We start from the raw sequence: 115,343 nt of genomic DNA, 5'->3' as shown, positions 1-115,343 counted from the left end.
ACGAGAAAATTATTGTTGTAATGACTGATAAATTCAGTCAGCGGGGCGAATTAACCATCACTAGCTTTGCTAAACGCAAAGCAATAGCAAAAAAATATGGAGTAAATAAAGTTTTGAAGTTAAACTTTAAACAAAGTGTTCAAGCCGCCCATATCTTTGCTCAAAACGCAATTAAGAAATTATATAAAGCGGGAGTTGATAAAATTGTTTTTGGTTCTGAATCCAATAATATTGAGCAAATGATTTTTATTGCCAAAACTCTTAAACAAAACCAACAAAATTTTGACCAAATCATTCGTAAATATATTCGTAAAGAGAAATTAGCATATCCTAAAGCTTTTAGCTGTGCATTGCAAGAATTAACAGGAAAAAACTTTACTATGCCTAATGATATTTTGGGTTTTGAGTATATAAAAACAATAATTTTTAATGACTACAATATCACTCCTTACTCAATAGAGAGAAATGTTGCTTTTCACAGTGAAACAACAACCGAAAATTATGCCTCAGCATCATTATTACGCAATAAATTACGCAATAATGAATCAATATCGCAATTTTCGCCAATGAAAATAAAGCGCCCACGCTTTATTGACAAATACTATAAAAAATTTATTAAGATTTTGACCAATACAAACATAAATAAATTGAAAAAGGTAAAACTGGTTTCTGAAGGCATTGAAAATTTATTACTAAAAAATGCTAATCAGCCTGATTATAATTCTTTTGTTAATGCTTGTGTATCAAAACGCTATACAGCAAGCAGAATTAAAAGAATAATTGCCTGAATTTTATGTAAAAAATGATAAAGGAGAAATATGATTGAAATAATTTTAGGAAACTACCAAAACATCAAACAAGCAATTTGTAATTTTGAACTTGAATTAGATGATGCCTGAGAAAAGGGTGCTAATGAAGTTGAAGTAAAATTTATCGACAATGAAGATAATGAATTATATCACCAAGTTATAAAATATTTAGATGAACATAGCGATGAATTTGGATACAAAATAATCAAAAAAGCAGAAAAAATAATAGTAAGTTTCGTTATTTAATTTTACTAATTCAATTGTTTTTTTATTGGTATACGCAAAATAATTAATTTTATAAAATATTTAATAAAAGTGTTAAAATATAAAAGCAATATTTAATTGCAGAAAGTAGATAACATCTCACCTGATGGCCATAGCCTTGGGTTTCTAGCTACAATTAAAATCTCTTTTGATCGTAGTTTAGAAGTGGGATACCACTTTTATTTTTACATTTATCTATTATTTAAGGAGTTAATTATTCAACCAACAAATACTAAAAATAAAAAGCCAGCAGCTGAACACATGATTAACGGCAATATCCCTTTTTCAAAAGTCTTTTTAATTGGACCTGAAGGGGACAAAATTGGCGTTACACCAACTCGCGAAGCAATCGAGATTGCTAGAGAGTACAGAATGGACTTGGTTTTGATTAGTGTAGAACCAAAACCAATTGCCAGAATTCTAGATTATGGCAAATTCAAGTATGAAAGAAAGAAAAAACAAAAAGCCGCTAAAGAAAAGCAAACCGTAATTCAAAACCGTCAAATTCGTTTGACAGTTATGATTGGCGAACATGATTTAAAAACTAAAGCAAGAAAAGCTAGAGAATTTTTACTTGACGGAGATAGACTAAAAGTTAGTTTAAAATTCCGTGGTAGAGAAGCTGCTAGACCAGAATTAGGTCATGACACATTAAATAGATTCTATGCTTTACTTGAGGATATAGCGGAAATCACTAAAGAAGCAACATTAATTAACGGTAAATTCCTTGACTTTTATTTACAACCAAATAAAATTAAAGTTGCTAAATACAAAAAGGAAAACAACATAGTAGATAAAAACACAGAACAAAATAATTCTGAGTCAGATTCTGATGAAAACGACAAAGAATAAAGGAGTCAATATGCCTAAAATGAAGACAAAAAGCGCTCTAAAAAAACGTATCAAAATTACTGGTACAGGTAAGGTTTTAAGAGAGCAAGCATACCGTTCACATCTAGCCCAAAATAAAACCACAAAACAAAAACGTCAAGCACGTAAATCTGTTCAAATGCACGCATCTGACATCAAAAGATTTAAAGGTCTATTTTAATAGATTTTATTCACAATTCACAATAAAGGAAGAAGGAAATTATGAGAGTTAAAGGCGGAACAGTTACAAGAGCTAGAAGAAAAAAATGACTAAAATTAGCTAAAGGATATTTTGGACACAAATCAATAGGTTACAAAGTTGCTAAACAAGCAGTTGTTAAATCTTGAACATATGCATTTAGAGACCGTAAACAAGTAAAACGTAACTTTAGAAAACTATGAATCGCTCGTATTAATGCTGCTACTAGAGCAGAAGGCGTTTCATATTCACAATTTATTAACGGACTTAAAAAAGCAAACATTACAATCAACAGAAAAATGCTTTCAGAGTTAGCAATCAACGAACCTAAAGTATTTTCAAACCTTGTTGAAATTTCAAAAAACGGTAAATAATCAATCAAACTCAGTGCTCTGAGTTTTTTTATTTTCCGTTTTATTAAACCTATATTCAACTATTATTTCATAATATTTCCATTATTTTTATTCAATTAATCTGTCTGAAAACGTGTAAAAAATAAGTTAAATGATTTTTTAATATAATTAAAGAAAGAATTTTTTAAATTTCAAATTCCTAGGAGATTAATGAACAAATTTAAATTAATGCTGGCAATTAGTCCCATTGCTATTATTTCAACAAGCATTGTTTCAATATCATGTAAAAAAGTTGAACAAACAAAAAATCCCGAAAAACAAGTAACAATCCCAGAAAATAATCCTCAAAATAATACAGGCTCAACAGGAACTACAAACACTGCACAAGTTACTAAAAAGACAAAGCAACCTTCAAAAACTCAAACTATTCAAAGTGAACCAAATTTAAGAAGCAAAGACCCTAAATTTGCTGAAATTGCTGAAAAACAGAATCAAGGATTAATTCTTGTTGAAGGTTTTAAAGGAAATGTTCTTGAAATTTTAAAAACAAATAAATTATTTTTTGCTTTCTCTAAAAAAGGTATTATTTATGCTCCAGAAAAGCCAAAAGGCAAAGACGGGTGAGCTGCTGCTAAGCTTATTTTTAGACTTAGAGATCAAGGTGAATTCAATTATGCTAACCAGTCAATGAAACAAGGCGATAAAAAGACAAATGATTTAATTGATTTTAAAATTAATGAAAATGAACTAACCATTTATTACAAAGTTACTAAATACAATGGCAAAAATAAACCGCCTTACGTTAGTGAAAATGTTTATACTTCAGTATTTAAACTTGAAAAAAATCCAAATGGAATTGAAACTCATCAAGACGATTTTCCAGTAGACCAAGATCCAAATAATGACCAAGGCAGCACTTCAATAAGCAATGTTGAAATTAATCCAAAACATGAAAAAAGCTCTAAAATTGTTGCAAAATCAATCAATGAAGCAAAACAAGTTGAATATACAAATAGCAACTTTTATGCATCATTAGAAGGCAAAAGTGGTCAAGCATTAATTGACGAACTTTTCAAAATTCAAAAAGCGCATAGAGACAAAACAGGGGGCTATGATCAATTACACACTACATATCGTGATTCATTTGTAGATAAATACTATGAAAATGATGGTAGCGTTCTTGACATATACACTGAAATTCCGAATGGAAACGACAAATATAACTTTGAATTTGGTAAATATTCAGATACAGGAAATAGAGAAGGTTCGGGAATGAACAGAGAGCACTTAGTTGCTCAGTCATGATTCAATAGAGCGGCACCAATGAAAAATGACGCACACCACGTTTGACCTTCTGATAAACAAGTAAACGCACTTCATAGCAACTTTCCATTCGGCGAAGTTAAAAATGGCAGAACAATTTCAAGCAATGGTACAAAACTTGGTGCGGGAGTCGAAGATGGCGGGCAAGTTGTTGAGCCAAATGATGAATTCAAAGGCGATATTGCAAGAGCGTTTTTATACTTTGCCCTAACTTATAAAGACAAAAACATCAGACACAATCAGCCAGCGCAAAGATTTTTTGACCAAGGCAACAAAATCAATAAAAATTTCTTAAAAACAATGCTTAAATGACACTATCTAGATCCAATTTCACAATTTGATTTAGACAGAAATAACGGAATTTACAAACACCAAAAAAATCGAAACCCATTTATAGACTACCCAGAATTAGTTGATGTAGTGTTTAACGGAAACACGTCATATGTATTTACTAATAAAGGATTAGCTAAAACTTTAATTTTCTAATCCAAAGCCTTGTAAAATCAAGGCTTTTTTCATATTTTTTTCCTTTTTTGAGCAAAATTTATCATGTTGCATAATTTTTAGCGATGAAGAAAAAAGTGTGAGTATTAGGCGGATTATTGGCGGTTGGGTTATTTAGCATATCGCTTTCTTTAACCTTGGACCAAAGAGGGACATATTTAAAATCTGCAAACAAGTCAAAAACCTTGAAAATAAAAATTTATGGCGCAGTTAATAATCCAGGTGAATTAGAGGTTAATTTTGGTGAAAAATTGTATTCAATTTTAAAAAGAGCAGGCCCTAAACATAATGCAAATTTAAGCAAACTAGATTTTGATTCAAAAATGCTAAAAATACTGAAATCTATATCCCTTATGACTTGAATAAAGGGGCATTTTTAAATTGAAAAGAATTAAATAATATAAATCAATTAACTTTATACGGGATAACTAAATCAACTGCACAAAAAGTATTAAAACTAAGAAAAGACAATGAATCAATAACGTGACAGCACTTAGAATCATTAAAAGGCGTTGGCCAAGCAACTCTAAAAAAATTACAAAATATATTAATAATATAACTAACATATTAGTCATTTTAAGCCCGCTAATATTACATTTAGCATTGACCAAAAACCTTGAAACTCAATACTTTTGGATATTTTTATACATATTAAAATGTCTATTTATTTTTGCTTTTTTTCCTAAAAAAATAATTTTAATTTTAATTATTGCTAGCTTTTATTTTATTAAAAAATTTATTGATAAACCTCAACAAATCGAGTTAGGTCATTATGAAATGAAAGCATATGTGGTTAAAGCAGGAGAAAAATATGCCATAGTAAATGTAAAAAACAATAATTTTTTAATTTATTTGAACAAATATGTTACTGCAAATCCACTTCAGGTTGGTCAAAGTGTCGAAATTAAAGGGAATATAGACGCATTAGAAAATATAAATAATTTTCATATTGCAAATAATGTAACAAATATAATAAATAAAGCAGTAGTAACCCGCATTTATTCAGCTAATTATTCATTCTATAATTTAATTGAAAATTTAGCTTCTAGAGGTAGTGAATTATTCCAAAAATATTGAAAAATGATTGTTTTTGGTCAAAACACTCATTCAAGAGACATACTTAAAAAATCCGCCCAAATCAACATAGTTCACCTGCTTGTTATTTCGGGATTTCACATTGATATATTATTCAATTTATTATTTGGACTTATCAAAAAAATAAAAAACAAATTTGCATATAAACTATTGAATATACTTACTAATTTAATTATTTTTTACTATGTTTGTGCACTTTCAAGTTACATTCCAGTTCTTAGAGCCTATTTATTTTATATTTTTAGAAAAAAATTTAATTTAGATAGCTTTAAATCACTTGCACTATGTGCCCTGGTTACTTTTACAATTAATTTCAATAATATAATTAGTGAAAGCTTCATTTTGTCATATACCGCAACACTTGTTACTATATTAATTAATAAAATTTTCAATAATTACAAATTAAAAAATACATTCTTAAAATTTCTTATAATAAGCATTACTATGTATATTTTTATGATTATGTGGTCAATAAAATTCAATAAACAAATTAATTTAATAGGAATTATTTATTCATTTTTCTTTGCTTTAATCTTTGAATTTATCTATCTTTTTTCAATTTTATTTTGATGAAGCCCGCATTTTTTACATTGAATATATTTTGCTCTTGACTGATTAATTAATATTGCCAACTTTTTATCAATAAATATTGTTACAGATTGGCAAATTTCTAATAAAACTATACTAATATGAATTATTTTTTATAACCTACTTTTACTAATAACACTTATTTTAAGCAAAAAACGAAAAATAAAAAATTAGCAGTTTAATTGTTTGAGTGCTAAATTATGGTAAAATTAACTTATATATCGAAACATTCGAAAGGAATTATTATGGCAAAAGAAATTATTATTGGTATAGACTTAGGTACAACAAACTCAGTTGTTTCTATTGTTGATAATGGAACTCCTGTTGTACTTGAAAACTTAAATGGTAAAAGAACTACTCCATCTGTTGTTTCTTTCAAAGATGGCGAAACAATCGTTGGTGAAAATGCAAAAAACCAAATTGAAACAAACCCAGACACTATTGCTTCAATTAAAAGACTAATGGGTACAAATAAAACAGTAAAAGCTAATGGAAAAGAATATAAACCAGAAGAAATTTCTGCGATGATATTAGCTAACCTAAAAAAATATGCAGAAGAAAAAATTGGTCACAAGGTTGATAAAGCAGTAATTACTGTTCCCGCTTATTTCAATAACGCACAACGCGAATCAACCAAATTAGCAGGTAAAATTGCTGGTCTTGAAGTATTAAGAATAATAAATGAACCTACCGCCGCAGCACTTAGTTTTGGTCTAGATAAAACTGATTCAGAGAAAAAAGTTTTAGTTTTCGACCTTGGTGGTGGAACATTTGACGTTTCAATCTTAGAATTAGCTGATGGAACATTCGAAGTTCTGTCAACCGCCGGTGATAATGAGTTAGGTGGCGATGACTGAGATAACGCAATAGTTAATTGACTAGTTGAAAAAATTCAAAAAGACCACAATTACAACGTTAGAGAAAATAAAATGGCGATGGCTCGTCTAAAACAAGCAGCTGAAAAAGCAAAAATTGACCTTTCTTCATCAATGATGGCAAATATTTCACTTCCTTTCTTAATTTTTATTGAAGGGCAAGCACCAATTAACGTTGAAGCTTCTTTAAAAAGAAGTGAATTTGAGCAAATGACATCTCATTTATTAGAAAGAACAAAATCACCAATCGATAGAGCTCTTTCTGATGCTAAATTATCGATTGCTGATATTAGTGACGTTTTACTTGTTGGTGGTTCAACAAGAATGCCAGCTGTTCAATCATTAGTTGAAACAAAATTAGGCAAAAAACCAAACAAATCAGTTAACCCTGATGAAGTTGTGGCAATGGGAGCTGCTATTCAAGGTGCTGTTTTAGCGGGTGATATTAATGATATTTTACTTGTTGATGTTACTCCTTTAACATTGGGTATTGAAACAGAACACGGAATTGTTGCACCATTAATTGAAAGAAATACACGTATTCCTATCACAAGAACCAAAACTTTTACAACTGCAGCAGATAATCAAACATCTGTAACAATTCACATTCTTCAAGGTGAAAGAAAATTAGCAAAAGACAATAAAGCACTAGGTACATTTGACTTAAACGGAATTGAGCCAGCCCCAAGAGGAGTGCCACAAATTGAAGTTTCATTCACAATTGATGCTAATGGTATTACAACAGTTTCTGCAAAAGATGTTAAATCTGGTAAACAAGAAAGCAAAATTATTGAAAATTCATCAAAAATTAGTGATGCTGAAATAGATAGAATGGTTAAAGATGCCGAAGCAAACAGAGAAGCAGACGAAAAACGTGCCGAAGAAATTCAAACAATTGTTCGTGCTGAAACTCTAATTGCAAAAATGAAACAATCACTTGAAGAAAATAAAGACAAAATAAATGAAGAACAAACAAAACAAACTGAAGAAAAAATCGCTGAGCTTCAAAAACTTCTAGATGATAAAAATTACACAGAACTTAAAACAAAACTTGATGAAATCGATAAAGCATTTGAATTAATTGCTCAACAAATGCAACAACAACAGCAACAAAACGACCAAGGCTTTACCGAAGAAGATGTTAAAAAATAATTAAAGAAATGCAAGTGTTAACACATTTGCTTTTTTTAATTATTTTATTGAAAATTAACTCTTACTAATTCAATTACAAATGGTTTTTTTAGGAATTATTAAAATTTATAATTTTTATACAAAAAAAATTCTTTATTTATTAAAATATTAATATGAAAAATTTAGCTAATGAATTAAGGCCAAAAACTCTTAGTCAAATTATAGGGCAAGAAAATAATGTTAAATTATTAAGCAAAATTGTAGAAAATAAAATTTCCACAAGCTTTATATTTTATGGCGAATCAGGAACTGGTAAAACATCAGCGGCTTGTGCGCTTGCCAATGATATGAATTTAAAATATGCCTTATTCAATGCAAGTATTGAAAATAAAAATAGATTATTAGAGTTACTTCAGGACAATCAAATAATAATAATCGACGAAATACACAGATTAACTAAAAATGTTCAAGATGTTTTATTATCATATTTAGAATTTGACAAAATAATTATTTATGCAACAACAACCGAAAATCCTTATTTTCGAGTTAACCCCGCTCTAAGAAGCAGAATGCAAATACTGCGATTTGACAAATTAGACGAAAAACAAGTGTATTTAGGCATAAAAGATGTAATTAAAAACTACTTTCCAGAGTTAAAAATAAATAACGAAAACATTGAAAAACTTGTTAAATATTCATCAGGTGATTATCGATTCTGCTTAAATAATTTACAAATGTTAGCCCTTTTAGGAAAAGACAAAGAAATAAATGAACAACTTTTAAAAACAATAATACCAAACATCAACTTTTATTCAGACATGAATGGTGATGCACATTATGATAATCTTTCAGCATTTCATAAATCGTTAAGAGGTTCTGATGTTGATGCATCGCTTTATTATGGAGCTTTAATTTTAAAAACAGGCGATTATCAAGGGCTTTTTAGGCGCATAACTTGTGTTGCTTATGAAGATATAGCGCTCGCTGACCCAAATATAGCACTTCGTGTTGAAGCGGCGCTAAACGCAGTTGAGCGCTTGGGATTTCCTGAGGCAAATTTACCAATATTTTATTTAATTTGCTATATGGCATTGAGTCCAAAAAGTGCAAGTACATATAAAGCAATGAAAAATGTTCAATCATACATTGAACAAGGAAATGTTTATGATGTGCCAAAAATATTAAAAGAAGCACACTATTCCTCAGCAAGCAAACTTGGTAATGGAGTTGGTTATAAGTGACCACACGATTATGAAGGCAACTGAATTAATCAAAATTATTTGCCAAAACAAGTAAATGAAAAATTTTTCAAGCCTGATTGAAATGATATAGATAAAATTGTTAATTATTACAAAAGCATTGAAACAAGGAAAGGTAAAAAATAATGAAAATAATTTGAGAAGAAATCAAGAGTTTTGAAGACTTAAAAATTGCCAAAAGTAAAGTATTTTCAAAAGAGGGCGACATTTTTGAACTGCAACAAAAACTTAAAACTGCCTCAATTGAAGAAAAAAAACAACTAGGTCAAAAAATCAACCAACTCAAAAATGAATATGAGGCAAAATTTAAAGAAATTGAACTAAAACTAGAAAACCAAAAAATTGAAAAATTAGTAAATGAATCATTTATTGATGTAACTAAACCTGTTAATGCAACTGGTTCACTACATCCAATAACTATTATTGAAAATCGACTAAGAGATTGATTTATTCAAAATGGTTATTTTGAATCAAAAGAAGGCGAAATTGTTTCAGATTATTACAACTTTGAGAAACTAAACATGCCATCAGACCACCCGGCAAGAGCAATGCACGATTCATTATACTTAAATCCAACAACATTATTACGAACTCACAATACTGGAATTAGTGCACTTGAACTTGAAAAAAACGCGAATAAGCCATTAAATAATTTTGCTATTGGAAAAGTTTATCGAAATGATGAGGATGATGCGACACACTCACACCAATTTACGCAACTAGATTTTGTAAGTGTTGGTAATGTTTCATTCCCTAATTTAATTTGGACTCTTAAATCACTTTTGAGTTATGTTTTTGAAGAAGAATTAGAATTAAGATTGCGCCCAAGTTTCTTCCCTTTTACTGAGCCAAGTGTTGAAGTAGATATTTTTTATAAAAACCGTTGAATCGAAGTGCTAGGAGCTGGAATGCTGCACCCAAATGTCATGAAATTAGCTGGCTATGACAATAAAAAATACAATGGATTCGCTGCTGGAATGGGTATTGAAAGGCTAGCGATGATTAAATACAACATTAAAGATATTCGGGAATTTTACAATAATGATTTGCGAACACTTAAACAGTTTTACAAAGAAAAATAAATTTTATGATTTTCTTGAATATGAGTCAAAGCAAGATTATTTCAAATTAATTTTAGAAAAAGTTGATAAGTCAACTAAAAATAATGTTATTTGACCAAAAAAATCAGATTGATTTAGAGCTCTAACATTTTTTGAACCAAATGAAACTAAATTAATAATTATTGGTCAAGACCCATATCACAATCCAAATCAAGCTGATGGCTTAGCGTTCAGCACAAGATTGCAAAAATGCCCAAAAAGTTTAGCTAACATAATTAAAGAAGTTAAAAAAGATTATCCAAACAGTATTTTTGAAACTTATTCATTGGATTTTTGAGCTAAACAAGGAGTTTTATTAATCAATACTGTTTTAACAGTCGAAGAATTTAAGGCCAACTCGCACAAGGATATAGGTTGACAGCAATTTGTTTTTAAATTAATTGAATTTATTGCTAATATAAATCCGAATGTAATTTTTGGATTATGAGGCAAGCAGTCTTATCAATTTATAAAACCTTTGATTGAAAGCAGCAAAGTTAGTGAAAATCAAATAATTTATACCTCACATCCTTCACCACTATCATATGCACGCACTAATCAATCTTTTAAAGACTCAAATTTTTTTAGAAAAGTAAATAATAAATTAACCAAATCAATTGATTTTTCAATTAGAAAGGAAAAATAATATGATTATTACCCTTAAAGAATTAAATAAATTTATGCCCAATATCAAGCTTGATTTATCAATCGAAAAAGTAATTAACAATCTTGGCTATGAAGTTGAAAGCATAACACCTTTAAGCGATGTTAAAGGTGTAAAATTTGCAAAAGTTATTGATGTATACCCTAACCCAAATTCAAAAAATCTAACGGTTGTTGAACTTGAATTAGCAAACAATGAAAAAATAACAATTCAAACTAATGCTAAAAATGCAAAAGTTGGCGCTTACACAACTGCATTTGTTGTTGGTTCACAAAAAGGTGAAATAGTTTTTGGTGCTAAAAAAATGGCTGGCATTGAATCACAAGGAATGCTATGTAATTTTTCAGAATTAGGTTATGATATTTCAAAATTACCTTTCAATCAAGAAGATTTAATGATGCTAAATCAAAAATTGCCTCTTGACAAAGACCCAGTTGAATATTTTGACCTTGATGACTATATTATAGATATAACAACTCCAGCAAATAGACCTGATGCTAATTCATATTATGTTCTTGCTCAAGAAATTGCCGCATATTTAAATACAAAATTTGACTGATTCAATTGAAAAAACAAATCAATTAAGCCAAAATTCAAATCAACAATTAGTGTTTCAAGGAAAAATTGCAATTCATTATCATTTTTAGATGTACATGCAAAAAACAAAAAAAGTTCACTTAAAGATATGTTATTTTTAGCAAAACATGGTGTTGAAGCTAAAAATATTTGACCAATTGATATTACAAATCTAGCTCTTATTTACACTGGAGCCCCCACTCATGCTTATGATAAAGATAAAATTGGTTCAAAACTAGGTTGTGAAATATTTACTGGCGAAGTTTGTCTATTAGGCGATAAAAAACAACATGTAAACAATGTTTTAGCAATAACAAATAAAAAAGGACCTATTTCATTAGCTTCTGTTATGGGTCTTGAAAATACAAAAGTTGATGAAAAAACTGAAAATATTACCTTTGAAATTGGTTCTTTTGACTCGAAAATAGTTAGACATGGAGCAAAGGAAATTAAATTTGATACCGCTTCATCAATTCAAGCCGGACGTGGTGTTAACAGTCAGATGGTTCGTTTTGGAATGCAATATTTACAGTATAAAGCTCACCTTGATAAAGTTAAATTCAGCAATATTGTTGGAATGCCTTCTGAAAAAATCGGTAATTCAGTGTTGCAAAATAGACACAAATTAGCACTTTATGCCAACTGCGATATAAGAGAATTATCTCGTTTTGATGAGGTTGAACAAAAATTAAAAACTATTGGTTTTCGAATGGATAAAAACAGATTAATTGCTCCAAATTATCGAAAAGATATCAATAATTATGAGGATATCATTGAAGAATACTTTAGATTTTATGGATACACTAATTTTGAACCAATTGCACCAACATTACTTCCATTCAAAGTAGACCGAAGAGATATTAGTAAAAATCTGCTTCAATCAATGGGCTACAATGAGATAAGAACCTTCACATTAGAAAGTGAACAAACCAACTTTTTAAACCCATTTAATTTCCCAAATACAATTAAATTACAAACGTTTGTGTCAAAAGAACGCGAACAAATTAGAAACTCAATAATATCATCAATGATTCAAGCTGCCGACTATAATTTAAAAAGAAAAATTGATAAGTTTTCATTTTTTGAATTTGGAATGATAAATAATAATAAATATACAATTGGCCTTATTTCAAATATTAAAGATTTCTATGAAATCAAACAAGACATCATAAATTATTTGAAAAATAACGAAATTGAATTTATTCCTTTCAAAGATAATGAATATATTCATCCAAATACATCAGCAAAAATTATGCTTGATGGCCAGATGATTGGTTGAATTGGTCAGATTCATCCAAAATACTCACAACACAATTTATGAGTAGCGGAATTTATGGATATCAAAAATAAAATTGACATTACTTTTGAATCATATAATCAGTCGCCTCTTAAAACCATTGATATAACATTTGAACTAGATATTAAGGCAAACATATCATCAAAAATCGATGAAATCAAAAATAATTTTAATATCTTCTCAATTTACCAAATCGATTCATATTCAATTGAAAACGTCAAAAAAATAACAATTAGAATTTGTGCAGATTCAACAACAATTGAAAAAATAAATGAACAATATAACTAGGAGTCAACATGTACAAAAATATTAAAATTAAAGATAAAGAAATTCAAAATGCAATCAATGCTGAAAAAAGAAGACAACAAGACCACATCGAACTAATTGCGTCAGAAAACTATGTTTCTAATGATGTTCTAGCCGCAGTGGGCAGTGTTTTAACCAACAAATATGGTGAAGGATATCCAGATAGAAGATATTATGGGGGTTGCGAACATGTTGATAAAGTTGAAAAAATTGCAATTGATAGACTAAAAAAATTATTCAATGTTAAATTTGCCAATGTTCAACCTTATTCAGGTTCAGTAGCAAATGCGGCGGCACTAGCTACGGTTGCTAAAACAGGTGATAAAATAATGGGTCTATCATTAAATTCTGGAGGACATTTAACTCACGGTTATAAAATTAGCTTTAGTGGGATTTTTTACAATTCAGTTTCCTATGATGTTGATGATAATGGGGTATTGGATTATGAAGCAATTAAGCAATTAGCTATTAAAGAAAAACCTGCTGTTATTATTTGTGGGTATTCTGCATATCCAAGAATTATTGATTTTGCGAAATTTAGAGAAATTGCCGATGCTTGTGGAGCAAAATTAATGGCTGATATCGCGCATATTTCGGGATTAATTATTGCTGGCGTACACCCAAGTCCCGTAGGTTATGCAGACATAATCACTTCAACAACACACAAAACACTTCGTGGTGCTCGTGGCGCAATAATAATGACAAACGACGAAGAAATTGCTAAAAAAGTCGATAGATGAGTGTTCCCTGGTTATCAAGGCGGTCCGCTTTTCCACGCAATTGCTGGAAAAGCAGTGGCTTTTGGCGAAGCACTAAAGCCAGAATTTAAACAATATGGTAAAAATATTGTTGAAAACGCCAAACAATTTAGTGAATGATTTTTGGCAAACAACATTGAAATAGTATCAGGCAAAACTGAAAACCATTTATTCACAATCAATGTTCATAAAAGTTATGGAATAACTGGTAAAGAAGCTGAAAATTTACTAGGAAAATTCAACATAACAGTTAATAAAAATACAATTCCAAATGATACATTAAGCCCAATGATTTCTTCGGGAATACGTATTGGCGTTGCCGCAATGACTTCGAGAAACTTTACAAAATGAAATGAGTTAGCCCAAATTATTCACGTGATTCTTTCAAATGGCAATTCGATATTGAAGAATTCAGAACTTAAAAAACAAATTAAACAACAAGTTAAATTACTAACAAAAGAATTCCCGCTTGTTGGTGAATATTAAAAACTTGATTTTTAAACTTAAAAATAGTCAAAAAAGCGTTTTTTGTTAATTTCGCTTTTTTTATTTGATTAATTAGTTATATAATAAATTAAAAATTAGAAAAGAGGTTATTATGAATAAATATGACATTGTAATAATAGGTTCGGGCCCTGGGGGTTATCCGTTAGCAACTTTATTGGCTAAAAAAGGCAAAAAAGTTGCGCTAATTGAAAAAGACCAGCTAGGTGGAACTTGTATTAATGTTGGTTGCATACCAAAAAAATCATTGGTAAAAACTGCCTATGTTTTAGACACTATTTCACATTCGCAAAAATTTGGGGTTGAAACAAATTTAGTAAATATTGATATAAAAGCGATTCAAAACAGACGTCAATTGATAAAACAAAAAATGAATAACAACGTTAAAAATCAATTGAATTTAGCAAATGTTGACATTTATAATGGCACTGCCAAATTAATTGACCAAAACACTCTAATAGTCAATGAACAACAAATCCAATTTGATAAAGCAATTTTAGCAACTGGCGCAAAAAGTCGTGAAATTGATTTGCCGGGAGCTAATAAAGCAAGAGAAAAAAACTTTTTAATAAATTCAAATCAAGCATTAATTATTGATGAAAAAGTCGAATCTTTAACAATTATTGGTTCAGGACCAGTTGCTCTAGAATTTGCTTATATTTATTCAACATTAGGAACTAAGGTAACAATCCTTGATGTTAATGAATTTATGGGTAAACATGATATAGAATTATTAAGCGCCATTAAACAATATTTAACTAATAGAAATATAGAAATTATTGACAATGCAAAATTAATCAAATTTGACGAAAATGAATTATTTTACAATTCAAATGGTCAAGAAAAATCTATAAAATCTAGCAAAATTCTAAGTGCAATTGGTAGAGTTGCAAACTTAGAAGCAATCGGAAATGTTGGCATTGAATTAAATGAAAAAGGATTCATAAAAGTCAATGATTCTATGCAAACTAATATAAAAAATATTTATGCACTTGGAGATGCTACTGGATTAATGATGCTTTCATCTGTCGCTTATAAAACAAGTGATATTATTGCAAAACATATTTTAGGCCATGAATTTGAAACCTTGAATACTAATTTTGTTCCTTGGTCAATTTATTTAAATCCTGAAATTAGTGGAGTTGGTCAAAGCGAAAAAGAATTAACTGCTAAGAATGTTGAATTTGAAGCAATTGTTTTCAATGCTAGTTCATTACCAGGAAACCTTGCAAACGGTTCAATAAATGAGTTTGATTTTATTAAGTTTTTAATTGACAAAAAAACAGGATTGATTCTCGGAGCTCAAATGTTTTTAGAAGGTTCTAGTCTAATTATCAACCAAATTGCACAAGCAATGCAAATGGGTATCAAGTTTGCTGATTTGCAAAAATTCACATTTACTCATCCGACTGTTACTGAAGCAATATACTATTTATCTAAAGCACATTATTTTGCAAAATAAACAAAAAAATCCAAGCCCTTAGGTTTGGATTTTTGATTATAACTAGTATCCCTCTGTTGATTCTTTGTCTTCGATAATTGCGATTGAACGACTTGTACCAAATCTGTTTGCGCCTGCTTCAACCATAGCAATCATGTCTGCTTTGTTGCTAATTCCACCAGCAGCTTTGATTAAAAGTTTGTCTCCACAAATTGATTTCATGATTTTAACATCTTCTAAGTTTGCGCCACGAGTTGAAAAGCCAGTTGATGTTTTAATGAATTCAGCACCTGATTTCATAACAATTTCTGTTACTTTTTCAATTTCTTCTTTTGTTAAAAGAGCTGTTTCAACAATAACTTTTAATGTGTTTGCGCCACAAGCTTTTTTGATTTCTTTAATGTCTTCAAGAACATAGTCATAGTCGCCTTGTTTCATTCTACCAATGTTGATAACCATGTCAATTTCATCGGCTCCAGCTTTGATTGCTTCTGCAGCTTCAAATGCTTTAACATTGGTTAGACAAGCTCCTAAAGGAAAACCAATTACTGAGGTAATTCCAACGCCACTACCTTGAAGTTTTTCTTTTGCATATGAAACTCATGATGAGTTAACGCAAATTGTTTTAAATTTGTATTGAATTGCTTCTGCAATTAATTTGTCGATTTCAGCAACAGTTGCATCAGCTTTTAAAAATGTATGATCAATTAATTGATTGTAATTCATTGTGTGCTCCTTAATTATGATAATTTATCAATTATTATTTTATTTTCTACAGTGTTTTTATTAAATTTGTATGCTGGCAATAGTTCGTCAGCTAATTTTGGATCAATTGGATTTGATGAATATAGAGTAAATAAAACATCGCCTTTTTTTACCAATTCATTCGTTTTTCTATTCAATGTGATTCCTGCATCAAAGTCAATATCATCTTCTTTTTTAGCACGACCAGCGCCTAATTTCATTGCAACAACACCAAAAGTTAATGAGTCAAAAATTTCTAAATAACCGTCTTTATCTGATATAACTTCATATTTGTGTTTAGGTTTTCAAAAGTTGGCTTGGTCTTTCAATGCTTCAACATCTCCGCCTTGAATTCTAATCATTTCATAGAATTTTTCCAATGCTTTTCCGTTTGCAATAACTTCATCTACACGTTTTTGAGCTTCATTGTAGTCTGAACAAATTTTAGATTGTAAAAGAATTGTTGAACAAGATGACTTAACAAGTTCATTAAAATCAGCGGGTCCATTACCTTGAAGTGTTCAAATTGCTTCTAATACTTCGTTTTTATTACCAATTTCACGACCAATTGGACGATTCATGTTTGTTATTTCTGCTCTAACATCAACATTTAATGATTTACCGATTTCAATCATTGTTTTTGCAAGCTCAATGGCGTCTTTTTCATTTTTCATAAATGCGCCATTGCCACATTTAACATCTAAAAGAATTGCATCAGAACCAGTTGCAAGTTTTTTAGACATTATTGAAGATGCAATAAGAGGAATTGATTGAACACAGTTTACAACATCTCTTAGTGCATAAAGTTTTTTGTCAGCAGGAACTAATTTACCAGTTTGACCAATAACAGCAATTTTATGTTCACTAACTTGTTTGATGAATTCTTCTTCACTTAATGCGATTCTGAATCCAGGAATTGATTCAAGTTTGTCTAAAGTTCCGCCAGTGTGGCCTAATCCTCTACCTGACATTTTAGCAACAGGTGCTCCGCAAGCTGCAACAATTGGTGCAACTGCTAATGTTGTTTTGTCACCAACACCACCTGTTGAGTGTTTGTCAACTTTTATACCCGGAATTGAACTTAAATCAATAACATCGCCTGAATGCATCATTGTTTTTGTGAATTGTGCAATTTCTTGTTTAGTCATCCCGTTAAACATAACTGCCATTATAAATGCAGCCATTTGGTAATCGGGGGTTTCGCCACTAACATATGTGTTGATTAAAAACTTAATTTCTTCATTGGTTAGCTCTTTATTTAGCCGTTTTTTCTCAATTAAATCTACTACACGCATAATACTATAAAATTCCTAAAGCAACTTTCATCATGTTTGTAAATGCTGTTTGTCTTTCTTCTGGGGTTGTTTCTTCGTGTGTTGCTAAGTTATCTGAAACTGTTAACAAGCATGAAGCATTTTTACCTAATTTTTCAGCATTTGTAAATAGTGCCAATGATTCCATTTCAACGCAAGTTGATTGTGTTTCTTGAACTCTTTCTTCAAGTGAAAGAACTGAATAAAATACGTCTGATGAGTGAACTCTTCCTTCTTTTAGTTCAATGCCAAGTTCTTTAGCTGAATCTTTTAGTTTTTGGTTTAGTTTTGCAGAAGGCAGTGCAATATTTGACGCAAATTCTTTACCTAAAACCATTCTTCTAAAGTGGTCACTATCAGCATAAGCTTCAGTAGCTAAAACTGTGTCATATAGAGCTAATTCTTTAACATAAGCTCCTGTTGAACCAATTCTAATGATGTTTTCTACATTGTAAAAAGCAAATAATTCGTAACTGTAAATTCCAATTGAAGGACATCCCATACCTGAACCAGCAATTGAAACTTCTTTACCTTTGTATGTTCCTGTGTAAATAAACATGTTTCTAACTGTGTTTACTAATTTGTATCCTGGATCTAAGAATATTTCGGCTATAAATTTAGCTCTTAAAGGGTCTCCAGGCATTAAAACTGTTTTCGCAATTTCGCCTTGTTTGGCATGAATGTGTGGTGTCATAATCTCTCCTTTTTTAGTGAATATTTGATATTTGAGTGAAATCTGATCAAGTGAGATTTATATATACTTATAATCAAATAATATTTAATATAAATATAAGTTAAACTTATGAACATATTTTAGCACAATTACACAAATTTATAAGTGTATAAAACGTACAAAAAAATAAAACAATGCGACTTGGCAATGTTTTATTTTTTTACGAATTTTAGTATAAAAATATTGAAATTGGTAAAAATTAAAGTATGTTGTCTAAATAATATTTACTTTTTTAGCTTCATCTCTTAGCATGTCAATGTTTAATTTTTCTGATGCTATTCCAACAACAACATTATCAAAATCTATTATTAATGATAAATAAACTAATAATTTTTGCTTACTTGAATAAAGATTTTCAAAATCATTTTTATAGAAGGTTCAAAATCTTTCACGTGCAGGCAAGGTAAAATATGGGTATCTATGACTAGTTGGATATATTTGTCTTTCTTTTGTATTGACATTAATTTTTCTTTCAATTAGAGATTCATCAGGTAATTTGTAATTAAAGATTAATCATTTTTTCATTCTAATATATCTTTTAACGCCGACAATTAGACAAATAATAAAGTAAACACTAATTGCAACCAAAAAGGCAAACATAAGCGTTGAAAACGCAAAAGTGGTGCCATCAGAGTTTTCAAAATTGCTATATATTATTATATTTACAATAGAAATAGCAAGCCCAATCAATGAAAGTATCATTGCACTTAAATGCGCATAAAGATAAATTTTTGTAAATTTAAATAATTCGGCCGCAACATAATATTGACATTTTAATTCTTTTTTAGTCAAGTAATTAACAGAAAATTTAGTTGAGTAAATATAACAACGGACATTTGGGGTACATCATGAAATAAAACTAACAAGAAAACAGCATATTATCACAGATAACAATATAATTGAAAATATAAGCATTTTAAACCTCCTAATCATGCTAATTAATTTTAACTAATTTTTAAAATAATGTATTATTTATAAGATTTAGAATTATTCATAAATTAAAAGGAGAAATATGAAGAAAAAACCAATAGTTTTTAGTGACGTTGATGGCACAATCTACACCAGCAACGGATATGTTTCAAACTACAATCTAAATATCATTAAACAAAATGAATTAAGCTTCAATATTGCCACTGGTAATCCTATTTGTCCTAAAATGTTTAAATTAGCAAAACTTGTTAATGCTGATTACATTATTGGATCAAGTGGTGTACAAATTTATGACTTTAAACGTTATAAATTTGTACGTGAAGAATTTATTCCACACCAAGAAGCAAAAAAAATATTTGAATTATTCAGAAGTCGTAAAGTTTCTGCAGCTGCTTGAAGCTCAGATGCGTTTTATATTTTTAATGAAGATGATAAAGAATTCTTGAATAGAATTTACTTTAAATACGAAACATTTGACCAATTTGAATTATATGAAGGTCAAGAAATAAAAAACGTTTCAAAAATCGAAGTTTACTTCGAAATGACTGAAAACATTGATGAATTAATTGAAGAATTAAGCAATATTAATGTTAAAATGATCAAAACACACATGAATCTAGAAATCCTACCAAAAGGGGCTTCAAAAGGTAAAGCAATCATGTGAATGCTACAAAATATATTTAAAAACTACACCGCAAATGACATAATGGTTATTGGTGATAGTGAAAATGATTTTTCAATGTTTAAGAGATTTAATTATTCATATGCAATGGATAATTCAAAGGATTTTGTCAAGGAAAAAGCAAAATATGTAACACGTTCTGTTCAAGAACATGGCTTAGGAATTGCAATCAAAGATTACATAGCCAAGTTCAATGAACAAGAAAATAATTAAAAGATAAGGAGGGTAAAATGGCAAGATTTATTGATGAAATTAAAATTCAGCTTGTGGCCGGAAAAGGCGGTGATGGCATGATTTCATTCCGTAGAGAAGCGCATGTTGATAAAGGTGGGCCAGATGGCGGAGATGGTGGCCGTGGTGGCAATATTTATTTTGTTGGCGATCTTGGCAAAAATACTCTTTTATCTCTTTACGGTAACAAAAAAATTACCGCCGAAGATGGCGTCAATGGCGGACCTAAAAACCTTTATGGGGCCGCTGGTAAAGATAAATATGTTCCAGTGCCTATTGGCACAATTGTTTATAACAATGGCAAAGTTGTTGCCGACATTATTGAGCCTAAAGAATACTTAGTTGCAAAAGGCGGCCAAGGTGGGCGTGGTAATATGAAATTCAAATCGCCGCGCAACACTGCTCCAAGAATTAGCGAAAATGGCTCAAAAGGTGAAAAATTCGACGCACATATCGTGCTAAAAATTATGTCTGATGTTGGTGTTGTTGGTAAGCCGTCTGCTGGAAAAAGTACACTTTTGAGTGCAATTTCCAATGCAAAAGCAAAAATTGCTGAATATGAATTTACAACATTAGTGCCTCAATTAGGAATGGTTAAATATTATGATGAATCATTTGTAATTGCCGATCTTCCTGGATTAATTGAGGGCGCGCATCAAGGTCGTGGTTTAGGTATCCAATTCCTAAAACACATTGAAAGATGTCGTGTAATTGCTCACATTATTGATTTTGGCTCTGAATTCAAAGATCCATTACAAGACTATGAAATTATTAACAATGAGCTTAAAAGTTATAGTTTGAATTTAGAAAATAAGGACCAATTAGTTATTGCAAATAAATCAGATTTGCCTCATTTTCAAGAAAATTTGGCAAAATTCAAGCAAAAATATCCACAAGTAAAAGTGGTTGAAATATCAGCAATATCGGCACAAAACTTAGATGAAGTCAAAAAAGAACTTATTGAGTTAATTAAAGCAAACAAATTAAAACCAGTTGAGGAAATTGAAGAAAACACAGTTGTTGAAATAAAACTTGAGCAAGACTATAAAATAGTTTCTCCATACTTAGGTTATTTTGAAATAAGTGGTCCAAAAGTTCAACAACTTTATGATAAAATCCCATTAGTTAGCTATGACAATTTACTAAGATTCAATAACAAACTAAAAAATCTTGGTGTATGAGATGATTTAATTAAAAAAGGCATCCAACCAGGTGATACAGTACGGATTTTTGAATATGAATTCGAATGGGATGGTGAATATTAAAAATTTCTTATAACTAAAAACAAAAAAAGTTAACACCTATTTTGAGTGTTAACTTTTTTAAATTTTACTTAACTATCTAATTAAATGCTTGATTTGTTTTTATAAGATTTTTTAAAAATTATTAAAGCGATTATCACTCATAGTATGATGTTAATTGATAATAAAAGAACTATAAAAATAAATATTTTATTCTTGTCTTTTTTACTATTAGCTAATAGTTTATTGTGTTTTTTTGTTAATTCATCAAATTGATTTTGAAGATTTTCTTTATCATTTTTTGATTGATTATTTTCAGTTTTTAAAGCATCGTTTTCTGCTTTTAGTTTCGCAGACTCATCTTTAATATTTTGATTTTCAGTTTTTAAAGCATCGTTTTCTGCTTTTAATTTTGTAGCTTCACCTTTAAGATTTTGATTTTCAGCTTTTAAAGTGGTATTTTGTGCAACAACTTGGTCGTGTGCGGTCTTAACATCTAATAGTGGTTTAATTAGTGTTACGACAAAAGAGTTTCAGCCATCTAGAGCTTTTTGCAAATCAACATCTGAAATACTATCGTCTTTTAAATTTAATTTTTCAATATAAGCATCTGCTTTTAACATAAGTTCATTATTATTTAGATTTATAATTTCTTCAATTTGGGGTAAGAAAATATTCTTATAAAAAGTAAAAGTATTTATTAATGAAAAAATATCATATTTGTCAATTTCTTTCGGATTATTGAAAATTTTTCCAATTTTACCTCTAATATGATTAGCTAATAATATTATAAAGTATTTTATATTTACAGAAGATTCAGTGTAATTTTTCTCTAATTTACTTAAAGTATCATTATGCAAAATTCCAAATTTTAATAAATAATCATTAGCTATATTCCATGCTCTTATGTCTTTTAAAAAATCATATTGATCTTTATTTGAATTTTCTTTATCATCTTTTAATTGATTGTTTTCATCTTTTAAAGCAGCATTTTCCGCTTCTAGTTTTGCAGCTCCATCTTTAAGACTTTGATTTTCGCCTTTTAAAGCAGTATTTTCAGCGACAACTTGATCATGTGCAGCTTTAGCTTCTAATAGTGGTTTAATTGATTTAGAGAATAAAGAGTTTCAACCATCTCACATTAAAACATCTAAATAATCACCATCTAACTCATCCCTATTAGCAAGATCTTTTTCCGCAAAATAAGTATCTACTTTTGATACAATTTTGTTGTTATCAATACTGATAATTTCTTTAAGTTGGTCTAAAAAAAATAAATAATGATGATAGTTTTTTAAAAACTTCTTAATTTCAGTTCATGAAACAGCATTACTACGAATATGTTGAGCTGTATTTGTAATATACTTTTCAGATAATTCTATTGCCTTTTTTATATTTCTAGAAGATTGACTGTACTTTTCTTCTAATTCACTAGTAATAGAACTAGAATGAATATTATTACCAAATTGGTAAATGATTTCCAATAATAATCATCTATCTAGTTCTGTTTTTAATCCATCTTCATCTGAATTATCTGTGGCAATAATGTGGGGGGGGGGTTACCATTATGTTGGCACTTCTTCCTTGAACGTTTCTAATTGCATTTGGTAAACTTCCAAATGAATTGTCATTTACTTCCTTTTTAACATTTGAAGCTTTAGCAGATACTAATGTTAAAGCTGGAAGAATAGTTGTTGTGGAGGTTAATAGTAATTTTGTTAATTTCATATAATATATTTGTTCCTTCTTTTAATTTTAATTTTTTGTTAAAATACATATTTTTGATTAAAAACTCTTATATTATTATACTACTTTTAATAAAAAACGAAGCCTATGTATCTTCGTGTTTTAAACTAATTATTAATTTACAATTGTCCCGATTTTTGAGATATATTCATCAAGGGTTTTTTTTGCCACATCTTTATTGTTGCCGTATGCAAAAATATAAAATTTAATTTTTGGTTCAGTGCCAGACGGGCGCAAAGCAATTCAATCTGCTTTATTTTCAAATGAGATTTTAATCATGTTTGATTTCATAAAATCAGTTTCTAAATTATAGTCATGGACGATTTTATTTTCAAAACCCAATTGTTTAAATTTTTCCTGAATCAATTTTAAATCAGTATTTTGGTCAATATCTATGTTTATACTCTTACTTGCTATATAGCCATATTCACGATATATTTCATCAAGAGCATCAATAAGAGTTTTGCCTTGGTTTTTATAATATTGAGTCATTTTTACAATGGCAACAATTGATTGAATTGCATCTTTATCACGAGCAATTGAAGAATCAATTAATGAACCATAACTCTCTTCAAATCCAAAAAACATTTCTTGTTGCTGTTCAACAATTGTTTTACCAATTCATTTAAAACCAGTTGGAACAATAAAAGTTTTTAATCCGCTTTTCTTTGCAATTAACTCAGGTAAATTAGATGAAACATAAGAATAAACCATATATTTGTTATTAGCTTTTTCTTTGCTAACTTCAAGCAAATATTTCATTAGTAAAGTTGCTGTTTCATTGCCAGTTAGCAATGTAAATTTATTATTATCTCTAACTTTAACACCAACTCTATCGGCGTCAGGGTCAGTAACCAATACAATATCGCAATTATTTTTGATTGCTAATTTTTCACCTAATTCATAAACATCGTCTCTTTCAGGATTTGGATAAGAACAAGTTTTAAAATTACGGTCTTGTATAAATTGCTCTTTAACATAAAAAACATCTTTGTCTAGTTCTAAATTTAAACCCTTAAATATTTCATTTGCTACTGTTGAACCAGTTCCGTGCAATGGAGAATACACAAGCTTAATTTTATCCATTTCTTTTGAAAATTCAGTATTTAGGACAACATTTAATACTTTATTTATATAAGTATCTCACTCTTTTTTTGTTGTGTTTCGGATATTACCAGCAACAGGTCAAACACCATCACAGCGATATTCATCAGAGTATGTATAATAATCTTTGAATTCTTTTTTAATTAATTCAATCTCGTCAGGCAAACACTGCGAACCATGTTCATTATACAATTTAATTCCATTATATTCCTTGGGATTGTGGCTAGCAGTAATATTGAATCCACCTTGAGCTTTATTTGAAATAATCAAATATGAAACAAATGGCGTTGGAGTGATCTTACGCGATAAAATCACTTGAATTTTATTGTAACTTGCTGCTATTTTAGCAATCAATTTAGCATATTTATTTGAAAATCTTCTATTATCTCTACCAATAACAATTGTAATTTTGTCAAGTTTTTCATATTTTTTTAATAGATAATTAACAAACCCATGAGCAACTCGTTGAACGTGTGCAGCAGATAAATGATCAATGCCTTTACCAACTATTCCGCGAATACCAGCAGTACCAAAATCAATTGCTTTTAAATTATTTGTATTTTTCATAAATTAATTATAAATTAAAAGCTTAAAAAATTGATTTGGTATTACAATTACAATGTATAAAATCAAGGAGGTTATATGAATAATACTTCTATAAATACAAAGAAAAATGATTTTAAAAAAATATTTAAATTAACTCCTTTTGAGTTAGTTTTAGCTTCCGCGTTGCTAGCAATGCACCTTGTAATTATGATGATTGCAAAATTCACTATATTAAGAGCCATTCCTGTACCATTGGAATATATTTTGTATATTTTTTATGGACTTATTTTAGGGGGGTTCAAAGGTGCAGTTTTAGCAGTTATTGCTGATACTTTTGTAATGTTAATGACTGGAAGTATTGGTAGTTGATATTGACTTTATGCAATTACGCCGCCGCTTATTGCTTTAACATCATGATTGCACTATTTAATGTTTAAGTACTCAAAATATACTCGTTTTATCATTTCGTATTTATCAATAATTGCAGCTTTTGCATTGTGTTTATGAGTTTACATTGTACGAAGTGATGAAAACGGTGCACTTGCTATCAATAAAACAATAAGCGCTTCAAAACCAATTGTGTTAATAACATTAACTGCTTTTGGATTGCTTACTCTTGGTTTTACGTTCGCTTTTACAATTTTGTATGCCAAAACAAAAAATGAAAAATGAAACAATTACCTGATGGTAACTTCAATAATTATTGTTGTTGCTGTATTGTTCAGATGAATTTTAGGAACAATTTCATGAATTGAATACTATAACTACATAAATAAAGCTCAAAATGGCAAATTTAAAAGTTATGGAGTTGACTTCATTATTACATTCTTAAGAATAGTTGTTAAAGATATATTTATATTACCAATTTACATTGTAATTCTTGCACCAATTTACTCAGCTATTGCAATTCTTAAACAAAAATACCTTATCGACCACCAGAAAGTAAGATTTTCTCTATAATATTATTATGAAATCTCGAAGAAAAAATAGAATCGAAATAGTTAACGTTTTATATTCTTGTGAATTATTGAATCAATATAATCTAAAAAGTATATTTGAATTAAATGATGAACTAACTAGCGAGCAATTTTTACAAATTGAAAAAATTGCTTTAAATAAAGAATATTTAATACGAATAATTTCTAGATTTTTAGACAAAAAAACTTGAGAGCAAGAAAGCCCATTAATCAGAGCAATTTTATTAAATGCAACATTTGAATTACTAATGATTGACCCTAAAATTGCAATTAATGAGGCAATTGAAGTCACAAAAGATTTCTTTGGTGAAGAAAACAATTTACACAAGCATGTCAATAAGGTTATTGACAATGTATATAAGTTTTTTGTTATTAACGAAGCAATAATAAGAAAATACATAAAATAAGCCCAGACGGCTTTTTTTATTGCAAATCAATAGTAAATTCAATTGAAAAGGAAAAATACACATTATTAATTTAGCATAATTAATGTAAAATATTTATATGAAAAAACTATTTGCATACGACTTAGATGGGACACTTTTTACACACGCAAACAACATGCATGAATCAACTTATCCTGCTTTATTGGAAGTTCAAAAAAACGGGCATTATAATGCAGTTTGCACTGGAAGAGCATTAAACAACATAATAAATGCGCTTGGTGAAAAAATAAATGCATTTAGCCACATAATTGGTTCAAATGGCACAGTAATATACAATGTAGCAAACAAAAATGTAACACTTTTAGGTAAAGTAGACCCCAAAGTATTTGAATATTTATTTACAATTGCTAAAGAACATGATTTTAGCATACGAATTGACACGGTTTTTGAAAGCAAAACATATTTAAATAGCACACAAAAACCAAAATGACTAGAAGTTCAAAATGTTATGGATATAACTAGTTGAAATATTGTATCAGAAGATGAATTAAAGAAATTTGTTGAAACTAATAAAGACAAGATAGTACAAATCGCCCTAAGAGGTTTTAAAGAGGAGATTTTTGACGCATTCAATAGAGTTAATACTGAAATTGGTGAAAATTATTGTGTTAAATACACAAATGAAGTATACCTAGATATAAACGCATTAAATATCAATAAATTTACTGGTTTAAGTTATGTGGCAAATGAATTAGGGATTAAAAGTGCAAATGTTTATTCTTTTGGTGATTCAGGCAATGATATTGACATGTTAATTGGCGCAGGAGTTGGTGTTGCGATGGGAAATGCAACACAAGAAGCTAAAAATGCTGCTGATATAATAATTAAAAGCAATCAAGAAAACTCAATTAGTGAATTTTTACTTAAAAATATTGAATAATTTTACAAATTTAAACTCGCAAACACACGTTGCTTGTTTATTTTTATTAAATTTTATATAAAGAATGTAAAATTTGAATTATTGATTATAAGGGGTTATTATGAAAACAAAATTTATTTTTACTACTGGTGGTGTTTTAAGTGGTTTAGGCAAGGGTGTTACTGCTGCTAGTGTTGGTAATTTACTAAAAGCACAGGGTTTTAGCATCTTTGTGTTGAAGCTTGATCCATATTTAAATATTGACCCAGGTGTTATGAATCCAATTGAACATGGGGAAGTTTATGTGACAAGTGATGGTGGTGAAACTGACTTAGATTTAGGTCACTATGAACGTTTTATTGATGTTAAGTTGGCAAAAGACTCAAATTTTACAACGGGTAGAATATTTACAAGAATTTTTCAAAAGGAAAGACAAGGACTTTACAATGGAAAAACAGTGCAAATAGTGCCACACGTTGTTGATGAAATTAATAATATTATTTTAAACTTAGCAAAAGAAAAAGACCCAGATTTTATGCTTATTGAAATAGGCGGTACAGTTGGCGACCTTGAATCAAGCCCATATATTTATGCAATTAGTAAATTTGCATCTTTATACCCCGAAAATGTAATGTTTTCTCACCTAGCATTTGTTCCTTATTTGAGTGCTTCTAAGGAGTATAAGTCGAAACCTAGCCAAGTTTCAATTGCTTCATTACGTTCATTTGGTATTAATCCAAATTTACTTCTTTTACGTTCACAAGAAGGAATTGATGAATCAATAATTCGAAAAGTAAGTGAAAATGCATTTTTAAAGCCATCAAATGTTATAAATATTCCTGACAAAGCAAACATATATGAAATTCCGCTATTTTTAGAAAAAAGCGGAATTGTAAAAATAATTTATGAACACTTTAAAATTGATAAACCAATAATTGAAAACGCTAATATTTTGTGAAATGAATTTACAAATAAATATTTAGCCAAAAGAACTAAAAAAGTTAATTTACTACTTGTTGCCAAGTACACAGGACTTGAAGACGCTTATTTATCAATAATTTCTTCTCTTAAAATAGCAGCAGCACACCAAAATATTGATTTAAATTACACAATAATTGATTCAAGTGAAATAAATAATGAAAATATTGAGTCAAAATTAGCTAATTTTGACGGTGTTATGATTTTACCTGGTTTCGGTGTTAGAGGTTTTTATTCTAAAGTTTTAGTTGCCGAATACACAAGAGATAATAAAATACCAACTCTTGGAATTTGTTTAGGATTCCAAGCAATGGCAATCGCACAAGCTAGAAAACAAGGAATAGCCAACGCAACAAGTAAAGAATTCGCAACTAATGGTCAAGAACAAGAATTTATCCTAACTCCATTTTATGAAAATGGCGATACTATGAATTTAGGTGGAACACTTAGACTTGGTGAAGACAAAATAGTAGCACTAAACAACACGCTTGCTCAAAAAATTTATGGTAAAGATGTCTTTTATGAAAGACATCGTCACCGTTATGAAATTGCTGATAAATACCGTAATAGCCTTGAAGATAACGAATTCATCTTTTCAGGAATTCATCCAGAGTTAAAAGTAGCTGAAATTTGCGAAATTAAAAACCATCCATTTTACTTAGGCGTGCAATATCACCCTGAATTTACGACTAGAGTAATTAAATCAAATCCTTTATTCGATGAATTCTTAAAAGCTGTATACGAAAACAAAAAATAGCAAAAAACGGCTCAAAAAAGCCGTTTTTTGAATAAAAAATATACAGACAAGCTGTATATGCATCTATAAGCCACGTTCTGTACCCTTGCGGGTGCCAACAATTTATCTAGTCAATGACTCATCTTTTGGATTCAATTCTCTTTAAGATGTTCCCCTACCAAAATTTGGGTTTCTAACTCATGGAGTTTACCGCGTTTCACATTTCTCGTCTCTGTGGCACTAGTCGTCTAGGCCTAAGCTTATTGGGCTTAGCATGAACACTACTTTCATCGCAGAAAGTGTTAGCGTGGACTTTCCTCTACTTTGCAGCAGCTGTTGGCCAATGCTTTTTCATTATAATACATATTTATTTTTTTAGAAATTTTCAATTAATTTCTAATCTTTAAAATGATTTATAAGAAATTGTTCAAAACCATATTCAGCATTGATTTTCGCATGTTTGATTTCGTAATCTAGAATATTTAAATCAATAATCATTGAATGGATTTTTTTAATACCTAATATATTTAACAAACCATAAACCTTTTTAACACGATATTGATTGATTTTTAACTCGTTAGCTAAATTTGTAAGTGTTTTATTGCATTTTAAAAATAAGTAAATTTGATCAGCTAAGACCAATAATTGACTTAGTTGCGAAATTAAATAAGTTACATCAGTTGCTTCATTTATTTTTTCCTTATATTTTCGTCAAATTGATGAAAAATTGTTTGTTTCAATACTATTTGAAAAACCAAATGTATCCTCTACATATACAGCACTGATGTTTTCGTTTATAACATCGGAAGTGATGTTTATTGTTTGCATAGATAGTTTTTTAATTTCATGATGAATAATTGACAAATTATTAGGTAATTTTTGGGTTAATAAATTTATTGCAAGTGTGTCAATAGTAACTCCAATTTCGTCGCAAATATTTTTGATATGTTTGAATAATTCGTTATTTTGCACCGCTTGTGCAAAATAAGTATTGCCATTGTGCAATTGAAAAAATTCAACAAATTTATTATTGTAAAATGAGTCTTTTTTATCAATATTATTATTAACAAAAATTACCAAATCATTCATATTTGAATTGATTGCGTCAATTAATGATAAAGAAATTGCAGTATCGTTTTTATTTAGTTTAGACCAAAAATAATTGCAATCATGAATGAAAATTAGTCTTTTGTCGTCAAAAAGAGTTGAACTTGAAACTAGACTAATTAATTCATTAGCTTTGGCATCATTGAAATAAAAATTTATTACTTGAGCATCTTTGTTTTCTTCAATTAATTGATTAATTTTTTTGTTGATTAAATAGTTTTCCTGGCCATAAATTAAGTACATATTTAAATATTATAATCAATCTAAGTTTGTTGAAATAAAATTATTTATGTTTAGAAACTAATTTATCAAGCATTTGCAGTCAAAGATAAACACCACTTTTAGATATTTTAATGCCGTATTTTTCCTGTAAATTAGAAGCAAGTCACATCATACTTTCTTCTGGATTTTTGCTTAATAAATCAAATAATTTTATTTGTTCATCTTTGAATTGATTTGTTAGTCCTTTTTCAATAATATATTCATAATTTTTAATATGTTTTTGATTGCTCGAAACTATTTTTTTAATATTTGCAACATCAACATTATTAATTCTATTAATTGAATTATCAAAGTCCCGTTGAATTCTTGCGTCTTCGAATTTAAACATTGATTCAAAAGCGCAAATCGCTTTTAAAAAATCAGAAATTTTTTCGTGTTTTTTAATGTAAATTACAAACTTTTTATTGTGTTGGATTTTTCTAAATCCAAATTCATAAATATTTAATTTATTAATAAAAATATCTACACATCGTTCGTAATTAGCACTAATTTGCAAGTGGTATGAAGAGTGGTTTAAGTCTGAAATAGAGCCCGAAGCACAAAACACACCTGCATAAAACATTGTAGGAATTTTAATTTCGTTTGATAAATCAATTTTGTCTTTTTCAATAAATATTTGTGTTTTATTACATTTAACTGGAATACTCAATGCACTAAACATATCTAATAATTTATTCAATGTATCTTTTGACGTTATATTTAACGTAATGAATTCATTTTCAATGTAATTAGCAAAAACAAAACCACGAATAAACTCCATGATTTCGCTTTTATTTTTCTTCTTATTAAATAGTTCTTGTTTAATTATCTGAGTAAAATTATCTTTATTCATGTTAATTACGTGGGTAAATTTCGCTAAAGTTTGCGTCTTCTGATCATATTCCTAACTTGTTATTTTTTGCATATTCCTCTGAACTTGTAAGTTGGTAGTAATATGTATCATTGCTTGTGTAATATCTGCTACTACTTGATAGAGATATATAACCTTTTCGAGCATAGCCAAGTCTTACTAGTTCGCTATTTAAATTAATGTATTTATCATTGTACTTAATGTAGCAAATTCCAACAATACGTCCATAATGGTCAGTAATGTGATTTTGACCACCCTTTGTTCTTTGTGGAATTACAAAATATTTAAATTGCGGAATATTTGACAAAAAATCAGTAAATCTTGAGGCTCTTTTAGCATATTCGTATTGTTGCCCAGTGGTTTCAACCCAGTTTCCTCTACCATCCTTTGTTCTTTTTTCAGGGGTATCTACACCAGCAAATCTTAATGCGTGTGAACCACCGAAATTTTCTATAACAAAATCAAATGTATCTCCATCTCTTACGTTAACTATTTTAACTTCAATAGCTTTATTGTGTTCAAATTTTTGAGATATTTCATAGGGTAATTTATTTTCATATTTAATTTTTAATTCAGCAAGTTTTTTATCTAAATCTGCGGAATTTCTTGGCGGGATTAAATTTTTGTCATCATTTTGTTTTTGTTTTTCAGTTGATTGACTTTGTACACAAGATTGAGCAAATAACGAAGAACCAATAGTTAGACTAAATAGAATTAATTTTTTTGTTTTTTTCATTTTATTTTGACCTATTTAGTGAATTTTTTGAATGTTATTTTGTCTTCAACAACTAATAAGTATGAATCATCAACATCATGTTCAAGCATTGGTTCAATATCTAAAACTTTATTGTTATCATGAATTATATTTTGATAAATTTTTGCAGTGTCATTAATGATTTTAACACCTGAGTTTAAACCAAAAGTTGTCGCTGCTCTTTCATTAGAAATAACACCAATAAAAGTTGTATTCAATCTAAAATTAGATAATTTACGTAAAATTGACTCATCTTTTGAAACAACAATTGTGTATTTGTATTCGCCATTCATTGCTGATTTAACTATTTTTGACACTCTAATATCTTGTTCGTTGTCAAGGTCTAGTTTTGCAAGTAATTTTTCAACATATTTTGTGTATTTGCGACTATTGTAAAAATCGTTTTCAGCTTTTTTATTAATAGTTTTCATTACTTCGACTGCTCTTACTGGATATTTACCAGCTGCAGTTTCATTTGAAAGCATTGTTGAATCAGCACCATAATTAGTTGCTCAATAAACATCACTGACCTCAGCTCTAGTTGGTTGAGGGTTATTTTCTAGTGAATCAAGCATTTGTGTTGCAACAACACAAACTTTGTTTGCGGCACGACATTTATCAATGATTTGAGTTTGTCAATATGGTACTTCATAATAAGGAATTTCTAAACCTAAATCACCTCTAGCAACCATAATACCTTCACCAGCTTCAATTATTTCGTCAATGTTATTAATACCAATTTGGCTCTCGATTTTTGAAATAATTTGAATTTCATGACCGCCATGTTTGTTTAGTAAATCTCTTAAATCTTTGACGTTTTTAGCATTATTTACGAAAGAAGCAGCAACATAATCAACACCATATTCAGCACCAAAAATTACATCATTAATGTCTTTTTCGCTTAGGAATGGTAATGAAAAGTCTACATTTGGAAGATTGATTCTCTTGTTTGTTTTTAATGTGTGTGAATTGATTAATTCAACTGTTACAATACCAGGTTTAACTGATATTACTTTTGATGTTAATTTACCATCATCAAAAAGTACTGTATCTCCAACTTTTAAGTCTTGACTCATGTCATAACTAACAGTAACACGTTCTTCATCACCAATAACATTTAAATATTCACCGGTTGTTGTTAAAATTTTTAATTCTTGGCCTGATTTTAGTGCAACTGCACCATCACGCATTTTACCAACTCTAATTTCTGGTCCTTTTGTGTCTAACATTAGAGAAATATTCACACCCAATTCATTAGCAGCTTGTTTTGCAGTGTCGAATTTAAGTTTTTGTTCCTCAATTGAGCCGTGACTAAAATTAGCTCTTATAACTGTTGCGCCAGCGGCAATGATTTGTTTCATTGTTTCTAAATCACAGCTCGCAGGACCTGATGTTATTGTTAATTTTTGTTTATGATTATCTAACTTCATATTGTAAAATCCTCCAGATATTTAAATTAAATTATTAAATATTATTTATACATATAAAATAGTATATTTTTTTTTGAAAATTCATAATTAATACTAAAAATAATGCCTTTAAAGCATTACCTAAATAGTAAGTTCAAGTGCAACACATGCACTTGGCTTTTTTATTTTAACATTTTAATGATATTTTTTTCTTTTTTTGCAAATAGTAGTTAGCATAAAAGCCCCTTATGTAAGGGGTTTGGGGTTAGAAAGAAAGAAAAGCCCCTTTTCAAGGGGTTTGGGGTTGTAAAAAATAATACAGCTTATGTTGAAAAGCCCCTTATGTAAGGGGTTTGGGGTTAGAAAGAGACAGTCGGCTCGCATAAGCGTATGGATCATGTGCAAGATAACAATCAACTATCATACTATGCCGTAAAAGTTGGCCTCAATAAATAAATCATTGGCAGATTTTCAACCCAAAATTTCTCTAGGCATATCATTTATTCTTTTGGTAATTTGGTCCAATATTTCTTGCGAAATTTGATTAAAATCAAATCCTTTTTTATATTCGCGTCTTATAAGTCCATTCCAGTGTTCGTTTGACCCTCTTTGAAAAGAGGCGTATGGTTCAGCTCTATATATTTTTATATCGAGTCATTTTGCCAAAATACCTATTTTTTCGAATTCTATGCCATTATCAATAGTGATAGTTTTTACTAATAATTGTCTTTCTAAAACGAGTTTTCTTAATGCCGCATTCACCTTCATTGGGTTTTTACTTGGTATCAAAATCGCAAAACCGACTCTGGTTTTTCTCTCTGTTAAAGTAAGAATGTTGTTATATCCAGTAGCTCTTTTCCCAACTATCATATCAGCTTCTCAATGACCATATTCTTCACGTTTATCTATCGATTTAGGTCTTGTTCATATCGGAAATACATAATCGGCTGATGTTACAAGGCGACTAATTACGCTTGCATGTCTTTTTCCACCCTTTTTATATGACGAACGCAATAAATTAGATCTTTTGATTATTCATTTATTTGATTTGATTCAATTAAATACTGTTTTTAAGCAAGGAATTTTAATTTTAAAATTCTCTTTTATATATTTATGAGTAAGTTTTACCCCATAATATTTTTTGTCAAATTTTTTTAGAAATAATTCGCTAAATTCACTATATTTACTATTCAAAAATTTAAAATAATATTTATGATAATGGCGTTTTTGGGCTTTGATATCAGCATAAAATGGGGAATATTTCCCAAATTTATCTAAATTTCTTTTTATTTCTCTGCTTACTGTAGATGGGTTTTCCCGAGTTTCCCAGTTTCAAATAATAAAAATAACGAATAAGCCCTATTTATAGCGCTTTTCGTTATTTTTGTGCTATTTTTTAATTACAATTTTTTTAATAAGATCATATTCACTTCAAATGTCTTTTATTGTTTTTGAATCTTCTCTTTGTCTTTTAATAATTTCTTTTGTTTTTGAGTTGATATCAACTCTTTCTCTTAGTTTGGATAATATATTAATAAGTTTTTGCTCAGATAAATGGTCAATTACACCATAATCCTCATAAAACTTGTTTATCTTATAAGTAATAAGCTTTAATACAACTAGTGATATAAAACATAATATTGAGTGTGCAATTATGTGTTCGTCTAGTCTTACATAAACCGGCCTTATTTGTAGAAAACTTTTTAATGCTCTAAAGTTTGTTTCAATTTTTCATTGGTTCGCATACTTTTCAATAATTTTTTCAGCAGAAATATTTGAAATATTTGTTTCATAAACATAAATACCATCAAATTCAGAATCTTTAGCTACTTTTTCATAGTCTAATTCAAATTTAAACTTAGATATTTGTTTAAAGAATTTGCACTTTTTTGTACCCAACATTTTTGTAGAATCAACATAACCACTTTTGTCTTGTTTTTTGCGGAAATTCTCAATCAAAATTCCGCGATCTTCTCTATCTTTTTTTGCTCTTGTTTTTGAAAAAGTTACTATTCTTCTTCTTAATTTACCATTAAATCTTTTGTTTTTTCAATTAGATTCATATTCGGTTTCTTTGTATCTAAATTCGGAATCTCCAATGTATCGTTCGCGATCTAAAATCCAATTTTTAAAATGCTGGCTACCAGATTTTGCTCTATACGAGATTATAAAATTGTGTCCTCTTTGTTCAAAAAAACGAATATTTGCATTTGTGCTCATCCCTCTATCAGCAATAATTGTTATATTTTTTATGCCAAATTTAGTTTCAAGTTCCAGTATAAACGGAATCATTGTTCTTGAATCACCTGTGTTTCCCTTGAAAACTTTCATGTAAATAGGAATACCATTTTTGTCGCACGCAAGACCAATCACAATCTGATCTTCTTTGAATTTGGCATCTTTAGAATACCCAGGAACCCTAAGTCCTTCGCGGCTAAAACTTTCAAAATACACTGTAGATGAATCAAAATAGATTTCATCTAATTTACTTTTTGTTTCCGATTCAACTAATTTATTTATTGAAAAAAGCAATTGGTCTTTGTTTTCGTGAACAATGTCTAAAAGTCTATAAAAGCTATTCTTAGAAGAAAAGATATTTGTTGAATATTCATCTGAATCATTAAATGAGTTGTATATACTTGTGGGATTAATAATTCTTTTCGCCACTAAGAAATTAAATATTTCATTCATATTTTTATGTCTTGTGGGTTTTAATTGTTTAAATATGTTGTGTTTTTCAATAAATTCACTTATTAATTCATTGCCAACGCAAATACTTGTATGTTGGATTTTTTCTTTTTCAATCGAGTGTAGAAGCGCATGTTTAACTTTATCTGGATTATCCTGTCTAGTGAAGTTTTTAAGTTTGTTTTTTATTATCTCGATTGCGTTTTCGTTAATTTCAAGTAGTTTTTCTACATTTCCTAAACTAAACCATCTTGTTGGATTTTTATTGAATCCGTTTGACCAGCCAACATATTTATATAAAACGCCCTTTTTATTTCCATGAACATTAAATAGCATCAAATCTTGTTTTTCCATATTCTTATTATATCATAAATGTAATTAAATGCAATTATAAAATTAAAAAATATGAAAAATTCCATACTATATATAGTATGGAGTGAAAAAAATAGTTAAATTAGATTAATTTATCGCTTAAAACTGGGAAACGCAGGTGCTTACTGTAGATGGGTTTTTATGTAATATATTTGCAATTTTTCTTATTGACAAATTTATTTCTAAATAACTTTTAATTGCTTCTCTGTCACTTTTTGTTATATGGGTATATTTTTTAATGCTATAATTCATACGAAGTTCCTGTCCAATTTGGAGCTTTTTTTCTTTTTTTATTTTAAAAATAATTGAAACAAAAAAGTTCAAGCCCCACAATTAAATTTTACATTAATTTGTGTTGCACTTGAACTTACAATCAAGCTAATGCCTTTAAAGCATTATTGTTCAGTATTTGTTTTAAAACCTTCTAATGTCAATGTTCCATAATAAGTACTTATTCCTAATTCACTAGAGCTAGGTTCTAATTTTAAGCTATAAGCAAATGTTATTTTATCCCCATTTTGTTTTCCTACGTATGGATCATTTGATGTATTAAATTCATTATTTGGTTTATATGTTTTATCAGTTACAAAAGCCAATTTATAGTTGTTGATATTTAATTCGTGGTGAGTAAATTTTTTGGCATTATCAATTGATGATAATTTTACCGATTCATTCATTTTTAATTCAAGTTGGTCAAAATATCCATTTGATGAATTTGGAATATTATAGCTTGAATTTTTTGTAAATGTTAATGAATTATCGCCAGATTGCGAATATTGTTTTAAGTCAATGTTTGGTTTGCCAATAATCTGCACCATTTTTTCAGCAACTTGTTTTAAATTAAAGTAGTTAAAATAAACATATTGACTTTGTGGTTGAGCAACATCAATTTTTTCGTATCTTCAAGGAACTTTTATATCACCTGCTGAAACTAACCTTTTAAGATAGTAATTCAATTGTAATTTATTTTCGTTGTCGGTTTTACTTAATCATACAGGTCTTGTTCAATCAATTTCAAAGTATTTATTTGATTGATTGTTAGTTGAAACTATTAAATAGTTTTTTAATTGTTGATTTTGTTTATCAATTTCTTCATTTTTGGCTTCTTGTGAAGGCAAAATGTTGTTTGTTAATAAATCATTTGCATTGTTAATGTGTACTTCTTTGTCACTAACTTTAGCTTTTTGCTCTTGAAAAATTTTTCTTAATGAATTGCTTTCTGAAACATAAAAAGTTGACAATAAAGATTGATTTTGGTCAACGAATGACTTAGTTAAGTCAGAATTAGATTGTACATTAGCTCTTTTAAAACCAGAGATTATAAATTTTTTGGATGCTCAACTATCTATTCTTTTTGCATCAGAAGTTGATTTTTCCAATATTTTTTTATCACCTTTTTTGTCTTCGATTAACACATTAAGAATCAATTCACCAGTTAGATCATTTGCGTAAGAATGATAGTAAATATTAGCATCTTTTTTTAGTAGGTCAATTGGTGCTTTTGTAAATTTGTCTCTTAAGATAAATTTAGGTTTTTCTTGACGTTGTTTGTATTCTTCAACATCGCTTTTTTCATTATTGTAAGATATTTCAAGTTGGTATGCTCAAAATTGATTATCACGAGATGATGAATTTCTTAAATCAGGTTGGAATCTTAAATTCGATGAATATGTTGGTCTACTATCATAATAAGAAGCAAATGAAAATTCAGAAGCAAAGTGTTCTGAAGGGTTCAAACCTTCGCCAGCCTTAAATTCATATGTTGCTATTTGGTCATTTACATGAACTTGTTTTTTAGTGTTGCGTGAAATTAAAGTTACTCCAACAACAAAACCGGTCGCAATTGTCAATGAACCAATGCAACCTAACAATATTTTCTTATTCATTTATAACCTCCATTTGATCAGGATATAAGATTGCTTGCATGTATGTAGCTAATTCATCAATATTGATATTTTTTTCAGATGAAACAATAAATGTTTCAGTATCCTCGTCAATTAAACCTTCATTTAATAATTGATTATGTTTTTTAATTAATTGTGATTTTTCTTTTTGATTTAACTTGTCAATTTTGGTGTATACAATTGAAAAATGAATGTTTATGTATTTTATGTACGCAAGCACTTCTAAATCAATTTTAGTAAATGAAGTCCTAGAATCAATCAATAAAAACAAATGCTTAGGATTGATGTTGAACTCTAAAAATTTTTTGATTGATTTAAGCATATTTTCTTGTTGATTTTTAGGCATTTTTGCATAACCATAACCAGGTAAATCAACAATGTATTTATCATTATTATCTTTAAAAAAATTAATAAGTTGTGTTCGGCCGGGAGTTTTAGAGACAAAAGCTATTTTTTGGTTTGTTAATGAGTTAAGAAGCGATGATTTACCGACATTTGAACGCCCCCAAAAAACAAGTTGAATTGAGCCTTTTGTATCGTGTCATGTTTTTTCGGAAAGTGAGCTAGTTACAAATTTTCACATTATTTTTCTAAAGCCTTTTTGTGTCTAATTAGAGTTGAACTTATTCCTATCATTTCATAATCAGGAATAATTAAAATAGTTTCAAGTCCAGGGTAAACTTGATTATTTCCGGCAGCAATATCTAATTCAACTTTGTAGTCTAAATCATTTCTTGCTGAACGAATTAACAACTTTACATTCATTTTTTTAGCAATGTTACCGATCAATTCATCTTTATTACAAATTACAATTATTTTTGAATTGTTTTGGTAAATTTTTTTGACGTGTTCAAAGCGTTCTTCAATGTTTTTTAAATTATTTTTATCTGGGTTCTGCGAAACAACAATTATTAATTCATCAACAATTTTTAATGCTTTTTCAATAACATTTTTATGACCATTGTGAAGGGGGTCAAATGAACCTGCATATATAGCTTTACGCATTATTTTGAAAATAATTTAACTGCATTTTGAGCAATTAATAATTCTTCGTTTGTTCGAACAACATAAACCTTAAGTTTGCTATTTGGTGTCGAAATTAAAGCATAGTCATCAATTTTAGAAGTATTGATTTTAGCGTCAATTTCAATATTTGCAAAACTAATTCTGTCGCAAACATCTTGACGAAGTTCTGGTGAGTTTTCGCCAATTCCTGCTGTGAAAACTAAAGCATCTAGTTCACCAACTTTATTTGCATAAGAAGCAATAAAGTCCACAATTCTTTGAACAAATAAGTTTCAAGCGAAAATAGCTTTAATTTCACCTTTTTCAATAGCAGTTTCAATATCTCTCATGTCAGATGAAATACCTGAAACTCCTAGTAAACCAGATTTTTTATTAAGTGCTGATGTGACTTCAGCCGCACTCATTCCTGAGTGTGAAGAAACAAATTCAATTATAGCAGGGTCAATATCACCAGATCTAGTTCCCATCATAATTCCAGCAAGTGGAGTAAAGCCCATAGTTGTGTCTAGCGATTGAGAATTTTTTATAGCGCAAATACTTGCTCCATTACCAATATGTGCGTTAACTATATTCACTTGTTTTTTGCCAAGGATTTGTTGCATAGTTTGGGTAATGTATTGGTGAGAAATTCCGTGAAAACCAAAACGACGAATTCCGTATTTTTCACTTCATTCAGCAGGGATTGGGTATATAGCGTTAATGTCTGGAATGGTTGTATGGAATGATGTGTCAAATTCAGCGGCTAGTTTTGCGTGTGGAAGCACTGATTTAAAAGCATTTATAGCCTGTAATGCGCCTGGGTTGTGTAAAGGCGCATAGTCGCTACATTTTTCAATTATTGCAATTGCTTCATCATTAATTTCAGTAGTTTTTGTAAAGAATGTTCCACCGTGAACAACTCTAAAACCAATAATTTCAATTTCTTTTAAGTCTTGAATGATTTTTAATTCTGACATCAATGAAAGAATATTTTCAGCAGCTACTGTGTGATTTGGCATTGAAACTTCTTTAACTGTTTTTTGACCATTTGCTTTGATTGTTATTGAACCTTCAGCAAGTGTAATTCTTTCAGCAATACCTGATGCTACAACCTCAAAATTGTCTTTTGTTAAAAGTTGTAATTTTATTGAACTTGAACCTGCATTGATAACTAATACTTTATTCATTATTTAGCTCCTTCACTTTGTATCATTGTAATTAAAACTGTGTTGACAACGTCATTAACTTTTGCGCCTCTTGATAAGTCATTAACAGGTTTTTGTGTACCAACAATAATTGGACCAATAGCGCCATAACCCGCTAATCTTTGTACTAATTTATAACCAATATTACCCGCTTCTAAATTTGGGAAAATTAAAGTGTTTGCGGGTTCATTAAATGATTCGATTGGATATTTAGCTTTTCTAACTTCTAAATCAAGTGCTGCATCCAATTGAATTTCACCAATTGCTTTAGTACCCTCATATTTTTGATTGAAATCGATTGTTGCATTGTGAACCATTTCAGTTTCAGGTGTTTTTGCACTAAAATTGGTTGAAAAGCTTAAAAATGCCACTTTTGGGTCAATGCCAAAACTTTTTGTAAAATTAGCTGCATTAATTCCAATATCAGTAAGTGCTGTTTGGTCTGGTTTTGGATTTACTGAAATATCACTGAAAAATAATGTTTCATTTTCTTTGTGCATAATCATAACTGAGCTAATTGTTTTAATTCCTTTAGCAGATCCAATAACTTTAAAAGCAGCTCTTAGCATATCCGCTGTTGAATAAATTAAACCACCAACTACACCATCTACTTCACCAGTTTTTAGCATCATCATTGCATAAAAAGGTCTTTGTTGCATTTGTTTTTGGCAAATTTCAAGTGTATCTTTGTTTTCTTTTCCTTTTGCTTTAGCAGCATTTTCTCTTTCGATGAATAATTTGTTTGCAAAATCATTGATTTTGTTTGCATCTTCATTCATGTTAACAACTGTTGCACTAACTTTTTGTTCAAGAGGTTTTTCAGTAAGCAAAATAACCTCTAAATTTTGATAAATTGACAATATTTGAGCTGCTTCATGAGCTCTTTTATCATCGCCATCAACAATAACAATTCGTTTTTTGTCTTTGATTTGTTGAATATTTTTTTGAATTAAATCCGTAAATTTCATCTCAACTCCTTGATTTATAATATTTATTTTACCAATAAATGCAGATTTGGATATTAATATTAAAATTAAATTTAAAAAAGCGCAAATGCGCTTAATGTATTGAAAAATTATAGAGATTTTGCCACAGAAATAGCTTTATCATAGTCTGGATGAGTTTTATTTTCTTTTACATACTCAATGTGTGCAATCTTGTTTTCTTTATCAATTACAACAATTCCTCTATTTAGCAATCTTAATTCTTCGATTGCAAAGCCGTAAGCATAACCAAATGATAAATCTTTGTGGTCTGATAGAACTTGTAAATCCTTGATTTCTTTTGCTGCACAAAATTTATTTTGTGCAAAAGGTAAATCACAACTTATTGTCAAAACCACTGTATTTTCCAATGAAGAAGCCTCTTTATTGAATCTAATTGTTTGTAGTTCGCAAACTCCAGTATCAATTGATGGTACAACTGAAATGATTTTGTTTTTACCTTTAAAATCTGAAAGAGATACAGGGTGCAATTCACCATTTAGACATGTGAATTCAGGCGCTTTATCGCCCACAGAAAGTTTATTGCCCAATAATGTAACTGGGTTTGATAAAAATGTAGTTTCTTGTCTTTTATTCATTTTTCTCCTTTTTTAAAGTCATAAATCATTGTTATATTTGACTGCTTCAAGTAAATTTTTAAATAAGCAAACAACTGTTAATGGGCCAACCCCTCCAGGTGTTGGTGCGATTGCCTCAATATGGGTTTCCAAACCAGACATATCAACATCTCCGACCAACACTTTTTTATTATCCTTTTGAATTCAAGTTGTTCCAACATCAAAAACAATTGCGCCCTCTTTAATATTTTCTTTTTTAATTAAATTGGCAACACCAGTTGCAACAACTAAAATATCTGCGTTTTCAACCCCTTTTATTCCTGATTCACGGTTGTGTGTTGAAACAATTGCTTTACGAGACTTAAATAATGTAGCAGTTGGCTTACCGACTAGTGTACTTCTACCAATGACTGCAACTTTTTTATTTTCGACTTCAATGTTGTAATAGTCAACTAAATTCATAATTGCTTGTGCTGTAGCTGGAGTAAAGTTAAATTCATCTGTTTTATTGTAAAAATTAAATGCATTTCTTGTACTTAATCCATCAACATCTTTTTCCCAACGCACTGCATCTAGAATTGGTTGCGTGTAAACATTAATTGATTCTGGTAGTGGAAGTTGAACAATTATTCCATCCGCTTCAACATTGATATCATCCAATCTTTTTAGCAAGGCTTTATAACTTATTTTGCTTGGGTAATGATAAACTTTTGCAATTACACCCAGTTCGTTTGCTTTTTCAATTTTTCTTTCAATGTATTTTGTTGATGCTTCATTATCACCAACGCGAACAATAGCTAATATTGGTTTACGCCCTAACTGTTCAGTTGCTTTAGCAAACTGAATTTTAAGCTCTTGTGTTAATTTTTGAGCTACAACATCGCCTCTTAATATTTTCATTCTAGCTCCTTTTTATATTGTTCTAATTCAGAGTTGAATTTTTCTAGTTTTTGCTTTTCTAATTTAATTTTTTCAATTGGCGCTTTATTAATAAAGTTTGGATTATTCAACATAGATTGAGCACGAGCAATTTCACTTTCAAGAAATACAATTTTCTTTTTAAGTTCTTGCGCGTATTGTTGTTTAAATTCTTCGCTTTCATTGATATAAATAGTCAAATCGCCATCAACAAACATTGAATCTTTGTTTTCGAAATATTGAGCATTGGCTAATTTGGTTATCGAATCCAAAACAAATTCATTTGCTTGGATATTTAAACAATATTTTAGAACTTCTTTTTTACTAATTTGTTTGTCTTCTCTATATTTACGTAAAATTTTTACAGCTTTAATAATATTTTCAGTGTCAATGATTTTTGAATCATTAATAGTTTTTAACATAAGCGGTTTTGATTCTAAAATTTCTTCATTAAACAATAATTTATACAGATGGTCTGTAATAAATGGCAATAAAGGGTGTAAAATGATCAGTAATTTTTTAAAGTTTGCTAACGCAGCTTTTTTGTTAGGTTGAATTTTTAACAATTCAACGTATCATGATGAAAAATCATTGTAAATAAATTTGTTTAGTTCATAACCAACAATTGTAAGTTCATAATTTTTGAATGCTTTATCAACAGACTTGTTTAATTGAACTAAACGATTGTTCATTCATTTATCAGCAGCGGACAATTTTTTGTTAGATTCTGGTAAATTTTGAATATATTTAGCAATATTTCAAAGTTTATTACACAAACTTCAGGCTGATTTTACTTTTTCTGTTGAATATCGTAAATCAAAACCAGGAGTTGTGTTGGTTGTTAAAAATCATCTTAGTGCATCAGTGCCATATTCCTCAATAACTTGCATTGGGTCAATACCATTGCCAAGGGATTTTGACATTTTACGACCTTGTTCATCACGAACAAGCCCGGTTAATAATAATTGTTCAAAAGGTTTTTTATTTTGTAATTCAAGTGATAAAAAGTACATTCTAGCAACTCAAAAAAAGATAATATCATAACCAGTAACTAGTAATGAAGTTGGAAAATATCTATCTAGAAGTTTTTCGGGGTCTTTATTTGGTCAACCTAAAAATGAAAAAGGAGCTAAACCAGATGAAAATCAAGTATCTAACACATCATTATCTTGTTGTCAGCCTTCTCCGGGTGATTTAATTTGCACTTTAATTTGGTCATCTTTATATCAAGCAGGTATTCTATGACCTCATCATAATTGGCGAGATATTGTTCAATCATATGCATTTTGCATTCAAGTTCTTAAAGTAGATTTAAATCTTTTAGGGAAAAATTTAACTGAATCTTTTGATTTTAGATGCTCAAGAATTATGTTGTTAAATTTTTCCATTTTAACGAATCACTGAGGCATAACTAATATTTCGATTGGTTCGCCACTTCGTTCTGAATAACCAACATTTGAAGTAGTTTTCTCATTTTTTTCAATAAAACCATTATCCGATAAATATTCTTGGATTTTTTTTCGAGCTAAAAATCTTTCTAATTTATCAAATTGTGAATTAGGGCAATTAATATAACCATTTTTATCAATTGTTTCAATGACCTGTAAATTATGTTTTTTAATTAAGTCAATATCAACCTCTGCATGTGCCGATAGTTTCATAAGACCGGTTCCAAATTCAATTTCAGCATGTGGATCTGGAATTATTGGTATTTTTTTGCCTGTTAGTGGGTGAATAACATTTTTGCCTTCTAGATGTATATATCTTTTGTCTTTGGGGTTAAAAATAACTGCGACGTCTGAAAGCATTGTTTCTGGCCGCACTGTTGCAACAGTAAGATAATTTTGCTCATTTTCAATAAAATATTTAATGTACAAAAGATTTTGTTCAGTAGGACGCGGAATAACTTCAATATTCGAAAGAGCTGTTTTTAATTTTGGATCTCAACTTACTGCCTTAATACCTCGATAAATTAATCCCTCATTATAAAACCTGATAAATGCGTTATTAACAGCTTTATTTGATTTTTTATCTAGTGTAAAACGTTCGCGTTGATAATCTAAACCCAATCCCATTGCTTCTCATTGAGTTCTTATTGTTTTTGAATATTCTCGTTTTCAATCTCAAATTATTTTTAAAAATTCATCTCTACCAAAATCGTGTCTTGTTTTTCCACTGCTTTTGTATATATTGCTTTCAACTTTGCTTTGAGTAGCAATTCCAGCATGGTCCATTCCAGCAACATAAAAAACATCAAATCCCTTCAATTTTTTATATCTAATTATGGCGTCCTGGATTGAAACATTTAAAGCATGGCCAATGTGTAATTTACCAGTAACATTGGGCGGAGGTAAAATAATAGTAAAAGGTTTTTTAGTAACGTCATGGCTACTAAAAAATTTTTTTGATTTCCATTTTTTTGCTATTTTAGACTCAAATTTTTTTGGTTCGTATGCATTATTTATTGACATTTTAAATACTCCAAGACCATTGTTAATATTTATTTATTTATACATTATACCAAATTATATATTTTTTGATTCTCATTGTTTGTAGTATTGTTTTATAAATTGCACTTTTGTGCCAATTAAAATTGATATAAATTTTACGCATATCAATGTATTTTGAATAAATTAGTAAAAAAAGCAAGTCATACTTGCTAGAATGCGTCAACATTGTCAATAAAAACTGTATCAGATTGATTTTTTTCATTATTTTCATTGTACAAAATGAATTCGCGAGTTATATTTTGGGTATTTTCTAAGTTCGCTGAATAAGTGTTATATTGGTCAAGATCAACAATTAATGTGTCTTTATAGTTAAAACTTGATTCCAAGTCAATTATTGTTGTTTTTTCAATTGTGTCATTCAGCCCATTACCACCTGTTCCCTCAGAGCTAAGTTTTTTAAACATGTTATAACTTGCTATAAATGAGTGTCCCGGAGACACCTCGTATATTTCAGGAAATTCATACTCTTTTATGTTGTCTTGCTTAAATTTATCAATATTTTGAGTATTCATATAGGATTTAAAAATAGGATGAAGTGGGTTTGATAAAACTTTTTTAATTCGACCAAATTCAATTAGTTTATTATTGAAAAATACAAAAATACTATCAAAATTATTTTGTTTTATTAACTCAAGATTTGAGGTGATAAAGCAATAAGTAATTTTATTTTGTTTACACAAGTCGCCAGTAATTCTTAAAAATTCATTTTTCAATTTGTGATCAATAATTTGTTTATCGTCGTTAATAAACAATATTTTTGAGTCATTAAATAAGCGTGATAAAAGCCCCATTTTATATTTTGAAATATTCGAAATATTATTTAATGGTTTAATTAATGCTTTACTACTGAACGACATTGTCTCAATAATTTCAGAAAGCCTTAAAAACACATCAATATAAGTGATTTTTTTGTTTTTAAGATCATACTTATTAAATACCAATTCCCTTATAAAACCAATATATTCGAAAACAAATGAAATTGATTTATATACTCAATATATATTTTTAATTGGCTCTAAAATATTGCCAAGTGGTTTTGTGTTTTTTGATTGGTTTTGGTCAATAATGCTCTTAATTTTTTTGCTTATATTTTTAGTTAAATTAGTTAATGATAAGTTAACATTTTGAATATTTTTGGCATTAGTATTTATTATTTGTGATTGCAAAATTTTATTTTTTAGTTCTTGACTTTGCAACATTAAGTTTCAATCAATTCTTGCAGATTCTAATTCAGTTTGGTTTTGCAACTTATTAATTTCCGCATCATAAGATTCAATACCAAAAACATTTAGAGATTTAGATTTTTCTTTTTTAACTTTATTTTTTAACTTTCGGATTTCATCACATATTATTTCCTCGTTTGACCTACTCAGTTCAATATATTGACTTAAATCTAAATAAAATTCTTTGTTTATGATTGAATCAATGGCCATTTTTTTCATTTTTTTATCTCGCAAGCTTGAATCAGCAAGGTTATTGTAAATAAATAATGATATTTTTGAGTTTATATAAGTGTTTAAATCAGCAATATTTTCCAAAGATAAATGTCTTAATTTTGGCTCACTATATTTCATTTCTTTTTTAACAGCTTTTAACACAGAAATTGATTTATATATTTGTCAATATTGATAAGAGGTTGTTGAAAAAATGTTTAGTTTTTGTTTATCTAATTTACTTGATTTTGTATATTTGAAAATTAAATTGCGTATGTGTTTTTTAGTGGTTTTTTCACTGTTTGAGCGATATTTTTCAAGAAATTCAATGTCTTTATTCATATCGCGAATGAAACATTTACGCTTTAATGATTCCTTAGAAGTTTTAGACATTTGTTTAAGCATTTTTAGTCTAGAATAGTTGGTTTTAAGTTTGATTTTGGCTTTTAATTCATCACTGTTAAAGTAGTTATGCGATAGTTTTTTTACTAGTGAATTTATTTCATTGATAATAGAAACAAATTTGGAAACTAAATTTTCAAAAAATCATTCAAAATAATCGACGTGTTTATTAACAAGGGATTCTAATTCATCAAATGAATCTTGGTTAATTAATTTAAGTAGTTTATTTTGAAATTGTTTGTGTTCGCGTTTATAGTCAACTAATTCGCCATATATTTCGTTTGTATTTTCTTTAAGTAATTTTAGTAGTAAGCTTTGGATTTTGTATTGATTTTCTTGAAAAAGGCTTGTCAAAAAATCAATCTTCTTTTTAGAAGCAAAATAATTGTCAACAATCCGGTTATACTCGCTAGCAAGAGGGATTGTGTCAAATTTTAAGTTGACACTATTTAGATTGAAAAATGATATTAAATCAAGTATTTCTTTGTGGTTAACACTTTGTATTAATTCACTATTTTCATTGAAATAATTCAATGTTTTTATCGCGTCATTTGACTCGATAATTTTTTTTATTTCTCCATTTGCAAATTCGCTTTCTTCATCTAAAACTAAAAATGCATTAGCTGAATTTCTATGTAATGTTAAATTAGTTATTTCAGAATAAGAAGTGTTATTATTTTTGAAATATTGTTCTAATGAAAATATATTTTTGTTTTTAGCCATATTTTAATAGTATATATTAAATTATGATTATATTGTAAAGAAAAAATCAGCTCGCAAGCTGATTTAAGATTGGTAATTAAAGTGAAAACAATTAGTTAAACTAATTCAATAATAGCCATAGGCGCAGAGTCACCTTGACGAGAAACTATTTTGTAAATACGTGTGTATCCACCGTTTCTTTGGGCATATTTAGGCGCAATTGTGTCAAATAAATGTTTTAGAACTGTATCTTTTTCATTAACAAGAGTTGGACGCAATACTGAAGCTACTGCACGACGATTTGCTAGAGTTGGGTTTTTTGCTTTTGTAATTAGTTTTTCTGCGTGACGACGTAATTCTTTTGCACGAGTTAAAGTTGTTGTGATACGGCCATTTTTGAATAATTCACTAACTAATGTACGAATAACACCAGTTCTTCATTTAGTATCACGACTGTAAATTTGTTTTGGATTAGCCATTATTCTTCTCCTTTAGTTAATTCGAAACCGAATTCTCTTAATTTTGCAACAATTTCATCAAGAGATTTTCTACCTAAGTTTTTAGTATTTTCTAATTCTTCATATGTCATAGCAGCAATTTGAGATAGTGTTGAACGACCAATTTTTCTTAAAGCATTCAATGAACGAACAGAAAGATTTAATTGAGAAATATCATAATCATTTTCTTCTTTTTCTTCGTCACCAACAATTTCATCTTGTTTGAAAATTGATTCAACAACCATATCTTCAACTTTACCAATAACAGTAAAGTGAGCAGCTAAAATTTCACAAGCTTGTTTTAAAGCGTCTTTTGCAGCAACAGTTCCATCGGTGGTAATGTTAAATTCTAGTTTTTCTTCAATATCAGTTGAAGCAGAGTTTAATTCGCTAACTGAATAATTTACGTTTTCAATTGGACTAAAGTTTGAATCAGTCGCAATTAAAATACCTTTTTTGATTCCTGATTGAATTTGATTTAAGAAGTTTACTGAAGCAATAAGTTTTTTGTTTTTTTCACTTGGTACATAGCCACGGCCTGCTCTTAGATACATTTCTAAGTGCAATGAACCTTTTGCACTAACTGTTGCTAAGTGAACAGATTTACTTGTTATTTCAACATTTGAATTAATAACTTGAAGACTTCTTGATGTAACCTCGCCTGGTTGATCTGCATAAAGCACAACCTTAATTATTTCATCATCATTAACCAATTCAGGTTTGTATTGAAATTTAACTTTACGCAAGTTCATAATTAATGCTGTAACATCTTCTACAACACCATTTATAACTTGGAATTCATGCTCAACACCTTCAATTTTAACTCCACACATTGCTAATGAAGTAATGTTTGAAAGAAGCACTCTTCTCAATGCAACAGCAACTGTTTGCCCAAATCCTCTTTCTAGAGGTTGGATTGCAAAAGTAGTTGTATTAACATCTTTTGTATTTGAGTTAATAGTGTCAACTTGTGTATATTCAAGTTTTGCCATTTTTTCCATATTTTCCTCCTTAGGTTATTTATCTCTATCTCATTTTTTCGCGTTTTAGAATACGTTTTGGAGGTCTTGTACCATTGTGAGGTACAGGTGTAACATCCTTAATTTCAGTAACTGTAATTCCAGAAACTTCAATTTGTTTACGAGCAGCATCTTTACCAGCACCTAAACCTTTTAATTCGACTCTAACAGTTTTCATACCACGTTCTTTAGCTAATTCTGTAGCAGCTTGAGCAGCTAAACCTGCAGCATAAGGGGTTTTTTTCTTAGAACCTTTGTAACCAATAGCTCCTGATGATGATCAAGCAACAACGTTTCCTTGTTCGTCAGCAAAAGTAACAATTGTGTTTTGGTTTGTTGAGTGAATGTGTGCAACACCACTAACAACAGGTCTTTTCTTAGATTTTTTTACTTTAGTATTTTTAGTTGTAGCCATAATTAACTCCTAATTATTTTTTCTTACCTGCAACGGTTTTTCTTGGTCCTTTACGTGTACGAGCATTACTTTTTGTTGATTGACCTCTTACTGGTAGACCTTTACGATGTCTCATGCCACGGTAGCATTTAATTTCCATTAAACGTTTGATGTTTAGTGATACTTCACGGTGTAAATCACCTTCAGTTTGGTATTCTCTAGCAGCTTCACGAATTGCTGAAAGTTGTTCTTCTGTTAAGTCTTTTACTCTAATGTTTTCGTCGATTTTAGCTTTAGCAAGTATTTCTTTTGCTCTTGTTGGCCCAATTCCAAAAATGTAAGTTAATGAAACAACTACACGTTTGTTATTAGGTATCTCAATATTTAAAATTCTAGCCATTTATATTCCTATCCTTGTCTTTGTTTGTGTTTTGGTTGAGCGCAGATGATTCTAATAATTCCTCTACGTTTGATAACACGACAATCTTTGCACATTCTTTTTACACTAGCTCTAACTTTCATGTTTTCTCCTTATTTATGACGATAGATAATACGTCCAAGTTGTAAGTTGTATGGACTAATTTCTACATCTACTGAATCACCAGGCAAAATTCTTATGTGATTTACACGCATTTTTCCTGATATGTGAGCTTTAATTACCATGCCGTTTTCTAATTCAACTTCATATTCATCAGTTGAAAAAGCTTGTTTAACAACGGCTTTAAATTTAATAGCATCTTTTGCCATTTATATTCCTTTCGTTAATACAACGCCCTTTCCGTTTTTAATGAGTACAGTGTGTTCATAATGCGAATTTGTTAAACCACTAGCGCTAACAATAGTTCAACCATCGCTTTTCATTTTTATTTTAGCGTTTTTTTGCATAACCATTGGTTCAATGCAAATGACCATTCCATCTCTTAGAAGTGGTCCACTACCTCTGTAGCCATCATTATAAACATCTGGATCTTCATGAACATTGTAACCAATGCCATGACCGCAATATTCCGATGGTGTATAAAAATTATTTTTTTTGATAACCTGGCCAATAGCATAGCTTATATCGCCTACTCTTGCCCCAGGTTTAATAGCAGCTAATCCAGCTTCAAAAGCTTGTTTTGCTACATTAATTAATTTTTTATTAATTGGCGAAATAGTTCCAACACCTTTTGTAAAGGCACTGTCACTATTCATACCTTTATATGTACAACCCAAGTCACAGGAAACAATATCCCCTTCTTTTAGTACATAATCACTAGGTATGCCATGGATCAATTCTTCATTGACAGAGATGCACATTGTGGCGGGAAAGCCGTATAAACCTAAAAATGCTGGTTTAGCACCTCTTTTTACTATTTCATTAAAAGCGATTGAATCCAGTTCTTTTAATGAAATTCCGGGTCTTATGTTATCATAAACAATTTGTTTGACTTCTGCCAGGATTTGACAAGATTTAGTTATATTTTCTATTTCAATTGGATTTTTGTAATATATCATCTTGTTTCCCTAATGTTATATAAATATAACATTTTAATATTATCAAAAAAACATAAAAACACAAATTTATTTTTAGGATTTTTTAGTTTATTAAAATTTTGCTTTATTTTTTTATATATTTAATTTAGTGGAATTTTGAATGTAATAGTGGCAAAATTCTAATTTGCCACAATGTCTATACGCATTTTATATAATTAAGTTGAAAATAAAATTAAATTTTGAATTACAAGGATAGTATTAGATGATAAATTTTTGCAATAAATTTATCATAGTCATTTATGATAACGTTATCACCAAAATCTGAATCTACGTCGTCATATTTAACGTTAAAATCTTCTTGATGTGTTAAAAAATAATCCTGATATTCAGAAAAATTTTTAGGATTAAAATCAGCACGCGTTTGTAAATCAATAACTACTAAGAGAGTCTTATTTGGTGTATGAAAATAATAGTCTGTGTTATCACGGCTCATTTTGACATATTTTTTTAAATTTTCAGCAGAAGGATAATCTCATCTAGATATATTTTTGCGCAGATCATAATAAGGCATCTTTTTAGAAATTATAAAGATTTGAAAATACGGGATATTATTTGTGCGTATATTTGCCGTTTCTCCGAGCATATTTTCAAAATAATTATTAGAATTCTGTTTATAGTTTGACATTACGAATTTAACTGCGATTCCTGCAATCGCTTTTTTATTTTTAGTAATTGTGACATCAACTCTTTTATCAATATATCGTCCGTTAATTTTACCCTCTTTACCTCTATTAAAGCCTAAACTTTGCACTTCGTACTCGTCGCCTAATTTTTTACTTAAATCTTTAGCAATAGCACCATGCAAAATTTTTAATTTAGCATTGCTTCGAGGCCCCGAAGTAAGCGAGGTTAAAAAGGCTTCTTTTAGAATTTCCAAAAAATTCATAGTTATAGCTCCCATATGTTTTTGCTGAGTTTTTTTGATTTTTGCAGTTTATAACAAATATATTTTTTTATGTCACTTGACGAGTAAGTAAAATAACCACCATTCTTATACTTTCCCAGCATTGAGACATAACTTATAAAATCTTGATCTCTAAGTATATCCTTAATTATGTTCAGATTTATATTTGTAAGAATATATAAACCTGAAAAAACACCCTCCCCTGGTTTTAAGGCCACTAACTTTATATCTTTATGTTCTTTTATTAAATTATTTATCGCTATTTTTTGCTTTCAAAAGTCTTTTACTCCTTGGCTTCTGCCAAATTCATATCAAACATTTTCATTGCTTATACTTCTATTTTTCAATGTTTCTTGATTTTTTAATAAATAATCTTGCAAATCTTTTTCAAATATTGAAAAATCAATTATTTGACCATTTTCATCGTATGGAAAAAATACCTTTCTTCATTTTTTAGTGGATGCTTTTACTATTGGATGAATAAATTTTGAATCGAAAGAAAAGTCTTCTTTTATAAATATTTTGTCCGATAATGTTGCAAAGCCATTTTTTACATCAAGAATCGTGCTTTTGGCGCTAAAATTTACTATCTCGCTTAATTTATTTAATTCTTCTTTTTTTGCGAAATATCATCTTTTATTGATGCAAAAATCTTCATAATTTAATATATCTATGAGATTTTTTTTCTTGTTATCTTTATCGAAAATAAAATAATTTGCTTTTGTATCATTATTATTTTTATCTAGTTTTAATATGGCTGTGAAAGTTGTGAATTTATCAAATACTTGATAGTGCTTAAAATCAATGACAGATGTCAATAATTTGTTTGAAATTACATACTCTCTAAATTGTTGCCCTGCCACACTATTGAATATAGAAGATGGGGTTATATAAGCCAATTTGCCAGTTTCGCACAACATATTAATACCAATTTCGTAAAACGAAATAAATAAATCAGTCATGCCGCATTTAGTAAATTTATTTTGTTTCAAGGTTTCAAGGTTGTTTTTTAAATTATGGACTCTAACATATGGTGGATTTCCAAAAACATAATCCATTTTATTGTTGAAATCATCTATTTTGAGTGCATCGCCTTGCTTAATATCTCAATTAATATCTTTTACGCCAAATGATAAAGCAATTGCGTCAAGATTTTGCTTGCATTTTTCAACAGCATCTTCATCAATTTCAATTCCGTGAATATACTTTTGAAGCTCAGCTCTCAATTTATCATTTTTGTCTTTATTCTCTGGTGCATTAAAAAACGAATTGATGTATCTATGAGCAATTTCTTTTAAAAATGCACCAGCTCCACAACTATTGTCAATAACGTGTTTTTGCAGAATCTCTTCACCATCATAACCGGATTCATCTAAAATCATTCTCACAACATAATCAGGAGTATAAACAACGCCATTTTCTTTTATTTTATCTTTCATAATTTATACTCCTATCAATTCTAAATCTTATAGTTTGCTCTTTTTTTATTAAAAAGTGATATTGAAATAATCTTATATAAAATTTATAAAACATTGAAAATAATAGATTTTATTGCACAAAAATTATCATTTATCTATCTAAATTGTATTATGAAAAAATCTTTTTTAAGAATCAAAATAAACTATTTTAAAAATTCTAGTATTACAACCATGAAGGTGGCGTGATTGTGTTCTAAAATATATCATCTTGTTTCCCTAATGTTATATAAATATAACATACATATGTTACGAATGTTACCAAATATCATAATAAATTTAATATTTATTTTTATTTAAGTTTGGTTGTAAATCATTAATTTTTAATGGGTGTATTTGAATAATTTTTTGAGTATTTTTTTTAATAAATTTATTTATTAATTTGCAAAATTTTAATTAAAAATTAACAAAATAAGTTTTTCCTAAATATTAGTATTCTTGAAATTTTTATTGTAAAAATTATTCAAATTTATTAGTTATTTTTTCTTTAATTTTAGTATTTTGCGGCTAAAATTGGGTTATTTTAAGCAAAAAATGCAATTTATTATTACTCTTTAATTGATAAGTTGCGTCAAAAAATGATAATAAAAAGCCGAATAAGCGGCCTTAAACTACTTAACTTTGTTAATAACATCAACAGCAATATCATTTGCGTTGCCATTGGCATCAATAGAAATTATTCTGTTTTGACTTGCATAAAAATCTAATAATGGTTGAGTTGATTCATGGTATATATTTTGTCTTACCTTGATAGATTCAATAGTATCATCGCTTCTTGTAATTAGTTCAAAGTTGTCTTTTTCGCACTTATCAATTAGCTTAGAAGGCATGTATTCTATATGGTAACCCGCATTGCATTTTGGGCAAAATCTTCGACCCGAAAGTCTTTTTAAAACAAGATCTTCATTCGCAAATAAAGAAATAACTTTGTAATTAAAACCAGTTATTGAATCAAGAAATTGAGCTTGATTAATTGTTCTTGGATAGCCATCTAAAATTACAACTTTATTTTCGCTCATTAATTCGATTAATTTATTTTTTACTATTTCATTAGTAACATCATCTGGAACATATTGTCCTGATTTAACTATTTCACTAACTTTTAACCCTAAATCGCTTTTTTTAGCAATTTCTTCACGAAAAATACTTCCTGTTGAAAGGTGAATATAATCGTGGTTGTTTGCAATTATTGCAGCCACTGTGCCTTTTCCAACACCAGGAGGGCCCATAAAAACCATATTTGGTTTGCTGTTTTTTGTTGTTATCATAATAATCCATCCCTGTTTGGTTTTTTAATAGTTTCTTTTTTCTCTGGACCATGTTCTTCATATGTTTTTTCATATGCTATTTGGTCACTAATTTGACGAGATAATTGTTTTTGTTTTGATAAATTAGATGATTTTAATCTAGCTTTAAATTGATCAATTGTTTCAATAGCTACAGAAACTAAAATCATTATGCTTGTTCCGCCAAACGAAATTACAGGTGGTCAATGTATCAAAATGATTTGTAAATATTGAAATGATGCAAGTATAACTAAATAAAATGCGCTAAAGGTAGATAATCTCAATACAATGGCGAACAAATAATCCTCAGTTTGTTCGCCAGGTTGAATTCCGGGAATATATGTTGAGTTTTTCGCAAAATCTTCACTTATTTTGTCAATTCTTGATTGTTGAATACCCATTAGATAGCTAAAGAAGAATGTGATCACAACTAGCAATGACAATCCAAGAGGAGAAGTAAATTGTAAATATTGTTCAATTCAAGCTTTTGCAGCATTGCCACTTGGCAATAATCTAGCAATCATTATTGGGAATGAAACAACCATTGTTGAGAAAATAATTGGCATAACGCCGCCAGGGTTCAACTTGATTGGCAGTTTTCCCATATCTTTAAGATTTTTTGAACGGCCAGCTCCAATTTGTTGAATAGGAATATGACGTTCTGAATTGTAAATAAGGGCTACAACGAAAATTGTTAATGCAAAAATAAATATATAAGTTATGAAATTTAAAGAACCAATAAATAATGTTGAAGCAGAATCTGAACCAATAAAGTAACTAATAGCCTGTTTGAATTGGTTTGGTAATGAGAGGGCCATACCAATGAAAATTAATAGTGATGTACCATTACCAATACCTTTGTCAGTAATTTGCTCAGCAATGAATAGGGAAAATAGTGATCCCCCAATCAAAATCATAGGAACAACTAAGTATGTTGTAACTTCAAGGGTTTTAGGACCATACATTGGAATAATTTCAATAAATGGGTTTTCACCAGAAGCTAGTGATTTTGAAAGCATAATAGCTTGTGGAAAGGCAATTAAAAGCGTTAATATACGAGTTATAACATTAAGTTTTTTTCTACCTAATGGCCCACTTTGGCTTAATTTGTGGATTGGCGGGAAAACTCTAGTTTGCAAAATTGACATGATTAATGAGGCATTAATGAATGGGCTAATTCCAAGTGCAACAATTGAAAAGTTTCTAAGGCCGCCCCCACCAACAAGGTTTAAAGTGCTTAAAAAAGTGTCATCAGTTAGAGTTTCTAATGATTTAATTTTTATGAACGGTGTACCAATTGTTGTCATAATCACATAAATCGCAAGAAAGCCAAACGTAAACAATATTTTTTTGGTCAAATCCTTATTTTCTCAATATGATGTTCATCATCTTGAGATTTTAAGGAAAAATTGAGAAAATTTATAAGTAAAGTTCCTAAAAAATTTTTTCATATATTCCTTTGCAAATATTTTTATATAAAAGTTTTTTTATTATACAAAATAATAAGAGAATTAATAAAATTATTTGCTTTTGATATTTAGTAATTTTATTGCTTTGCTTATTACATTTTCTACATTAAAACCAAACATATTAAATACTTTATCAGCGGGCGCTGAAAGGCCAAATTCACTAGCTAAAATTGCATCAAAAATTGTATATTTAGCAATCAAGTATCACATATGGTCGCTTGATGCTTCGATTGCCAAAGTAGGGAATTTTATTAAATTTTTGTGTTTGTTTTGTTCTAATTCTTTAACAAATCACTGTAAGACAGGAACCGAATAAACATTAACATTGATTTTGTGCATAATATGCAATTTATGTGCTGCTTCATAAGCTAGTTCAACTTCTGATCCACTCGCTAAAATATTTATTGTTTTTCTATTAGAAGTTTTGGTAAATTTTTTTACCAAATGAATTGATTTTAACTCATTTATGTCAAAAGCATGTTTATATGATTTTATTGCTTGTCTAGATGCAATTAAACAAGTCTGTACTTTAGATTTATTCAGTGCATATTCATATGCTAACTTGCTCTCAAATTCATTGCTTGGCCTTATAACAAGTGTGTTTGGTGTCGACCGCAACATTGCTAATTGCTCAACTGGTTGATGTGTTGGCCCATCTTCTCCCACACCATATGAATCATGAGTAAAAATATTAATTACAGGCAATTTCATTAATGATGCCAGACGGATTGCGCCTTTTGCATAATCAGCAAATGATAGAAATGATGCTGCAAGAGTTCTTAAATTTGAAGCTAAATTTATACCATTATTCAACGCTAACATTAAATGTTCGCGCACGCCATAACTAATATTTGAGCCACCATTATTAAATTCTTTATTAAAACCGATTAATGTTGAGACTTTTAAATCAGCAGAACCACCAATTATTAAATTATCTTTTTTCTCTATAAAACGAGTAATTTGGCCAAAATATTCTCGAATTGATAAATCATTTTTTTCAAATTCAAATTCTGATAAATCATACTTATAGTTGTTATTTATTAGTTTTGATAATTCATTATATTTTTTAATGTCAAGGTCAGCAAGTTTTTCAACATCTTTAGTTCAAGAATCATATTCTTTTTGTTTTGCTTTTCAGAAACTTTGGGCATACTTATAAACCTCATCATCATATTCAAAAGGAACAAGATTTTCCAAGTTCATTTTACGCTTAAATTGTTGAATTTGGCTAAGAGAATATGAACCCGCATGTGCTTTTAAACTGTTTTCAAGATTAGTGTTTTTACCAATTGAAGTTTTCACTTGGATATAAACAGGCCCTTGTAATTTTTTTGCTTTTTTCAATGCTTTTTCAATTGATTTGGGCTTGTCACTAGATTCAATAGTTTTTCAATTTTGGGCTTTAAATCACTTAATTAAATTGATGTTATTAACCTTATTAGAATTTGTATCTATCTGAACATTATTAAAGTCATGAATAAGAATTAATTTATTAATTTTAAGTGTACCTGCAAGTTGAATTGCCTCTTGTGCAACACCTTCTTGAATACAACCATCTCCATGCAAAGCATAAACATAATTATCAATTATTTTTAATCCATTTACATTAAATTTCTGTGCTAAATAATCTCTTGCTATCGCCATTCCAAGCGCCATAGCAATGCCTTGACCAAGTGGCCCTGTATTAGCATCAACAAAATCAAATCATTCTAATTCAGGATGACCTGGAGTTTTTGAATTTAATTTACGATAATTTTTCATCTCATTTTTTGCTAATAACCCCATAAAATGAGTAATTGCGTAAAATCCTAAACAGGCGTGCCCCGCTGATAAAACAAATTTATCTCTGTTGATTCATTTTGGATTGTCTTTTCAAATTTTTAAATATTTAGTAAACAAAGTTGCAAAAACTCCGCTTGAACCTAGCGCCATCCCGCTGTGGCCATTGCCCGTTGCATTTTGCGAGTCTAATACAAGTCCTCTAATGCTGGCAATTAATTTATCTTGTTTATTCACTTTTTTTAACCTCTTAACACTTTTTTTATAATTATATATTAATCTAAAATTTGCATTTTATATTGTTATTGCATTGTATAATTATCACATTATGATATCTGTTAAAAATTTAATTTTTAAGTACCCTGGAAATGAAAATAACGCCATTGATGATGTTAGTTTTGAAATTGAACAAGGAAAATATGTTGCAATTTTAGGCCACAATGGTTCAGGAAAATCAACTCTTTCAAAATTGTTAGTTGCACTTTATAAACCAGAATCAGGTTCAATCTCTATTGATGGAACTGAAATAAATTCAAAAAATTTACGAAAAATAAGACAGCAAGTTGGAATTATTTTTCAAAACCCAGATAACCAATTTGTTGGTGCAACAATTGAAGATGATATTGCGTTTGGACTTGAAAATAAAGGTATCAAACGTGAAGAAATGAAACCAATTATTGATGAGCTTTCAAAAAAAGTTGGTATGGCTGAGCATATAACTCGCGAACCACATTTACTTTCTGGAGGTCAAAAACAAAGAGTGGCAATTGCCTCTGTTTTGGCTCTAGATCCAAAAGTTATAATTTTTGACGAAGTAACATCAATGTTAGACCCATTAGGAAAGAAACAAGTTTTAAAATTAATTAGAGATATTCAACAAACTAGAAAAAAAACATTAATTTCAATTACTCACGATATGGATGAAGCTATTTTGGCAGATTATTGTATTGTGTTTTCTAAAGGAAAAATAATTGCTCAAGGTTCACCAAAAGAAATATTAAAAAACAAAGAAGTTTTACATCACGCAAAAATTGAATCACCATTTATTTATAAATTAAGTGAAAAAATTCAAGGAATAAATCCAAAATTCGATGAATCAGAATTATTGGAGGCAATATGCAAATAAAAATTCGTGATTTATCTCACACATATAATCGCGGCTCAAGAATGGAATTTACTGCGATTAAAAACCTAAACATAGATATCAAACAAGGTGAATTTATTGGCATTATTGGCCATACTGGCTCAGGAAAATCAACGTTTATTGAACATTTAAATGCTTTGTCTCTTCCTACATTAGGCCAAATAAATTGGTCATTCAAAAAAGACGTATTCAATAAAAAAACGAATAAATACGACAAAATTTACGAATCAATAGATGTAGTTGCTTCATGAGTAGAAAAAAATGTATATAAAAACGGATTTATAGAATATAAATACAAAACAAGAAAAGTTAAAAAAGTTTCAAATCCTAAAGAAATAAGAAAAAGAGTAGCAATAGCTTTTCAATTTGCTGAATATCAACTTTTTGAAGAAACTATCGAGAAAGACATCATGTTTGGGCCAATGTCTTTTGGTGTTTCCAAACAAGAAGCAGCAATGAGAGCAAAACAATATCTTAATTTATGCGGCCTTGATGACTCATATTTAAATAAATCACCTTTTGGTTTATCAGGGGGTCAAAAAAGAAGGGTTGCATTGGCAGGTATTTTAGCAATTGAACCTGATATTATTGTTGCAGATGAGCCAACAGCGGGATTAGACCCTGCTGGTGTAAGAGAAATTTTAAGTATCTTTAAAAAATTACACAAAATGGGTAAAACTATAATTATTGTTACCCATGATCTTGATAATATTTTAGAAGTTACTGATCGTGTAGTTATTATGAAACATGGTCGAATCGTTAAAGATGGGCCTACATATGATGTTCTAAAAGACACTGAATTTCTTGATAATAATGGGTTGCAATCTCCAAAACTAATGTCATTTATGACAAAATTGGAGAAAAAGGGTTGAAAATTACCTAAAATTAAATCACTTGATGAACTAGCCACATTTATTTCACAAAAAATTCAAGGAGATAAATAATGAACGGAATTGGTACATATATTTACGATAACACATTCATTCATAAATTAGACCCTCGAATAAAATTAATAATCAATATTGCCTATATTTCAATGACATTTGTTGCTTTTCATTTCATTAGTTTATTTATTTTATTGGTTCCATTAACAATTGCTTATATCATTGGTACAAGAAGTATCAAAAATATATTTAGCTTGTTAAAAATACCATTGCTTGTTGGTTTTATTGTATTTTTCTTAAATATTTATACAATGAAAATTACAAGCGAGCAAATTAGAGAAACTTATAAAGTCTTTTTCTATATCGACAATAATCGAACATATGCGCTAAGTTACGCAGTTATTGCTAGAACTTTATCACTGATAATTAGAATTTACATAATGATTATGGCCACTACATTATTTGTTGCTACAACTAAACCAATTTTACTGACTAAATCAATTGAAGATTTACTTATTCCATTGAAATTACTATTCATTCCGACACATATAATTGCAATGGTAATATCAGTTGCACTGCGTTTTATTCCAACCTTGTTAATTGAAGCTAAAAGAATTATTAAAGCACAAGCAAGTAGGGGTGTAGACTTTAAACATGGTAAACTAAAAGATAAAGCGAAAGCATTTACAACATTGATAATCCCATTGTTCTCTTCATCATTTGCAAAAGCTGAAGACTTATCAAATGCAATGGAAACAAGAGGTTATGATCCATATGGCAAAAGAACAAGATATCGTATTCTAGTTCCTCAATGAAAAGATGCGTTTATATTTTTATTAATGACTAGCCTTGTTGTTTTAATGATATTAATAAAATACCAAGTTATTACATTGCCATATTGATACGAAATTACTTCATTTAAAGCTTATTAATTAGCCAGTAAACTGGCTTTTTAATTTTAAGTTTCCTAAATTAAAATATTAAAATGTATAATAAAATAAAGTTTTTTTCAAGGAGCATAATGAAAGAAAAAATCGAGCAACTTACAAACCTAATTAACAAATGAAATTATGAGTATTTCATTGAAAATAACCCTAGTGTTTCTGACCTAGAATATGACAAAAAATTAAAACAACTCGAAGAATTAGAGCAGCAATATCCAGAATTAATTCACCCAAATTCGCCTACAAAAAAAGTTGGTGCAGATAACATTTTCAACACAAAATTTGCAAAATTTACCCATAATAAACCTATGTTATCTTTAGCAAAAGCATATTCATATGATGATATTGAAAAATTTTTGGATAACATCAAAAAAGTTGTTCCCGAAGACAAAATTAACTTTAGTATTGAGCCAAAAATCGATGGTTTATCGATTGCAATTCATTATGAAAATGGTTATTTAACTAAAGCAATAACTAGAGGAGATGGCATTGAGGGTGAAATAGTCACAAGCAATATTATGCAAATTGAATCAATACCAAAAATTATCGATTATAAAAATAATTTAGAAGTCCGTGGCGAAGTGTTTTTACCAAAATCAAAATTTTACCAATTGAATAGAGAAATGAATGAATTGGGATTAAAAAAATTTGCCAACCCTCGAAATGCTGCCTCAGGAACATTGCGTCAATTAAATGAAGAAATAGTTGCTAAGCGCGGCCTAGAAGCATATCTTTATGAATTAGTAGATCCTCAAAATCATGATATTTACACACAAAATGACTCATTAAAATTTCTAGCAAGATTAAATATCCCAACAAATCCTTTACATAAATTAGTTGAAATTGAAGACTTATCAGAAGAAATTGAGAACTTTGCAGAAATTAAAAATACACTCGAGTATGATGCTGATGGCCTAGTAATTAAGTTAAATGACTTAAATTATTGAAAAGCAATGGGCAATACATCAAAATTTCCAAAACACTCAATTGCTTTCAAATATGAAGTTGAATCAGTTAATAGTAAAATTACTAATATTTTGAGTTCAGTTGGCAGAACAGGAAAAATTACATACATAGCGAACATTGAACCAGTCGAATTAAACCAAACAATAGTTCAATATGCAACACTTCATAACTACGATTTTATCAGTAAAATGAATATTAACATTGGCGATGAAGTTTCAATAATTAAAGCTGGTGAAATAATTCCAAAAGTTATTAATTTAGCAGTAAAAAACACATATTCAAAATTTAATAAATTATTAAACTGTCCGAGTTGTAATTCAATTTTAATAGAAAATGAAGGTTTGGTCGATCAGTTTTGTTTGAATTCTAATTGTGATGAAAAAAATATAAACAAAATTTATCATTTTGCTTCAAGAAAAGGAATGAATATTGTTGGCCTTGGTTTGTCAACTGTAAAAGATTTATTCAAAGCTGGTATTATTAAGAAAATTGAGGATATTTACTCACTTGAAGAACACAAAAGTCTTGTATTGAAAATTGAGCGTTTTGGCGAACTCAAATTTAATAATTTGATGAAAAATGTTGAAAAATCAAAACAAAACAGCTTTGATAAAGTGCTGTTTGCACTAGGTATTCAACACCTTGGACAAAGAGCAGCAAAATTAATTTCAAAACAATTTAATAATTTTAAAGAATTATTAGAATGCGAAAATCTAGAGAGCATTCAAAATATTGAAAATATTGGTCCTAAGATAACAATTTCATTAATTGAGTTTATGAAAGATGACGAAAATAGAAAACTTTTATTATTTTTAGATGAAATTTTTGAATACAAAAAACAAAAGAATACATCAAATTCTCGATTAAATAATATTACATTTGTTATAACAGGTAAATTGACGAATTCAAGAGATTATTACACACAAATAATTGAAAATAATGGCGGCATTGTTGCAAGTAGTGTTTCTAAAAAAACTAATTATCTATTGTGCGGAGATGATGCCGGAAGTAAGAAAAACAAAGCAATTGAATTAGGTACAAAAATTATTAATGAAGAAGAATTTATGAAATTAATAAATTAGGAAAAATACTAATGAAATAGTAATTGTATTACAATATTTATATTATAAGGAGGCTTGTTATGAACAAAATTATTATAGCCAATTGAAAAATGAATAAAACATTTGGTGAAAGTGCAGAATGATTGGAAAAATTCAATAAAAAGTTCAAGGAAAAAATTAGAAAAGATAAAACATATAAAGATGCAGTTTATGCCAATGAATTTGGTATTGCAATGCCGCCAATAAATCTTGCAGCCCATGTAGCATTCAACAAAATTGACAAATTAATGTTAGTTGGACAAGATGTTTCTCAATTCCCAGCTGGGCCCTACACTGGCTATATTTCTGCCGAAATGTTGAGTGAATTTGGAATAAAATACGTTATTGTTGGCCACTCTGAAAGAAGAAAATATCACTACGAAACCTCATGTGATGTTAACTTAAAAGCAAAGGCAGCCCTTGAATATAATATAACCCCTCTAATTTGTTTCGGGGAGAGTTTAACCGAATATCAACAAGGAAAATCAAAAGAAGTGGTTAAACAGAAAATCCTTGAATCATCAAAAGATATAGATTTTAGTAAAGTAATCATATCTTATGAACCTATTTGAGCTATGGGAACTGGCCAAAGTGCATCACCAACATTTTTAAAAGATATGGCTGAATACATTCGTTCAATAACAAGCCCAAATACGAAAATAATTTACGGTGGGTCTGTTAATGCTAAAAATATCAAAGACCTAGCAAAAATTCCTGATATTAATGGTTTTTTAATTGGAAATGCAACCTTAGATCTTGATACATTTTTAGAAGTAATAGCGGTTGAATAATTGTGGCATTATTAACATAAAATTTACCTATATATTCAATTTAAATACAAATTTAAATAATAAAAATTTATACTTAAATAAATTAACTAGGAGATATCATGAAAAAGACAATCAAAGATATTCAATTAACAAACAAAAGAGTAATAATTAGAGTCGACTTTAACACTCCAATCAAAAATGGGATAATTCAATCTAACGAGAGAATAGTTGCTGCTCTTGACACAATAAAATATGCTATTGAACAAAATGCAAAAGTTATTTTGCTTTCACATCTAGGAAGAGTTAAAAGTGAAGAAGATAAAATTTCAAAATCACTTTTACCAATCGCAAATGAATTAAGTAGATTATTAAATAAATCAGTATTATTTTCGCCGGTTTCAAGTGGTTCATTACTTGAGCAAGCAGTAAATGAAATGGATTATGGCCGAGTTCTTTTGGTTGAAAACACACGTTTTGAAGACTTAAACGAAAAAGCTGAGAGTAAAAATGCTCCTGAATTAGGCGAAAAATGAGCTTCATTAGCCGATGTATTCATTAATGATGCTTTTGCAACTGCACATAGATCACATGCTTCAAATATCGGAATTTCTTTAAGAGTTAAAGAATCTGGTGTTGGTATGCTTGTAGAAAAAGAATTAAATGCATTTGATACAGCATTTTCAAAAGAAACAAAACCATTTATAGCTATTGTAGGCGGTGCAAAAGTTAAAGACAAAATTTCTTATCTAACAAAACTAAGCCAAAAAGCCGACGAAATTTTAATTGGTGGTGCAATGGCATATACATTTTTAAAAGCAAAAGGATTTGAAATTGCCAATTCATTAGTTGAAAATGACCAAATTGAATTTGCAACTAAACTAATGGCCGAATCTAAAGCAAAATTTATTATCCCTGTAGATAACGCAATGGTAAATAGTTTTGACGATAATATGGCAAGCATTTCTAAAGACGAAAATGTTGAAAAAGGTAAAATGGGTATTGATATTGGACCAAAAACAATTGATTTATACAAAAAACACATTGCAAATGCCAAATTAATTTATTGAAATGGGCCTTTAGGGGTATTTGAAAAAGAATTTGGTGAAGAAGGAACTCGCGCAATTGGTAATGCAATAGTTAGTTCGGGCGCTTACTCAATTATTGGTGGCGGTGACACAATTTCTGCATCAGAAAAATTTGGATTCAAAGACAAAATAACTCACGTATCAACTGGCGGTGGTGCTTCTCAACAATATCTTTTAGATCAAGAACTACCTGCAATAAACGCAATTCAAGACAAGTTATAAAAAAATAGCGCGTGCTATTTTTTTAATGCATTCACATATGCTGAAGATTTAACGCCAACAATCAAAGTTATTGAATCAGAAGAAACAAAAACACCAGTTGCTAACTTATTATCAATTATTGATTTTGAATCAATTAATTGCGAATTTTTAAAGAAAATTTTCAATTTAGAACCAGATGAACTAACATCATTAATATTATCCAATCCACCTATAAAACGAATCAATTCGTCAATTTCTCTTTGGTTAATATCAGCATCTATTTTACCTTGAACAAGATTTTGATGTTTTTTATTAATTCTGTATCAATGCAATCAACAAAAACCTAGTGTAAAAATTGTCAAAATTACTATTTTAAACTTGTCTTTTTTAGTCATGCTTTTATTATACAAATTTTAATATTAAGTATTATAATTTTTAATATTTATATTAAATTCTATAAGGAGAGATATGGGTAAATTACGACTTATAAGCGGAATCAAGCCCACAGGGGACTTAACGTTGGGTAACTATATTGGCGCACTTAAAAATTTTGTTAAATTGCAAAATGATTATGAAGCCTATTATTTTGTTGCTGATTTACACGGATTAACAACGGGAAGTGTTGACCCTAAAGTTAATAAACAAGCAAGAGAAGAAATAGTTGCAATGTATATTGCCTGCGGACTTGACCCTGAGAAAAGTACAATATTTTTTCAATCAGATGTCTATGAACATGCCTTTGCTCAATGATTAATGACTTCAGAAGTCTCTCTTGGAGAACTTTATAGAATGACTCAATATAAAGACAAAGCTCAAAAACTTGAAAAACAAGATAATGGCACTGAAAAAATTCCTGTGGGTTTATTGATGTATCCAATTTTAATGGCTGCAGACATACTAATTTACAATGCAGATGTTGTTCCAGTTGGAGCGGACCAAACACAACACCTTGAACTAACTAGAACAATCGCTGAGCGCTTAAATAAAAGATATAAAACAAAATTTGTATTACCTAAGGGCATTATTCCGCCAGTCGGTGCTAGAATCAAATCATTAAGTAACCCTGAAATTAAAATGTCAAAATCAGACAAATCGTCAAAAGGAACAATTTACTTACATGATGATCCCGAAGTTGCTTACAAGAAAATATTAAAATCAGTTACCGACTCTGAAAATAAGGTATATATTGCTGACCATAAACAAGGAATCGTTAATTTATTGAACATTTATGCGTCTTTAACTGATATGAGTTTAGAGCAAGCGGAAGCAAAATTCAAAGATTCTAACTATTCTGAATTTAAGCAAGCAGTTGCTGAAGTTGTTAAAAATGAGTTGACCAAAATACAAAATAATTACCAAAATGCAAAGTCAAACATTGAAAAAATTATTGAAAAAGGCGCGATAAAAGCAAAGAGTATTTGCCAACCAATAGTTAAAGATTTAGCAACTAAAATGGGTTTTAATTAGGAGACAATATGAAAATACAGGCTGATAAATTACTTAATCATACATGTTCACATTTGCTTGCAGCAGCTATTGAGAGATTGTATCCTAATGTTAAATTAGGATTTGGTCCTGCAACTGATGAGGGTTTTTATTACGATTTTGAATTTGAAAACCCCTTAAGTGATCAAGATTTAAATAAAATTGAAAAATTAATGAAAAAACTTGCTTCAAGAAATCTTGAAACAATACAAATTGACGAAAATCAATATGATTTCAATAATAAACCTTACAAAAAAGAATTATATGATGAACTAAAAGCGCAGGGTCAAGTAGTAACATTTTATGCTTTACAAGACCCATTGAATAAAGAAATAATTTTTAAAGATTTATGTGCTGGCGGACACATTCATTCAACTAAAAATCTTAAACATTTTAAACTTCTTTCATTGGCAGGAGCTTACTGAAGAGGTAACTCTGATAATATTCAACTAACAAGAATATATGGAACAGCTTGAGAAACAAGTGAAAAACTAGAAAGCTATCTTGAACTACTAAAAGATAGAAAAGAAAGAGATCACAGAAAAATCGGTAAAGATCTAAAAATATTCGCAATGCATCAATTAACTGGTCAAGGATTGCCAATTTGACTTGAAGATGGCATGTATATTCACAACGAAATTCGCAACTTAGTGCTAAAAATGGACCGCAAATATGGTTTCACAGAAGTTTTAACGCCACACTTTGGAAATGAAGAGTTGTATAAAACATCAGGGCACTTGGAGCATTACAAAGATGACATGTTTGCACCAATTGTTGTGGAAAAAGAAAGACTAATTCCGCGCCCAATGACCTGTCCACACCACAATATTTGTTATGGTTTAGAAAAAAGATCTTATAGAGACTTGCCAATAAGATATTCAGAACAATCGCAATTGTACCGTTATGAAAAATCCGGCGCATTAACTGGCTTAGAACGTGTTAGAGGAATGCTTTTAACTGAGGGGCACTTGTATGTAAGAGAAGATCAAATTTTTGACGAAATCATTCATATGTACAAACAAATCAGCGAAACTCTTAAAATCTTTAATATTCAAATTAGTTACATATCATTATCATTAAGAGACCCACAAAATAAAGAAAAATACTTTGATGATGAACAAATGTGAGTCAAAAGTGAAACAATGTTAAAAAATGCTCTTGACTCAATGAATGTTCAATATGAAGCAATTCAGGGTGAAGCCGCATTTTACGGCCCAAAAATGGATATTCAAATTCATACAGCATTAGGGCATGAAGTAACAGTTGCAACGATTCAATTGGATTTCTTGCAACCAATGAAATTCAATTTAAAATACACTGATAAAAATGGTGATGATGCAACTCCAGTGATGATTCACCGTGGATTAATTGGAACTTATGAAAGATTTGTTGCAATTTTACTAGAGCAAACCAAAGGGGTTTTACCATTTTGATTAGCACCTAAACAAATTACTGTAATTCCAGTTAATTTAGATGAAAACATTGAATATGCCAAAGAAATTACCAATCAACTATGGTCTCATAATTTCCGTGTTAAACTTGATGATCGTGATGAAAGATTAAACAAAAAAATTCGTGAAGCTCAGATATCTAAATCAAAATTCCAAGTAATTTTGGGCAAAAACGAAAGCGAGAAAGGCCTTGTTTCTTATAGAAAATATGGAGAAGAAACAACCCACACAACAACTTTAAAAGAATTCATATTTATGTTAAATGAATTAAAAGCTAATTATGAATAAAAAGTATTGACCTATTGTTTCAATTCTCTATTGTTCAATTTTATTAGTGATTCCAATGGTTGTAGTTTGGCTTACATCTACAAACGACTTTAATGGACAAAAAATCAATAATTTTTATGCAATATTGTTTATACCAATTGCAATAGGATTTTTTAGTATATCATTAGCAATACTTTTGACCTATTTCAATCTTTTAAAGGTTGATACGTTTAAATATTTAATCCCGCTAACGGTCATTTTTTTAACAATTATACTTAGCTCACTAACAAATTTAAGTATTTTTTGAAGAATGTTTATTACATTAGTTTTAACAATAATTTTTTCATTATTAACCAACTGAATAATTTATATTATCAATGATAAATTAAACCATTTAAAAAAAGCAAAATAACAACACAGCTATCGAATAACTGTGTTTTATTTTTCTAAAATCAATAGAGAAATATAATGCATAATTAGCAATTTATCAATATATATTACAATGTAAATTGTGTATATTTTTACATTTAAAACACACAAAATACAAATGAACTAAGGCTTAGAATATGAATAATATAGCTACACTATTTTAAAATCAATTAACAATTCTAAATAAATGTATTTATTTAAATATCATATTTAATATATCAATATTAAATTTAAATACTAAATGTGCTATTATTTACATATAAGAATAATTGGAGGATTGATGCTTAAAGTTATAACTCACCCGCTTATTTCAATAAAATTAACAAATATGCGTGATAAAAATGCTAATCACTCGGTTTTTAGGTCAAATTTAAACGAAATAACATCTCTAATGGTTTATGAAATAATGCGTGAATACCAAACAAAAGCAAAGGAAATTATTACACCTCTCAATCAAAAATTTGTTGGCGAAACATATGACAAAGAAATTGTCATTGTGCCAGTGTTAAGGGCTGGTTTAGGGATGACTGAAGGATTGCTTGAGTTAATTCCGACAGCTAGAATTGGGCATATTGGTTTATATCGTAATGAAGAAACCTTTAAACCAGAAACATATTTCTACAAAATGCCAAGTGTTGACAAAAATAGTTATGTTATTGTTGTGGATCCAATGCTTGCAACTGGCGCATCTGCAGCTGATGCTATTCAAAAATTAATGGACGATGGTTTTAGTAATATTCAGCTTGTGTGTTTAGTTGGAACTAATGAGGGAGTTAAATACATTCACGAAAGATTTGGTAAAGATTTCAACATTTATCTAGCAGCACTAGATCCGATTTTAAATGATAAAAAATACATTGAACCAGGCCTAGGCGACGCAGGAGACAGAATTTTTGGTACAAAATAATGTATTGAAACAAGCGTATTTCACTGAAGATATCATTAACCGGATTATTGCTTGCGCTAATGATAGTCTTTAATGTTTGAAGTCAATTAATGCCCTTTAATGGTTTTTTAAAATTTAATTTATCTTTAATTTTTACTTTAACAATATTTCAATTCATTGGTTTTAAATGGGGTATATTTAGCCTAATTACATTATTTTTATTCAGTCCCGCATATTCTTCACTCGGTTATGATATTGCTGGATTATTTGGTACATTTATGCAGGTTTTAACTCAATTTATTTTTGTAATGAGTTATCTTCTTTTAAACAAATTATTTTTTAAAAACAAAAATCAAAAAATAAAATGTAAAAATCTTGCCGATTTATTCAAAATTATTTTTGCCATCCTATTGACAACCTTGATTATGGTAACTATAAATATCTTTTTTGCAACTCCATTATTTTTTAAATTATTTAAACTCACAAAATATTACGATTTTATTCATTTTTCAAAAGAATACGGAAAATTTAAAGCATTATTCTTTTTTATTCCAAACTATTATTTAGGAACTTTTGTAACTTATTTTCTTTTTAACATAGCAAATCTTTCAATAAATTCAGTAGTTATATACATATCTAATTACAATATAAATAGAATTACTAAAAATATCTTTTAGGAGGCGTAATGTCAAAATTTAATTACAACCAACACGATGTCGAAATGAAATGACAAAAATATTGAGATGATACTAATTATTCATTACCAAAAGACGATTATTCACTGCCTAAAAAGTATATTTTAAGTATGTTTCCTTATCCTTCTGGAAATATTCATATGGGGCATGTTAGAAATTACTCAATTAGTGATGTTCTTTCTCGTTTTTATCGCAGAAAAGGTTTTAATGTTTTACACCCATTTGGATGAGATGCTTTTGGTTTACCTGCAGAAAATGCTGCAATCAAGAATGGAATTCACCCAAAAACTTGAACATATGAAAACATCAAAAAAATGAACCCACAACTAAAAAGATTGGGTATATCATTTGCGTGAGGGGAACACGAGGTCATCACCTGCGATCCAGAGTACACTAAATGAGAACAAATGTTATTCATTAAAATGTGGGAAAATGGATTTGTATACAGAAAAAAATCACCACTTAATTGATGTGAAAAAGATCAAACAGTTTTAGCTAACGAACAAGTTATTGATGGGTTATGTTGACGTTGTGATGAAAAAGTAGTACAACGTGATATGGAGCAATACTACTTAAAAATCAAGGACTATGCACAAGAATTACAAAATGACCTTGACACACTAAAAAATCATTGACCAGAAAAAGTTTTAATGATGCAAAAAAAGTGAATTGGGTATGAACAGGGCTATAATCTAAAATTTAAAGTTTCAAATAATAATGAATTAATTGATTTTATCAATGTATTTGTAAAAAATATTGATGATTTATCAACCTTTGATTTTCTAGCAATTAGCGCACAACACCCAATAGTAAAAAAACTAATTGAGCTAAATATTTTAAAAGATTACGAAATAGAAAAAATACTTGAAATTCAAAACAAAGCATTGAATAAAGACTTTTCAAACCAACTTGCACATATTCTTGACGTAGATGCATTTGCTGAGTATGGCAAGTCATACAAGATTGTTATAACCGATTTCGCATCAATTGGCGCCACCGATAGAGTTGTTTTAGTTGATGCTCAAAAACTAAAAAGTCATAAAGAATTTTCAATCAAAAATAATATTGAATTTGGTAAAAATAATATAAAAATTACTGTTGATAACTTACAAAAAAGTTCACAAATGAATCTTCGTGATTGAGGGATATCTAGACAAAGATATTGAGGTGCGCCAATCCCAATTATTCATTGTCCAAAATGTGGAATTATTCCTGAATCAGTTGATAATTTACCAGTTTCATTACCTGAAAATGTAGATTTTAATTCACTTGGAAATCCTTTAGCAACAAACAAAGAATGACTTAACACAAAATGTCATAGATGTAATTCAGATGCAACAAGAGAAACCGACACTTTTGATACATTTTTTGAGTCAAGTTGATACTTTTTAAGATACACAGTTCCACCTATTTTACGCAGCAAAGTGGCAATTGAACCAAATTCTGTTAAGTACTGAAATCAAGTTGACGAATATATTGGTGGAGTTGAGCATGCTATATTGCACTTGCTTTACGCTAGATACTTTACAAAAGTATTAGCAACTCTTGGTTATGTTGATTTTAGGGAACCTTTTGCAAATCTACTAACGCAAGGAATGGTTTTAAAAGATGGCTCAAAAATGTCTAAATCAAAAGGCAATACTGTTTCACCAAATGATGCTGTTGCTCAATACAATGCAGATACACTAAGATTATTTATTCTTTTTGCAGCCCCACCTGAAAAAGAACTAGAATGATCAACATCTGGAATTGAAGGAAGCTACAAATTCATTGAAAGACTTATTGAGAAAGCTTCAAAATTATCAGTTGACTTAGATTTTAAAAATATTGACCAATCTGCATTAAATTCAATTGAAAAGCAAGCAAGAAGAAAATTATATTTAGGGTTAAAAAAACAAGAAGACATCTTCAATGATAGAAAAAATAATTATTCATTTAATACCCTAATTGCTTGATGCATGGAAACTATGAATGCATATGATAAAATCGAATCAGACAAACTAAATACTGAGTTCTTTTATGTAATACTTAATATTTTAGAACCATTCATACCTCACTTATCGTGAGAGCTATCTGAAAGATTTTTTTCATTGAAAAATCTGTATGATTTTACAATTGACCAAAAAGCTCTTGAATTAAATGAAGTTACATACGCAATAACTATAAATGGTAAATTACGTGAACAACTTACAATTTCAATTAATCAAACAAACAAAGATGAAATTATTTCGATGGCTAAAAAATTAGTTGCTAGTTGACTAGAAAATAATGAAATTATTAAGGAAATTTATGTGCCTGGCAAAATAATAAACTTTGTAATTAAGCCAAAATAGGGCTTTTTTTAATCAAAACTGAACAAAATTAATAATTTTTAGCAGACTAAGTGTCATTGTGCTAAAATATATTAATAAATAAATCTGGAGGTAATATGAAAGAAAAATTATTGGTGACAAGAATTGGTGATCAAATGCTGCTAAATGCAGTTATTTATGGTCATGAAATAAAACAAATTGATGTTATGCCATATGGTAATGTTTGAACCAAAGAATATTTAGATAGTCTACAAGAAAAATTAGCAAAAAATAAAGACAATAAAAGTTATAAAAATAAGCCAAATTTCGATGAAATTAAAAATTCTGAATCTGAATTTGAATTAATAAACCAAGAAGTTCATGAGTATGTTATGCTTGGTTATCAACTTATTTCCATTGAAGATGTTGAAAATAATACTCAAAAACCAATTTCGCAAGTTAAATTTAAAGAAATTTCAAAAATTGCAACCTATGCAAGAATTCAAAAAATCACTAAAAGATCGGGCGGAATTTATACATTAACATTGGTTGGAATTGGCAGACACTTTATTGAAAAGGCTCTTGATGCAAATGGAGAAAATGCTAAAAATGTTACCGATATTGAAAGTGTAATCACTCATAAATATTCATATGATGCAAGCGTTGAAGATCTTGGAAACGCTTCAATTTTGTTGACACAAATTGATGAAGCGGCAACAGTTTTAGCACAATCTTCAATTTGAGACACCATTCAAATGCAATTAATAAATAATCCATATTATGACGCCAGCGTTAATAATAAATTACCTTCAAAAAATGATTTTATTGACCCTAATGGAGCAAATGTTGTTGACATAATTTCATCATTACTATACTTTACCTATGCTAATAATTGAATTAAATTAGATATTTTTGAACGTAGAAATATTGTTGATCAAATTAGATTAATCATTGATCACATAAGATCATTTTACTTCTTATCTGAATGAAGTCCAAAGCAAGCTCAAGTTTTTAAAAGCCTAGAAATTTTTGACGGAATCGTTGGAGAAGCAATTGAAGAAGGCAAAACCAAAAAACACAGAAAAGATAATTCAGACGTTATTTCTGACGCAATTATTGAAAACGAAATTAATAAAAAAGTTAAAGATAATCTTGATAAACAACAAAGAGAATTCTTACTTAAAGAAAAACTAAGAGCAATAAAAGAATCACTTCAAGAAAACGACCAAGACGCAGACGATGAATCAGAGTACACAAAAATAATTAAAGACAAAAACAAGTCAAAAATGTACCCTGAATCTGTACAAAAACTAATTAAATCTGAAACAAACAAAATGAAATCTATGATGTCAGGCACACCAGATGCCAATATTACCTCATCATATATTAATGTTTTAAAGAGCTTACCTTGAAGAAAAATCGAAGTAGAATCACTTGATATTTCAAAAGCCAGAGAAATTCTTGATAAAAATCATTATGGACTAGGCGAAGTAAAAGAAAGAATTATTGAATATTTATCATTGATAATTAATCACAAAACACGTGCTCTTAAATCAAAAGAAAAATCGCTTTTAGATTTTGACAAAGATTCGCAAATCGATCTAGATTTATTCAAAGAAACTGGTGAAAATTCAAATAAAGTCCAAAAAAACTTCAATAATGTGCCAATATTAACACTTGTTGGTCCTCCAGGAACTGGTAAAACTTCTCTTGCAAGAGCCATTGCTGAAGCATTAAACAAAAGTTATATAAAAATTTCGCTTGGTGGTGTTCATGATGAAAGTGAAATAAGAGGTCACAGAAGAACATATGTTGGTGCAATGCCAGGAAAAATTATTAAAGCAATCCAAAAAACCGGTGTATCAAACCCACTAATTTTATTGGATGAAATTGATAAAATGAGTTCAGATTATAAGGGCGATCCTTCATCAGCGATGTTAGAAGTTCTTGACCCAGAACAAAATACAAAATTCCAAGATAACTACTTAGAACATGAATATGATCTATCTAAAGTTATGTTTATTGCAACTGCAAACTATTATGAAAATATCCCTGCTCCTTTATTAGATCGTGTGGAAATCTTGGAGCTAAATTCATATACAACAAATGAAAAAATTAAAATCGCAAAAGAACATTTAGTTGATACAGCAGCACGCCAAGCGGGATTAAATAAAGAACAATTCAAAATTGAAGATGATGTTATTGAAGTAATTATTAAAAATTACACCGCTGAAGCAGGTGTGCGTTCATTAAAACGTCAATTAGATAAGATAGCTCGTAAAATAGTAGCAAAAATTGTTGCAGGCGAAGATATTAAAGAATTTAATATTGATAAGGAAACTGCAATTAAATTACTTGGTACACCAAAATATGGTGATGAAGAAGACTATAAAAAACCTCAAATTGGAGTAGTTAATGGTTTAGCTTATACATCAATTGGGGGAAGCACATTACAAATTGAGGTTAGTTCATACCCTGCACAAAAGGGTGGGTTTAAACTTACTGGTTCTCTTAAAGATGTTATGAAAGAATCGGCAGCTATCGCTTATTCATATGTAAGATCAAATGCCAAAAAATTCGGAATTGAATTCGATTTCGAGAATAATGAGCTTCACATTCACGTTCCTGAAGGAGCTGTTCCAAAAGATGGACCAAGTGCTGGTATAACTTTCACAACTGCACTTGTTTCAGCGCTAACAAATACACCTGTTTCTCACGAAGTAGCAATGACTGGCGAAATTACATTGCGCGGTAATGTATTGCCAATTGGCGGACTAAAAGAAAAATCATTTGCAGCATTCAAAAAAGGTGTTAAAACAGTATTTATTCCAAAACAAAACCAAAAAAATCTAAATGATATACCAGACGAAGTTAAACAAGCAATTGAATTCATCCCTGTGTCATCATACGATGAAGTATTCGAAAAACTATTCAAAAGAGGTTAATATGAAATACGAAATTAAAGATAATTTATTCAAATCGGTCAATGGTGAGTGATTAGAAAAAACACAAATTCCAAGCGATAGATCTTCTACTGGAGAATTCGCTGAATTAGACATTCGCAATGAAAAAATAGTGGCGAGATTGGCGAAAAGAATTCTAAAAATTAACCAAAATGACAATAATCTTGATACAGATTTAAAGAATTTTGCAGATTTTTATAAATTAACAAGTGACATTGATAAAAGAAACGAACTTGGCCAAAAACCATTACAAAAATACATCGACGAAATACTAAACATCAAAAATTTAACAGAACTAAAATCAAAATATGTTGAATTTTTATACAAAGATTATCCTTTACCAATTGATTTTGGAGTGCAAACAGATTTTCTTGATTCAACATTGCAAACCCTTTATGTAGGAATTGCAAGACATATTTTGCCTGATAAAAGTCACTATGAAAACAAAGAACAAAAAACAAAATTCTTAAAAGTTTTTAAATCAATGGCAAAAAGCATTATTTCAGCATACGTCAAAGACAAAGATCAAGTAAATGAAATAATTAAAAAAGCACTTAAATTTGACGAAATAATTGCTAAATATTCTTTAACTTCACTGCAAAAAGTTCAATACACACAACTTTACAAACCTTATAAATATGACAAAATTGTTAAATCAACTAAAAATTTTGACTTTGATTTTATTGTAAAACAAATAATTGATAAACCCGTCGATGAGCTTGTATTTTCTGATGACAATTTTGCCCAAAACATTGACAAAATATTCAATGAGGGAAATTTTGAACTGATTATTAATTGAATGGCATTACAATTTGCACTTAAATATTCAACATATTTAGATGAAAAAACAAGAGTTAAGGCAACAAAATATAAACTATTTATTTCTGGTCAATCTAAAGCTCAAAACAAAAACAAACACGCGCTAAATTTAGCACTGCACTTCTTTGGTATGCCAGTTGGTGTTTATTATGCTAAAAAAGAACTTGGAGCCAAAGCTAAAAAAGATGTTGAGCGAATGGTTAAACACATGATTCAAATTTACAAAAATAGACTTGAATCAAACACATGATTGTCTAAAAATACAATAGAAAAAGCGCTAAAAAAATTAAGCACACTAGGCGTGCACATTGGTTATCCAACAGAAATTCAACCTTATTACAAGGAATTAAAATCAACAGAATCTCTAATTGAATCAGTATTAAAATTTAACGAGGTTTTAACCAAATACAATTATTCACAATACAAAATGCCAATTAACAAAAATTATTGAGGAATGACTCCAAACCAAGTTAATGCTTACTACCACCCAATGTATAATCACATTGTCTTTCCAGCTGGTATACTTCAAGGAGCTTTCTACAACATTAAACACTCATCATCAGAAAATTATGGTGGAATTGGTGCCGTGATAGCACATGAAATATCACATGCTTTTGATAACAATGGCGCCAACTTTGATGAAAATGGAAATCTAAAAATGTGATGAACACAAGAAGATTTCGAAAAATTTGGTGAAAAAACAAAACAAATGATTCAATTATTTGAAGGTGTCGAAACTGATTTTGGCAAGTGCAATGGTACATTAACAGTTAGTGAAAATATTGCTGATGCTGGAGGATTAAGTTGTGCTCTTGAAGCTGCTAAAATGGAAAGAGATTATAACGCAAGAGACTTCTTTATCAACTGAGCAAGAGTTTGAAAATCAAAATACAAACCAGAAACCGCACAGAGATTACTTGAACAAGATCCACATGCACCTGCTGAATTAAGAGCAAACATACAAGCCGCAAATCGTGAAGAATTTATCGAAGAATTTTCAATAAAAAATGGCGATAAAATGTTTATTCCCGCTGAAAAACGCGTAAAAATTTGATAATTTTTTCTAGCTCAATGAGCTGGTTTTTTAATTTTGAAAATTTGCCTTTTACATTATAATTAAAAAGAATTTTTAATTCAATTTGATATCAAATAAACACACTATTATGGATTCACTTGGGTGTGCCCTTGCGAAAAGGGTGCTAGGTGTTAGAAGTATTAGGAAGAATAACAAACTAAAGGAAAAAAATATATGACAGAAAACAAAGAAGTTTCAACTAAAAAAGTTGAAGAAAAAGAAGTTAAAAACCCTATCGTTTCTAAAGACAAGCTTTTAGAAGCTGGTGCTTACTTTGGTCACAAAGCAAGCCAATGAAACCCTAAAATGAAAGATTATCTATACCCTCAACTAAAAAGAGGTATTCACATAATCAACACAGCAGTTACAGTACAAAGACTTGAATTTGCTTACAATTTATTACACAAATTCGTGTCTAAAAACCCACGTGCTCAATTCATTTTTGTTGGTACAAAAAAACAAGCTAAAGAAACAATAAAAGAAAACGCACTAAGAACAAATAGTTTTTATGTAACAGATAGATGATTGGGTGGAACTTTAACTAACTCATCTACAATTTTCAGTAGAGTTAGAACAATGGAAGAACTTGAAGAAAAAGCACAAAACAACTTCGAGGGATACGTTAAAAAAGAAAAATTAATGTTCCAAAAACAATTAGAAAAACTACAAAAAAACTTAAATGGAATTAGAAAAATGAAAGGTCTACCAACATTCATGATTGTTGCTGACCCTAATGAAGATGAAATTGCTGTTAAAGAAGCACGTAAAAAAGGTGTTAAAGTTATCGCAATTTTAGACTCAAATTCAAACCCAGATGCAGTTGATTTTGGTATCCCTGCAAACGATGACTTTGCAAAAAGCATTAACTTAATTATCACAATTTTAGCTGATGCTATTACAACCGCAAGAGGCGGAAAAGCTAAATATGCATACAGACCAGACTCAGAAGTTGAATTACCTAAATTTGAATCAGACCAAAAACAATTCGTAAAAAGATACGAAAGACCATTCACAAAAAGAACTGAAGAAACAGTAAAAGAAACTTCAAAATCTGAAGAAAAAGGAGAATAATAATGAATCAATTAGCTCTTATTAAAACAGTGCGTGAACGCACTGGTGGTGGAATGATTGACGTTAAAAAAGCTCTAGAAGCTTCAGACTGAGACGTTGAAAAAGCAATTACTTGACTAAAAAGCAATGGTAAAATAAAAGCTGCTAAAAAAGCTGGTCGTGTTTCTGCTGAAGGACTAGTTTCAATTGCTCAAAAAGACAATAAAGCAGTGATGCTAGAAGTTAACTCTGAAACTGATTTCGTTGCTCAAAATGAAGACTTTAAAAAATTAGTTCAAAGATTTACAACAATTTTGTTAAATTCAAATGCAGCTTCTCTTGAAGAATTTATGCAAACTAAAGACGGCAACGAAACTGTTGAAACAATTTTAGAAGATGCTACAGCAACAATTGGTGAAAAACTATCTATTCGTCGTTTTGAAGTATTCACTGCTTCAGAAGGTGAAAAAATTGGAGCTTTTGCTCACGTTAATGGCCAAATCGCTGCTCTAGTTAAAGTAAAAGGTTCAAATGATGAAGTTGCAAGAAATGTTGCAATGCACTTAGCAGCAATGAAACCTGAATTCATTTTTGTTGAGGAAGTACCAACAGAAAGAATTGAAACATTCAAAGCTGAATTTGTGAAACCTGCCGGTTTTGAAAATAAACCTGAAAAAATCCAAACTGCAATTCTAGAAGGTTCATTAAACAAAAAACTAGCTGAAGTTGTTTTAGTTAAACAAGGCTTCATGATGGAAGAAAGCGTTTCAATCGAAAAATACCTAGCAAACCACGGATTAGAACTATTAAAAGCAATTCGTTACGGCGTTGGAGAAGGTATTGAAAAACAACAAGACGATTTTGCTGCAGAAGTAGCAGCACAAATCCAAAAAGCTTCTCAATAATAATCAATATCCCTTATGGGATATTTTTTTTATATTTTGTGCTGCGAACTATTTGGACTCATATATTTATGCCGAAAACTATAAAGATCAATAATAAAATACTTATTAACATTTAGCTATTTACCAATTCAATTAAAAAATGAATATATACGACAAATTTGTGAATAACTAAAAAGTAAAAAAATAGCAAAATATGGATAAATAAAAAAATATCATAATACTGTGGAAAATAAAGAAATGTTAGTTACATTGCCGGTTTTAAAGCCAATAAAATTAAAAAACGACTTTATAAACAAAATAAAAGGAGGTAGTTTAAAGTCGGATGTTATTGTATTAGTGGCAGAAGATGGCGAATATGTATTTTTTATCGAATGTGTAAAGGAGTTAAAAGATGGATATAATGACAAGGACATATTGCCTTTCAGCATTGATGAAGGAGTCTTGAAAAGTGGAAAATTTGAAAAAATCAATCTTGCAAAAGGTATTAAATTATCAAAAATTTTTAAAATCAAATATGATGAAATCATTGGCAAATTAGATGAAATAGACAAAATTGATTCATTGCCATTTTTGGGTATTAATGACCAAATTAAATTAGTTGATAAATTAACCACAAAATTGCAAGATACTTTAGATTTACCAAAATTAATTGTTATTCAAAAATCACAAAAAACACAAAACACTAGCTCTCAGACGGCATAAAAAAACTCCCAGCGGAGTTTATTTTATGCTTTTTAAAATATCAGGCATCACTGTAAAACTCTGTGCGTCAGGACCTGTATGAATCGCAACACATGATGAATTGAGTTTTATATCGTCGAATAAAATTTTATTTTCAGCAAAAAAGTCATATGATAATTTATTGAAATCTTTATCAATACCATTAATGTTATAAATTTTATAATCATTTTGAATATCTATAGTTTTCGCATCTGCTTTGTCTGCTAATTTATTTAGAATTTGCTTTAATGATCCTTTTAAACCACGACCAATACCCCCAGTACTTGTGCCGTTTTGGTCAAATTTAATATAAGGGCATAAATTAATTTTCGAAAGTGCAGATAGTAAGAATTTTTTAAATGAACTAACTCTCCCGCCCTTAATTACATAGTTTATGTCTCTTGGGATAATGTATGTAACTGATCTAGATTCAATATCTTTAATTGATTTTATCAATTTGTCAATATCTTGAAATTTTTCAAAGTGAATTTTTGCATATTTTGCAATATCAAGCATTTGCTGACCAACAAAAGATGTGTCAACAACATGTAAATTAGGGTAAACATCTTTAAAATTAAGCGCAGCGCTATATGTTGATGATAAAAATGAAGAAATAGGCAGAAAAATAACATAATCATATTTTTTACAAAATTGTTCAAACACTTTTTCGAAAGTAGACAAGAAAGGCAATGATGTTTTTAAATTATTTGACTTAGCAATCAAATCAAGCATTTCGTAACGATCTTTATCAACACCATCCAATAGAGATTCGCCATCTATTTCAGCAATTAGAGGTATAAATCCTAAATCTAGTGAAGAAGCATCTTTTTCAGATATACATGAAAAAGAGTCTAAAATAATTCCGATATTTTTGCTCATAATTTCTCCTCTTGTTAAAGTGTGTATTGGTTATTGTAATTATAGTTTATGTTTAATCTTTCTATTTGTTCCTTATTAATATTTTTTGGTAAGTTTTCTCAAATAATAATTGGTTTAGTTTTCTTACTTATATTTGAAACAAAATTAAACAAGTGAACAAATTTCTCTGTTTTTTCATTTATATTTTCTGTTAAATTCGATGCAATAACAAAGTATTTGATTTTTGATCGTAATATAAATTCAATTAATTTAGGTGTTATTTCATTTACATATATTCCAAAATTTAATTTTAGATTAGTTATCAAAACATCATTAAGAAGGTCAATATCAAGATATTTAGCTTGCGGTCTAATAATGAAAAGTACATTATCAAAATCGTATTCTTTATTATATTTTCATAAATTATATTCAGTTGTATGCAATAATATTTTTTTACTTTTATCATGCAAACTATATTGAAATAGGTTAATCTTATGAAAAAACTCTGATTTGTAAAAATCAAAATTCAATATCAAATTTAAATCATCCGAATCGATACCAGCAACCTTGCCTAAGACTATTGAGGAGCTTGAAGATGAACTATCATTTTTTAGTTTTTTAATATGTGAAAACTCATTAATAAAACTTGATGACTTAATTTTGTTGTTGAAATCTTCAATTTTTATTGAAAAATTTTGTTGTTCTATATCTAAATTATCTATGTTAATTAGAAAACACGATTGTTGATTTGGTTTAGATAACTTATTTAGACTAAAATAATAAATTTTATTGAAATTTTCCAATGAATTTGGATATGTTGAACTTAAAAAAATAACAGGGGAAAATTGCAATGCTTTTTCAAAACTATTATTATAGTTAGAAATTTTGTTTTTAATTTTGTTAACGGTAAAACTGCTAATTTTTTCTTTATAAATCAGAAAGATTAATGCACCATATCTAAGTTTGATTCATTTTGATTGGTCCAAATTCAAAATTTTAATAATTTTTTCAATTTGAGATGAATCACTTGTTGTTGATACATTAGTTAATTTCAATGGAAAGACAATTGAATGAAAGTTATTTTTAGCATTTGCTTCAATAATGGGAACTGGATCAGTTAAAATATCATAGCTTAGCGATTTTTTCTTTCTTTCTTCATAGCGCTTTAATGATATATAGAATGAATTGTCTTCATTCTTTCCATAAATTCTTATGAATAATTTGTCTTTTTTTAATTTTTTAATGAAAAATAGTGACCTTATTAATTTTTCTTTTTTTGAAAGATTTAGTGTGCCAGATAAACTATATCTTTTGTGAAATGTATTATTTTCAATAATTTTTTCAATCTCAGAGGCAGTTTTTTTGTCAAAAAGAGATAAAAAATCATTTATTTTATAAAACTTATTTTTAGAAACTTTTTGAGTTGAAAAATTCAGTGATAATGAGGAACTAAGGTCGTCTTCACTAACCTTCATTACTCATTTTTCATTACTATCTAATTTAAAAACAGCAATAAATCTATTAGATTTAAGACTAATAACGTGCATTATTGAACCTGAAATTAATAGCAAAAATGACAAAAATAGTATGAATAATACTACAACTAATGAGATTATTTCTTCCATTAATTATCCATTTCTTCTCGCAACAAACGAATTGATGGGTGATTTTTAGATAAAGTTTTTTCGGTAGAACTGCCTGCAAACAGAACAACTATTGTATCCCCATTAACCTCCAGAACCGTTCCTTCTCCAAAATGCGTGTGTGAAATTATATCTCCAGTAACCATTGATCGATTTAGTTCTTTTATTTGTTTTTGATTTGTTAAATCATCTAGATTTGTTGAAATTGACCCTTTTTGTAGGATATATTTATTTATATCAATGCCAGTTTCTTTTATAAATCTTGAAGGTTTTTTATCAATATGAGTACCTATTAATGTTCCTCTAGAGTCAGAAATAAACAATCTATGTTTAGCACGTGTAATTGCAACATAAGCTAACCTGCGTTCTTCTTCAATGTGTTCTTCTCTTTGTTTTTCTAATGATTTTCTTGTTGGAAAAACATTTTCTGACATCCCAACAAGAAAAACATTGTCAAATTCCAATCCTTTTGCCGAGTGCACAGTCATTAATGTTACATAATTTGTTGAATTATCTGTTTCATCTGTTGCAGATGCTAAAGAAACAAATTCTAGATAGTCCTTAATAGTTTTACTTGGATTATTTTCTTCTCATGTTTTAATTGACCTAATAAGTTCGTAAAGATTGTCTTTTCCAGTTCCTTTAAGAGCAACATCATTATTTATGTAGTCAAAATAGCCAATTTTTGCAAGAAACTTTTCAAGAACTACATGAATGTTATTTGATTTTAGAGCTGCACGATGATAATTAACAGCATTAATTAAATCAACAAGATTTTTCTTGACTTCTTTTGTAACAGGTAATTCTCTTAAATATTTATTTATTGTTTTTCAAAGATTTAAGTTCTTTTCTTCAGCGAATTTTTCCAACGCAAGTAGTGTTTGAGTTCCAATTTTGCGCGCAGGTGTGTTAATTATGCGTGAAAGTGCTAAATCAAGTCCATCATATATTAATCTTAAATATGAAAGAGCATCTTTTACTTCTTTGCGTTGATAGAATTTTAGTCCATTGAAAATTTTGTGATTAATGTTTTCTTTGATTAATTCTTCTTCAATTGCTCGTGAATAATAAGTTGAACGATAAAAAATTGCTATGTTTTTAAGTTGAATTTTTTGTTTTTTAAGTTTATTGATGTTCTGAACTATTCAACGCGCCTCAGCCTCATTGCTAAATGCATGTGAATATTGAATATCATCACCTTGTTCATTGCTAGTAATTAAATCTTTATGAAAACGATTTTTGTTGTGTTTTATTAAATTGTTTGCTGCGTCAAGAATTTTTTGTGTTGAACGATAGTTTTCATTTAGAATAATTGTTTTTGTATCTTTATAATCTTTATCAAAATTCAAAATTAAATTTACGTCCGCACCTCTTCAAGTATAAATTGTTTGGTCAGGGTCGCCAACAATTGTCAATTGTGTTGAAGGGGTAGTCAAAAATTTAACAATATCATACATAATTCTTGATGTGTCTTGAAATTCATCAACCATAATGTAAGAATATTTTTTAGCTCACAAGTTCGCTATTTCAGGATTGTTTGAGAATAATTCATGAACTTTTACTAACAAATCATCAAAATCAAGGCTATTCTGCTCAAGTAAATGTTTGTTATATTTGCTAAATACTACTCCAACTAATTTGTTAGCTTCTAATTGATCTGGAAATTCTTCATTTAATTCATTTACTAGGTCGTTTTCATTTAATGATTTATTTTTTGCAAGGGAAATATATGTCAAAATTTCGCTGATATTTGAGTCAATATTATCAATATCCTCGCCATTACTCATTGATTTTAAAATGTTTTTAATAATTGAGCGTTGGTCTGTAGCGTCAATTATTTGAAAATCATTATCAAGATTTAGATGTATAGCTTCTTTTCTAAGTATTCTAGAACAAAGAGTATGAAAAGTTGAAACCTGAGATTTTTCAATATTATTTTGTGTATATTGAATGATACGTTGTGTCATCTCATTTGCTGCTTTATTTGTAAATGTAAGGGCTAATATTTGGCTAGGTGCAATACCTAAAATGTTGATAAGATAAGCAATTTTACGAGTTAAAACACGTGTTTTTCCTGATCCTGCACCAGCGATTATTCGTAAAGGGCCATCAAAATATAAAAGAGCCTCTTTTTGTTCTGTATTTAATTCGGACATAATTAAATCTAATTTACTTGCCATGATTCTCCTTTATAAAAATTATCTCTGATGGTTTAACAATGTAAGGAACTAATTTAAATGAACTCATTTTTTCTGTCAGTGTGAAATGATTGATCAATACAATGCGGTAATTAAATACTCTTTCATATAAGCTTAGTTTATTTTTGGAAATAAATATAAGCATATAGTTTAATAAATTTATTAATGTTCAAAGACTAATAATCGATGAAATTAGCCTTGTTAAAAATTTAATGTTTCACGATTGCTCATTTATATTATTTACTAAATTTTGCAAATTAGTAATTTCACCAGGCTTAATAAAACATAGAAACAAAAAAGTTAATAGTGCATAAAATCAAAATGAAGGAAATGCATTTTTGAATAACTGAGCAAAATAATTTTTATTTTTTGTTTGTAAAACTTGTAACCTAGTTAAAAAAATGCCAATTGACCTTAAATCAAATATTCAAGGAAAAATAATAAATAAAATAAAACAAACAACTAAATTAATTGCTAAGAACAAATATCATTTGCTCATTGTGATTTGAAGATTGAAATTAAAAAGCTTGTATACAACTAAAATAATTGACGAAAAGATTGTAAAATCAATTGAATTAGCTAAAAATCGTCTAAAAAATGATGAGTTTTTATGTAACAACATTATAGGTTTTTATAAACTGGCTCAAATTTTTTCAATTCAGGCAATCAACGTAAATACTCTGCTTCTTTTGTAGGTTTATTTATGTAAATATTTGAATTGAAAAATTGCCTATTTTCTGTATGAATTTTTGATAAATATGTGTGTAGATCGACCAAGAATTTTTCAGCACGTTTTTCACTGAAAATGTTCTTTGATTTTAAAAAATAAGTAAAGATTTTAAATACACCAAAATCTCAAGTGTTTATAAAACCGGCTAAAACAATTTGTAAAAAGTAGATTTGTGCATAATCTAATTCATGTTTTAAATAAATATTGTGTGATTCTAAATAAGTTTCAACTGCACGAAATTGCAAGATAAAGTTCGATGGCGAAAATCATATATCCGATGATATAAATTCTTTGCACATAAACTCATTTCAATATAAATATGAATTCGAACTGATTAAAAGTACGTAAAGTAATTCAATTCCGAATTTTGAGTCGTTAATTTCTTTTGAACGATATTTTGTAAAATTATCAATAAGCGATTTTTTGAATACTTTATTAAATAAAAATGGGAAAGAGTAGGCCACATATTCTGGATTTGATTTGATTTTAAAAAGTTCATCGCTCTTGATTCTAGGATTTGGTTTTCACTTAATTGAACCTTTTAAGTTTGGTCTAAATTCTAAGATATCAGGTTGATTTTCATCTAATTTTGAGGTTATTTTTTGTACAAAATCGTGTTTAATTTCAGCATCTGAATTTAAAACATATACATAGTTATTTTTAACTAAATGAAAGGCATTTATCACATCACTTTGAATACTTTTTCTCTTCGTATTAAAAATCATTTTTAATCTTGAGCCAAAAAAGTTAGAAATTTCTTGAATTAAAGGATGGATTTTTTTATTTGCTTTAGTTATAGCAAAAATAATTTCAAAATCCTGATTATTTTGTTCTTGTAGCTGTTTAAAGACGTATCTAAGTTGATCTCCAGTTGTTATTGAAGGTACAATAATTGTTAATTTCATTTTTTCCCCCTACATTTTTATATTTCCAGATGTTCTTGGATAAGGTATTGAATCGCGAATATTATCAATTCCAGTAACATACATAACTAAACGCTCAAAACCTACGCCAAAACCACTTGAACCAGCATCACCAAAACGTCTAAGATCCAAATATCATTGCAATTCTTCCTGAGAAATACCAACTTCCAATGCTCTATCTAATAATTTTTGATAATTAACTTCACGTTGACTGCCGCCTACCAATTCACCAATCCCAGGGACTAACAAGTCAAATGAAGCAACTGTTTCACCATCATCATTTTGGTGCATGTAAAAAGCTTTGAATTTTTTAGGAAAATTTATTACCGCTACAGGACCTTTTGCAATTTCAGATGCTAAATATTTTTCATGTTCGGTGCCAAAATCAAGACCAAAATGAATATTTTTTTCTTCAAATCGATCTTTAACTTTTTCCAGTTCAACAAGCGCATCTCTATAGTCAATTATTGCAAGTTTTTTATTTAAAAATTCTTGCAAATTATTCATTAACTGATCATCAACATTTTTAATTAAAAAGTCAAATTCTTCAGCGTGTTTTTCAATTGTTCTTTTGATTATTGTTTTTAGAAAATCATCGGCTAATTCAATAATGTCAAATAAGTTTGCAAATGAAACTTCAGGTTCGATCATTCAAAACTCTGCAGCGTGTTTTTTGGTGTTTGAGTGTTCTGCTCTGAATGTAGGCGCAAAAGTATAGACATTTTTAAAGCCAATTGCATAGCTTTCGGCGTGTAATTGCCCAGTCACACCAAGTGTAGCTTTTTTATTTGCTCCAAAAAATGAGTTTTTCGAATTTGAGTCATTCACCTCAAAAGTTTCACCAGCACCCTCGCCATCATTGCTTGTAATTATTGGAGCATGAAATAAAAGAAACTGTTTTTCAGCAAAATATTTATGAACTTCCTGAGCTAAAGTTGAACGTATCAACATAACTGCCCTTAGCAGACTTGTTCTATGTCTCAAGTGTGGAATTTCTCTAAGTGTTTCTAGATTTATTGACTGTTTTTGGATTGGATAATCTAGGTCAGTATCTCTTAAAAGTTCAAACTCTTGAGCAATTAATTCAAAATCTTGTTTTGCACCAGGAGTTAAAATAATTTGTCCACTAGCTTTAACTGCTGCACCTAAATGAATTTGATCTAGTGCCTCAAAGTCAAAATTGTCACCTTTTAATGTGACTTGTAGATTTAGAACGCTAGAACCATCATTAATTTCAATAAAACGAATTTTTTTATTACCTCTATTTGCGGATACTCACCCTTTTATAGTTACATTTTTATTGCCAAAAAAACTACTATCTGCATATATTTTTTTAATTGTAGCCTGCATATTCCCCTCCATGTATTTAGATTAAATACTAGTATTTAATAATACATTTAATAATTAGAAATTATAACAAATATTTGATATTTTAGTATTATATGTAATCTTTGAACTCATAATTTTTGCTAATTCAATTGAAAAATGAATAAAAAACGCTAAATCTAGCGTTTAAAAAATTGTAATTAGCATTAGCATAATCGAAAATGCTAATGAAACTGAAATTAACTCAGATAATGATTGTATTAATACAAGCGATGAGTTTGATGGATCTTTTTTAAGTTTTACATAAACCATTGGCACAAGTGCTGACATAATTTGCGATAATGTTAGGCCAATAACCAGAGCAATTGATACAGATGCTATTACTAATCAAGCATCCTTGGCATTGTTCATTAAATCACGTGTTGCAGCTAAAAATATTGATAATTTACCAAGATTTACAGCAGCTAAACAAACACCCATTGCAAAACCTGCTAACGTTTCTTTTAAAACAACTTTGCCAAAATTCTTTGTTTTAATTGTTTCTAGAGTGAGTGCTCTTTTGACAGTTATATTAGTTTGCGTTGATCCGTTTCTTATAGCTGTGCTTACAGTTGGTATAAATACAATTAATGAGATTAACAATGGCGTGATAATTTTATTTGTTTCGCTTAATAATGGAGAAATTTGTTGAATTAAGAAATATGAAACAATCTCAATAACTGTTGAGAAAAGAAGAATTAATAGACCTCATAATATACGGCTTTTCAATAAAGAATATCAAGGTGTTTTTAAATAATCATCAGCATCTGCTGTATCAGGGTTGATACCGGCCATTTTGTATATATCTTCGGTTGCAGCTTCATGAATAACATCAATAACATCGTCACTTGTTATCATACCAATTAGTCTATCATCTTGATTTGTAACAGGTAAAACTGACATATCATACTCGCTAAAAATTTTTGCCGCACTTTCTTGCTTGTCATTTGCTTTAAGCGATTTTACAGGGGAATATATATCATCAATTTTGGCATTTGGTTTTGCAAAAACTATTTCTTCTAATGTTAAAGCGCCAAGTAATTTTTGAGTTGGACTAACAACATAATAATAGTGAACTAATTCAGCATTTTTCTTTGAATAGTCTTTTCTAATTTTGTATAAAGCTTGTTCACAAGTGTATTCATTTTGTATTGAAGAAATATCAATACTCATAATACTTCCGACTTCATCCTCAGCATATGAAAGAATTTTGTTTATTTCATTTCGTTTTTCTTGAGGCGTGTACGCAATTATTTTGCTAGTAACATTAGCTGGCAACTCATCAAGTACGTCTGCAAGTTCATCACTTTGTAATTCTTGCAATAGTTTCATCCCTCATTCTTCTGTGAATGAAAGCGCTAATTCAGTTTGTTGTTCAGTTTCTAAATATGAAAATACTTCGGCCGCGTCGGCGGTTTTAATTAATCTTAAGAATGTTAATTGCTCATCTTTTGAAACTTCTGCAAGCGCATAAGCAATGTCAGCATGGTGAAATTCATCAATAAGTTCACGTGCATCTTTGACATTTTTTTTGTTTACAACGTCTTTAATTTTCTGGGAAATATTTGACGTATCCAATTCATTATTATTCATTTTAGTCCTTTAAGTACTTAATTAATTGCTCTTGAAACTGCTCAACTCTAATTTTGAAAAAAGTACCGTTTTTAACAAATTTAACATCGCCAGTTTCCTCACTAACAATTATAGTTAGAGCATCACAAACTTCACTTATACCCATTGCCGCTCTGTGGCGTGCTCCATATTGGTTTTCAATTGATTTTTTTGAAATTTTATAAAATGTTGCTGCATAATAAATTTTATTATTTCGGATAATAACGGCTCCATCATGTAAAGGTGATTCCTTATTGAAAACAGAAATCAGTAAAGAAGAACTAATATCAGCATTCAATATAATTCCATCAGTTCTTAAACTGTCAAGATTATCAGTGTTTTCAATAGTAATTAAGGCCCCAACCTTATTTTTTGAAAAATGTTCCACAGCTTCTCTTAATTGATTTATCAATCTGATTTGTGTGCTACTTCCTAGTTTTTCAAAACGTTTTTTTACAAATTTACTTTTCGAAAATAGAATAATTTTTGGAAGCAAATTCAATAATAAAATCAATGAAACTATAACTAAAATAGGTATTAACAATTCATTCATACTAATTACCTACCCTACCAATAAACACAGCTAAAATTGTTAGCATCAAAATTGTTATTAAGCAAAAAAGAATTGTGATGAAATTGTAAAATTTTATCTTTGACTTTTCTTCTGTAGTAATTGCATTTTTATTTAATAAACATTCAGGGTGATTACAATCTTTTTCAGCCATTTCATCAATGAATTCAGATTGTTTAGATGGATTGATAAGAATTTGCAAATTTTCTTCATGTAATTTTGCAAGCAATTCCCTTCTTTTATTAATTCTTTCTTGACATGTTATTGGGTCTCTTTCAAATTTTGCCATTATCCCCTCCTATAATTATTTATATTTTAAATTATATTCTAAATATCGATACTACTTTGAAATTATTTTTCTTGTTTTTTTTGACTTTTTCAATTCAAAAACAAACATTTTAGAAAAAAATATTTGCTATATTATAGTAGTATAATAAGGTCATGAAAAAAGATTCGCTGTATTGAAATGGCTATTTTATGGCCTTAGCAAAAGTATCGGCTTTGCGTTCAAAAGATCCAAGTACACAAGTGGGGGCTTGCATAATTGACAACGACCATAAGGTTGTTGGCCTTGGATATAACGGGATGCCAAAAGGTATTGACGAAATATTCCCTTGAGACAGAAGTGCTGACACAACAAAAGATACTAAATATCCATATGTTGTTCATGCCGAAGTCAATGCAATTATCAATGCTTTTGGTAAAACAAAGAACGGAACAATTTTTACCTCATTATACCCTTGTTCAAACTGTGCTAAAACAATTGTTCAAGCAGGCATTAGCAAGGTAGTTTATGAAAGTGACAAATATCACGATACTGAAGATGGTGAAATTGCAAGAAAAATTTTACAAAGCTGCAATATTGAATGTGAACAACTAACAATTGAAACAGGTGTTGAAGTTAAAGTTGGAGATAAAATTTTTAAAGCCTAGTTCACACTGGGCTTTTTAATATGGGAACAATACCATAAAATATTCATTTTTTTTATTACAAATTAAAAATTTTATGGCAATAATTCTATAATAATTAAGCAATAATGCTACGGCAATGTTGCATAACGCTATGATGTAAGTTTTTTATCTAATGGCATTTTATAATGCTTGTCTCAATTTCCATTGTAGTCCAACGCGCCTGTAACGCGTTGTTTTTTTATTCATTTGCATTATATTATGTATAATTAATATCTAAATTTAATATTAATTGAAAGTTGGTTAATATATGAAATCTAAGAAATTGAAAGCTGCATTGGTAATAGGTGGAGTTGCTATTGGTGTAGCTGGAATCGCTACCACGATAAGTTTTATACCTACAAAAGAAAAAACACTTAAACACTCAAGTGATATAAAGAAAAATACAAATACCACTCACAATCCTGGTGATAATAATCCAATTTCAATTGGAGATGATCCTAAAAAAACAAGTCAACAAGATAGAAATAAAATAGATGGTAAACAAAACAAGTCTAATAGAATAAAAGTTTCTGACCGTCAATTGTCGAATAAACACATAAATTCAAAATCAAACATCAAATATGTTGCACTTGGTGATTCTATTTCTGCTGGTTTTGTTGCTACTCTAGATAGAGATTATCCAGGCGAATTCAATAAAGAAACTAAAACAGTAACCGGGCTATCGTACCCTGCATATTTAGCAAGTTTTTTCAATGAAATTAACCGTTTAGATTCATTTAATAATCTTGCTGTAACAGGATCAAAATTCCATGAGTGAAACCTGCTTTTTAAATCTAAAGGTGATGCAAAAAATTTAAGTCAAAGCGAGTTTAAAACAGTAATTGGCAGATTTGGAAGAAACTTTGAAGTTCACTATCAAAGAAGTGTTTTAGCTCTGAAAAATGCAAACTTAATTACAGTAACACTTGGTGCAAATGACTTTATTGAGGAACTTGTTTCATCATTTAGTAGATTGCCAATTAAATCAATTATTGATATGGCAAATTCAGGAAATGTTAATTATGAGCAAATAACTATAATTGTTAAAAATTTAGCTGATAATTTATTTAGAAAAATCCAAGGTCAACAAACAATGTTTATTGACACTATTAAAGAATTAGCGCCAAATGCAAATATTAATTTTATTGGATATCCAACACCACTTCAATCAATATTATTAATGGTTGATAAGTTTATCAATGAAAAAACAGAAAATTCACAGTTCAGTATTATCAATTTAATTATGTCACTAATGAATGGCAAAATTTCATCTACAGCTGTTTCAAAAGGTGTGTTTTTCATAAATCCATATGATAAAGATTATTGAAGCACTAATCAAAGAACATTGACAAGCAACTTTTTTGACATCCACCCAAGCGAAAAAGGATACAAAAAAATAGCTCAAGATTTGTTTATTAAATTAACAACAAGAAACAGAGATTATGAGCACTTCAAAAATAATAATGTTTTGTGGTCACAAAAATATGCTAAAAGTAATGAAAATGACCCATATCTAACTCAAGTTGAGCTTGAAGGCAATGAGTTTGATGTTTATTTAAAAATCTTCGGTAGCGATTTTAACAATTTCCCTAATAACTCTGATGTTAATTTAGTTAGACTAAAAGATAAATTCAGTAAAGATAACTACTTTAGACGTGTTTTAAACACTTTTGATATTGAAGATAAAATTTTCAATGAGATGCTTCCGAAATTATTTGCCAGCGAGTTTTACAAAGAAATTGACCCACAAGCAAAATTAAAAGATTTTCTATACAGAAATAATGCTCAAAACGCAAATAGTCTAAAAAATTGAATGCTTAATGAGAAAATAATTGGTAACTTTTTACTAGGTGTTGAATCAAAATTCTTCAACACAGATTGAGATAATGATGGTCAACCGGGTGCCAAAGTATTCAGATTACAAAACTTATTAACTGCCGCAAAACAAGAATTAACCAATGAAAAAAGAGTTATTGAACTTATTAGCGGTTTACTAAAAACATCTGTTTTCAACGAAAACAAAGACGAATTCAAAGAAATCATCAAAGATATTCTTGACAATGTTATGAAAATGGACTTAGCATCCAAAGGTATTGAAAAAATTGTTCAGCTTGTCTACAATAACAACATTGCTAAATTTATTTCACAAAAAGACCTTACTTCATTAGCAAGCATAGTTGCTAATTCAAAAGCATTAAAATCAACTATATCTGGTTTTGTAGTTAACTTCGTTGATGATGCAGATAAATATGCACAAGCAAAAACATTTAACGAATTATGAGCAACTTTCGTCAATGATGACGAAAATGAACAAACTTTCACCAATTTAATCAAAAACCTCTTTGATGAATTAGCAAACAATGAAGAATTTAAACTAATAATTAAAAATGTTTCAGCAAATCTAATTAAACAATATCCTGAATTATTAAATGGCATTGAAACTGAAAAATTAAGCGAATTAATTTTCGATATTTTAGGTATTTGAAACGAGTTAAACAACAAATATAATATCGACACAAAAATTACTTCTTCAATTCTAAATCAATTGAAAACAAAAAAACCAAGCGATTTTAGTTTGAAAGAATTTGGGACAGAATTAATTAACTCATTTTCTCATTTATTTGAACCTGCACAAATTGAAAATACAATTGTTGAGATAACAAAAATTTCTTCGCCACTACTAAATAAAAAACACGAGCAAACATACAAAATACTTGCTAATAACTTAATTAAATATTCTTCAACAAAAGAGAAAATTGCAGATGAATTATTGGAAAAAATTTTATCTTCATTTAATTTAGATACTAATTTAATTACCAAAGATGAACTAAAAGAATTAATTAAAAATAGTGCCAAAAAAGAAGAGTTTAAAAACTTAGTTCATGAATTAATTTCAGTTGCAACCTCAGTAAATCCCGAAATATTAAAGAATGCAAATGACTATAAATCTCTTTCTAAAGCGATTTTTGAAAACTTAGATCAAAGTAATTTAGTAAAAATTGCATTGCAACTAACAACTAATATTGTTGAAACTGAGCCAGTTGCTAAAAATATTATTGCAAGATTGGTTTCTAAATTACCTACACAATTAAGTGGCATAAATGAAAATGTTATTAAGCACTTTTTAATCAAGATTTCAAACCATAATTCAACTGAAAAATTACTAAATAGCTTCATAAAAGCTGCAGTTCAAGCTCAATTTTCAAAAGATAAAATAATTGAAAATTGACTTTCTGAAGAAAATAAACAAGAAGTTATTAAACTAGCAAATGAACTAATTGTTGATATTACTAAAGATGACCAATTTATCAATAAAATTATTGATGAATTAGAAAAAAATACTAACTTTACAAATATCGGATTACAAAGAAATGACTTAGTAAAATCAGTTAAATTGATAACTGAATCAACAGATTTTAAACAAATTACTGAAATGTTTGTTGCCGAAATTATTGGTAATGCAAATGTATACTTAAATTCTGCAAACATCAAAGAAAATGCAAACAATATAATTAAAAATGTTTTAAATATTGAAGAAAATAAACAAAAAACAAAAGAGTTTGCAAATTATTTAATTAAAACAGTTTCAAAAGAAGAATATTTTGCTACTGTAATCGCAAATATAATTTATAACGAATTAAGTAAGTTAGATGGAATGAATGAAAGCATTGAAAAACCGCAGCTTATTAAGTTAATTAATGATATTTTCAAAAATCTAGAAAATATTGATTTGGAAACTCATATTTTAACTAATACCTTAAATTCATTGCTTGAACAATTTAGAGATAAAGGCTTTAACATTGATTTTGCCAAACTTACTTCTTCAATTGCAAATTCAATATTTTCGACAAATAATGTTGAAGAATCAGCGCTTAAATTATTCAAATCATTCAACAAATATGACATATTCAACGAGAATAGAGAATTAGTAAAACAATTATTAAAAAATTCATTGAATTATGTATCAAAAAATACCAATATTGCAAATCAACTTTACTTAACTCTTCCCGAAAGACATCGTAATGTAATATTGCAATTTATGAGTGCAGATGAGTTTCAAAGTGTCATAAATGACACAATTCAAGCAAACTCTGAATCATTGGTTAATTTAATAGACAGTACTTTAAATTCGTTATCTACAAATAAAGATAAGATTCAGGAAGCTACATCATTTGTAAAAATAATCAATGTAGTTTTAAGCGATTCAAACAATAAAGATTTAATTGTTAAAAACATTGAACACTTATTTAATACTATCTTAAAAAATCCAAAAGTATACAATTTAGTATTCAATTTGTTTAAATACAACATTGAACCTTATGGAGTAAAAGTTGATTCTAAAGAAAATGAAAAACTAATTAAAGATATATATGATGAACTACCTAAATTCATTGAAGAACTAAGAATAATTCCAAATATTGTGAATTCAGTTGCTAAAAACTCGAATAACAATAGCAATACAAAAGAATTATTCAATAAAGTATTTGGCGAAATATCAACTCTATTAGGTGTTAAAGATTTTAAATTATTCAAGATAGCCTTATCTTCAAATACCTTAAAAAATAACTCAAATGCGCTAAAAGATATAATTATGAAAATTATTGAATCTGTTACATCAAAAGATGAACAGATTGAAAAATTTGTTCGTGATTTCAATATAACTAGTCAAATAACATCGTTAGGAATAGATGAGCAATATGCACTAAAAACTCTAAAAAGTGCATTAAAATCTAAAGAATTAAAAAAAATTCTAAGTTCATTGATTGATGAAGTGTTCGCAAATAAAGAAAAATATGCTAAATTAAATAATTGAAAAGAAGTCATTGGAGAATTTTTTGCATCTAAAAATGCAAATGTAGTCAAAGATGCTTTAAAAATATGAATTAAGAAAATAATTACAGAAAGCAATAATGTCACGTTTACTATTGGTAAAATAATGGCAAAATCATTAAGAAATAGTGGTATAAAATTCCCTGATTCTGAGGATATTACAATTCAAAAATTCATTGATTCATTTGCAAAAGGCGCAACAAAAACAATGATTATTGATAATGTTGTTGATGAAGTATTCAACACTCTAAAAGACTTTAAAAAAATCCCAGATAATCAAATTGGATATAGATTGCAGGCGGCATTAAAAAAAGGTGCACTAAAATTTATTTCTGAAAAAGATGGCACAATAATGCTTTCAAAAGTTTTTGAAAATAAAAATGTATTTGAAACAATATTTAAAGATATAGATACAAAAGCATATTCAGATTTCATAAACTTAATATTTAAATATACACCTAAACATACAGGGATATACTCAGAATTATTTGGCGGAAGGATGCGTTCAACATCTAACAAGATAAAATTCAATGCATCGAGTGGTATTTCTGCAATACTTGGCGGTCAAGTAGATGATTTTATAAAAATATTTGTCCTACCTTTAGCAAAACAGTTCTATAAAGAATTAGACGAAAGACCACAGGCTTATACAGATATTAATGAATTAAAGAAAAACTCGTCAGGATATCAAGCACTATGGCGAACATACACATTTATTTCTCAATTAATTTTCAAAAACATTCCGAGTGGTTTTCTATTTTGAAATGCAACAAACACAACAGCTGAAGCAATGATAATGAACGGATTTATCCAAGCGTTCACCGAAGCTATGAGGCCATACAATGTAAAACTTTTTGACAAATATAAAGGCAAAACTTCACTAATAGGATTTGATACCAGAAATTCAGTATCTGGAGTTTACCTAGCAGGTCTTCAAACATTACGTTGAGGATTATGAACCTATAACTCAAGATCTAATGAATTAAGAGCTCATTTTTATGGTAGAGATCACACATTAGCTTATATTTATTATTGAAACACAAATGATAATAAATATAACAAAAACAAAAAGAAATGAGAAGTACTACTGGATGACTTAATAAATGGTTATCAACCTGTAGAAAAACAATAATATGTTAAAATTCTAAAAAGGAGTAATAATGGGAACAACACAATGAGTATTAACCTTGGTTTTTGTATCAATAGTTACTGCATTAGTTGGTGGTTTTATTGGTTTTATAATAGCTAGAAAAAAAATCCAAAAACAACTTAAAGATAATCCACCAATTAATGAAAAAATGATTCGTGCAATGTTTCTTCAAATGGGTAGAAAACCATCTGAACAACAAGTTAAAAACGTTATGCGTTCAATGTATAATGCAAACAAGTAAAACATAGGTTTCTATGTTTTTTTGTTTGCTTTTCAAATAGCTAATATAATATAATTAATAAAATTTATCATTAGAAAGATAATAATATGAAATTAACACACAAATTAATAATAGCTACCACACCAATATCATTGCCAATAATTGCTAGTTCATGTTCAAATCAAGATGATCAAATTTACCATATTCAATTAGAATTGAATGAATTGGGAAAAACAATGCATAATATTGAAATATTCAATAAGGTGAATGAATTATTAGATAATGGCAAAAATTCCAATCAAATTATTCAATACCTAAATCAGTTTTTTGTTAATTCAATTAACAGCGAATTTGATTTTGTTTCAATTAATACATTAAATAATGATCAACTAGAGTTGAAATTGAAGAGTAAAAAAAATAATAATAGAACATTTATTATTAGTGGTCTAGAAAAATATATTGAAAAATCACCTGAAAAAGGAAAAATTACAGATCCTTTTGTAAAAGTAGGTGATATTGAAATTAGTACAACTGTTGCAGAAAATGGCAAAAGAATTTCGGCAATTGAATTTTCAAACATTTTTGCTAAAAAATACAGAGAATTAAACAGTTCAACTCAAATGTTATTTGATTGATTAATTAGCAATAAATATATTACAATCACTGGTGATTATAAACAATCAAATTGAGATTATTTCTTTAAAGATACATCACATGCTGATGGTTCAAATGAATTTCATGCTTATATATCAGCCATTGATAAACAAACAGGAAAAGTGTTTAGAAGTTTTAATGATAAGGGAGAACCTGGATTCAGCATTTTTGGTTGAAACCAAATAATTATTGCTCAGGATATTCATATCCTGCGAAATTCAAATGTTAATAAAGAGGGCGAAAATATAACAGCAAATCAATTTATAAATGAGTTAAACTCAATAAATACAATCAAACAAAAACTTAATGTTATTTCCAAGTATACTGATCAAAAATTTGCCGAATTCGCTGAAAAATCAATTGAAAACGTTGATTATGACATAAATGCGAAGTTATTAGAAAATAATAAAGTATCTCTAACAATTAAATTTAAAGGAAAATCTGCAAGTTCATATGCAAAACAAAATACATTTGAAGCATATATTAGTGGGTTTAAAATTCACAACGATTTTTAAAATAAAGAAAGGAATCATTAATGAAGCATAAGTTTTTATTTAGTTCAATTTTGCCTTTGTCTGTATTTCCCGTTACACTTACTGCTTGTAAAAAAAATAAAGAAATTGACAATGACACAACTAAGATTAAGAATTTCTGAGCAAAATTTACAACAAATTTAGAGCAATTAAAAAAAATGCTTGGGGATAATATTAATAATTTTTATGAATTGAATGCAAACTATAAATTTTTTAAAGATGAAATGCTAAAAATATATAGCGAAGATTCTCAAGATAGTCTTTATAACACAATCACAAACATAATTGACAAATCTAAATATGGAAAAATGGACCTAAATGACAATGAACTAAGTCAATTAAATGAAAATCAGACAAGACTATATAATGAATGAATAAATTCTTCAACTAAGTTAAATGAATTAATAAATGCGCAAAATTTAATTAATGATGCTAATATACAAATTTCTACATCAATACAGAAATTATCCTTAAATAATAATGCTAATGCATTTTACTTATTCAATTCATATTTGAATGAATTGGGAAAAAATAATTTTAAAGACGAGCAAATGCAATTAAAACTAAATAAAGTAAAAGATTTCTTTGCAAACTATATTTACAACGCAAATAAATGAGAATCTGATTTAAATACTAATTCATCAAACAACAAAAACAATAGCAATGATATTCATGAACACACTCATTCTCACGCGCTAATTAATATAACAATGAATGCAATTGTGCAAAACTTAGCATTTATTAAACAAATAAAAAACTTAGAAGATTTACAAAGTGGAATTAATAAACTTAATAATCAAGACAAAAAAGATCATTTTAATACTAATTTATTTACTAAGTTGCCTACACTGAATAAGTTGGAACAATTAATTGAGTCAATAAGTAAAGCTAAAGATCAAATTAATTTACTACGTAATAAAGCAATCGAAGTTTATTCATCAATTAAAGATATTGAATTAATACTTAATCAATAGTAAATTAAACATATTTAGAAAATAAAAAATCGCCGCGGCGATTTATTTTTCATTATAAATATTAATTTTTAAAATAATTTTACGTAATTGGTTTTCAAGTGAAATGGCATCTTTTTTAGAAGCAAATTTTAATTGGTCTAAAATTTTGTTTCTGCGTGATTGAGTTTCGTCAATGTTGATGCTTTCTTTTAAAGTTATATCGTTTGTGATAATCTTTAATTCATAGCCGTCTGTATAAATTAAGCCACCACCAATAACACATACACGATAGTTGTCATCACCAGGGTTATTTATTGTTAATTTGTCAATGGCAAGTGAGCCCATAAATGCCCCGTGTCCATATAAAAAGGTTATTGCTCCAGAATCAATTGTTTTTACACTAATTGAGTCGATATATTCTTCTAAGAAAATACCATCAGGGGTTGAAATAGTTAAATGTAATTTATTCATTATTCTTTATTTTTATTAAATTCTGCGAAACGAGAATCAACATCACTTATATCACCAGCATATAGGAAAAGATGTTCAGGAACTTCGTCATAATTTCCATCTAAGATAGCTTTAAAGCTCTTAATTGTATCTGAAAGTTTAACGTATGCACCTTTTTTACCTGAGAATTTTTCTGCAACGAAAAATGGTTGTGATAAAAAGTTTCTTATTTTACGAGCTCTAGAAACAATTAGTTTATCAGCCTCGCTTAACTCTCCCATACCTAGAATTGCGATAATATCTTGCAATTCTTTAAATCTTTGCAAAATAGAAACAACTCCATATGCAACACTATAATGTTCTTGACCTACAATAAGTGGATCAAGTAATTTTGAGCTTGATTCAAGTGGATCAACAGCAGGATAAATACCAAGAGCAGCAATGTTACGGTCTAAAACAGTTTTAGCATCCAAGTGGCTAAATGTTGTTGCTGGCGCTGGGTCAGTCAAGTCGTCAGCAGGAACATATACCGCTTGAACTGATGTAATTGAACCATGGTGAGTAGAAGTAATACGCTCTTGCAACTGACCCATTTCAGTTGCAAGAGTAGGTTGATAACCTACAGCACTTGGCATACGGCCTAAAAGTGCAGACACTTCTGAACCAGCTTGTGTAAATCTAAAGATATTATCAATAAATAATAAGACATCTTGGTTTGATTGATCTCTAAAGTGTTCGGCCATAGTTAGACCAGTTAAAGCAACACGCATACGAGCTCCAGGGGGCTCATTCATTTGACCAAAAACTAGTGCAGTTTTTTCAAGAACGCCCGATGCTTTCATTTCGTGGAATAAATCATTACCCTCACGAGTACGCTCGCCAACACCGGCGAAAACACTAAGCCCACCATGTTCAGTAGCAATATTATTAATTAGTTCTTGAACAAGAACTGTTTTTCCAACTCCAGCACCGCCAAAAAGTCCAATTTTACCACCTTTTGCATAAGGAATAAGTAAATCAACTACTTTGATACCTGTTTCAAGTATTTCACTTGTAGTTCTTTGTTCTTCATAACTAGGGGCTTTAGCATGGATTGGCACATATTTTGTTTTAGGTTGCGCTTTATTATCAATTGCTTCACCTAAAACATTAAACATTCTGCCTAAAACTTCATTGCCAACAGGCACAGAAATTGGCGCGCCAGTATCAATTACATCAACACCTCTAGCTAAACCATTTGTTGAAACCATTGCTATTGTTCGAACAGTTTCATCACCAATATGTTGAGCTACTTCAAGTGTATATTTTTCGCCATTAAACTCAGCTACTAATGCATTCAATAAAGCGGGCATATGGCCTTTAGTAAATTTTACGTCAACAACTGGGCCTAAAATTTGTACAATTTTACCAATTTTATTCATATTCCCTCCTATACAGCATTTGCGCCGCCGACAATTTCATTCAATTCTTGAGTAATATTGCCTTGGCGTTTTCTGTTGTAATCTTGATTTAAGTTTTTTATTAGTTCATCAGCGTTGTTATTTGCACTCTCCATTGCAGTTCGGCGAGCCGCAAATTCACTAAGTACTCCTGAAGCAAAAGCTTGAGCCATTGATGCATTTAAATATGCTTGTGCTAAGGAAACTGCTACATTGTGTTGATTTGGCTCAAATTCAATAATTTTTTTAATTTTATTTTCACCTAAATGTTCATATTTAAGGCTTAAAGGTCAAATTTCTTTGCAGTGTTCTTGCTGAATTAAATTGTTGATAAATTCGTTATAAATTATGCTAATACTGCCAATTTCATTTTGTCTAATTAATTCTAAAGCATCTTCAACAACCATGCTCGAAAGGTCCGTGCTAGCATTATTTTCTCATGAGTAGTGATGAAGAATGTTTGTGCGGTATTTTTGTACTAATATTTGCCCTTTATCGCCAATTACAATGATTTTATCATTGTCATTGATTATATTTCGCGCAAGTTTAATGACATTTGAGTTGTAACTACCAGCTAATCCAAGATCACTAGTAACAACAATAATTAGACGTTTTTCAATGTTTTTTCTAAGTAAAAAGTTATCTACTTCACTTTCTGGAGTGTTTGCTAAATAAATATTAATTATATTTCTTACTTGTTCAAAATATGAGTTTACATCATTGAAATGGTCACGCGCTTTACGCATTTTTGATGTTGATACAAGTTCCATCGCATGTGTTATTTTACGAATCGAGTGAACTGTTTCAATTCGCGTTTTAATTTTTTGTAAACTTGACATTAGGCCTCAAATAACTCACGATATTTTTCAGGAATCATTTCGTGTTCGTTAGCATGATAATTTGGAATTGTTGAAACAATGCTTTTAACTATTTTTACAAGTTGTGTGCATATTTTGTCTTTAACTTTATCGGTTAAATCATTGTCAGCTAATTTTATTTGGTTGGCTATCTCAATTCCTTGTGGTGAGTGCATAAAATCAATAACAGCTTGACGGTAATTTAAAATTTTATCTTTTGGTAACGGATTAATAATTCTTTCTTTATTACCAAGTAAAATAGCAATTTGCGAATATGTGTCGATGGGTTGATATTGAGATTGTTTTAAAAATTCAAATACTTTAGCACCGTGTTCTAAAATTGTTTTAGTTGATTGGTCTAAATCAGAACCAAATTGAGCAAATGCTAGCATTTCATTGTATTGAGCTAGTTCAAGTTTTAGTGAATTAGAAACTTTTTTCATAGCTTTAATTTGTGCAGTTGAACCAACACGAGAAACACTAAAACCAACATCAACCGCAGGACGTTGTCCTGAGTTGAATAGATTTTCACGAGTGAAAATCTGGCCATCAGTAATCGAAATAACATTAGTAGGTATATAAGCCGAAATATCTCCTTGTTGCGTTTCGATAATTGGTAAAGCAGTAATTGAACCACCACCATTTTCCCCATTAACGCGAGCTGCACGCTCTAATAATTGAGAGTGTAAATAAAACACATCACCAGGATAAGCTTCACGACCCGGAGGTCTTCTTAAAAGTAAAGAAAGAGTACGATAAGCAACAGCATGTTTACTTAAATCATCGTAAATAATTAAAACATCTTGTCCTTTAGCCATTCATTCTTCAGCAATTGTTACACCAGAATAAGGGGCTATATATTGTTGAGGAGCAAGTTCGCTTGCACTTGAAACAACAACAGTTGTGTATTCTAACGCGCCTGTTTCTCGTAGTTTATGAACAATTTGGGCAACTGTAGAATTTTTTTGGCCAATTGCTACGTAAACACATTTAATATTTTTACCTTTTTGATTGATGATAGTATCAATTGCAATAGCTGTTTTACCAGTTTGGCGATCGCCAATAATTAACTCTCTTTGGCCACGGCCAATTGGGATCATTGAATCAATGGCAATGATCCCTGTTTCAAGAGATTGGTTAACTTCTTTACGACTCATAACACCAGGCGCAACTTTAAATATTTCCCGTTTTTGGCTGTATTTAATTGGACCTTTACCGTCAATAGGGTGGCCAAGGACGTTAATTACTCTACCAATCAACTCATCACCAACACCAATTGATATAACTTCACCAGTTCGTTTACATTTATCACCTTCAGATAATTTATGTGCATTACCAAAGATGGCAATACCTACTACTTCTTCTTCAAGGTTTAAAACCATTCCGTATATTTCATCTTTAAAAATTATAATTTCACCATTTTTAGCATTGTCTAAACCTGATACAAGGGCAATACCATCACCAATTGTAACAATTTCGCCAACTTCACTGAAATCAACTTGTGAATTAAAATTTTTAATACGGCTTTTAATGATTTTATAAATATCTTGCGTGTAATTACTCATCAATTTCTCCTTTCTGAACAATAATTTGTCCCATTTTCTTCAAGTCTAATGCATAGTTTTGTTCAATGATTTCATTGTCAACTTTAATTTTAAATCCGCTTATCAAGCTTTTATCAATGTCAGTTTCAATTACAATATCTGAATTGTATTTTTTTGCTAAATATTGTTTGAATTTTTCAATTTGAATATTGTTTAATTCAAAAGCGCTAAATATTTTTGCACGTTTAATTTTAAGTTTATTTTCAGCAATCTTAATGAAGTTGTTGATAATTCTCTTAAATAGTCGAAAAACATTTTTTTCAACAATAACTTTAAAAAAGTTGATTATAGTTTGTGATTTTACCAAATCATTGAAAATTGAATCGATTTGATCAAATTTTTGGAATTTTGGCAATGATTGATTAGCTAAAAAATCAATAAAAGTATTATCATTTTCCATTTGTTTTGACAAATTTAAAAAGAAATTATAGCCTTCGTTTAAATAATTATCTTCAATTAGTAACTCGCAAAGCGCCGTTGCATAACTATCAACATTTGCTTTTTGATACATTATTCATCCTCATTTTTAGTTAAAAAATCGTCAATAATTTGATTGTGAATTTCTGAATCAACGTGTTGTTTTAATATTTTTTCACTCAATGTTGTAGCAGCCGATGCTATGTGTTTTTTGCTTTCTTTTAGAAACTTTTGTTTCTGTATTTCAATATCAATTTTAGCTTCAGAAATAATTCTATTTGCTTCAGCTTTGGCTTTGTCTGTGTATTTTTCAATGACTTTATCACCTCTACGTTTTGCGTCATTAATTAGAGAATCAACTTCAATATGAGCTTGTTTTAAACGTTGATTAACTTGAGCTAAAACTAACTCTGAACTTGCATTGTTTTCTTTTGCTTTGTCAATATTGTCTTGAATAAATTTTTGACGCGCAGCAAGAGATTTTTTAACAGGTTTATACATTAAAAAATACAAAATAATCATGATTATTATTAACGAAACCAATGTTGCAAGCATCATTGGTCACGAAGGTCAAAGTTTATTAAACTGTTCTTTAAAACCTTCAGAAGGTTCAACAACTGCGTGAGAACCCTCTGCTAATATCGAAGACACGGTTTTATGCATTATTTACCAAAAACAAACAATAATAGAATAGAAATAAGAAAACAGTAAATTGCAGCTGTTTCAGCCAAAGCCATACCAATAATCATTATTGTTCTAATTTTTGATGCAGCTTCCGGGTTACGACCTACCGCTTCAGCAGCACGACCTGATGCTAGACCTTGACCTAAACCAGTGCCAATTACACCTAGCATACAGATTCCTGCAGCTAAAGCTATTAATCCTTCTTTATTCATAATTCCTCCTAATAAATACCTTTATTTAAAGATATTACTTTTCTTTTTGATTTATTGTGTTTTTCTGGCAAATTATTATCCACTTCATTTGTTCAATAAATTGTTGTTAATACTGTGAAAATTAAGGCTTGCACAGCTGCTCCAAATACATCAAAAAATAGATGCATTCAAGGTGTTAAAATAACCGAGAAGAAGTAAAGTTGTGGACCTGGGAAAATTAATCCCCATAATCAACCGCCAGCATAATAAGTTGAAGCCATGATAACAGCGCCACCAATTATGTTACCAAACATCCTTAACCCAAGTGAAATTAATGGTGAAAATTGACCAAGAAATTCGGTTGGATTTTTAACATATCGTAGAAAAAAGTATCATTTTTGGAATCATATTCCAATGACATAAATACCAAAAAAGGTAATTGCTCCAAGCGTTAGAGTTACTGAATATGATGATGCGATAGGGTCAATTCCTATTAAACCAAGCATATTCCCAACAAGTAAAAATGTTGTGACAGAAAAGATATAAAAACGAGCTGAAGGAAGTTTTCCACCTGATACATCATCGTAATTATTATCAATTAATTGAACGTAAGTTTCGGCCACTAAAATTGTTTTACTAGGTGCTTTATCTGGCTTAGATTCTTTTTTGATTTTTATAAAAACAACAAGTGAAATTATAAAAATAATTAGAATAGTGACAAATAAAGATAATAATTGTGGCTGATTTCAAACTCAAAATCCATCTTTAATTTTTTGCATATACCTCCTTTTTTTCTTTTATTAAAGCTACGATAAATATCGATATAGGGATGTTTACTAAACCAAAAATGTAACAAAAAACATTAATTGGACTGAACATAATTTGATTATATCCATTGAAATATTTATTAATTCACAAAATAGCACCTAATGGTAAACCGACGAATGCAAGTGTAAATATTAATCCAATAAAGGCAACAACATAGCCCTTAAATTTAGTAGACATAATTTTATAAAAAACAGTTACTTTAAATAAAAATAGCAAAAATGATATATTTGCTCCTATTACGTATCCAAAAATCAATGAAGAGCTATGAATAATTGCCACTAAAAACGCAACACTAAATATAGCAAAAATTATTCAGTGAATTTTTATTATTTTGGCAATAAATTTTTGCTTCATAGACTCCTAATTAATTATATTTTAAATACAAAGTTATTTTATAACTTTAACAAACTAATAAAAGAAAAATATCTAAATTTTCTATAGTTTTGCTTGCGAAAAAAAGCAATAAAAAAACTGCCTAAGCAGCGTGTTCTCTGAAAACTGAATAGTAATTTTAAAATTCATTGAAATGTATTAAATACACATTACTTTTAAACCTATCGATTTATTAGTACTGGTCAGCTCAACATGTCGCCATGCTTACACATCCAGCCTATCAACCTTGTAGTCTTCAAGGAATCTCAAGGGAATACTAATCTCTGAGGAGGCTTCCCACTTAGATGCTTTCAGCGGTTATCCTTTCCGTACTTAGCTACCCAGCTATGCTCCTGGCGGAACAACTGGAACACCAGCGGTACGTCCGTTTCGGTCCTCTCGTACTAAAAACGGCTCTCATCAATATTCCAACGCCCACATCAGATAGGGACCGAACTGTCTCACGACGTTCTGAACCCAGCTCGCGTACCGCTTTAATGGGCGAACAGCCCAACCCTTGGAACCGACTCCAGCTCCAGGATGCGATGAGCCGACATCGAGGTGCCAAACCTTGCCGTCGATGTGATCTCTTGGGCAAGATAAGCCTGTTATCCCCAGGGTAACTTTTATCCGTTGAGCGACTGCCATTCCACAATGTACAGCCGGATCACTAAGTCCTGCTTTCGCACCTGCTCGACTTGTAAGTCTCACAGTCAAGCACACTTCTACCTTTGCGCTCTGCATACGGTTTCTGACCGTATTGAGTGTACCTTTGAACGCCTCCGTTACTCTTTAGGAGGCGACCGCCCCAGTCAAACTACCCACCACGCACTGTCCTCCTACCCGATCAGGGTAGCAAGTTAAGAAACTCAATATAACAAGGGTGGTATTTCAAGGTTGACTCCACTAGAACTAGCGTCCTAGCTTCAAAGTCTCCCACCTATCCTACACATGTTAGACCAAATTTCAATACGAAGTTGTAGTAAAGCTCCATGGGGTCTTTTCGTCTTGATGCGGGTACCCAGCGTTTTCACTGGGACCATAATTTCACCGAGTCTAGTGTTGAGACAGTTGAGAGATCATTGCGCCTTTCGTGCAGGTCAGTATTTAGCCGACAAGGAATTTCGCTACCTTAGGACCGTTATAGTTACGGCCGCCGTTCACCCGGGCTTCATTTCAACGCTTCGCATAAGCTAACGCATCCACTTAACCTTCGGGCACTGGGCAGGCTTCACCCCCTATACATCACCTTGCGGTTTAGCAGAGAGCTGTGTTTTTGATAAACAGTTGCCCCTCATAATTTTCTGTGGCTCACTTGCGTGAGCACCCCTTCTTGCGAACTTACGGGGTCATTTTGCAGAGTTCCTTAACACTAGTTTTCTCGCTCGCCTTAGAATACTCATCTTGGGGACGTGTGTCCGTTCTCGGTACAGGTTTCCATAATATTAAGTTTAGAAGCTTTTCTAGGAAGTATGAAATCAACTAATTCAGCTAAAGCCTATGCGTCATAGCTTCCGGTTAATAAATTGCGCATTTTACTACAATTCCCAGTAACTATTTGCCCCTCAATCCAGTAAGAGGTAAGCCTATCCTTCTCCGTCACTCCATCACTATTATAGAAAGTACAGGAATATTAACCTGTTGTCCATCGACTACGCGTTTCCGCCTCGCCTTAGGTCCTGACTTACCCTGGGTGGACGAACCTTGCCCAGGAAACCTTCCCCAATAGGCGTCGTAGATTCTCACTACGAATCGTTACTCATACCGGCATTCTCACTTCTTAGCGCTCCACCAGTCCTCACGGTCTGACTTCACCGCCCTAAGAACGCTCCTCTAACGTACATAAATGTACCCGTGGCTTCGGTTTCGTGTTTTAGTCCCGTTAAATTGTTGGCGCAGGGTCTCTTGACTAGTGAGCTATTACGCACTCTTTAAAAGATGGCTGCTTCTAAGCCAACTTCCTAGTTGTTTATGAAACCCCACAACCTTTCTCACTTAACACGAATTTGGGACCTTAGCCGACGATCTGGGTTGTTTCCCTCGCGAGCCGGGACGTTAGCACCCCGGTTCCGACTGCATGGCAATCCATAATGGTATTCAGAGTTTGATTATAGTCAGTACCGCTAGGCGCGGCCATTCCACATTCAGTGCTTTACCACCATTACTTAACACCACACGCTAGCCCTAAAGCTATTTCGAGGAGAACCAGCTATCTCCAAGTTCGATTGGAATTTCTCCGCTATTCACAAGTCATCCGGGCACTTTTCAGCGTACTACGGTTCGGCCCTCCACTTGGTGTTATCCAAGCTTCAGCCTGCTCATGAATAGATCACCTGGTTTCGGGTGTATGCCATCATACTTAACGCCCTATTAAGACTCGATTTCTCTACGGCTCCGCTTTTTTCCGCTTAACCTTGCATGATAACATAACTCGCCGGTCCATACTGCAAGATGTACGCCATCACCCTTAAATGGGCTCTGACTAATTGTAAGTAAGTGGTTTCAGAATCTATTTCACTCCCCTCTCGGGGTTCTTTTCACCTTTCCCTCACGGTACTAGTTCACTATCGGTGTCTGGTTAGTATTTAGCCTTACCGGGTGGTCCCGGCGGATTCAGACAGGGTTTCACGTGCCCCGCCCTACTCAGGATACAGTCAAGAGATTTAATGATTTCGCGTACAGGAGTATCACCCTCTATGCTACATTTTCCCAAATGTTTCTGCTATCATTAAATTTTGTAACTCTATGTAGACTGTCCTACAACCCCACTTTAAAGTGGTTTGGGCTGTTTCTCGTTCGCTCGCCGCTACTGAAGAAATCATTATTTATTTTCTGTTCCTCATGCTACTAAGATGTTTCAGTTCACATGGTGTCTCGCTCAACTTGCTATGTATTCACAAGAAGGCAACTAGGCATTACCCTAGTTAGGTTTCCCCATTCGGAAATCCCCGTTTCGTAGCTTATATCCAGCTCCACGAGGCTTATCGCAGGTAATCACGTCCTTCATCGACTTCCAGACCCAAGGCATCCACCACAAACTCTTACTTATTTAAAAGTATGTCCTTAATTTATTAAATTAAGATTTCCTATTGTTATGATGTGTATTTTAAGACATTTCAATGAATCATATTATTAATATGATTACTCGATGAATCAATACGAATAAACCAAATTTATTCATTTTTTGATGTCGTTGTAATATTTTAAAATATTTACTATTCAGTTTTCAAAGAACAATTGAGAGAATTGTCCTCTCAAAACTAGATATACACTTGGGACCTAACCAAGCCATGACGATAAATAATAATAGTAGGTCTGAAAAATAAGGTTAATGCTAATTAAATTAGCTTTGTACTCCGTAGAAAGGAGGTAATCCATCCCCACGTTCTCGTAGGGATACCTTGTTACGACTTAACCCCAGTCACCAGTCCTGCCTTAGGCAGTTTGTTAATAAACCGACTTCGGGCATTACCAGCTCCCATGGTTTGACGGGCGGTGTGTACAAGACCCGAGAACGTATTCACCGTAGCGTAGCTGATCTACAATTACTAGCGATTCCGACTTCATGGAGTCGAGTTGCAGACTCCAATCCGAACTGAGACCGGCTTTTTGTGGTTTGCTCACTGTCACCAGGTTGCTTCACTTTGTACCGGCCATTGTAGCACGTGTGTGGCCCCACTCGTAAGAGGCATGATGATTTGACGTCGTCCCCACCTTCCTCCCGATTACTCGGGCAGTCTCCCTAGAGTGCTCAACTGAATGTTAGTAACTAAGGATAAGGGTTGCGCTCGTTGCAGGACTTAACCGAACATCTCACGACACGAGCTGACGACAACCATGCACCATCTGTCATTCTGTTAACCTCCACTATATCTCTATAGCTTTGCAGAAGATGTCAAGAGTGGGTAAGGTTCTACGCGTATCTTCAAATTAAACCACATGCTCCACCGCTTGTGCGGGTCCCCGTCAATTCCTTTAAGTTTTATTCTTGCGAACGTACTACTCAGGCGGATCATTTAATGCGTTAGCTGCGCCGATGAGTTCCCCATCAGCTAATGATCAACGTTTAGGGCGTGGACTACCAGGGTATCTAATCCTGTTTGCTCCCCACGCTTTCGTCTCTCAGTGTCAGTGTATGTCCAGTTAGCTGCCTTCGCCATGTTGGTGTTCTTCCTTATATCTACGCATTTCACCGCTTCACAAGGAATTCCGCTAACCTCTACATAACTCTAGTTTGCCAGTATCCAACGCGGTTTGGGGTTGAGCCCCAAAATTTAACGCCAGACTTAACAAACAACCTACAGACGCTTTACGCCCAATAATTCCGGATAACGCTTGCAACCTATGTATTACCGCGGCTGCTGGCACATAGTTAGCCGTTGCTTTCTAATAAGGCACATTCAATATAGTGGCATTTCCTACACTATTTTTTATTCCCTTACCACAGCAGTTTACAACCCATAGGGCCTTCATCCTGCACGCTGTGTCGCTCCATCAGACTTTCGTCCATTGTGGAATATTCCCTACTGCTGCCTCCCGTAGGAGTCTGGGCCGTATCTCAGTCCCAGTGTGGCGGATCAGTCTCTCAACCCCGCTAAACATCATCGCCTTGGTGGGCCGTTACCTCACCAACTAGCTAATGTTGCGCACCCCGCTCCTCCAGCGACGCTTTAAAGCGTCTTTTCCGTAAATGCCATGCGGCATCTACGAGTATTTGGAATTATCGGTTGTTTCCAACCGCTATGCCAAACTGAAGGGTACGTTGAGTACGTGTTACTCACCCATTCGCCGCTAAGTGATAAATCACTTCGCTCGACATGCATGTATTAGGCACACAGCCAGCGTTCATCCTGAGCCAGGATCAAACTCTCGAAAAAATTGACTTCGTCATGTTTATATATCTAGTTTTCAAAGAACAATTGCAACATCTACAATCAAGTTGCTTAACTATGATAACACTTTTATTAAAAATAAAAATATTTTTTTGAAATTTTTTTGCATTGTTAAAAATTCAGAAAAGAACATTAAATGCTTTTAAATAAATAAAATGAAATACTTAATATAATATTTAATATTAATTAAAAAACAGGTCTATACCTGCTTTAGACATTAAGCAACAATAACTCTATTAACAATAGGTTCTTCTTGTTTTGGTTCAACTTCTTTTTCAATTCCACCAAATGGCATTTGCGCAACTAAAACAAAATTTTCTGGTAATCCCAATAATTCTTGTAGCTTTTTATCAATAACTGGGTTGTAGTGTTGTAATGTTGCTCCAATATTAAGTTCTCTCAACATTGACCAAATAGACATTTGTAATGCGCCGTTTGTTTGATTTGCTCAAATTGGGAAGTTATCTGCATATAAACTAAACGCGTTTTGCATATTTTCGATAGTATTTTTGTCATAATAAAATAAAATTGTTCCTGCTCCAGCCTTAAATGAATCAATTTTATCGCGGGCTACCTTACCACCATATGAATCATAAATTGCATCTCAAATTTGTTCATGTTTTTCGTCAAAAGCAACTACAACGCGCGAGCTTCTCATATTAAATGCGTCTGGAACTAGTTCAGTTAATTCTTTGATTTTTTCAACAATAATATCTTTTGAAGTCTCAAGTTTTTTATTTATTAAATAGTATGATCTTCTTTTTGATAGTGATGTAATGATACTCATATTTTTTCTCCTACTTAATTAATTTCAATTTTGTTCAATAGATATAACAATTGTTTTTTTTCATCTTCAGATAAATTTTTGAATGAGTTTTTAATTATTGACTTATTTATAGGTAGCAATCTGCTAATAACCTCTCGACCCTCGTTAGTTAGTTCTAATTTTGACATTCGCTTGTCACAAGGAACGCAAACTCTTTTAATAAGATTAGCTTTCTCTAGATTATTAATTATTATAGGTATTGTACCAACACTACTACAAATTAAATCTCTAACTTGAGATATGCACATATCTCCCTGCAAATATAATGCTTCAAGAACCATAAATTGACTTAAGGTTATTTTGTTTTCTAATGCAATCTTATTGATTTTTTTATCAAACGAAGTAACTAAATTTTGCAACGATTCACGGATACTTGATTCTAAATTTTGACTCATTTACACTCCAAAACATCTAATTAGATTATATCTATATAGACATAATATCACATTTTTTAAAACAGCTAAAAAATATTTATAAAATATAAAAATTTAAAGGGTGCAAGAAAACAATCGCATAGATAAAAAACAATATCCAATTTAATATAAATTTATTAACTATTTTTAAATTGTAAAATAAGGTATTTATTACAAGACTAAATTCGAAAGACACTAATTTTATATTGAAATTGGTAATTTATAGAATTATCATTAAATTAACAGTAATGAAAATCTCTTGCAGCAACACAAAACACTAATGTATAATTTTAAGCATAAAAATATTTTGATAATATATAGGAGCTTTAATGAATTTTTATTTTTGTGAGTCATGCAACAAAAAATTTACTGAAAATATTGTAAATTGTCCTGATTGTAATGCGGCTTTAAAAGAAAAAACTAGTGAGCAAAACATTATGAGCAGTAATATCCAAAGCGAGCAGAAACCAGTAAATAACGAGTCTAATGGGCTAGCAATTGCCGGTTTAGTTTTATCAATCATTGGTTTTTCAGTGATTGGTCTTATTCTTTCATGTTTAGGATATTCTTTATCTAAAAAAAGAAATGATAATGGCAAGTCTCTTGCGCTTGCAGGTATTATTATTTCATCTATCAGTATTGCAATTAGTGTTATTGTAGTTTTTGTTTGAATTGGTGTTACGGCAGCGGGAATCGTTTTAGCATCAACAGGAAAAATATAATGATAAAGGCAAATGCCTTTATTTTTTATAAAATTTGTAAACTAAAATAACTTAATAAAAAAGCGCCCAATAAGGACACCTTTCAAAATTATTAATAATTTATTGAATTTACTATTTCAATTAGTTTTGATTGATTTTCGTCAATTATTTGTTCATGAGTTTTTGAAGAATTAGGTTCAACTTTATTACCCGCTACAAGTAATGTTTCAATTTGATTGGCACCAAAAAAGTCAAAAATTCCCCGTAAATTTTCAATGAAATTCCCAAATGGATATCAGCCTTCTGGAGCGCCTTGTGTTCCTAAAATAATAACTTTTAAATTATCTAGCAAACCAATCGACCCATTCTTTTTACTATATTTATATGAAAATGTTTTATTGGCAACCGCAACTGAATCTATAAAGTTTTTGATACCTGCAGAATAGTTAAAGTTGACCATCGGGCTTGAGATAACTAAAACATTAGTTTCCTTTAAAATATCTATTCAATGATCTGAGTTGGTTTCTGTAAAAAATTCACTAAAATTATTTGCATTTAACGATGTATTTTGAAACTCTGAATTTGACGTGTTCAATTGATTTAATGTTGAATTAGGAAATTTTTTCATTAATAATTTAACAACTTCATTGTTCAGTTTTTCTGACAATGAATCTTTGTTAACACTTCCTATAACTGAAAATATTCGGATTGACATTTCACCTCCTAATTAATATAAATTTATTATAAACTATAAAATATATTTTTAAGAAATTATCTAATTAATTATAATTTAGATTATGAATAAAATATTGAGTGATATTAATAATAAAACATCTAATAATTGAGAAATTTATCCTATCAGTAAAAATATGATTTTTGGAATTACTTTAGGGATAATCTTAATGGTATTGGTATTTACTTTAATAATATCATTATCAATATTTTTTGCTTTAAGACAAAGACGAAAAGATACTTTAGGATTTAAATTCGAAGAAAATGTAAATCGATTATTAGAAAATTATGCTGCAAATTCAAAATACAAATTTATAAAAGGTTCAAAATTTAGTTATGGAGGCGAACAACAGTTTGAAATAGATGGTTTGCTTTACTGTGACAAATTTATTATTATTGTTGAATCAAAATATTTCCAAGGCAATATTGAGGGAGATAGTAATAATCGTTTCATTTATGTTGTTAATGACAATAAAAAAGCAAAGTTCGCTAACCCTTTACATCAAAATTTACGCCACATTGAACATTTTAATAAAATGTGCGGCTTTAAAATTCCAACATTTTCGCTATTATTTTTACCAACACAGGCAAATTACAATTTACAAGGAAAACAAGAGTGGTCAATAGTAGTGAATACTGACAATTTTGAAACAATTTTAAATGACGTTTATAACCAATTGTCAAGTTCGCCTTCTATTAATACAGATAAAATTAAAAATATGCTCGAAATAATTAGAGTTAATAAAGTTAAATCCCTAAAAGAAATCAAAAAATGAGAACGAGGATTAAAACAAAATGAATAGTGAATTCATAAAGTTTTACTCTCATAACAGCAATGAATATAGATTGCTATATAAAAAACGCAATTCTCACGCATGCTACAGATATGTAACTTGTTTACATATTGTCATATATGAATTAAATAAAGTAATATTAGTAAATTACTGCACTGAAAAAAGTATTGAAAATTTATT

General features: G+C 29.7%; 102 protein-coding genes, 2 rRNA genes, 1 other RNA gene and 1 pseudogene (2 of these 106 cut by a window edge). 47 read left to right on the top strand and 59 right to left on the bottom strand.

The features are described from left to right. The 16 genes from MBVG596_RS00695 to MBVG596_RS00620 form a co-directional block, all read left to right on the top strand. On the top strand, window positions 1-809 hold the 3' portion of the coding sequence (locus tag MBVG596_RS00695) for a nucleotidyltransferase (RefSeq protein ID WP_096385640.1). Its footprint begins 85 nt before the window's first position; the window shows 809 of its 894 coding nt (coding positions 86-894); the start codon falls outside the window, past its left edge; it ends in the stop codon at window positions 807-809. A gap of 9 nt (window positions 810-818) precedes the next feature. Then, window positions 819-1,055 carry a hypothetical protein gene (locus MBVG596_RS00690; protein ID WP_004419197.1) on the top strand — a complete coding sequence of 79 codons (237 nt, stop codon included), beginning with the start codon at window positions 819-821 and terminating at the stop codon, window positions 1,053-1,055. Between the two features lie 279 nt (window positions 1,056-1,334). Next, window positions 1,335-1,925 carry a translation initiation factor IF-3 gene (gene infC, locus MBVG596_RS00685; protein WP_148664025.1) on the top strand — a complete coding sequence of 197 codons (591 nt, stop codon included), beginning with the start codon at window positions 1,335-1,337 and terminating at the stop codon, window positions 1,923-1,925. A 10-nt stretch (window positions 1,926-1,935) separates the two neighbouring features. Beyond that, window positions 1,936-2,124, top strand: a complete 189-nt coding sequence (gene rpmI, locus MBVG596_RS00680) for a 50S ribosomal protein L35 (protein ID WP_004419201.1) — start codon at window positions 1,936-1,938, stop codon at window positions 2,122-2,124. Window positions 2,125-2,165: 41 nt separating this feature from the next. After that, window positions 2,166-2,516 (top strand): 50S ribosomal protein L20, encoded by a 351-nt coding sequence (rplT, locus tag MBVG596_RS00675; RefSeq protein WP_004419203.1) that lies wholly within the window; start codon window positions 2,166-2,168, stop codon window positions 2,514-2,516. Window positions 2,517-2,705: 189 nt separating this feature from the next. Next, window positions 2,706-4,304 (top strand): endonuclease, encoded by a 1,599-nt coding sequence (locus tag MBVG596_RS00670; protein WP_225247175.1) that lies wholly within the window; start codon window positions 2,706-2,708, stop codon window positions 4,302-4,304. A gap of 83 nt (window positions 4,305-4,387) precedes the next feature. Continuing rightward, window positions 4,388-4,702, top strand: coding sequence for a hypothetical protein (locus MBVG596_RS00665; RefSeq protein WP_148664005.1), 315 nt, complete (start codon window positions 4,388-4,390; stop codon window positions 4,700-4,702). After that, window positions 4,681-4,881, top strand: a complete 201-nt coding sequence (locus MBVG596_RS00660) for a hypothetical protein (RefSeq protein WP_096385634.1) — start codon at window positions 4,681-4,683, stop codon at window positions 4,879-4,881. Before MBVG596_RS00665 ends, MBVG596_RS00660 begins: the two co-directional genes overlap by 22 nt. Further along, entirely contained in the window at window positions 4,806-6,179 is a 1,374-nt protein-coding gene (locus tag MBVG596_RS00655) for an MAG0480 family ComEC-like protein (RefSeq protein ID WP_416373316.1), read from the top strand. Before MBVG596_RS00660 ends, MBVG596_RS00655 begins: the two co-directional genes overlap by 76 nt. A gap of 71 nt (window positions 6,180-6,250) precedes the next feature. Further along, window positions 6,251-8,032, top strand: a complete 1,782-nt coding sequence (dnaK, locus tag MBVG596_RS00650; protein ID WP_096385628.1) for a molecular chaperone DnaK — start codon at window positions 6,251-6,253, stop codon at window positions 8,030-8,032. A gap of 152 nt (window positions 8,033-8,184) precedes the next feature. Continuing rightward, on the top strand, window positions 8,185-9,396 hold the full coding sequence (locus MBVG596_RS00645; RefSeq protein ID WP_096385625.1) for an AAA family ATPase: 1,212 nt from the start codon (window positions 8,185-8,187) through the stop codon (window positions 9,394-9,396). Next, complete coding sequence (gene pheS / locus MBVG596_RS00640; protein ID WP_096385622.1) at window positions 9,396-10,352, top strand: phenylalanine--tRNA ligase subunit alpha; 957 nt, start codon at window positions 9,396-9,398, stop codon at window positions 10,350-10,352. Before MBVG596_RS00645 ends, pheS begins: the two co-directional genes overlap by 1 nt. Continuing rightward, entirely contained in the window at window positions 10,312-11,016 is a 705-nt protein-coding gene (locus MBVG596_RS00635; protein WP_096385619.1) for a uracil-DNA glycosylase, read from the top strand. The genes pheS and MBVG596_RS00635 overlap by 41 nt, the downstream gene beginning before the upstream one ends. A 1-nt stretch (window position 11,017) precedes the next feature. Then, the gene (locus tag MBVG596_RS00630) at window positions 11,018-13,195 is read left to right on the top strand and encodes a phenylalanine--tRNA ligase subunit beta (protein WP_096385616.1); all 2,178 of its coding nucleotides are present in this window, start codon (window positions 11,018-11,020) and stop codon (window positions 13,193-13,195) included. An 8-nt stretch (window positions 13,196-13,203) separates the two neighbouring features. Then, window positions 13,204-14,457 (top strand): serine hydroxymethyltransferase, encoded by a 1,254-nt coding sequence (gene glyA / locus MBVG596_RS00625; RefSeq protein WP_096385613.1) that lies wholly within the window; start codon window positions 13,204-13,206, stop codon window positions 14,455-14,457. A 112-nt stretch (window positions 14,458-14,569) separates the two neighbouring features. Next, window positions 14,570-15,937 carry a dihydrolipoyl dehydrogenase gene (locus MBVG596_RS00620; protein WP_096385610.1) on the top strand — a complete coding sequence of 456 codons (1,368 nt, stop codon included), beginning with the start codon at window positions 14,570-14,572 and terminating at the stop codon, window positions 15,935-15,937. A gap of 42 nt (window positions 15,938-15,979) precedes the next feature. Here the strand turns inward: MBVG596_RS00620 and deoC are convergent, their stop codons facing one another. The 4 genes from deoC to MBVG596_RS00600 all read right to left on the bottom strand — a co-directional run bounded on the left by deoC (window position 15,980) and on the right by MBVG596_RS00600 (window position 19,621). After that, on the bottom strand, window positions 15,980-16,642 hold the full coding sequence (gene deoC / locus MBVG596_RS00615; protein ID WP_096385607.1) for a deoxyribose-phosphate aldolase: 663 nt from the start codon (window positions 16,640-16,642) through the stop codon (window positions 15,980-15,982). Window positions 16,643-16,656: 14 nt separating this feature from the next. Beyond that, a complete protein-coding gene (locus tag MBVG596_RS00610; protein WP_096385604.1) occupies window positions 16,657-17,955 on the bottom strand; it encodes a pyrimidine-nucleoside phosphorylase in 1,299 nt (432 codons plus the stop codon). 4 nt (window positions 17,956-17,959) lie between these two features. Further along, window positions 17,960-18,667: a purine-nucleoside phosphorylase gene (gene deoD, locus MBVG596_RS00605; RefSeq protein ID WP_096385601.1), complete on the bottom strand. Its 708-nt coding sequence runs from the start codon at window positions 18,665-18,667 to the stop codon at window positions 17,960-17,962. Between the two features lie 252 nt (window positions 18,668-18,919). Next, entirely contained in the window at window positions 18,920-19,621 is a 702-nt protein-coding gene (locus tag MBVG596_RS00600) for an MAG0920 family protein (RefSeq protein ID WP_096385598.1), read from the bottom strand. A 97-nt stretch (window positions 19,622-19,718) separates the two neighbouring features. On the opposite strand from MBVG596_RS00600, the gene MBVG596_RS00595 reads away from it, so the two are divergent. Together MBVG596_RS00595 and obgE are read left to right on the top strand one after the other, a co-directional pair. After that, the gene (locus MBVG596_RS00595) at window positions 19,719-20,531 is read left to right on the top strand and encodes a Cof-type HAD-IIB family hydrolase (protein ID WP_096385596.1); all 813 of its coding nucleotides are present in this window, start codon (window positions 19,719-19,721) and stop codon (window positions 20,529-20,531) included. A 17-nt stretch (window positions 20,532-20,548) separates the two neighbouring features. Continuing rightward, entirely contained in the window at window positions 20,549-21,814 is a 1,266-nt protein-coding gene (gene obgE / locus MBVG596_RS00590) for a GTPase ObgE (protein WP_096385593.1), read from the top strand. A gap of 80 nt (window positions 21,815-21,894) precedes the next feature. Here obgE and MBVG596_RS00585 read toward each other — a convergent pair whose 3' ends face one another. The 3 genes from MBVG596_RS00585 to MBVG596_RS00575 form a co-directional block, all read right to left on the bottom strand. Then, window positions 21,895-23,274, bottom strand: coding sequence for a cell division protein ZapB (locus MBVG596_RS00585; RefSeq protein WP_096385590.1), 1,380 nt, complete (start codon window positions 23,272-23,274; stop codon window positions 21,895-21,897). A gap of 46 nt (window positions 23,275-23,320) precedes the next feature. Beyond that, window positions 23,321-23,518 (bottom strand): hypothetical protein, encoded by a 198-nt coding sequence (locus MBVG596_RS00580; RefSeq protein ID WP_096385587.1) that lies wholly within the window; start codon window positions 23,516-23,518, stop codon window positions 23,321-23,323. A 132-nt stretch (window positions 23,519-23,650) separates the two neighbouring features. Beyond that, complete coding sequence (locus MBVG596_RS00575; RefSeq protein ID WP_096385584.1) at window positions 23,651-25,207, bottom strand: phospho-sugar mutase; 1,557 nt, start codon at window positions 25,205-25,207, stop codon at window positions 23,651-23,653. 75 nt (window positions 25,208-25,282) lie between these two features. Between MBVG596_RS00575 and MBVG596_RS00570 the strand changes: the two genes are divergently transcribed. From MBVG596_RS00570 to MBVG596_RS00555, 4 genes are all read left to right on the top strand, one after another. After that, complete coding sequence (locus tag MBVG596_RS00570; protein WP_096385581.1) at window positions 25,283-26,146, top strand: hypothetical protein; 864 nt, start codon at window positions 25,283-25,285, stop codon at window positions 26,144-26,146. 7 nt (window positions 26,147-26,153) lie between these two features. After that, window positions 26,154-26,570, top strand: coding sequence for a transcription antitermination factor NusB (locus MBVG596_RS00565; RefSeq protein WP_096385578.1), 417 nt, complete (start codon window positions 26,154-26,156; stop codon window positions 26,568-26,570). Window positions 26,571-26,667: 97 nt separating this feature from the next. Further along, entirely contained in the window at window positions 26,668-27,489 is an 822-nt protein-coding gene (locus MBVG596_RS00560; RefSeq protein WP_096385575.1) for a Cof-type HAD-IIB family hydrolase, read from the top strand. A gap of 100 nt (window positions 27,490-27,589) precedes the next feature. Continuing rightward, the gene (locus MBVG596_RS00555; RefSeq protein WP_096385572.1) at window positions 27,590-29,203 is read left to right on the top strand and encodes a CTP synthase; all 1,614 of its coding nucleotides are present in this window, start codon (window positions 27,590-27,592) and stop codon (window positions 29,201-29,203) included. 61 nt (window positions 29,204-29,264) lie between these two features. Here the strand turns inward: MBVG596_RS00555 and rnpB are convergent. From rnpB to MBVG596_RS00410, 29 genes are all read right to left on the bottom strand, one after another. After that, an RNA gene (gene rnpB / locus MBVG596_RS00550) (RNase P RNA component class B) lies at window positions 29,265-29,530 on the bottom strand. Between the two features lie 48 nt (window positions 29,531-29,578). After that, entirely contained in the window at window positions 29,579-30,532 is a 954-nt protein-coding gene (holA, locus tag MBVG596_RS00545) for a DNA polymerase III subunit delta (RefSeq protein ID WP_096385569.1), read from the bottom strand. A 40-nt stretch (window positions 30,533-30,572) separates the two neighbouring features. After that, window positions 30,573-31,403 (bottom strand): DNA-binding protein WhiA, encoded by an 831-nt coding sequence (whiA, locus tag MBVG596_RS00540; RefSeq protein ID WP_096385566.1) that lies wholly within the window; start codon window positions 31,401-31,403, stop codon window positions 30,573-30,575. 1 nt (window position 31,404) lies between these two features. Next, window positions 31,405-32,157 carry a thermonuclease family protein gene (locus MBVG596_RS00535; protein ID WP_096385564.1) on the bottom strand — a complete coding sequence of 251 codons (753 nt, stop codon included), beginning with the start codon at window positions 32,155-32,157 and terminating at the stop codon, window positions 31,405-31,407. Between the two features lie 11 nt (window positions 32,158-32,168). Beyond that, entirely contained in the window at window positions 32,169-33,605 is a 1,437-nt protein-coding gene (gene pyk, locus MBVG596_RS00530; RefSeq protein WP_096385561.1) for a pyruvate kinase, read from the bottom strand. A gap of 396 nt (window positions 33,606-34,001) precedes the next feature. Beyond that, window positions 34,002-34,778, bottom strand: coding sequence for an IS30 family transposase (locus MBVG596_RS00525; RefSeq protein WP_096385558.1), 777 nt, complete (start codon window positions 34,776-34,778; stop codon window positions 34,002-34,004). A gap of 195 nt (window positions 34,779-34,973) precedes the next feature. Continuing rightward, entirely contained in the window at window positions 34,974-36,626 is a 1,653-nt protein-coding gene (locus MBVG596_RS00520) for an IS1634 family transposase (RefSeq protein ID WP_096385555.1), read from the bottom strand. Between the two features lie 117 nt (window positions 36,627-36,743). Beyond that, window positions 36,744-36,896 carry a helix-turn-helix domain-containing protein gene (locus MBVG596_RS03850; RefSeq protein ID WP_148664002.1) on the bottom strand — a complete coding sequence of 51 codons (153 nt, stop codon included), beginning with the start codon at window positions 36,894-36,896 and terminating at the stop codon, window positions 36,744-36,746. A 143-nt stretch (window positions 36,897-37,039) separates the two neighbouring features. Next, the gene (locus MBVG596_RS00510; RefSeq protein ID WP_096385549.1) at window positions 37,040-38,530 is read right to left on the bottom strand and encodes an MAG1430 family protein; all 1,491 of its coding nucleotides are present in this window, start codon (window positions 38,528-38,530) and stop codon (window positions 37,040-37,042) included. Continuing rightward, window positions 38,523-39,131: a ribosome biogenesis GTP-binding protein YihA/YsxC gene (yihA, locus tag MBVG596_RS00505; RefSeq protein WP_096385547.1), complete on the bottom strand. Its 609-nt coding sequence runs from the start codon at window positions 39,129-39,131 to the stop codon at window positions 38,523-38,525. Before yihA ends, MBVG596_RS00510 begins: the two co-directional genes overlap by 8 nt. After that, window positions 39,131-39,553, bottom strand: coding sequence for a pantetheine-phosphate adenylyltransferase (gene coaD / locus MBVG596_RS00500; protein ID WP_004419352.1), 423 nt, complete (start codon window positions 39,551-39,553; stop codon window positions 39,131-39,133). The genes yihA and coaD overlap by 1 nt, the downstream gene beginning before the upstream one ends. Next, the gene (locus tag MBVG596_RS00495) at window positions 39,553-40,740 is read right to left on the bottom strand and encodes an acetate/propionate family kinase (RefSeq protein WP_096385544.1); all 1,188 of its coding nucleotides are present in this window, start codon (window positions 40,738-40,740) and stop codon (window positions 39,553-39,555) included. The genes coaD and MBVG596_RS00495 overlap by 1 nt, the downstream gene beginning before the upstream one ends. Then, window positions 40,740-41,726: a phosphotransacetylase gene (locus tag MBVG596_RS00490; protein WP_096385541.1), complete on the bottom strand. Its 987-nt coding sequence runs from the start codon at window positions 41,724-41,726 to the stop codon at window positions 40,740-40,742. Before MBVG596_RS00490 ends, MBVG596_RS00495 begins: the two co-directional genes overlap by 1 nt. 107 nt (window positions 41,727-41,833) lie before the next feature. Next, window positions 41,834-42,340 (bottom strand): thiol peroxidase, encoded by a 507-nt coding sequence (gene tpx / locus MBVG596_RS00485; protein ID WP_096385538.1) that lies wholly within the window; start codon window positions 42,338-42,340, stop codon window positions 41,834-41,836. A gap of 12 nt (window positions 42,341-42,352) precedes the next feature. Continuing rightward, on the bottom strand, window positions 42,353-43,219 hold the full coding sequence (locus MBVG596_RS00480; RefSeq protein ID WP_096385535.1) for a bifunctional 5,10-methylenetetrahydrofolate dehydrogenase/5,10-methenyltetrahydrofolate cyclohydrolase: 867 nt from the start codon (window positions 43,217-43,219) through the stop codon (window positions 42,353-42,355). Next, complete coding sequence (locus MBVG596_RS00475; protein WP_096385532.1) at window positions 43,207-45,708, bottom strand: valine--tRNA ligase; 2,502 nt, start codon at window positions 45,706-45,708, stop codon at window positions 43,207-43,209. The genes MBVG596_RS00480 and MBVG596_RS00475 overlap by 13 nt, the downstream gene beginning before the upstream one ends. A 188-nt stretch (window positions 45,709-45,896) precedes the next feature. After that, complete coding sequence (locus MBVG596_RS00470; protein ID WP_096385529.1) at window positions 45,897-48,305, bottom strand: MAG1360 family OppF-related protein; 2,409 nt, start codon at window positions 48,303-48,305, stop codon at window positions 45,897-45,899. Window positions 48,306-48,400: 95 nt separating this feature from the next. After that, complete coding sequence (gene rplQ / locus MBVG596_RS00465) at window positions 48,401-48,763, bottom strand: 50S ribosomal protein L17 (RefSeq protein ID WP_004419366.1); 363 nt, start codon at window positions 48,761-48,763, stop codon at window positions 48,401-48,403. Beyond that, window positions 48,763-49,782 (bottom strand): DNA-directed RNA polymerase subunit alpha, encoded by a 1,020-nt coding sequence (locus MBVG596_RS00460; RefSeq protein ID WP_096385526.1) that lies wholly within the window; start codon window positions 49,780-49,782, stop codon window positions 48,763-48,765. The genes rplQ and MBVG596_RS00460 overlap by 1 nt, the downstream gene beginning before the upstream one ends. Window positions 49,783-49,807: 25 nt before the next feature. Then, on the bottom strand, window positions 49,808-50,215 hold the full coding sequence (gene rpsK / locus MBVG596_RS00455) for a 30S ribosomal protein S11 (RefSeq protein ID WP_004419369.1): 408 nt from the start codon (window positions 50,213-50,215) through the stop codon (window positions 49,808-49,810). Window positions 50,216-50,228: 13 nt separating this feature from the next. Next, entirely contained in the window at window positions 50,229-50,594 is a 366-nt protein-coding gene (gene rpsM, locus MBVG596_RS00450; RefSeq protein ID WP_004419371.1) for a 30S ribosomal protein S13, read from the bottom strand. 8 nt (window positions 50,595-50,602) lie between these two features. Further along, window positions 50,603-50,716 carry a 50S ribosomal protein L36 gene (gene rpmJ / locus MBVG596_RS00445; protein WP_004419372.1) on the bottom strand — a complete coding sequence of 38 codons (114 nt, stop codon included), beginning with the start codon at window positions 50,714-50,716 and terminating at the stop codon, window positions 50,603-50,605. Between the two features lie 9 nt (window positions 50,717-50,725). Next, window positions 50,726-50,941, bottom strand: coding sequence for a translation initiation factor IF-1 (gene infA / locus MBVG596_RS00440; RefSeq protein WP_004419374.1), 216 nt, complete (start codon window positions 50,939-50,941; stop codon window positions 50,726-50,728). Continuing rightward, window positions 50,942-51,691, bottom strand: coding sequence for a type I methionyl aminopeptidase (map, locus tag MBVG596_RS00435; RefSeq protein ID WP_096385523.1), 750 nt, complete (start codon window positions 51,689-51,691; stop codon window positions 50,942-50,944). 223 nt (window positions 51,692-51,914) lie between these two features. Then, window positions 51,915-52,616 carry a hypothetical protein gene (locus MBVG596_RS00430; RefSeq protein ID WP_096385520.1) on the bottom strand — a complete coding sequence of 234 codons (702 nt, stop codon included), beginning with the start codon at window positions 52,614-52,616 and terminating at the stop codon, window positions 51,915-51,917. A gap of 2 nt (window positions 52,617-52,618) precedes the next feature. Further along, window positions 52,619-54,073, bottom strand: coding sequence for an HsdM family class I SAM-dependent methyltransferase (locus MBVG596_RS00425; RefSeq protein WP_197701955.1), 1,455 nt, complete (start codon window positions 54,071-54,073; stop codon window positions 52,619-52,621). A gap of 647 nt (window positions 54,074-54,720) precedes the next feature. Beyond that, the gene (locus MBVG596_RS00420) at window positions 54,721-55,377 is read right to left on the bottom strand and encodes an adenylate kinase family protein (RefSeq protein ID WP_225247174.1); all 657 of its coding nucleotides are present in this window, start codon (window positions 55,375-55,377) and stop codon (window positions 54,721-54,723) included. After that, window positions 55,371-56,846 (bottom strand): preprotein translocase subunit SecY, encoded by a 1,476-nt coding sequence (secY, locus tag MBVG596_RS00415; protein ID WP_096385517.1) that lies wholly within the window; start codon window positions 56,844-56,846, stop codon window positions 55,371-55,373. The genes MBVG596_RS00420 and secY overlap by 7 nt, the downstream gene beginning before the upstream one ends. A 69-nt stretch (window positions 56,847-56,915) precedes the next feature. After that, complete coding sequence (locus MBVG596_RS00410) at window positions 56,916-58,919, bottom strand: transketolase-like TK C-terminal-containing protein (protein WP_268875527.1); 2,004 nt, start codon at window positions 58,917-58,919, stop codon at window positions 56,916-56,918. 52 nt (window positions 58,920-58,971) lie between these two features. On the opposite strand from MBVG596_RS00410, the gene MBVG596_RS00405 reads away from it, so the two are divergent. The 6 genes from MBVG596_RS00405 to MBVG596_RS00380 all read left to right on the top strand — a co-directional run bounded on the left by MBVG596_RS00405 (window position 58,972) and on the right by MBVG596_RS00380 (window position 65,758). Next, a complete protein-coding gene (locus tag MBVG596_RS00405; protein ID WP_096385512.1) occupies window positions 58,972-59,769 on the top strand; it encodes an energy-coupling factor transporter ATPase in 798 nt (265 codons plus the stop codon). After that, window positions 59,760-60,731, top strand: a complete 972-nt coding sequence (locus tag MBVG596_RS00400) for an energy-coupling factor transporter ATPase (RefSeq protein ID WP_096385510.1) — start codon at window positions 59,760-59,762, stop codon at window positions 60,729-60,731. Before MBVG596_RS00405 ends, MBVG596_RS00400 begins: the two co-directional genes overlap by 10 nt. Continuing rightward, window positions 60,731-61,603: an energy-coupling factor transporter transmembrane component T family protein gene (locus tag MBVG596_RS00395; RefSeq protein ID WP_096385507.1), complete on the top strand. Its 873-nt coding sequence runs from the start codon at window positions 60,731-60,733 to the stop codon at window positions 61,601-61,603. The genes MBVG596_RS00400 and MBVG596_RS00395 overlap by 1 nt, the downstream gene beginning before the upstream one ends. 89 nt (window positions 61,604-61,692) lie before the next feature. Next, entirely contained in the window at window positions 61,693-63,663 is a 1,971-nt protein-coding gene (ligA, locus tag MBVG596_RS00390; protein WP_225247173.1) for an NAD-dependent DNA ligase LigA, read from the top strand. A 59-nt stretch (window positions 63,664-63,722) separates the two neighbouring features. Next, entirely contained in the window at window positions 63,723-64,472 is a 750-nt protein-coding gene (gene tpiA / locus MBVG596_RS00385; RefSeq protein WP_096385501.1) for a triose-phosphate isomerase, read from the top strand. Window positions 64,473-64,570: 98 nt separating this feature from the next. Beyond that, a complete protein-coding gene (locus tag MBVG596_RS00380) occupies window positions 64,571-65,758 on the top strand; it encodes a phosphoglycerate kinase (protein WP_096385498.1) in 1,188 nt (395 codons plus the stop codon). A gap of 14 nt (window positions 65,759-65,772) precedes the next feature. On the opposite strand, the gene MBVG596_RS00375 is transcribed toward MBVG596_RS00380, so the two are convergent. Continuing rightward, window positions 65,773-66,132, bottom strand: a complete 360-nt coding sequence (locus MBVG596_RS00375) for a hypothetical protein (protein WP_096385495.1) — start codon at window positions 66,130-66,132, stop codon at window positions 65,773-65,775. 73 nt (window positions 66,133-66,205) lie between these two features. Here MBVG596_RS00375 and trpS point away from each other — a divergent pair, with 73 nt between their 5' ends. The 11 genes and pseudogenes from trpS to MBVG596_RS00320 all read left to right on the top strand — a co-directional run bounded on the left by trpS (window position 66,206) and on the right by MBVG596_RS00320 (window position 80,755). Further along, window positions 66,206-67,204: a tryptophan--tRNA ligase gene (trpS, locus tag MBVG596_RS00370; protein ID WP_004419426.1), complete on the top strand. Its 999-nt coding sequence runs from the start codon at window positions 66,206-66,208 to the stop codon at window positions 67,202-67,204. Between the two features lie 8 nt (window positions 67,205-67,212). Next, complete coding sequence (thrS, locus tag MBVG596_RS00365; RefSeq protein WP_096385492.1) at window positions 67,213-68,961, top strand: threonine--tRNA ligase; 1,749 nt, start codon at window positions 67,213-67,215, stop codon at window positions 68,959-68,961. Beyond that, window positions 68,954-69,352, top strand: coding sequence for an MAG3450 family membrane protein (locus MBVG596_RS00360; RefSeq protein WP_096385489.1), 399 nt, complete (start codon window positions 68,954-68,956; stop codon window positions 69,350-69,352). Before thrS ends, MBVG596_RS00360 begins: the two co-directional genes overlap by 8 nt. Window positions 69,353-69,649: 297 nt before the next feature. Beyond that, window positions 69,650-70,276, top strand: a complete 627-nt coding sequence (gene upp, locus MBVG596_RS00355; protein WP_096385486.1) for a uracil phosphoribosyltransferase — start codon at window positions 69,650-69,652, stop codon at window positions 70,274-70,276. After that, window positions 70,276-70,932, top strand: coding sequence for an MPN527 family putative ECF transporter permease subunit (locus MBVG596_RS00350; RefSeq protein ID WP_096385483.1), 657 nt, complete (start codon window positions 70,276-70,278; stop codon window positions 70,930-70,932). Before upp ends, MBVG596_RS00350 begins: the two co-directional genes overlap by 1 nt. Window positions 70,933-70,940: 8 nt before the next feature. Continuing rightward, window positions 70,941-73,283 carry a class I tRNA ligase family protein gene (locus tag MBVG596_RS00345; protein WP_096385480.1) on the top strand — a complete coding sequence of 781 codons (2,343 nt, stop codon included), beginning with the start codon at window positions 70,941-70,943 and terminating at the stop codon, window positions 73,281-73,283. 1,004 nt (window positions 73,284-74,287) lie between these two features. Further along, a pseudogene (gene lon, locus MBVG596_RS00340) lies at window positions 74,288-76,186 on the top strand (endopeptidase La); the annotation flags it as partial. A gap of 1 nt (window position 76,187) precedes the next feature. Beyond that, window positions 76,188-78,080 carry a M13 family metallopeptidase gene (locus MBVG596_RS00335; RefSeq protein WP_096385474.1) on the top strand — a complete coding sequence of 631 codons (1,893 nt, stop codon included), beginning with the start codon at window positions 76,188-76,190 and terminating at the stop codon, window positions 78,078-78,080. 192 nt (window positions 78,081-78,272) lie between these two features. Beyond that, window positions 78,273-79,169 (top strand): 30S ribosomal protein S2, encoded by an 897-nt coding sequence (rpsB, locus tag MBVG596_RS00330; protein WP_096385471.1) that lies wholly within the window; start codon window positions 78,273-78,275, stop codon window positions 79,167-79,169. Then, entirely contained in the window at window positions 79,166-80,053 is an 888-nt protein-coding gene (tsf, locus tag MBVG596_RS00325) for a translation elongation factor Ts (RefSeq protein WP_172412435.1), read from the top strand. The genes rpsB and tsf overlap by 4 nt, the downstream gene beginning before the upstream one ends. Window positions 80,054-80,275: 222 nt before the next feature. After that, window positions 80,276-80,755 (top strand): hypothetical protein, encoded by a 480-nt coding sequence (locus MBVG596_RS00320; protein ID WP_148664000.1) that lies wholly within the window; start codon window positions 80,276-80,278, stop codon window positions 80,753-80,755. Between the two features lie 18 nt (window positions 80,756-80,773). Here the strand turns inward: MBVG596_RS00320 and MBVG596_RS00315 are convergent, their stop codons facing one another. The 8 genes from MBVG596_RS00315 to MBVG596_RS00275 all read right to left on the bottom strand — a co-directional run bounded on the left by MBVG596_RS00315 (window position 80,774) and on the right by MBVG596_RS00275 (window position 90,961). After that, entirely contained in the window at window positions 80,774-81,652 is an 879-nt protein-coding gene (locus MBVG596_RS00315) for a DegV family protein (RefSeq protein ID WP_096385463.1), read from the bottom strand. Window positions 81,653-81,666: 14 nt separating this feature from the next. Continuing rightward, the gene (locus MBVG596_RS00310; protein ID WP_096385460.1) at window positions 81,667-83,256 is read right to left on the bottom strand and encodes an MHO_4530 family protein; all 1,590 of its coding nucleotides are present in this window, start codon (window positions 83,254-83,256) and stop codon (window positions 81,667-81,669) included. After that, on the bottom strand, window positions 83,256-85,454 hold the full coding sequence (locus tag MBVG596_RS00305) for an ATP-dependent helicase (protein ID WP_096385457.1): 2,199 nt from the start codon (window positions 85,452-85,454) through the stop codon (window positions 83,256-83,258). Before MBVG596_RS00305 ends, MBVG596_RS00310 begins: the two co-directional genes overlap by 1 nt. 639 nt (window positions 85,455-86,093) lie before the next feature. Further along, window positions 86,094-87,107, bottom strand: coding sequence for a glycosyltransferase (locus MBVG596_RS00295; RefSeq protein WP_096385449.1), 1,014 nt, complete (start codon window positions 87,105-87,107; stop codon window positions 86,094-86,096). A 9-nt stretch (window positions 87,108-87,116) separates the two neighbouring features. Continuing rightward, entirely contained in the window at window positions 87,117-88,475 is a 1,359-nt protein-coding gene (gene asnS, locus MBVG596_RS00290; RefSeq protein ID WP_096385446.1) for an asparagine--tRNA ligase, read from the bottom strand. A gap of 162 nt (window positions 88,476-88,637) precedes the next feature. After that, window positions 88,638-90,083: a magnesium transporter gene (mgtE, locus tag MBVG596_RS00285; protein WP_096385443.1), complete on the bottom strand. Its 1,446-nt coding sequence runs from the start codon at window positions 90,081-90,083 to the stop codon at window positions 88,638-88,640. Window position 90,084: 1 nt separating this feature from the next. After that, complete coding sequence (locus tag MBVG596_RS00280) at window positions 90,085-90,654, bottom strand: diadenylate cyclase (RefSeq protein WP_096385440.1); 570 nt, start codon at window positions 90,652-90,654, stop codon at window positions 90,085-90,087. Between the two features lies 1 nt (window position 90,655). Then, a complete protein-coding gene (locus MBVG596_RS00275) occupies window positions 90,656-90,961 on the bottom strand; it encodes a hypothetical protein (RefSeq protein ID WP_096385437.1) in 306 nt (101 codons plus the stop codon). Window positions 90,962-91,113: 152 nt separating this feature from the next. On the opposite strand from MBVG596_RS00275, the gene MBVG596_RS00270 reads away from it, so the two are divergent. The 5 genes from MBVG596_RS00270 (at window position 91,114) to MBVG596_RS00250 (ending at window position 99,984) form a co-directional block, all read left to right on the top strand. Further along, window positions 91,114-91,605: a deoxycytidylate deaminase gene (locus MBVG596_RS00270; protein ID WP_096385434.1), complete on the top strand. Its 492-nt coding sequence runs from the start codon at window positions 91,114-91,116 to the stop codon at window positions 91,603-91,605. A gap of 286 nt (window positions 91,606-91,891) precedes the next feature. Further along, window positions 91,892-97,585, top strand: coding sequence for an SGNH/GDSL hydrolase family protein (locus tag MBVG596_RS00265; protein WP_096385431.1), 5,694 nt, complete (start codon window positions 91,892-91,894; stop codon window positions 97,583-97,585). 28 nt (window positions 97,586-97,613) lie between these two features. Beyond that, on the top strand, window positions 97,614-97,844 hold the full coding sequence (locus tag MBVG596_RS00260; protein WP_096385429.1) for a YneF family protein: 231 nt from the start codon (window positions 97,614-97,616) through the stop codon (window positions 97,842-97,844). A gap of 86 nt (window positions 97,845-97,930) precedes the next feature. Beyond that, window positions 97,931-98,992, top strand: coding sequence for a hypothetical protein (locus MBVG596_RS00255; protein ID WP_096385426.1), 1,062 nt, complete (start codon window positions 97,931-97,933; stop codon window positions 98,990-98,992). Window positions 98,993-99,012: 20 nt separating this feature from the next. Next, window positions 99,013-99,984 carry an MAG5150 family histidine triad lipoprotein gene (locus MBVG596_RS00250; protein WP_096385424.1) on the top strand — a complete coding sequence of 324 codons (972 nt, stop codon included), beginning with the start codon at window positions 99,013-99,015 and terminating at the stop codon, window positions 99,982-99,984. Between the two features lie 42 nt (window positions 99,985-100,026). Here MBVG596_RS00250 and MBVG596_RS00245 read toward each other — a convergent pair whose 3' ends face one another. The 13 genes from MBVG596_RS00245 to MBVG596_RS00185 form a co-directional block, all read right to left on the bottom strand. After that, the gene (locus tag MBVG596_RS00245) at window positions 100,027-100,434 is read right to left on the bottom strand and encodes a F0F1 ATP synthase subunit epsilon (RefSeq protein WP_096385421.1); all 408 of its coding nucleotides are present in this window, start codon (window positions 100,432-100,434) and stop codon (window positions 100,027-100,029) included. Beyond that, window positions 100,434-101,834, bottom strand: a complete 1,401-nt coding sequence (gene atpD, locus MBVG596_RS00240) for a F0F1 ATP synthase subunit beta (RefSeq protein ID WP_096385418.1) — start codon at window positions 101,832-101,834, stop codon at window positions 100,434-100,436. Before atpD ends, MBVG596_RS00245 begins: the two co-directional genes overlap by 1 nt. A gap of 8 nt (window positions 101,835-101,842) precedes the next feature. Beyond that, on the bottom strand, window positions 101,843-102,691 hold the full coding sequence (gene atpG, locus MBVG596_RS00235) for an ATP synthase F1 subunit gamma (RefSeq protein ID WP_096385415.1): 849 nt from the start codon (window positions 102,689-102,691) through the stop codon (window positions 101,843-101,845). Continuing rightward, window positions 102,691-104,274, bottom strand: coding sequence for a F0F1 ATP synthase subunit alpha (gene atpA / locus MBVG596_RS00230; protein WP_096385412.1), 1,584 nt, complete (start codon window positions 104,272-104,274; stop codon window positions 102,691-102,693). Before atpA ends, atpG begins: the two co-directional genes overlap by 1 nt. Beyond that, a complete protein-coding gene (gene atpH / locus MBVG596_RS00225; RefSeq protein WP_096385409.1) occupies window positions 104,267-104,824 on the bottom strand; it encodes an ATP synthase F1 subunit delta in 558 nt (185 codons plus the stop codon). The genes atpA and atpH overlap by 8 nt, the downstream gene beginning before the upstream one ends. Beyond that, complete coding sequence (atpF, locus tag MBVG596_RS00220) at window positions 104,824-105,393, bottom strand: F0F1 ATP synthase subunit B (RefSeq protein WP_096385406.1); 570 nt, start codon at window positions 105,391-105,393, stop codon at window positions 104,824-104,826. Before atpF ends, atpH begins: the two co-directional genes overlap by 1 nt. Beyond that, window positions 105,393-105,626, bottom strand: coding sequence for an ATP synthase F0 subunit C (atpE, locus tag MBVG596_RS00215; protein ID WP_004419585.1), 234 nt, complete (start codon window positions 105,624-105,626; stop codon window positions 105,393-105,395). Before atpE ends, atpF begins: the two co-directional genes overlap by 1 nt. Before the next feature lie 8 nt (window positions 105,627-105,634). Next, on the bottom strand, window positions 105,635-106,384 hold the full coding sequence (locus tag MBVG596_RS00210; RefSeq protein ID WP_096385403.1) for a F0F1 ATP synthase subunit A: 750 nt from the start codon (window positions 106,382-106,384) through the stop codon (window positions 105,635-105,637). Further along, window positions 106,371-106,787 carry a hypothetical protein gene (locus MBVG596_RS00205; RefSeq protein WP_096385400.1) on the bottom strand — a complete coding sequence of 139 codons (417 nt, stop codon included), beginning with the start codon at window positions 106,785-106,787 and terminating at the stop codon, window positions 106,371-106,373. The genes MBVG596_RS00210 and MBVG596_RS00205 overlap by 14 nt, the downstream gene beginning before the upstream one ends. Window positions 106,788-106,977: 190 nt before the next feature. Then, window positions 106,978-109,860, bottom strand: a 23S ribosomal RNA gene (locus MBVG596_RS00200). 307 nt (window positions 109,861-110,167) lie between these two features. Beyond that, window positions 110,168-111,682: ribosomal RNA gene (locus MBVG596_RS00195) — 16S ribosomal RNA — on the bottom strand. Together the 16S and 23S rRNA genes form the textbook arrangement of a ribosomal RNA operon. A gap of 232 nt (window positions 111,683-111,914) precedes the next feature. After that, complete coding sequence (locus MBVG596_RS00190) at window positions 111,915-112,484, bottom strand: nitroreductase family protein (RefSeq protein WP_096385397.1); 570 nt, start codon at window positions 112,482-112,484, stop codon at window positions 111,915-111,917. Between the two features lie 14 nt (window positions 112,485-112,498). Beyond that, complete coding sequence (locus tag MBVG596_RS00185) at window positions 112,499-112,918, bottom strand: MarR family winged helix-turn-helix transcriptional regulator (protein ID WP_096385394.1); 420 nt, start codon at window positions 112,916-112,918, stop codon at window positions 112,499-112,501. 347 nt (window positions 112,919-113,265) lie between these two features. Between MBVG596_RS00185 and MBVG596_RS00180 the strand changes: the two genes are divergently transcribed. After that, on the top strand, window positions 113,266-113,658 hold the full coding sequence (locus MBVG596_RS00180; protein WP_096385391.1) for a DUF4190 domain-containing protein: 393 nt from the start codon (window positions 113,266-113,268) through the stop codon (window positions 113,656-113,658). 91 nt (window positions 113,659-113,749) lie between these two features. On the opposite strand, the gene MBVG596_RS00175 is transcribed toward MBVG596_RS00180, so the two are convergent. Next, window positions 113,750-114,352 (bottom strand): FMN-dependent NADH-azoreductase, encoded by a 603-nt coding sequence (locus tag MBVG596_RS00175; protein ID WP_096385388.1) that lies wholly within the window; start codon window positions 114,350-114,352, stop codon window positions 113,750-113,752. Window positions 114,353-114,434: 82 nt separating this feature from the next. Here MBVG596_RS00175 and MBVG596_RS00170 point away from each other — a divergent pair, with 82 nt between their 5' ends. Both MBVG596_RS00170 and MBVG596_RS00165 read left to right on the top strand, forming a co-directional pair. After that, entirely contained in the window at window positions 114,435-115,172 is a 738-nt protein-coding gene (locus MBVG596_RS00170) for a nuclease-related domain-containing protein (RefSeq protein ID WP_096385385.1), read from the top strand. Beyond that, on the top strand, window positions 115,165-115,343 hold the start of the coding sequence (locus tag MBVG596_RS00165) for a SprT-like domain-containing protein (RefSeq protein ID WP_096385382.1). The gene runs 628 nt beyond the window's last position; the window shows 179 of its 807 coding nt (coding positions 1-179); the start codon lies at window positions 115,165-115,167; its stop codon lies beyond the right edge, outside the window. Before MBVG596_RS00170 ends, MBVG596_RS00165 begins: the two co-directional genes overlap by 8 nt.

It is taken from the genome of Mycoplasmopsis bovigenitalium (assembly GCF_002356075.1).
GTDB lineage: Bacteria > Bacillota_I > Bacilli_A > Mycoplasmatales > Metamycoplasmataceae > Mycoplasmopsis > Mycoplasmopsis bovigenitalium_A.
This window is presented reverse-complemented; position numbering and strand designations above follow the sequence as displayed.